Source organism: Inquilinus sp. NPDC058860 (genome assembly GCF_042743185.1).
GTDB lineage: Bacteria > Pseudomonadota > Alphaproteobacteria > DSM-16000 > Inquilinaceae > Inquilinus.
The window spans coordinates 1-109660 of the sequence record NZ_JBHYMS010000015.1; the positions used below are offsets into that span (position 1 = coordinate 1).

Consider the following 109660-nt stretch of genomic DNA (forward strand, 5'->3'; position numbering starts at 1 on the left):
GGGCGCCAACCGCCAAGGACAGGGGCCGGTGGCCACCGGCCCCTGTCCTGCCCTCTCTTCTACCTCAGCGAGGGCTGCACTCCAGATACAAGGGCCTGCGGCCTCGACGCCGGAACCGGAGCCTGACGGCGTGGCGCGGCGGTGCCGCGCCCTCCCCTCACCCGGACATCCTGGCGGATGTCCGACCTCTCCCGCAAGCGGGAGAGGCAACGCTCTGTTCTGAACCGGATAGATCGTGGACACCCATCCGCGGCGAAGAGGTCAGGAGAAGAACCGCGCCGGGCGGAAGGTCGCCAATTCAGGGCGGACGGCACCGCGCAAGACCTCGTCGGCCACGGCGGCGCCGAGGAAGGCGGCCAGGGTGACGCCGCTGTGGGTCACCGCGGCGTAGTAGCCCTCGACCTGCGGCAGCGGGCCGACGGCGGAGTAGCCGTCCCTCGGGATGGCGCGGATGCCGAGGCGCACCGCCTCCGGCTCCACCGGTCCCATCGCCGGCAGGATCGCGCGGGCGCGCCGGAGCAGCTCGCGCAACTCCGGCAGGTCGACGCTGGGGCGCGGCGCCGTCGCCGGGTCGAACTCGTCGTCGTTGCGGCAGACCAGCAGGCGCCCGGCGCCGTCGGGCCGGATGTCGCAGCCCGGCGCCTTCAGCAGCCGTTCGAGCCCGACCGCGACCGGCGGGGTGAAGGCCAGCAGGCCCGCGGTCGGTGCCAGCGGGATGCGCAGCGCCGGGTCGAGGTCGGCATCGTCAGCCCAACGGCCGGTGCAGTTGACCACCAGGTCGGCGCCCAGCGTCCGGCCGTCCGCCAGGGTCACACCGGTGACCCGGCTCGACCGCAGTTCCACCCGCGTCACCCGGGCGCCGATCTCGACCCGCGCGCCGAGGCGCCGGGCGGCGGCGAGCATGGCCTGGGCATAGACCACCGGGTCGACCCAGCCCTCCTCCGGAAACCAGGCGACCGGCGCGTCGCCCACCGCCGCCGGGTCGATGTCGGGCGCCAGCTCACGCAACTGCGCGGCGGAGATCCATTCGGCGGCATAGCCCCAGTCGCGCAACCGGTCGAATCGCCGGCGCTGCTCCTCGCGTTCCGCCTCGCCGGTCCATTCCAGGCTGCCGTTCAAATGCAGCCAGGGCGTGGCCGGGAATTCCTCGCGCAGCGCCGCATGCGCCTTCATCCCGGCGACGTTCAGGTCGTGATAGGCCCGCGGCGTCTTCCCATGGGAGTTGACCCAGGCGAAGCTGGTGCCGGAGGTGCCGGCGCCGATCCGCGTCGCCTCCAGCACCGTGACCGACGCCCCGCCTTGCGCCAGGCGGTATGCCACCGAAGCGCCGATGACGCCTGCGCCGATCACGATGATGGAAGCCATTCCGATCAACCTTCAAAATGCACAAATGTAGGTTGGGTTCGCGTCAGCGAACCCAACAACGGTTCCGCCGGTGCGATGTTGGGTTCGCAAGCGCGAACCCAACCTACAGGAGTCAGTTCTTCTTCACGTCCTCGAGATAGAACCGGCCGAGCGGGGTCTGGCCGAAGCCCTCGATACTCTTGCGGGAAACGGTCAGGTACGGGCTGTAATACAGGTCGATCCAGTGGGCGTCGGCCTTGGCCATCTTCTGCAGGTCGACATACATCGCCTCGCGCTTGGCCGGGTCGGTCTCGACCCGGGCCTTGGCCACCAGCGCCACCACCGCGTCGTTCTTGTAGCGGGTGTAGTAGTTCAGGTTGGCATCGTAGCCGAGCACGAAGGTGGTCTTCTGGTCCGGGTCGATGATGTCGTTGGTCCAGTAGTTCATCGCCAGGTCGTAGTCGCCGGCCACCTCCATGTCCCAGGTCTGGCTCGGGTCGACCTTCTGCAGGTTGACGGTGATGCCGACCTTGGCCAGCTGCTGCTGGATCAGCACCGACACCTGCTCGTCCACCGTATCGCCGGTCTGCACCAGATAGGTCAGCGCGATCGGGCCGGCGCCGGCCTTGGCCAGCAGCTCCTTCGCCTTCTCCGGATCATAGGGCCGGGCGCCGTTGTCGTCGGTGTGGTACAGCGCACCCTTCGGGATGTAGGAGTTCGCGACCGTGCCGATGCCGAAGGTGACGGTGTCGACGATCACCTTCTTGTCGATGGCGTAGTCGATCGCCTCGCGCACCTCCAGCTTGTCCAGCGGCGGGTGCGAATGGTTGATCAGCAGGTGGTCCTCGCGGGTCGAGGAGTCCTTGTGCATCGTCAGGTTCGGGTCCTTCTCCAGCTCCGCCACCTTGGCGAAGGGCACGAAGATGGCGGTGTCGAGCTCGCCCGCCTGGACCTTCAGCATCCGGGTGTTGTCGTCGGGGACCGAGATCCATTCGACGCCGTCGAGGCTGACCTGGTCGGCCTGCCAGAAGTTCGGGTTCTTCTTCAGCACCACCTTGTTGCCGCGGCTCCATTCCTCCATGGTGAAGGCGCCCGAGCCGATCGGCTTCTCGGCGAAGGCGTCCTCGCCCATCGCGGTCACGACCTTCTGCGGCAGCACCGCGACGCCCGGTAGGGCCAGGCTGGCCAGGAACGGCGTCGCCGGCTGGTTCAGCGTGATCACCAGCGTGCGGTCGTCCTTGGCCTCGGCAGTCTTGATCACCTTGTAGTTGTCGGCGATCAGCGATCCCGGATTGTCCCGCGCCCGCAGCAGCGAGAAGGCGGCGTCGGCGGCGGTCACCGGGCTGCCGTCGGAGAATTTCGCGTCGCGCAGCTTCAGCGTGTAGACCACGCCGTCGTCGGAGACGGTCCAGCTTTCGGCGAGGCCGGGGACCAGCTTGGTGCCGTCCTTGCTGACCCGGATCAGCACGTCATAGACGTTCGAGAACACCCAGTAGTCGACATTCTGCGAGGTCTTGATCGGGTCGAAGGTGGTGCCGTCCTCGCGCCGGCCGATGGTCAGCACGCCCGCCGCCTCGGCCGCGGCGCCGCCGGCGACCAGCGCCGCCAGGAACGCCGCCGTGGCGATGCCGAGATGTTTCCGTGTCATCGTGAGCCTCCGGTGTTGCCCCGTCTCAGTGTGCGGGGATTGCAGGATAGAGATGGCAGGCGGTGAAGCGCCCGTCGACCGGGCGCAGCGCCGGCGCCGCCCCGGCCCGGCATTCCGCCAGGGCGAAGGGGCAGCGCGGATGGAAGGCGCAGCCCGCCGGCAGGTCGAGCGGGCTCGGCGGCTCGCCGGCCAAGAGGTCCACGGGCAGCATGCGGTCTGGGTCGATCTCGGGAATCGCGCGGACCAGCGCCTGGGTGTAGGGGTGCTTCGGCGCCGCGAACACCGTCTCCGCCGCGCCCTCCTCCACGATCCGGCCGAGATACATCACCGCCACCCGGTCGCACAGCCGCCGGACCACGGCGAGGTCGTGGGCGATGAAGATCAGGGCCAGGTTCATCCGGGCCTTCAGCTCGATCAGCAGGTTGATGATCTGGGCCTGGATCGAGACATCGAGCGCGGCGACGCATTCATCGGCGATGATCAGCTTCGGCTCGACCGCCAAAGCGCGGGCGATGCCGACGCGCTGGCACTGGCCGCCGGACAGCTCGGCCGGGCGGCGGGCCGCATGCTCAGGCCGGAGGCCGACCAGGGTCAGCAGCTCCGCCACCCGCGCCGGGACGCGGTCGCGCGGCACCTTGCGGTGGACCCGCAGCACCTCGGCGATCGCCTCGCCCACCGCCATGCGCGGGTTCAGCGCGCCATACGGGTCCTGGAAGATCATCGCCGTCTCGCGGCGCAGCCGGCCGTCGCGGCCGCCCGAGGCGACGTCGGCGCCGCCGAATCGGATGCTGCCGCCGGTGATCTCGCCCAGCCGCAGGATGGCGCGGCCCAGCGTGCTCTTGCCGCAGCCGGATTCGCCGACCAGCCCCAGCGCCTCGCCCGGCGCCAGGGTGAAGGAGACGCCGTTGACCGCCCGCACCAGCCGCGGCGCGTGCCCCGGCAGCGGCAGGCCGCCGGCGCGGAAATGGACCTCGAGGTCCTGGACGTCGAGCAGAGTCATGCCGCATCCCCCAGCGCCCGGTGGCAGGCCGCCATGTGGCCCGGCTCCGGCCAGGACGGGTCCGGCCGCGCCGACGTGCAGCGGTCGAAGGCGCGGTCGCAGCGCGGGTGGAAGCGGCAGCCGCTGGGCAGGTCGGCCAGGGCCGGCGGCTGGCCGGGGATGAAGGGCAGCAGGCCGGCGCTGCCTCCGTGGGACGGCTGGCAGGCGATCAGCCGCGCCGTATAGGGGTGGCGCGGCGCCGCCAGCACCGCCCGCTTGGCCCCCGCCTCGCACAGCGTGCCGCCATACATCACGGCGATGCGGTCGCAGCTCTGCGCCACCACGCCGAGATCGTGGGTGATCAGGATGATGGCGAGGCCGCGCCGGTCGCGCAGATCCAGCAGCAGCCGCAGGATCTGCGCCTGCACGGTGACGTCCAGCGCGGTGGTCGGCTCGTCCGCGATCAGCACCTCCGGGTCGCAGGCCAGCGCCGTGGCGATCATCGCCCGCTGCCGCATGCCGCCGGAGAATTCATGCGGGTAGCCTCCCGCCCGCCGCTCCGGATCCGGGATGCCGACCTGGCGCAGCAGGTCGATCGCGGCGGCCCAGGCCTCGCGCTTCGAGGCGCCGCGGTGCAGCCGGATGCCCTCGGCGATCTGGTCGCCGATCCGCATCACCGGGTCGAGATGGCTGGACGGGTTCTGGAAGATCATGCCGATCTCGCGCCCGCGCACCCGGCGCATCGCCTCCGGCTCCAGCGCCGCCAGGTCGCGGCCCTTGAGCCACACCGACCCGCCGGCGATCCGAAGGCCGCCGGGCAGAAGGCCGATCAGCGCCCGGCAGGTGACGCTCTTGCCCGATCCGCTCTCGCCCACCAGCCCCATCACCTGCCCCGCCTCCAGCGCGAAGGAGACGCGGTCGACGATGGTCGTCTCCTCCCCCGCCCGGGTCAGGGCCACCGACAGGTCGCGCACCTCCAGGAGCGGCGCGGTCATTCCTTCACCCCGAGCCATTCGCCGAGGCCGTCGCCGAGCAGGCTGAAGCCGAGCGCGATCACCGCCAGCGCCACGCCCGGGAAGGCGGCGATCCACCAGGCGCGGATGATGAAGTTCTGGCTTTCCGCCACCATCAGTCCCCATTCCGCGGTCGGCGGCTGCACCCCGAGGCCGAGATAGCTGATCGAGGCGCCGAGCAGCGTGGTCAGCACCACGTCCGACATCGAGAACACGATCGAGCTGACCAAGGCGTTCGGCAGGATGTGCCGGGCCATGATGCGGAGATGACCATAGCCCAGGCTGCGCGCGGCGGTGACGAAGTCGCTGGCCTTCAGCACCAGCACCTGGGCCCGGACCAGCCGGGCGTAGGACACCCAGCCGACCAGGGCCATGGCGATGAAGAAGCTGCCCAGGCCAGGGCCGAGGATGGCCATGATCGCCAGCATCAGCACCAGGAAGGGAAAGGCGATGACGATATCGACGACCCGCATCACCACGACATCGACCCAGCCGCCGAAATAACCGGAGACGCAGCCGATGGCGGTGCCGACGACGAAGGGGAACAGCACGCCGAACACGCCCATCATCAGGTCGATCCGGGTGCCCCAGATCAGCCGGGACAGCACGTCGCGGCCGAAGTTGTCGGTGCCCAGCCAGTGTCCCGGCCCGGGCGGCAGCAGCGCGTTCGCGGTGTCCTGCGCGATCGGGTCGTAGGGCGCGATCACGGGCGCGAACAGAGCCGTCAGCACGAAGAAGCCGACGATGCCGGCGCCCCACCACAGCGCGCCCGGCACCCGCGGCAGCTTGAGCCTGAAGCGCAGCCGGGCGGCGGGCGTGCCGGCGACGGCGCTCACAGCTTCACCCGCGGGTCGAGGGCGACGGTCAGGATGTCGGCCAGGAAGTTCACGGTGACGCTGGCGACGGCGAAGGCCATGGCCACGCCCTGCACCACCATGTAGTCGCGGGTGAAGATGCCGCGCACCAGCAGCTGGCCCATGCCGGGGATCGAGAACACGTTCTCGATGATCACGGTGCCGCCGATCAGCCAGCCGATGTTGACCGCCAGGAGGTTGATGGTCGGCACGATGGCGTTGGGCACGACATGGCGCCAGAACACCATGGCCTCGGGCAGGCCCCGCGCCCGCGCCGCGGTGGCCTGGTCGGAGCGCAGCTCGGCGATCATCGCGGTCCTGAGCGTCCGGGTCAGCACCGCCGACAGGGCCAGGGCGATGGTCAGCCAGGGCAGCACCAGATGGTGCAGCCGGTCTGCCCAGTCGTCGCCATAGCCCGCCACCGGGAACAGGCCCAGCGTCACGCTGAACAGGATGATCAGCATGATCCCCAGCCAGAACGGCGGCAGGCCGAGGCCGGTGGTGGAGACGATGCGGATCGCGTGGTCGGCCAGCCGGCCGCGGCGGCGCGCGGCGATGGCGGCGAAGGGCACGGCGATCAGCAGCGACAGCAGGACGGCGCCGAACACCAGCAGCAGGGTCGGCTCGATCCGCTCGGCGATCAGGCGCAGCACCGGGACCTTGTACAGGATCGACCGGCCCATCTCGCCCTGCGACAGGTTCTGCAGGAACAGGCCGTATTGCGTCCACAGCGGCTCGTCCAGCCCGAACTGGGCGCGGATCCGGGCGACCGCGTCCGGCGTCGCCTTGGTGCCCAGCAGCACCCGCACCGGGTCGCCCGGGATCGAGCGGATCAGCACGAAGGTGATGACGCTGATGCCGAACAGCACCGGGATCAGCTGCAGCGGTCGGGTCAGGACGAAGCGGAAGCGGTGCATCGACGGTCAGCCTCTTCCCGCATTCAGGCGAGGCCGGCCCTTCCCCTCACCCTCCCGCCGAGAAGCCACGGCATTCGCACATCGGCCTGAGACACCGGCGGTGAGCACCCGAGCAAATTGCCTCTCCCGCTTGCGGGAGAGGTCGGACATCCGAAGGATGTCCGGGTGAGGGGATAGCGGCCTCGCCGAAAGCACAGCTTTACCGCGGGCGAGCACATGATCCGCCCGGTCCTGAAACGCTGATCCTGGCGTCGAAGCCGAGCCGCCCTCACCCGGTCTCGCTGCGCGAGCCCGACCTCTCCCGCAAGCGGGAGAGGCAACGAACGGGGCCCATCCGCCATGCGGACAATCCGGCATCAGGCGCCCCGGTGCTGTTCAAGGAAGTCCAGCAGCACAGGATAATACGCGTGCGGCTCCTCGTAGAACGGCATGTGGCTGGAGTTCGGGAAGACGTGCAGCCGGGCGTTCGGCAGCGCCAGCTTCATGCGCAGCGCGCAGGCCGGCGTCAGCTCGTCATGCTCGCCGCAGGTGATCAGCACCGGCACGGTGATCCGGCGCATGTCCGGCAGCCGGTTCCAGTCCTTCAGATTGCCGGTGTAGAGGAACTCGTTCGGGCCCTGGATGGTGCCGTAGGGCCCCATGTTCCAGTCGTCCAGCGACCGCTTGACCGGCGCCGGCCAGTGGTCCAGCCGGCAGACATGGCGGTGGTTCAGGATGGTGATCGCCGCCTGGTACACGGGGTGGTCCAGCGTGCCCTCGGCCTCGTGCCGCTGCATCATCGCCACGGTCTCGGGGCCGAGCGCAGCGCGCAGCCGCTCCAGCTCGCCGATCAGATGCGGGATGTCGGCGGCCGTATCCTCCAGGATCACGGTTTTCAGCGCCTCGGGATGGGTCAGCGCGTATTCGACGCTGAGCCAGCCGCCCCAGGAATGGCCCAGCAGATGCACCCGGCCGAGCCCGAGCGCCTGGCGCACCGTCTCCACCTCCTCGACATAGCGGGTGATGGTCCACAGCGACGGATCGGTCGGCCGGTCCGACGCGCCGGTGCCGAGCTGGTCGAAGGCGACGACGCGGTAGCCCTGGTCGATCAGGCAGGAATGGGCGTCGCGCAGATAGTCGCAGGGCAGCCCCGGGCCGCCGTTGAGGCACAGCACCGTCTCCGGCCCCGAACCGAAGCTGTAGGCCACGATCCTGTGGCCATCCACACGAATCTCGTCCCGCCGATCCGGCGCGATCTCCCGCCACATCCTGCCATCCCCGTCATGATCTTTTTTGCGTCGCGAGACGCTAGACTGATCGGACAAATCAGACAAGCCAGCCGACGGGGAAAGATCATAACCGGAGGTTGCGCCGTCGATATCTGGGAGAGACCGGGTCCGTCACGCCTTGCCGTACACCGGCACGACCGCGCCGCGGCTGACCCGGTTGGCCGGCGAGGCCAGGAACAGGATGGTCGCCGCCACCTCCTCCAGCTTCGGCCAGGCGGCGTGGTCGGCCTTGGGCATCGCGGCGCGGTTGGCCGGCGTGTCCATGATCGAGGGCGCCACGGCGTTCACCAGGATTCCCTGCCCCGCCACCTCCTGCGCCAGGGCCACGGTCAGCGCGGCCAGCGCCGCCTTCGACGCCGTGTAGGCGGTCATGCCGGCGCCCTGGCGCCATTCCAGCGCCGGCCGCGCCGCGACGTTGACGATGCGGCCGCCGCCCTGCCCGATCGTCTGCACCGCGGCGCGGCAGCACAGGAAGGAGGAGATGAGATTGGTATCCAGCTGCTGCTGCAGCATCGCCTTGTCGGTGTCGCCGACCGGCGCCATGGCGAAGCCGCCGGCGACATGGATCGAGGCCCAGAGCGACGGCAGTGCCGCATAGAACGCCGCGACCGCCGCCTCGTCGGTCAGGTCCGGTACCGGCGACAGCACCACCCGGTCGTGGCCGCGATGGGCAAAGCGGCGGGAATCCTTGATGTCGCGGACCGGGACATGGCAGGTGGCCCCGGCCTCGAGCAGCAGCCCGACCACCGCCGATCCGAGCGCGCCGGTGCCGCCGGTGACGACCACGTGACGATCGTGGAATTCCATGGGGCCTCCTCAGGTGGTACGACGGTCCTCCAGGATCATCGCCGCTGCCTTCTCGGCGATCATGATGGTGGGCGAGTTGGTGTTGCCCGAGGTGATGGTCGGCATGATCGAGGCATCGGCGATGCGCAGGCCCGCCAGGCCGCGCACCCGCAGCCGCTCGTCGACCACCGCCAGCGGATCCCGGCCCATCTTGCAGGTGCCGACCGGGTGGAAGATCGTGGTGGCGATGTCGCCCGCCGCCCGCATCAGCTCGGCCTCCTCCTGCAGCGTCGGGCCCGGCCGCACCTCCTCCGGCGCATAGCGGGCCAGGGCCGGCGCGGCGGCGATCCGCCGGGTCAGCCGGATGGCGTCGACCGCGACGCGGCGATCCGCCTCCTCCGACAGGTAGTTCGGGCGGATCGCCGGCGCCGCGGTCGGGTCCGGGCTCTTGATCCGGACCGAGCCGCGGCTGTGCGGCCGCAGGTTGCAGACCGAGGCGGTGAAGGCGGGGTAGCTGTGCAGCGGCTCGCCGAAGCGGTCCAGGCTGAGCGGCTGGACATGGTATTCGAGATTGGCCGTCTCCTGCGCCGGGTCGCTGCGGGCGAAGGCGCCGAGCTGGCTGGGCGCCATGCTGAGCGGGCCGCTGCGGAGCAGCGCGTATTCGAGGCCCATGCCGATGCGGCCGAGCAGGCGGTTGGCCCGCTCGTTCAGGGTCGGCACGCCCTCGACCTTGTAGACCAGGCGCAGCTGCAGGTGGTCCTGCAGGTTCTCGCCCACCCCCGGCAGGTCGTGCACCGGCTGCACGTCATGCGCGGCCAACAGGTCGGCCGGGCCGATGCCGGAATGCTGCAGGATGGCGGGGGAGCCGACGGCGCCGGCCGCCAGGACCACCTCGCCCGCCGCGGCATAGGCCTCGGTGCCGTCCGGCCGGCGGAACACCACGCCGGCGACGCGCTTGCCCTCGAGATGCAGCTTCAGCACCTGGGCATGGGTCTCGACCTTCAGGTTGGGCCGCTTCAGCGCCGGGTTGAGGAACCCTTTGGCCGTGGTCCAGCGGATGCCGCGGCGCTGGTTCACCTGGAAGTAGCCGCAGCCCTCGTTGTCGCCGGTGTTGAAGTCCTCGGTCGGCGGGATGCCGGTCTCGGCCGCGGCCTGGCGGAAGGCGTCGAGGATCGCCCAGGACAGGCGCTGCGGCTCGACCCGCCATTCCCCGCCGGCACCGTGGACGGCCGAGCGGCCCTGCCAATGATCCTCCGACCCGATGAAGTAGGGCAGCACGTCGTCCCAGCCCCAGCCGGCATTGCCGAGCTGGCGCCACTGGTCGTAGTCGCGCGCCTGACCGCGCATGTAGATCATGCCGTTGATGGCGGAGCAGCCGCCCAGCACCTTGCCGCGCGGATAGTTGATCGCCCGGCCGCCCAGCCCCGCCTCATGCTCGGTCTTGAAGCACCAGTCCAGGCGCGGATCGCCATGGGTGTAGAGATAGCCGACCGGGATGTGGACCCAGATGGTGCCGGGCTTGCCTCCGGCCTCCAGCAGCAGCACCGAGGCCTTGGGGTCGGCCGACAGCCGGTTGGCCAGCACGCAGCCGGCCGAGCCGGCCCCGACGATGACGGTATCGAACGTTCCGATCGTCCGCGTCATCGGCCCGCCGTCTTCTTCAGCACCATTCCTGTCCCCGATCCGCCCCGGTTCTTGGTTGTCGATGCCGATCTTCCTACAAGGCCGCCGGTCATACAATGAGCCCGCGACCCCGGCGACGCTCGACGGGGCGGGCGCCCCGCGCTAACCATTCGCAGTCAGATCCTCGAGAGAGCACCGGCCATGGCCAGCGACGTCGAAACCGTGACCGCCACCCCGGACTCGCCGCCGCGGCAGCGCATGGCGGCGCATCTGGCGGCGATCGGCCGCGGCCCCGGCCGGTCGCGGCCGCTGACCGAGGCCGAGGCCGAGGACGCCTTCGCCATCATCCTGTCCGGCGAGGCCGACCCGATGCAGGTCGGCGCCTTCCTGCTGCTGGAGCGCTATCGCGGCGAGACGGCGGCGGAGCTGGCCGGCATGATCCGCGCCGGCCGTGCCGTGGTCGGCGCGGCCCCGGCGACCCGGCCGGCGCTCGACTGGCCGTCCTACGCCGCCGGCAAGACCCGCGGCGCGCCCTGGTTCCTGCTGTCGGCCCTGCTGGTCGCGCGCGCCGGCCATCCGGTGCTGATGCACGGCATCAATGTCCGCGTCACCGAGGGCATCGAGACCGAGGATGCGGTACGGGCGCTGGGCCTGCCGGTGCCCGAGACCCCGGCCGAGGCGGCGCGGATTCTCGACGCGACCCGCTTCGCCTATCTGCCGCTGCGCGCGGTCAGCCGCACCCTGACCGAGCTGATGGAGCTGCGGCCGGTGCTGGGCCTGCGCAGCCCGGTCAACTCCGCTGCCCGCCTGCTCAACCCCTTCGAGGCCAAGGCCAGCTTCGTCGGCGTGTTCCACCCGGCCTATCAGGACCTGCACCGCGACACCGCGCGCCTGCTGGGCCAGAGCGACCTGTGCGTGGTCAAGGGCGCCGGCGGCGAGGCCGAGCGCACGCCGCTCAAGGCGCTGTCGCTGCAGCGCCTGGTGGCCGGCGAGGCGCTGGACGAGACGGTGCCGCCGATCGTCGGTGAAGGCCGCGGCGAGCGGTTGGCGCGTAGCGACCTCGGGCATTTCCGCGCCGTCTGGACCGGCACAGCCGATGATCCCGCGGCCGAGGCGACGGTGGTCGGTACCGCCGCGGTGGCTCTGGCGGTGATCGCCGGGGACAGCGGCGAGGCCGCCCATGCCCGGCACCTGGAGCGGGCGGCGGCGCTGTGGCGGGAGCGGAACGGCTAACCCGCCCGCCCCGCCTTATACGCATCGATCGCGCCGGTGATCAGCCGGTGGTCGTCCTCGTGCAGCAGGCCGGAGACGCCGATGAACCCGACCACCTGGGCGCCGATGCGGATCGGGAAGCCGCCGCCATGGTCGATCATCGGCGTGCGCACCGATGGGCTCTCGGCCAGGGTCCGGCCGCGCGCCTTGAGTCGGTGGTGCAGCCACAGCGAGCTGTGGCCGAACTGGCGGACCGCGGCGGATTTGAGGTCGAGCCAGACCTGGTTGTCGGCCGCGGTGCCGTCGAGCGCGGCGGCGAACAGCACCCGGTCGCCGACCTGGATGCGGATCGCGACCGGCGCCGGCGCTGTCTCGACCAGCGTCCGGCCGATCGCCCAGGCCTCGGCGAAGTCGAAGCGGTCGAAGGCCAGCCGCGCCTCCTCGGCCTCCAGCTCGGCGGTGCGGGCGGCATGATCGGTCATCGGTCCCTCCTCGACTCTCCGAGGCCGATCCTGCCACAGCCTCGCCGGCGATGCGCCATGGCTGCGCCGTCAGTCCCCGTCGCGCAACGTGATCGAGCCGTCGTTGAGCCGGCAGCGCAGCGTGGTCGCCGGCCCGACCGGCTCGTAGGTCGACGGGTTCAGGTGCTTCAGGCTGAGCTCGGCGGTGCTGTCCGGAAAGATGCGCAGCCGGATGTACTCCAGCGACATCGCGCCGTCCGCCGCCTCGAAGGCGTGGGTCTCGGAGGTGGCGATGAACTGCGGCGTCAGGTTGAAGGTGGTGAAGGTCGGCACCGCGACCACCGGCGGGCCGCCGGCGCCGGACGGGTCGAGGCATTTGGCGAGGTCGATCACCACGCTCGGCTTGTCGCCCTCGCGCAGCTCGCGGTCGAGCTTGGCGTAGTCCCAGCCGGCCCGGGCCGGAGCCGCGGCGGCGAGCAGGACGAGCAACGCCGCGGCCGAGGCGCGGCGGAACGGACGATGGGTCATCGGCAGCGGGTCCTTCCGGTGGATGCGGCGGCCGGAGATCCGGCCATGGGACGGCGATCCTACCCGATTCGCGCCCCCCATTCGCACCGATGACGCGCCGCGGAGGAAGCGGGCGGCCGGGCATCGGGCCCGGCCGCCCGGTCGCGTCAGGCGTCCTTGTCGGGATCGATCGGTCCGAGCTCGATGACGACATCGGTCGGCTCGGGCTCGTGCGGCGCCAGCGTCGTCCGCTCCGCATCCGCCCAGCTGGCCAGCTTGATCACCTGTCCCGCCGGGGCGCCGGCCGGCGGGATCTCGACCGCCTCGAGGATGTAGAGGCCGTCGCCGTCGAGGAGGAAGGTGTGCTCCCCGAACATGGTGCTGAGCTGGGGCATGGCCGGATGGTTTTCGGGCAGGGCCTGGGCCCCGAACCGGGTCACCGTCCGGTCGACCAGCGCGGTGTTGAGCTTCATCGCATGCTCCTGTCGATGGGGCACGCCCCTCGGGGCGGCCTGTCGATCGGCTCGCGCCGGGGCCGCATGCCCCGGCGTGTCGCGGGACCTCCCACCGCGGGGTGGTGCGATATCGGCCGTCCGCACGACTTACCTAAGTGCTGCACGGCATCCTGCAACCCTGGCCGGCGGTTGTTATGATGGGCCGATGATCCGATCGACATGCGACGCCACGCCATGAAGCCGGAGGATCTCGACCGGCTGCCGCGCCATCTCGACCCGCGCCGCGATCCCTGGCGCCCGGCGATCCGGCCGCTGCCGCCGGATCGCGCGGTGGCGGCGATCGGCGACGTGCACGGCCAGGCCGACCTGCTGGAGGCGATGCACCGGCTGGTGGCGGATGAATTCTCGATTCTTCCCGCCGGCACCGGGCGCACGCTGATCCATCTCGGCGACCTGGTCGATCGCGGCCCGGAGAACCTGCGCGCCCTGGCCCTGGCGCGGCAGGGAATCGCGGGCGCCGAGGCGATCACCCTCCTGGGCAATCACGACGACCGCATGCTGGCGCTGCTGGACGGCGCCGCCGACCACGCCTCGCTGCAGTTCTGGCTGAGCTATGGCGGCGACCGGGTGCTGTCCGAATGCGGCATCACCGCGCTCGAAGGCGACTGGCGTGGCCGGGTGCGCGCGGCGATCGGGCCGGAGCTGCTGGGCTGGCTGCGCGGCTGCCCCGTCACCCACCGGATCGGCGACCTGCTGTTCGTCCATGCCGGGATCGACCCGGAGGTCGCGCTGGCGCAGCAGGACCGCCGCACCCTGCTGTGGATCCGCGACCCGTTCCTGGACTGGCCCGGCCCCTTCCCCGAGGGCGTCGCGGTGATCCACGGCCACACCCCGGCCGACCGGCTGGACCTGGACCATCCGCACCGCATCGACGTCGACACCGGCGCCTTCGCCACCGGCTGCCTGTCGGCGGTGCTGATCCACGGCGACCGGATGCGGGGCCTGCGGGTCTGGCGGCTTTAGAGCCCTTTTGGGAATGCGCTGGCGTGAGTCGGCTGGTGGTGGTTTCGAGAACCGGCGCGCAGCGGACGTTTGGGTCCGTGAGCACCGGAAGCGCAGAAACCGCCATCAGACGGCCGCGCCAGTAGCATTTCCAAAAGGGCTCTTAGCCCCGGTCCGGCTCCACCGTGAACAACTCCTGCGGCATGCGCACGCCGCGCAGGGCGTAGCGGCCGACGCAGACCAGGCCGGCCTCGGCCCCGCCCGCCGCCGCGGCGAAGGCGGAGGAGACCAGCATCGGCTGGTCCGCCGACCGGCACATCTCGGCGATCCGGCTGGTCTCGTTCACCGCCGGGCCGACCACGGTGAAGTCGAGCCGGTGGGCGCTGCCGATGTTGCCGAAGAACACCTCGCCGATATGCAGGCCGGCATACATCTCGGTCACAGGCTGGCCGGCCTCGGCGCGCTGGGGATTGAGCGTCGCGATCGTCGCCCGGGCGCCGCGCACCGCCTCCAGCGCCGCGCGGCAGGCCCGGGCGCGGGCCTCGGCCCCGCCATCCTCCGGCCGGAAGATCGCCAGCACGCCGTCGCCGATCAGCTTCAGCACGTCGCCGCCCGCCGCCTGCACCGCCGAGATCACGGCATCGGCGTAATCGTTCAGCAGCGGGATGATCTGCTCCGGCAGCGCCGTGTCGGTGATCCGGGTATAGCTGCGCAGGTCGCTGAACCACAGCACCGCGTCGATCCGGTCGGCGACGCCGCGGGCGATGCGGCCCGACCACACCAGGTTGCAGGCGTCGCGGCCGAGATAGGTCTCCAGCAGCGTGCTGGCCATGCGGGCCAGGGTGGCCGCCTTGATCGCCATCGCCAGGCCGGGCAGGACCTTGAGCAGCCCGGCGATCTCCTCGTCGCTGAAGCCGCCCGGCCGGTCGGTGGTCCAGGCCGAGAACAGCCCGTCCCAGTCGGCGATCGCGCCTTCGGCCTCGAAGCGGTTGAGGATGCCGAGATAGTCGGTCATCCCCTCCTCCGCCGCCGTGGCCACCGCGGCGAATTCGGCGCAGCTCTCCGGCGTCACCCGCCGGCGCATCCACTCCTCGCCGGTGTCGATCAGGTGGAAGAACGGGCTGGCGCGCCACTTCTCCTCGCGCTCGCCCGCGGTGGTGCGGCCATAGCCGGTGAAGCTGGCCTCCGGCTCGTCGCGGCGCCAGCGCACGGCATTGCCCTCATAGACCGGGTGCAGCGTGTCGATCACCAGAAGGCCGCTGGCGATCGGCAGGCCGGCGAACACGGCCCGGGCGCAGAACCCGGCCAGCAGCTCGGTCTCCGACAGGCCGATCAGCCCCGCCTCGGTGATCCAGGCGGACAGCGCGGTGAGCTTGGAGTCGTCCATCGATTCTCCCTGGATGGCCGAAGCCTTATACCATCCGGGAGGCCGGCGCGGCGCCGGTCGGCAGCAGGCCGTGCCGCTGCAGCGCGGCGGCCAGCTCCGCGGCGCCGACGAAGCGGTGCCCCGCCAGCCCCGCTTCCTCAGCCCCGGCGACATTGGCGGCACCGTCGTCGATGAACAGGGTTTCGGCCGGATCGGCGCCGAGCCGGCGGAGGCAGCGCCGATAGGCCTCGGGCTGCGGCTTGCGGGCGCGGAATTCGGCCGAGACGTGGATCGCGTCGCCGAAGACCGGCCGCAGCTCCGGGAACACGGCGTCGATCTGCTCCAGCATCAGCAGGCTGTTGTTGGTCAGCACCGCGATCCGCGCCGCCTGCCCCACCCGGCCCGCCAGGGCCAGCATCTCCGGCATCGGCGTGATCGCTGCCCGCTGTGCCGCCGTCCATTCCGCCCGGCTGAGCGGATGGCCGATGCGCTCGCCGAAACCGCGCAGATAAGCCTCGGCATCCAGCTCGCCGGCATCGCCGCGGTCCTCGAAGCCCGAGCCCCAGATCGCCGCCTCGATCGCGTCGGGCGCGCGGCCGGACAGGCGCGCCAGGGCGGCGATCCGGGCCGCCTTGTCGTAGCGGCACAGCACGTCGTTCATGTCGAACAGGATGAGCACGATCATGCGGCGGCTCCGCCGGTTCCTGCGGTCCACCTAAGGATGGTGCCGCCGGGCCAGGCCGGCAACCGCCTCACAGCACCCCGAGCAGCCCGTCGGCCAGCAGCTTCAGCCCGATCGCCACCAGCAGCAGATGGCACCAGAGATACAGCCGCGCCTCGTCGATCCGGTCGTGGAAACGGCGGCCGATCCAGACCCCGACCGGCACCACCGGCGCCGCCGCGGCGATGGCGGCGAGGTTCCGCGGCTCCAGCACGCCGAGATAGAGATAGGGCACCTGCTTGGCGATGTTGCAGAGCATGAACACGATCGCCGAGGTGCCGGCGAACACGGTCTTGTCCAGCCGCTGCGGCAGCAGGTAGATCGCCAGCGGCGGACCGCCGGAATGGGCGACGAAGGTGGTGTAGCCGGTCAGCGTGCCCCACAGCGCCGCCCGCCGGCCGGAGGGGGCCGTGCGCGGCTGCTCCCTTCGTCGGCGGGCGAACCAGCGCAGCGCGAAGACCAGGGTGACCAGCGCGATCAGCAGCGTCACCCAGGCCGGGTCGACCAGGGCGAAGGTCAGCCCGCCCAGCGCGATGCCGCACAGGAGCGGCAGCACCAGGACCCGCAGGTTCGGCCGGCTCCAGGTCCGCGGCGGAAACGCCCAGACGGTGAACACGTCCATCAGCAGCACCAAGGGCGCGATCACCGCGGCCGCATCGACCGCGGGCATGACGAAGGACAGGGCCGGGATGCCGAGGATGGCGAAGCCGCCGCCGAAGCCGCCCTTGGTGAAGGCGATCACGAAGATGGTGCCCAGCAGCACGGCGAGCAGGAGGGGATCGGTCGGCATCAGCGCGACCATGGCCGACCCGACCCGCTTCGCTCAATCCTCGGATTGCGCCGAGGGCAATTCATCGCCACGGGACCGCCGCCAGGCCGATGCCGAGGCTGATGGCGCCGACGGTACCAAGCACTGCGATCAGCGCCGTCGCGACCGCCACGTCGCTGCCCACGGGGCCGAGCGCCGCGGCCAGGCCGAGCACCAGCCCCGCCGCGGACACGCCGCAGACGCAGGCCAGGGAGGATCGGTCGTTCTCCGAGGCCACTGCCCGATGCGGCTGCGAGACCGGATCGAGGGAATGGGAGAAGGCTGACATTTCGAGTCTCCGCCGATGTATCGCGTCGACGGTATGCCAAGCCTGAATTGGGGAGTATCCTGCCCTTCCGGATTTCATCCTTCCGAAAACCGCAAGGATGCCCATGGACCGCTTCGCGGCGATGACCGTCTTCGTCAAGGTGGCCGAGGCCGGCAGCCTGTCGGCGGCGGCGCGCACGCTCGGCCTGTCGCTGACGTCGGTCAGCCGCCAGCTCGCGGCGCTGGAGGCGCGTCTGGGCACGCGGCTGGTGATCCGCACCACGCGGCGCCTGGCCCTGACCGAAGCGGGCCGCCTTTACCACGACCAGGCCCGGCGCATCCTGGGCGAGGTCGAGGAGGCGGAGCAGGCGTTGTCCGCCCATCAGTCCGAGCCGGTCGGCCGGCTGCATGTCGCCGCGCCGACGCTGATCGGCCGGTTGAAGCTGGCGCCGCTGCTGCCGGATTTCCTGGCGCATCATCCCGGTCTTGCCGTCGACCTCACATTGACCGACCGCCCGGTCGACCTCGTCGAGGACGGCGTCGACCTCGCCATCCGCATCGGCCGGCTGCCGGATTCGAGCATGATCGTGCGCCGGCTCGGCGGCATCCGCATGCGGGTCTGCGCCGCGCCCGGCTATCTCGCCCGCCGCGGCGAGCCGGCGGTGCCCGAGGATCTGGCCGGGCACGACTGCATGGTCTTCGCCACGGCTCCCGGCCCCGTCTCCTGGCCGTTCCAGACACCGGCGGGGCGGGTGACGGTCCCGGTCGGGGCCAGGATCCGCACCAACGACCTGGACGCGGCCGTCGCCGCGGCGCTGGCCGGCGCCGGCCTGGTCCGTGCCCCGTCCTGGCAGGTCGCGGAGCTGGTGGCCGCCGGCCGGCTGAAGCCGGTGCTGATCGGATACGAGCGGCCCTCGGCGCCGGTGCAGGCGCTGTTCCTGCCCAGCCGGCTGCTGTCGCCGAAGATCCGCCTGTTCACCGATTTCCTGGCCGGACGCTGGGCCGGACAGGAGTTCGGCCACGAGGCGGAAGGCCCGGCAGGCCAGTCTGCTTGATCACGGGCGGGGGCCCTGACATGGTCCCCGCCGGACCAGCCATCAGGATCCGCCGATGCTTCTGCATTCCCTCTATCTGATCGCCATTGTCGCGGAGGCGATGACGGCGGCGCTGGCGGCCGGGAAGCGCAGCATGGACTGGGTCGGCGTCTGCCTGCTGGGCTGCGTGACGGCGCTCGGCGGCGGCTCGGCGCGGGATATCCTGCTCGACCACCACCCGCTGTCCTGGGTGGAGCACCCGTCCTACCTGCTGATCACGGGCGGCGCCGCCCTGCTGACCATTCCCGCCGCCCGCGTCATGCATCGCCTGCACAAGCTGTTCCTGCTGCTGGATGCGATCGGCCTCGTCGTGTTCACGGTGATCGGCGCCAATATCGCGATGGCGCTGGACCTGCCGATCGTGATCGTCATCGCCTCGGGCATGATCACCGGCTGCGTCGGCGGCGTCCTGCGGGACGTTCTCTGCAACGACATCCCGCTCCTGTTCCGCAGCGAGCTCTATGCCACCGTGTCGGTGGTGACCGGCGGCATCTATGTCGCCGGCTTGTCCGCCGGCATCGGCCACGACCTCGTCACGGCGGCCGCCATGATTATCGGCCTGGCGCTTCGCCTCCTCGCGCTCCGGTTCAATTGGAGCATGCCGAAATTCGTCTATACGCGGGATCTTCACTGAACGGCGCCTATCGCACCCGGAAGCTGGCCCGGTACTGGGCCGGGGTGACGCCGAGGCGCTTGGCGAAGACGATGCGCATCCGGTCGGCGCTGCCGAAGCCGCAATCATAGGCCACCGCCTTGAGCGCGCGGTCGCTGCCCTCCAGCAGGTTGCGGGCGGCGTCGACGCGGGCACGCTCGACGAATTCGTGCGGCGTCGCGCCGGTCTCCTGCACGAACAGCCGCGCCAGGTTGCGGCCGCTCATCCCCGCCACCTCCGCCAGCGCGTCGACCGTGAAGCCGGCGCCGATGTTCTGCAGGACATGAGCCTGCACCCGGGCGATCGGCGACTCCGGGTCGGCCGGGGCGGTCAGGAACGGACTGAACTGCGACTGGCCGCCCTGGCGCTGCGCCACCACCACCAGCCGCTTCGCCACCGCCAGCGCCACCCGAGCGCCGTGATGCTCCGCCACCAGCGCCAGGGCCAGGTCGATGCCGGCGGTGACGCCGGCCGAGGTCACCAGCGCCCCGTCGCGCAGATAGATCCGGTCGTGCTCGACCTGCGCCCGCGGGAACAGCTCGGCCAGGCGCTGCGCGTTCTGCCAATGCGTGGTCACGCGATGGCCATCCAGCAGCCCGGCATGGCCGAAGGCGAAAGCGCCGGTGCAGATCGATCCGTGCAACCCCGCCCGCGGCGCGGCCGCCGCCAGCCAGGCGGACAGCAGCGGGTCGGGCGCCGCGGTCGGCAGGCCCGGGCCGCCGGCGACGAGCACCATCGAGAACGGCTCCACGGCGTCTTCGAAGCTGCGATCGGCGACCATCTGCATGCCGTTCGAGGCGCGCAGCGGCGCGGTGTCGGCGGCGACCAGCGTCGTCTCGTACCGGTCGCCGGCGTCGATGAAGCCGTTGGCCTCGGCGAAGACGTCGACCGGCCCGGCGACGTCCAGCGCCTGCACGCCGGGAAAGATGGCGATCGCGACCGTCCGCGCCGGCATTCCGTGCCCTCCTGCTGTCGCCGACCGATCCCACGGCCGCCGCCCGGCCGCAATGTCCGATTTCCGCGTGCGCTTGTCCGGAAGCGCCCCGGCCGCGTTGAGGAGGCAGGCGTCCGCGGCTCACATGAGGGGCATCGAAACTCTCCGACGGAAGGTCCCCATGTCCATCGCCGGCATCCGCATCCCCGACAGCGCCATGGCGCGCGAGATCACCGAGCTGGTGCGCGACACCGAGAGCGAGCTGCTGTTCCGCCATTCGACCCGGGTCTACCTGTTCGGCGCCTTGACCGGGCAGCGCAAGGGCCTGACATTCGATCCCGAGCTTCTGTACGCCGGGGCGATGTTCCACGACATGGGGCTGGTCGACGCCTATGCCAGCCCCGACCTGCGCTTCGAGGTCGACGGCGCCAACGCCGCGCGCGACTTCCTGCAGCGGCACGGCATCCCGGCCGCCGACATCGACCTGGTGTGGGACGCGATCGCCCTGCACACCACGCCCGGCATCCCGGAACACAAGCACCCGGTGGTGGCGCTGGTGACGGCCGGGGTGGAGATGGACGTGCTGGGCCTCGCCTTCCACGACTTCACGGCAGAGCAACGCCGCCAGGTGGTGCACGCCCATCCGCGCGGCCCCGACTTCAAGCACGGCCTCATCGAGGCCTTCGCCCACGGCACCATCCGCAAGCCGCAGACCACCTTCGGCAATGTGAAGGCCGACGTCCTGGCCCGGATGGACCCGAGCTACAAGCGGGTCGACTTCACCGACGTGATCCTGAACTCGGACTGGGAGAGCTGAGGCTCATCCCCCTCCTGTCATTGCCGGGCTTGACCCGGCAATCCAGGGGCCACCCAGAGCGGCTTCGACATCTCTGGATGCCCGGGTCAAGCCCGGGCATGACAATGTTGGGGGAAGCTCTCATACCCGCGCCCTGGACAGCCGCGGCCGGCGGGCCCATCTTCAGGGCATCATGACCGTCCCGGGATACAGCATCTGCGCCGCCGACGGCCTCGGCCGGTCGTTGCGGCTGTGGCGCTCGCTGCGGCGGGTCAAGCAGGCCCATGCCGCCGAGCTGCTGCGCGTGTCGCAGGCGATGGTGTCGCGCTGGGAGGCCGGCACGCTGGTTCCCGACGCCGAGGAGCAGGGCCGCCTGCGCCGGCTGATGAGCGCCCGGCTGGACAGCGCCGCCGACCACGCGCTGGCCCGGCTGGTCACCGACTCCTCCGGCAGCGCCCATCTGGTCTGCGACCTGACGCACCGGCTGCTGGCGGCCTCGCGCGGGCGCAGCCGCGACTGGAACTTCCGCACGCCGGAGCTGCTCGGCGTCTCGCTCTGGCGCTTCGCCACGCCGGAGATCCAGGCCGCCGAGGCCGCCCTGACCGACGAGGGCTGGTTCGAGCCGGAGCCGCCCGCGGTCGAGATCGCGACCAGTGCCAACGGCTCCCCGATCGTCCCGATCCGCCAGGGCCGCATGCGTTGGACCCGGCTGCAGCTCTCCGACGGCGCCTTCGTGCGCCTGGCCGAAACCATCGCCTGAATATCTTATTCAGCCGCCCTTCCCCGCTCCTTCGCTAAGGTCGCCCCGTTCTGAACATGGAGTGACCATGTCGTCCCGCGGATCCTGGGCCGCGATCCTGGTGATCTATGCCGCCGGCGTGATCGCGGCGGCGCAGCTCGGCAAGCTGTCGGCGCTGCTGCCGCCGATGCAGCGCGACCTCGGCCTCGACCTCACCGTCGCGGCGCTGCTGGTGTCGCTGCTCGAGATCGGCGGCGCCACGCTGGGGCTCTTCGCCGGGGTGGTGATCAGCCGCGTCGGCGCCCGCCGCGCGCTTCTGGCCGGGCTGCTGCTGCTCGCTCTCGCCGCCGCCGGCATGGCTGCCACTTCGGCCGTCGCCGGTCTGTTCCTGTGGCGGATCGTCGAGGCCGCGGCCTATCTCGCCGTCGCGGTCGCGGCGCCGACCCTGACCATCGCCACTGCATCTCCTGCGCAGCGGGCCACCGCCCTGGCGCTGTGGAGCACCTTCTTCCCGGTCGGCTTCGCCGTCGGCAGCATCCTCGCCGGCCTGGGGGTCGAGGCCGCGCCCTGGCGCTGGGTGCTGCTGGGCAGTGCCGGGCTGACCGCCCTGCTGCTGCTGCCGGCCTGGCGCCTGCCGACACCGCCCGAGGCCGCGCCGCGCCGTGCCGCGAGCGGCGGCGCCCATCCCCTCCGGGCGCCGCTCGGGGCCTGGCTGATGGCGGTGGGCTTCGCCTGCTACACGGTGTTCGAGGTCGGGCTGCTGGCGGTGATGCCGGCCTATTTCACCAGCCAGCGCGGCGTCTCGGCCTCCATGGCCGGGCTGATCACCGGCGTGGCCGCCTTCGCCGCGGTGCTGGGCGGCCTGGCCGCCGCCTGGTGGATGCGGCGGGACCGGCCGCTCGGCGGCTTCACCGCCTTCGGCGTCGTGGTGCCGGCGCTGCTGCTGTTCGCCGTGTTCACGCCGTCGGGCGGGTCCTGGCTCTGGCCGGCCATGGCGGCGACGCTGCTGAACGCGATCTCCGGCGCCGTGCCGGCCGTGGTCTTCGCCCGCCTGCCCGACGCGGTGGGACCCGGCGGCGACATGGCGACGGCGAACGGCCTCCTGGCCCAGGGCGGCGCCTCCGGGTCGCTGCTGGGGCCGCCGCTCTTGGCCGCCGCGGCGAGCCATTTCGGCTGGCCGGCCGCGGCCGGCGCCGGCCTCGCCGCCTCCGCGCTGTGCCTGCTGCTGCTCGCCCTGGCGCAGCGCGGCCATGACGGCGTGGCGGCGGTCAGCCGCCGCTGATCGCGGTCAGCACGAACACCTCAATCCCCGGCGCCAGCTTCGTCTCCAGCCTGGCGCGGCGGCCGTCGACGAAGATGTTGATGTGGCGCCGGATCGCCGGGCTGGAGTCGCGGATGCGGTCGCCCATCCCCGGCCAGCGTTCGTTCAGCCCGTCGATCGCCTCGGCCACCGTGCCGGCGCGCAGTTCCACCCGCGGCGGCGCGCCCGGAAACAGGATGGTCAGCACTGTCGGCAGCCGCACCAGCACGGCCGGCGCCTCGTCCGGCATTGTCCTCGGCTGGGCCATCGCTCAGCGGTCGACCACCAGGGTCTCGACCGACAGGATCGAGGGCAGGTGCTGGGCGACGCAGTCCCAGCTCTCGCCCTCGTCGGCGCTGGCGAACAGCGCGCCGCCCGAAGTGCCGAAATACACCCCGGCCGGGTCCAGCCGGTCGGTCGCCATGGCCTGGCGCAGCACGCCGAAATAGGCGTTCTCCTGCGGCAGCCCGCGGCGCAGGTCCTGCCAGCTGGTGCCGCCGTCGCGGGTGCGCCAGACCGCGGCGCGGCCGTCCGGCACGAAGCGGCCCTTGATGTCGCCGTTCAACGGCAGCAGGAACAGCGTGTCCGCGTCGCGTGGATGGGCCGCGGCCGGAAAGCCGAAGCTGGAGGGCAGCCCTGCCTCGATGCTGTCCCAGCGCCGGCCGCCGTCGTCGCTGCGGTACATGCCGCAATGGTTCTGCTGGTACAGCCGCTCCGCCTTGCCCGGCGCCATCACCAGGCAGTGCACGCATTGCCCGAATTCGGGATAGCGCTGGTCCTCGGGCAGGAAATCGGCGCGGGTGCCGCGGTTGCGGGTCTCCCAGGTCTCGCCGCCATCGGCGGTGTGAAACACCCCGGCGGCGGAGATGCCGACCCAGATCTTGTCCGGGTCGTCCGGGTGCAGCACCAGCGAATGCAGGATCAGCCCGGCCCCGCCCGGGCTCCATTCCGGCCGGGTCGGGTGCCGCTGCAGCCCCTCGACATGGCTCCAGGACTGCCCGCCGTCATCGCTGTGGAACAGGCCGGCCGGCTGCACGCCGGCATAGACCCGCCTGTTGCGCACGCCCAGGCTCCAGACCGCCTTGATCGGCTCCTGCCCCTCGGCATAGGCCAGCCCGTCGCTGGAATGGGTCCAGCTCTCGCCGAGATCGGTCGACTTCCAGACCGCCGGCCCGAACCATTCGTTGCCGCCGGCACCGTAGATCGTGCCCGAGGCCGGGTCGGCGACGACATGGTTGATCGGCCAAGTCTCGCAGAACGGCCCCCGCAGCCGCCACGACCGCCGCGCCGGGTCACCCTCGGCGATGAACGCGCCCTTCTTGGTCCCGACCAGGATGAGAACTCGCTCAGCCATTGCGGCCTCCCCCATATTTAACTTTCCAGTTAAGTTATGGCAGAGACCGGCGGCTGTCAAACCGGCGCGAGTCAGATCACTTGAAGACCACCGTCTTGGCGCCGTTCAGCAGCACGCGGTGCTCGGAGTGGTATTTCAGGGCCCGGGCCAGCACCACGCTCTCCACATCGCGGCCGATGCCGACCCACTCGTCGGCCGAGGCGGTGTGGTCGACCCGAAGCACGTCCTGGTCGATGATCGGCCCCTCGTCCAGGTCGTCGGTGACGTAGTGCGAGGTGGCGCCGATCAGCTTGACGCCGCGGGCATGGGCCTGGTGGTACGGCTTGGCGCCCTTGAAGCTGGGCAGGAAGGAGTGGTGGATGTTGATCACCCGCCCTTCCATCTTCCGGCACAGATCGGAGGACAGGACCTGCATGTAGCGGGCCAGGACGACGAGGTCGATCTTCTCCTCGTCCACCAGATCCAGCAGCCGCCGCTCCTGCTGCGCCTTGTTGTCCCGGGTCACCGGCAGGTAATGGAACGGGATGCCGGCGGCGGCGACCCGCTGATAGCTGTCGCGGTGGTTCGAGACCACGGCCGGGATCTCGATCGGCAGCGATCCGATCTGCACCCGGTACAGCAGGTCGTTCAGGCAGTGATCGAACTTCGAGACCATGATCAGGGCGCGGATCTTGCGGTCCGCGTCATGGATCTCCCAGCCCATGCCGTAGTCGCTGCCGATCGGGGCGAAGCCTTCGCGCAGCTCGTCGAGGTCGACCGTGCCCTCCACCGCCTCGGCCACCACCCGCATGAAGAACCGGCCGGTGTCGCGGTCGAAGAACTGCGCGCTCTCGAGGATGTTGAGGCCGGAGCGGAACACGAAGTCCGAGATCCGGGCGACGATGCCGGGGACATCGGTGCAGGAGAGCTTGAGGATCAGCCGTTTCGCCATGGTGCCGCGTCGTCTCGCTGAAGGGCCGGGGCCGTGAAGCAATGATCGACACCTAGCACGACACCGGCCGCCGGCTGCGGCTTGATTGCGACGGCCGGATGCCTGGAGCCGACGCGACAGGCTCCGCCCCCGCCTACTCCCGGTACGGCACCAGGTCGGGCGTGGTCCCGTCCTTGAAATCGATATGGACGTGGTTGCCGTCCGGATCGTGGAAATTGACCTGGATCAGGCCGCTGCGCGGCGGCTGGCCGAGCTTGGTCTCGATGCCGAGGCCCTTCAGATGGGCCAGGAAGTCGTCCAGCTTGCCGCTGCTCTGGAAGGCGAAATGCGACAGCTGCACCTGCTCCGGATGCAGCGGCTGCTTCACCTCGACCAGATGCACCACCGCTTGGTCGCCGAGATAGAGCCAGGCGCCGGGGAACGGGAAGTCCGGCCGCGGCCCCGGCTCCAGGCCCAGCGCGTCGCGGTAGAAGCGGATCAGGCGCTTCTGGTCGGCGGTCCAGATGTTGACATGGTCCAGGCGTGTCAGGCTGGTCATGGGCGTTCTCCCGCTGGCTCGTTGCCACAGCATAGACCCGCGTTGTCCGACAAAAGAAGCCGAACCTTGTTCGCACGACCCCTTGCGCCCGATACCGCCGCGGCGCGACAACCGAAGACAAGAACCGGCGCATCGGACGCCGGCGACCCTCAGGGAAGGATGCGCCATGAAGGCCTATGTCATCGGGACCTGCGACACCAAGGGCCGCGAGCTGGCCTATGTCCAGGCGCTGATCGAAGCCCGCGGTGTCGAAGCCGTTCTGGTCGATGTCGGCACCCGGCCCGGAGAGATCGGAGCCGACGTCCCGCGCCCCGACGTGTCGGCCCAGGAGGTCGCGCGCCATCATCCGGACGGGCCGGAGGCCGTGTTCAGCGACGACCGCGGCCGGGCGGTCGCGGCGATGGCCGAGGCGCTCCGCGGCTTCCTGGCCAGCCGGACGGATGTCGGCGGCGTCATCGGCCTGGGCGGGTCCGGCGGCACCGCGCTGGTCACCCCGGCGCTGCGCGACCTGCCGGTCGGCGTGCCGAAGGTCATGGTCTCGACCGTCGCCTCCGGCAATGTCGCGCCCTATGTCGGGCCGGCCGACATCATGATGCTGTACTCGGTCACCGACGTCGCCGGGATCAACCGCATCTCCCGCGCCGTGCTGGGCAACGCCGCCCATGCCCTGGCCGGGATGGTGGCGCATCCGGCGCCGCGCAGCGACGCCGACAAGCCGGCGCTGGGCCTGACCATGTTCGGCGTCACCACCCCCTGCGTCGAGCAAGTCAGCCGGGCGCTGGAAAGCGAATACGACTGCCTGGTCTTCCACGCCACCGGCACCGGCGGCCGGTCGATGGAGAAGCTGGTCGAATCCGGCCTGATCGGCGGCGTCATCGACATCACCACGACGGAGGTCTGCGACCTGCTGGTCGGCGGCGTGTTCCCGGCCGGGGAGGACCGGTTCGACAGCATCATCCGCACCCGGGTTCCCTATGTCGCCTCCTGCGGCGCGCTCGACATGGTGAATTTCGGGGCGAAGGAGACCGTCCCGGAGAAGTTCCTGAAGCGCAACCTCTACGTCCACAATCCCCAGGTCACGCTGATGCGGACGACGGTGGAGGAGACGATCGCGATGGGCCGCTGGATCGGCGCCAAGCTGAACCGGATGGACGGGCCCGTGCGCTTCCTGATCCCGGAGGGCGGCGTGTCGCTGATCGACGCGCCGGGCCAGCCCTTCCACGACCCGGCTGCCGACGAGGCCCTGTTCCAGGCGCTGGAGGCGACGGTGCGGCAGACCCCGAACCGCCGGCTGATCCGCCTGCCCCACGCCATCAACGACCCGGAGTTCGCGGCCGCGCTGGTGCGCGAGTTCCGCGCCATCGCCCATCACTGAGGACTCTGTCATGACCCGTTTCGCCCGCGCCGACCTCCTGGCCAAGTTCCGCGGCATGGTCGAACGGCGGGAGCCGATCGTCGGCGGCGGCGCCGGCACCGGCCTGTCCGCCAAATGCGAGGAGGCCGGCGGCATCGACCTGATCGTGATCTACAACTCCGGCCGCTACCGCATGGCCGGCCGCGGCTCGCTCGCCGGCCTGCTCGCCTACGGCAATGCCAACGAGATCGTGGTCGAGATGGCCCGCGAGGTGCTGCCGGTGGTGAAGAAGACGCCGGTCATCGCCGGGGTCAACGGCACCGACCCCTTCATGCTCACCGACCATTTCCTGGCCCAGATCAAGGCCATGGGCTTCGCCGGGGTGCAGAACTTCCCGACCGTCGGGCTGATCGACGGCACCTTCCGCCAGAACCTGGAGGAGACCGGCATGGGCTACGGGCTGGAGGTCGAGATGATCGCCCGGGCCCATGCCCTCGACCTGCTGACCACGCCCTATGTGTTCTCGGCCGATGAGGCGGTGGCGATGGCCGAGGCCGGGGCCGACATCATCGTGCCCCATATGGGCCTGACCACCGGCGGCGCCATCGGCGCCGAGACAGCCAGGACCCTGGACGACTGCGTCGCCCTGGTCGACGACTGGGCCGCGGCGGCGCTGGCGGTCCGCCCGGACATCATCGTGCTGTGCCATGGCGGGCCGATCGCGATGCCCGAGGACGCGGCCTACGTCCTGCAGCGCTGCCGCCACTGCCACGGCTTCTACGGCGCCAGCTCGATGGAGCGGCTGCCGACCGAGCAGGCCCTCACCGCCCAGACCCGCGCCTTCAAGCAGGTGACGTTCTAAGTTCACAGGAGGATTTCAGAGCAATGTCACCCTCCTCATTTGTCATCCTCGGGCTTGACCCGAGGATCCAGAGGCCACCAGAGCGGCTCTTTTAGCCCCTGGATTGCCGGGTCAAGCCCGGCAATGACATCAAAAAATGGGCACCGAAACACTGCTCCATCCGTGGAAGGAAACGACCATGATCCGAGTGACCACCAGCAGCGTGATCAACGCCCCGGTCGAGACCCTGTGGCAGGCGATCCGGGACTTCAACGCCCTGCCCGACTGGCATCCCGCCATCGCCAGCAGCAAGGTCGAGGACGGCGGCAGCCCCGACCGCATCGGCTGCGTCCGCAGCATGGAGCTGGCCGGGGGCGGCGGCACCATCCGCGAGAAGCTGCTGACCCTCTCGGATTCCGAGCACAGCGTCACCTATGCGATCCTGGCCGCGCCGATGCCGGTCGAGAACTATGTCGCCACGCTGCGCCTGCTGCCCGTCACCGACGGCAACCGCAGCTTCGCCGAATGGACCGCCGAGTTCGACGTCTCGGCCGAGAACGAGGCGGCGATGCGCAAGCTGATCGGCCAGGGCGTGTTCCAGACCGGCTTCGATTCCCTGAAGCAGCGCTTCGGCGGCTGATGTCGGGTAGCGGCGCGGCGGCTCAGGGGCCGCCCGCCTCCGCCTTCAGCCAGTCGACGAACTGGCGGACGGGCTGCCAGTCGGCCAGCGACGGCAGGGTCACGGCGTAGTGATTCCAGTTGGTCGGGATCTCGGCATCGAGCAGGCGCAGAAGGCGCCCGGTCCGCACGTCCTCCTCCACGAGCGTCCTGCGGGCGATGGCGACGCCGAGGCCGTTCACCGCGGCCTCCAGGGTCAGCAGCGAGCCATTCAGGTTCATCCCGTCATTGACCGCGTCGAGCGGCAGGCCGTTGGTCTCGAACCAGTGCTGCCAATGCGCGCCGCTCCGGTCGTCCCGGGCGGTGGTGTCGATCAGCCGGTCGAGGCGCAGGATGTCGGCCGGCGTGGCGACCGGCCCCGCCGCGGCCATATAGCCGGGGCTCGCGACCGGGAAGATCGCATCGGCCATCAGCGGCTCGACCTGGAGGTTCGGATAGGCCCCGCCGCCGAAGCGCAGGGCGATGTCGGCGGTGCGCTGCGACAGGTCGACCAGGGCGAGGTCGGCCATGATGTCGATGTCGATGTCGGGATGCTGCGCGCGGAAGCGCTGCAACCGGGGCGCCAGCCAGCGGACCGCATGCGAGGGGATGGCGCTGACCCGCAGTCGCGCCCGCCCCCGACGATCGACGGCGGCCACGGTGCGGCGGATCTCCTGCAGAGCCCGGCCCATCCCGGCGGCCAGGGCCTCACCCTCGACCGACAGCTCGACGCGGCGGACGTGACGGACCAGCAGCGCCACGCCGAGATCCGCCTCGAGGTCGCCGACGCGATGGCTGACGGCGCTGGCGGTGACCGCGAGCTCCTCGGCCGCGCGCTTGAAGCTGCCGAGCCGGGCCACCGCCTCGAAGGCGCGGAGGGATTCGAGTGGCGGCAGCCGCCGCGTCACCGCCGGCATCGGGCCGCGGCCGGCGGGCCGTCCCCCACGGCATGCCGTGCGTCCGGAGGCGTTGCGAGCATCGTCAGCCCCATGGATGAGCCCGCCTCATTCATTGATGCGGAAATGATCGCTTGTCCGGCACCCTCCTGCCAAGTCATAGCGCTATGGGAGCGGCCCGATCCGGATCCCGGGGGTGTGACCCGGGTAACACTGAGACCGCTTCTCAAACGCAATGATGCCCGGCGGATCGGGAACGCCGGTCCCCGGCATCACCACGGGCGCCGCCCGCGCGCTCCGCATCCCCACGAGGCCGATGCTCGATTGTCCTGATCCATCCGCCGCCGCCCGTCGCGCAATGACCGCCGCCCCCGGCCGAAGCCGGCTGCGGGCCGATCCGTGCATCCCGCCCTCCTCCTCTCCCGGCGAGGACGAGCTTCTCAGGCTGGTCGGCCAAGTCTACGACGCCGGCATCGGCGTCGACACCTGGGAAACGGTGCTGACCAGCCTGCGGGATCTGCTGGGCGCCGAGTCCGGTGCGCTGTTCTCGGCCGGGTACGAAGCACCGGCGGAGCGCTCGGTCCATGTCGGCTGCGACCCGGCCTTCATCCCGCCCTACAACGACCACTACCATCGGCTGTCGCCGACCTTGCCGGTCATGTCCCGCATGCCGGCCGGATCGGTCTGCACCAACCATATGCTGGTGCCGGAGTCCGTCTATACGAGGACGGAATTCTACCACGACCACATCCGGCCGCAGGGCAAGTACAGCAATCTCTTCTGGGTCGGCGACGGCGACGGGTTCGGCCGGGAGTTCCTCTGCCTGTGGCGGCAGCGGTGGCAGCCGGCCTGGGAGCCGACGGCGCTTCGCGTGCTGGGCGCGGTCGGGCCGCACCTCGCCAGGGCGCTGCAGATCGAACGGTGCCTCACCGCACTTTCACCCCGCCCCCCGGCGGCTGCGGCTGAGCTTCTGGCGCCGCAGGAGCGCGCCTGCCTGGCCGGCGTGGCCCGCGGCGCCTCAAGCAAGCTGATCGCCCGGCAGCTCGGCCTGTCGATGCACACCGTCAACGCCTACCTCGCCGCGGCCAGACGCAAGCTGAAGGCCGCGAGCCGCAGCGAGGCCGTCGCGATGGCGCTGTCCTCCGGGCTGATCGATGGCTGATCCGGCCCGGCAGTCCGGCGAGGGCGCCCTCTCGGCCCTGATCGCCCAGGCCTACGACGCCGCCCTCGGCCGCGAGAGCTGGACGGCGCTGCTCGCCGGCCTGACGGAGCTGCTCGGCAGCGATTCCGCGGCGGCGCTGCATCCGACCGGGACGCCGCTGCCGAACGACGAAGCCGTCCGCCTCCGCGTCGACCCCGGCTACGTGCCGCTCTACAACGCGCATTACCACGCCACCTGGCCGGTCCTGCCGGCATTGCCACAGCTGTCGGCCGGGACGGTCTTCGTCGACCGCATGCTGGTGCCGGACGCCGCCTTCCTGCGGACCGAGTTCTACGCCGATTATGCGCGGCCGCAGGGCCGGCACAGCGGGCTCTACTGGATCGACGTCGACCAGCAGGGGCTGGCGGCCCACCTCTCGCTCTGGCGGACGCGGCGCCGTCGGGACTGGGGCGACGAGGAGATCCGGCTGCTGCGCCATCTCGGCCCGCATCTCGGCCGGGCGGTGGCGATCGGGCGGCGGCTCGCCGCCGCGCAACCCAGGCTGCCGGCCGCCATCGGCCCCGATATCGTCGCGCCGCGCGAGCTGGACTGCCTCGTCTGGGTCGCCCGCGGCGCCTCGAGCAAGCAGATCGCCCGGCGGCTCGGCCTGTCGATGCACACGGTCAACGACTATCTCGCCTCGGCCCGGCGCAAGCTGAAGGCGGCCAGCCGCAGCGAAGCCGTCGCCACGGCCCTGCAGCTCGGCCTGATCGAGGGCTGATCCCCTGCCGGCCGGCAGCGCACCGCCTCGCGATACCCTATTTGTGAGGTATTGAGGGGGCCCGCCTCCACCCCGGATAATGGCCGAACGTGAGGGGTACCAGATCGGCAGGCGCCCGGACAGCCGGGTCCATGATCCACGATCATGGCCGATCATCGTCGTTGCGCGACGGCGCTGCGGCGAGACCACCCCCTGCACCACCGACGTCAACATGGACGGCCGTTCCCCGAACGGCCGCTGGGGATCGCCATGAACTGCATGACACCCTCGGCGCGAGGCCGGCACCTCCTGGCCGGAACGCCGCTGTTCTCCGCCTGCCCGCCGGCGCTGCGCGACGCCGTCGCCGCGCGGCTGATCGAACGATGCTACGCCGACGGCGACACGATCTTCCTGCGCGGCGATCCGGGCGACAGCGTGATGATCGTGACCTCCGGCCGGGTCGCGCTGCGCCTGACCTCGCCGCAGGGACGCGAGATCCTGCTGGCGATCCTGACCGAGGGCGACCTGCTCGGAGAGATGTCGCTGCTCGACGGCCGGGGCCGCAGCGCCGACGCCGTCGCCCTGGGCGGCTGCCGGCTGCTGGTGCTGGAGCGGGGCGAGATGCTGCGGCTGCTGCGCCAGTCGCCGGACACCTGCCTGAAGCTGATGGAGCTGCTGACGGACCGCCTGCGGCGGACCAGCGACCAGCTGGAGGGCGTGGCGCTGTTCAACCTGCCGGCCCGGCTGGCGCGGCTGCTCCTGGACCTGAGCGAGACGCCGCTCGCCGGCTCCGCCTCCGGCCGCCCGACGCTGCCGACGGCGCTGTCGCAGCGCAACCTGGGCCTGCTGATCGCCGCCAGCCGGTCCAAGGTCAACCTGCAGCTCGGCCGCTGGATCAGCGACGGCATCCTGCGCCGGGAGCGCGGCGGCCTGGTGCTGCACGATCTCGAACAACTGGCCGGCATCGCCGAATCCGGCGGCGCCTGACCAATCCGCCACAGAAAAGACACAGTAAAAAAAATAGAAAGACGTTACCTCGGTAACACAAATACGAACTCCATCATGCCAGAACATTTCAAGCGAAGTCGATTTTTCGAGTTTCGCATCATCGGCTGGTCGAGGATCGAGATCCCGCAGGCTGATGATCTCGACAACCACCATCGGGTCGGCATCTGCGATAGTGATGCCGCAAGGGGAAAACATGGCACTGATCATTCTCGACGATTCGGACAATACCCGATACGGCACATCGAGCAGCGACACCATCTATGGCCTCGGCGGCAGCGATCGGCTGTTCGGCCTTGGTGGCGCCGACACTCTCTACGGCGGCCAGAACAACGATTTCCTGCAGGGCGGAGCCGGCGCGGACCGTCTGTACGGCGGCAGCGGCTACGACACCGTCTCCTACACCGACAGCACGTCCGGCGTGTGGATCCAGATCGGCGGGTACGGCCTGTACGGCACGGCCGACGGCGACTTCATTGCGGCCGATGTCGAGCAGGTCGACGGCTCCAACTACGGCGACATCCTGATGGCGTCGGCCAATGGCGACTACCTGAGGGGCAACGACGGCAACGATTATCTCCTCGGCGGCGCCGGCTACGACGTCCTCGTCGGCGGGTATGGGAACGACTACCTGGAGGGTGGCGCCTATGTTGACGACCTTTACGGCGGATCAGGCACCGACACCGTCTCCTATGCCAGCAGCGCATCCGGGGTGATCGCGTCCATCGGCTATGTCAGCCAGTACGGGGACGCCGCGGGGGACTACATCGGCACCGATGTGGAGAACCTCACCGGCTCCAGCAACAGCGACATTCTCTATGGCTCCGACACCCGCAACGTTCTCTCCGGCGGCGGCGGCGTGGACATGCTCGTCGGCGGCGGCGGCAACGACACCCTGATCGGTGGTGCCGGCGGCGACGAGATGTACGGCAATGCCGACGAAGACACGGTGAGCTACGAATACGCCGGCAGCGCCGTCCGGGTCGATCTTTACGAGGGCGAAGGCAGCTACGGCGAGGCGGCGGGCGACACCTATGACAGCATCGAGAACGCCCGCGGCTCCGCCTACAACGATACGTTCCTCGGCTCCAACGGCGACAACGACTTCTACGGGCTGAACGGCCGGGACTTCATGTATGCCGCCGGCGGCCGCGACCATCTCTACGGCGGCGACGGGGATGACGGCCTCGCCGGAGAGGCCGGCAACGACGTCCTTCACGGCGACATCGGCCACGACACCATCTACGGCGGCGACAACGAGGACAGCGTCTACGGCGGTGCCGGCAACGACATCCTCTACGGCGACAACAGCTTCGTGAGCAGCTTCGCCGGCGCCGACCGTCTGACCGGCGGCGACGGCAACGATATCATGCATGGCGGCGGCCGGGGCGACAGGTTCATCTTCTCGCAGGACGACCTCGGCGATGTCGACACGATCAAGGACTTCCATCGCTCGGAAGGCGACCAGATCTACCTGATCGGCATCGACGCGAACACGGCGCAGAGCGGCAACCAGGCCTTCGCCTTCATCGGCACCGCCGCCTACACCGGCGTGGCCGGGCAGCTGCGCTACGTCAACACCGGCGTCCTGACGGTGGTGGCCGGCGACGTCGACGGCGACAAGGTCAGCGATTTCCGGATCGAGCTGACCGACGCGCCGGGCCTGATCGCCAGCGACTTCGTTCTCTGAACGATCTCGGGGGGCCGCGGTTGCGGGCGGCCTCCCCCTTTGTCCATCTCCGCCGGCTCCGCCCGGCCCCATCCCAGACAGCATCCGCCCGCTGATACGGCGCCGGCGGCAGGAGGACACTCATGACCACGATCACGGGCACCGACCGCGACGACCGGCTGGTCGGAAGCGAGGAGGCCGACGGCATCCTCGGCCTCGACGGCAATGACGGGCTGTTCGGCCTCGCGGGCGATGACAAGCTGATCGGCGGCGCCGGCGACGACGTCCTCGAAGGCGGCATCGGCGCCGACCACCTGGTCGGCGGGGACGGCGTGGACACCGCGTCCTACCGCCACGCCGGCGCCGCCGTCACGGTCGATCTCTCGGCCGGGACCGGCTCGGCCGGCGAGGCGGCGGGCGACCATTACGAGGGCGTGGAGAACGTCGAGGGATCCGTGTTCGGCGACCTGCTCGTCGGCTCGGATCTCGCCAACCGGCTCGACGGCGGCTCCGCCGCCGACACGCTGATCGGCGGCGGCGGAAACGACGTGCTGGTCGGTGGCAACCGGGACGACACGCTGGATGGCGGCGTCGGGCGCGACGTGCTGATCGGCGGCCATGGCACCGACATCATGGCCGGCGGGGCCGGGGCCGACCGCTTCCTCTTCGGCATGGACGCCCTCCATTTCGGCGACGAGATCACCGACTACGACCGCGCCGCGGGCGACCGCATGGACCTCTCCGCCATCGACGCCGACATCGCCGAGGCGGGCGACCAGGCCTTCGTCTTCATCGGCACCGCCGCCTTCAGCCAGCGGGCCGGCGAGCTGAACTGCATCGTCACCGGCACCGGCACGGTGGCGTCCGGCGATGTCGACGGCGACGGGTTCGCCGACTTCAAGATCACCCTCCAGGGCGTCCCGGCCGTGATCGCCGAGGACTTCGTGCTCTGAGCCCATGGGCGGCGCGCCTCCGGCATCTTTGCGCCGGGGCGCGCCGGGTGCAGGGTGCCCGCCGATGACACCGGTGCATCGGACAGGGCCGTGGCGCCGTCCTGACCCGCGAGGCCGCAGCGGCCGCGGGCCGGCCCCGGCGATTAATTCGCGGTAAGCCGGAGGCCGATCGGCAGGGATGTCCGTTATCGCCGTGACAATCCGGTCCCCGTGGGCCGGCCCCACGATACGGACATCCCGATGCCGCACACGTCACTGCCCCTGGTCCGGATCGCGGCCGCTGCCGCCGCGGTCGCGTCGCTGGCCGGCTGCGTCGCCTATCCGGTACATCCCCGCCCGGCCGTCGCCGTCATGGCGCCGCCCCGGGTCGCGGTGGTCGAGCCCGTCGCGCCGCCTCCCGGAGTCGTCTATGTCGCGCCGGTCGAGGTGGCGCCGGGTCCCGGCTACCTCTGGCGCTATCATCGGGTCCATGGCTGGGGTTGGTGGCACCCGCATTACGGCTGGCGCATGGGCTGGCGCTGAGCCGCCGAGGAGGGGACGGGCCGATGTCGGACTGGGCGGGGGACAACGATCCGGAGGAGCGGCGCCGCGCCACGATCGCGGCGGCGAAGCAGCGGGCGACGCTGGTCGACCGCTGGTCGCGGGAGGATATGGGCAAGCTGGACTCCTGGGCCGAGCGGGCGCGGGCCGCCGCCGTCCACGCCCGCCCGGGCATGCGGGTGCTGGACATCGGCTGCGGCGCCATGGCCCTGGAGGGATCGCTGCCGGAGGACTGCACCTACCTGCCGCTCGACTGCGTCCGCCGCGACGAGCGCACCATCGTCCGCGACCTGAACCGGGAGCCGTTCCCGGAGGTCGCGGCCGACATGGCCTTCGCCCTCGGCGTGCTGGAATACATCTACGACGTGCCGCGCTTCCTGCGCGGCCTGCGGGCGGCGGTGCCCCGCGCCCTGCTGAGCTACCATCCGCTGGACCGGAACATCGGCCGCGACCGCTGGTCGCTCGGCTGGGTCAACGCGCTGAATTCGGCGGAGCTCTCGGCCCTGCTGCGGCACGCCGGCTTCAAGGGCGTCCGGATCGTTCCCTACAAGCCCAAGCTGCTGTTCTACCTGGTCGAGCGCGGCCCGGGCTAGGACGCCGGCGCTCCGCGGACTCGACTCGGGCGCCGATCTCGTATAGAACGAAACACGAACAAACATCCCAGCGAGACGCCCTGATGGCCGCGAGACCCGCCGCGACGACGCCCATGGATTCGCTGTGCCGAATCCGGGCCCCTGCCCGCCCCGATGTCAGAGGAGCTGTCCGCCCGATGCGTCCGATCCGGGACATCCGGTCCCAGGCCGATCTCGAGGAGGCGGTGCGGCGCTGCGAGCTGCGCTGGCGCGCTCTGGAGCAAGGGCTGCGCGAGGACGAGATTGCGGCGCTGCTGTCGCTCGGCCTCGACCGGGCGGATGTGCAGCTGCGTGCCCTCGGCCCGCATGATTAGACGCCGCCGGACGGCTGGGCTAAGAACGGCCGATCCCGACCGGAGACCGGCATGGCCCAGCCCGACCTGTTCACCGACCGCGGCGCCGTCTTCAGCGACTGCGGCCGCTATCGCACCCTGCTGTGGCGGCGCTGGGACCGGTCGGTGCCGCCGGCCAATTTCCTGCTGCTGAACCCGTCGACGGCCGACGAGATCAAGAACGACCCGACGGTCGAGCGCTGCGAGCGCCGGGCCCGGGCGATGGGCTATGGCGGGCTGATCGTCACCAACGCCTTCGCCCTGCGCTCGACCGATCCGAAGGCGCTCTACGCCGAGGCCGACCCGGTCGGCCCCGGGAACCCGGAGGCGATCGTCCAGGCCGCCCGCGCGGCATCGCTGGTGGTCTGCGGCTGGGGCCGGCACTGCGACGCGGTGCGTCCCGGCTGGGGCCGGGCGCTGCTGCGCATGCTGTCCGAGGCCGGGACGGTGCCGCACGCGCTCGCCATCACCTCCGACGGCTCGCCCAAGCATCCGCTCTATGTCGGCTACGCCGTGCAGCCGGCACCGGTTCCCGCCGCGGTCTGAGAGCCCGCCCGACGGGCGGCCCGCCCCTCGCCTCCGCAAGCCCGCCGTTCTAAGATCGCCGTGATCCGGAGGGCTTCCGTCGGGCCTGACCGCCGCCCCTCCCCGATCGCGCGAGGGGATGCATGCTCCAGGCCTCCAGGGACCGACGCCCGCTGTCCAGCCGCGACCCGGACAGCCTGCGCATGCCCGGCCTGGCGGTCGCCCTTCACGCCCTCGGCGCCGCCCTGTTCGTCGCCGGCCTCCTGGCCGGCTATATCCTGGCCGCCCGGCTGCTCGGCACCGCCGAGATGCTCGGGCAGGTCTCCGCCCTGATTCCCGACCGGCCGGCCGACATGCTGGGCATGCCGGACGCCCGCATCGCCCAGTTGGCAGACATGATCGGCGACGGGCCGGGGCTGAGCCGGCAGCTGCGGGCCGAGGCCTGGACCATGGGCGGCGGCGCGGTGGTCTCCGGGCTGGTGCTGTGGCTGCTCTGCGCCGGCCTGGCCTCGGCCCTGGCCCGGCTGCAGCGGATCGAGGCGGCGCTGCAGCTCAGGCCCGGCCACGCCGCCCGGGCCGAATTCACGAAGGATTAACGACTGTCGTCCTATTCCGGGCGCAATCGGGCTTCGGGCCCGCAAGCATTGGAGTCGGAGGTCGATCCCATGGCCGGAGGCCAGTGCCGCGAGCCGCTCTCCGAAGTCGCCGGATGGGCTTCCCGCTACCTGGAGCGGCTGGACCAGCCTTTCGACGCCTGGGAGGCCGATTGCTTCCGCCGCGGCTGCAGCTTCCTGTCGCGCCGGCTGGCCGCCGGCGCCGCCTCCAGCTGGCGCTTCCTGACCCTGCCGCCGGAGCGCCGCGACGAGGTCCACCCGCTCGCCGCCCGGCCGCTGACAGTCGAGGAGACCGCCCGTTTCCGGGAGATGCTGCAGCGGATCGCGCGGGAGGAATGACGGGATGGTGTCTGAACGAGGCCGGTCGCGGGCAAAAAGAAAGGCCCGCCGAAGCGGGCCCTGCTCTTTCCATCCTGCGAACTGGTGGGCGCACTAGGGCTCGAACCTAGGACCCGCTGATTAAGAGTCAGCTGCTCTACCAACTGAGCTATGCGCCCGTTCGCTCGGGACGGCCGGTGATATAGCCGCCGTCCGGACCGGTTGCAACCCTTTCTTCACGAAAGTCTCAACCTTTGTCGGCGCCGTCCCCCGGCGCGGCCGACAGCAGGCGCCGGCCGGACTCGCGCTGCTGGCATTCCAGCAGGATGTCGCGGGCGATCGGGGCCGCGTATTCGCTGCCGCCGCCGCCATGCTCGACGATCACCGAGCAGGCGTAGCGCGGCGCGCCGACCGGGGCGTAGGCGACGAACCAGGCGTGGTGGCGCTGGTTCCACGGCCAGTTGTCCGGGTTCACCCCGGCGGCGCGTTCGGCCATGCTGATGCGGCGGACCTGGCTGGTGCCGCTCTTGCCGCCCATCTCCATGCCCTTCTGCTTGATCTGCGACCTCTTGCCGGTGCCGCGGGTCATCACCGCGACCGTGCCCTCGACCACCGTGTCGATATGGCTCTTGGCGATGCCGATCGACGGCACGTCCGGCACCTCGGGCATCGCCTCGTCGCCGACCGCCATGACCAGGCGCGGCACCACCGCCCTGCCGCCATTCACCAGCCGCGCGGTCATGGTGGCGAGCTGCAGCGGCGTCGCCAGCACATAGCCCTGGCCGATGCCCGCGATCAGCGATTCGCCGAGCTGCCAGGAGGTGCCCATCGCGCCCTCCTTCCAGGCCTTGGTCGGCATCAGCCCCGGCCGCTCGTTGGGCAGGTCGACGCCCAGCTTCTGGCCGATGCCGAACTTGTTCGCGCCCTCGGCCAGCCGGTCGATGCCGAGCCGCCGCGCCATCTCGTAGAAATAGACGTCGCAGGACTGGGCCATGGCGTCGACCACGTTCAGGCTGCCATGGCCGCCGCGCTTCCAGCAATGGAAGCGGTGGTCGCCGAGATCGACATAGCCGGGGCAGAAGACGCGCTGGTCCGGCGTGACCACCCCGGCCTCCAGCGCCGTCGCCGCCACCGCGATCTTGAAGGTCGACCCCGGCGGGTACTGGCCATTGATGACCTTGTTGTTGAGGATGCCGTAGGGGTCCTCGACCAGGCGGCGCCAATCGGCCGTGCTGATGCCGTTCGGGAACAGGTTGGCGTCGTAGGACGGGTGCGAGGCCATGGCCAGCACGTCGCCGTTGTGCACGTCCATGATCACGGCGGCGGCGCTGAACTCGGTCTTCAGCCGCTCCATGACATAGCGCTGCAGCTCGAAATCGATGGTCAGCCGCACCTCCTGGCCCGGCTTGCCTTCCCCCCGGTTCAGCTCGCGGATCACCCGGCCGACGGCGTTGACCTCGACCTGGCTCGACCCGGCGACGCCGCGCAGGTCGGTCTCGTATTGTCGCTCGACGCCCGACTTGCCGATGCGGAAGCCCGGCAGGCTCAGCACCGGCTCGCCGGTCAGGTCGGCCTCGGCCACGGCGCCGACATAGCCGATGATATGGGCCATCTCGACCCCGAAGGGGTAGCGGCGGGATTCGCCGACCTCGATCGACAGGCCCGGCAGCTCCGGACCGTTGACGTCGATCCAGGAGACCTGCTCCCAGCTCAGGTTCTCCTTCACCGTCACCGGCACGAAGGCGCGGCGGCGCTTCACGTCGCGGACGATGCGGGCCAGGTCGGCGTCGGTCAGCGGCACGCCCTGCCCCAGCCGGCCGAGCACGCTTTGGATGTCCTTCGCCTCCTCCGCCACCAGCACGACCCGGAAGTTCTGGTCGTTGACAGCCATTTGGGCGCCGAAACGGTCGGTGATCAGGCCGCGCGACGGGGCCAGGAGCCGCATGTTGATGCGGTTCGATTCGGCCAGCACCTTGTAGCGGTTGCTCTCCTCCACCTGGAGGTAGTACAGCCGCCCGCCCAGCACGCCGAGCAGGCCGAGCTTCAGCCCGCCGAGGGCGAAGGCGCGGCGGGTGAAGCCGCGGGAGCGGTCGGTGTCGCGCTCCATGGCGCTAGTCCCCCGCCCGCAGGAAGCCGCGATGCACCTGGATGAACAGCCAGGCCAGCGGCGGGAAGAGGGCGATGGTCACGGCCAGCCGGACCAGGAGCGGCCGCGGCGGCACGACCGCGACGTCGTAGAGGCCGACGCCGATCCATTCGACCAGGGTGACGACGGCGGCCAGCACGGCGAAGCCCAGCCACAGCACTGCGAAGGGCCGGCCGGCCAGGAAGCGGCGCTGGCGCAGCAGCACCCACTGGCACAGCAGCAGGATCGCCGCGTGCAGGCCGATCGGCGAATCGGTCAGCACGTCGTGCAGCAGCCCGACCAGGAAGATCAGCCACATCGGCATCAGGTCGGGCCGGTGCACGCCCCAGTAGTACACCGATGCCAGCGGCAGCAGCGGCGCGATCGCGCTGTAATAGGGCAGCTGCGTCGGCGTCACCCCGACCAGCACCAGGATCAGCGTCACGGCCCCCGGGGCGGCATGGCGGGCGGCGAGGTCGAGCTTGTGCAGCAGGTCCCCGGTCATTGCGCGAAGCCGGGCACCGGCTGCATCGCCATGCCGGGATCGAGCGCGCGGAAATCGACGATCTTGACGTAGGGGATGGCCTCGAGCGGCTCGATCGGCTGGATGCGGACGGCGCTGTCCTGCGCGGCGGCGACGATGCCGACCGGCAGCCCGGCCGGGAACATGCCGCCATTGCCCGAGGTGACGATGCGGTCGCCGACCCGGATCGAGGCGTCCGGCGGCAGATACAGCAGCCGCGGCCGGTCGGTGTTGTCGCCGCCGACGATGGCGCGCTGCTGGGTGCGCTCCACCACCACCGGGATGCGGGCGTTGAGGTCGGTGATCAGCAGCACCCGGGCGGAATGGTCGCCGGTCTGCACGATCCGGCCGATCAGGCCGCGGCCGCCGAGCACCGCCTGGCCGTCGCGGATGCCGTTGGCGGAACCGAGATTGATCGTCAGGCTGCGCACGAAGGCGCCGCCATTGTCGGCCACCACCCGGGCGGTCAGGAAGGAATGGGCCGAATCCGGCGTGTAGTTCAGGAGGTTGCGCAGGGTCAGGTTCTCGGCCTCGAGCCGGAACGCGACGTCCTGGTACTGCCGCAGCGTCGCCAGCTCCTGCCGCAGCCGGGCGTTCTCGCCGCGGATGTCGGACAGGCTCTGCATCTCCGTCACCACGCGGGCGACGCTGGCGGCCGGGCGCGACATGGCGTCGAGGATCGGCGCCACGGCATCGACCACGCGGGCGCGGACGCCGTCCAGCAGCACGGCGTCGATCTTGCCGACCATGAGCAGGCTGATCGCGGCGAACAGCAGCAGGCCGAAGGAGAATCGGTGCGCCACGGCCCTGATGGCCGCGATGCGAACCGTCGGTCTGCTCCGCTGCATCACCCGCATGTCCCGTCCGCCGAAGACCGGATTCCTGAAAGGCAGAGTACTACCGTTTTTTCGATTTCCCCAGTATGCGCTGGGGCGCCGATCAGTACATGTTGATCAGCACGTGCTTGAGGGTCTTCATCTCTTCCAGCGCCCGGCCGGTGCCCAGCGCGACGCAGGACAGCGGGTCGTCGGCGATCGACACCGGCAGGCCGGTGGCGTGCCGCAGCACCAGGTCGAGATTGCCCAGGAGCGAGCCGCCGCCGGTCAGGACGATGCCCTTGTCGACGATGTCGGCCGCCAGCTCCGGCGCGGTGTGCTCGAGCGCCACCTTCACCGCCTCGACGATCTGGCTGACCGGCTCGGACAGGCTCTCGGCGATCTGCCGTTCGGAGATCACCAGCTCCTTCGGCACGCCGTTCAGGAGATCCCGGCCCTTGATCTCCATGTAGCGGCCCTCGCCGTCCTCCGGCGGGGCGGCGGTGCCGATCTCCTTCTTGATCCGCTCGGACGAGCCCTCGCCGATCAGCAGGTTATGGTTGCGGCGGATATAGGCGATGATCGCCTCGTCCATCTTGTCGCCGCCGACGCGCACCGATCGAGAATAGACGATGCCACCGAGCGACAGCACCGCGACCTCGGTGGTGCCGCCGCCGATGTCGACCACCATGCTGCCGGTCGGCTCGGTCACCGGCAGGCCGGCCCCGATCGCCGCCGCCATCGGCTCCTCGATCAGGTAGACCCGGCGGGCGCCGGCGCTCTCGGCCGATTCCTGGATGGCGCGGCGCTCGACCGCGGTCGAGCCGGAGGGCACGCAGACGATCACCTCCGGCGCCGCGAAGCTGCGCCGGTTGTGCACCTTGCGGATGAAATGCTTGATCATCTCCTCCGCCACCTCGAAATCGGCGATGACGCCGTCGCGGAGGGGGCGGATGGCGGTGATGTTGCCCGGGGTGCGGCCCAGCATCTGCTTGGCCTCGTCGCCGACCGCCAGGACCTGCTTCTTGCCCCGGATGTTGGCGATCGCCACCACCGACGGCTCGTTCAGGACGATGCCACGGCCCTTGACGTAGACCAGCGTGTTCGCCGTGCCCAGGTCGATGGCCATGTCGGCCGAGAGGAAACCGAAGAAATTGAACATGCGGCCGTGATGTCCTGTCAGCCGGGCTCGGCTGGGCGGGTCCAGAGCGAGGGGCGGGAGCGGCGGGCCGATCCCGCCGCCGGGTTGCTTTAGACCAGCCCGGCCCGAGTCTCAAGCGGAGAGTCGGGCGGAATCATGGCACCCGGATCAGAGCCTGTTCGAGACTGCGCTGGCGTGAGTCGGCTGGCGGTGGTTTCGAGAACCGGAGCGCAGCGGACGTTTGAGTCCGTGAGCACCGGAAGCGCAGAAACCGCCGTCAGACGGCCGCGCCAGTAGCAGTATCGGACGGGCTCACATGCCGCGCTCGGCCATCGACCCGCTCACGTCGACGTCGCGGGGCGCGGCGCACTGTCCCGGCCGGCGGTACAGGCAGATCTCGCTCGGGCAGCTCTCCAGCCGGTAGCCGGTGTCCGGCGGCATCTGCTCCGGCCGTGCCATCACATAGTTGAAGGCCGGCGCCGAACGCCACAGCCGCCGCGTGTTGTCGCCGAACCAGAACACCGGCACGTCGCGGTGCAGGGTGGTGTAGCCCGCCAGGTCCCACCAGGGCGTCAGCAGGCCGAGGCCGCACAGCGCCTCGCGCTCGTGCAGCGCCTGGGTGGTGGCGATGCCGGGCGCGACGCGGGTCCATTCCGGGCGCCAGCGGTCGCTGGCCGACAGCAGGCCGGAGGCCAGCACCCAGGCGGCGCACAGCACCGCCAGCGGCGCCCAGCGCGGCACGCCTCCCCAACGTTCGGCCGGCCAGCGCTCGGCCGCCAGCCCCGCCAGGCGCCGGGCCAGCCGCTCGGTGCCCAGCGCCGCCAGGATCAGCAGGAACGGCAGCGCCGGCAGGACGAAACGGTATTCCTTGTGGGCGACCAGGCTGTGCGACAGCACGACCGCCAGCGGCACCGCCACCAGCATCGGCTGGCCGCGCGCGCCCAGCAGGACCAGCGCCGCCATCGGCGCCAGCCACCACGACCAGACCCGGACGTATTCCTCGAAGTAGAAGCCCAGCGGCATGACGCCGAAGCTGTGGCTCTTCTCCTCGACGATGTTGATCCAGAAGTTCTTCAGCACCGACTGGAACGGCCAGCCCAGCGTCACCCAGTCGAGCAGCCCGTTGCAGATCAGCACCGGGGCCAGCCCGGCCAGCAGCATCGGCCGCAGCCGGCCGCGCCAGTCGCCGCGGCTGGCGACCACCGCCGCGGTCAGGATCGCCGGCAGCAGGTGGAAGCGGAAGACGAACACCAGGCCGAACAGCAGCCCCGCCCAGATCAGCCGCCGGCGGTCGCCCGCCTCCGCCGTCCAGGCCAGCCAGCAGGCCACCAGCAGCAGGCTGGTGGCGATCGATTCGGTCAGCGCCGTCGGCGCGTAATAGACCAGCTCGAACCACAGGGTGGCGATGAAGGCCGCGGTCAGCCCCGCCGTCAGGCCCGCGGCGCGCCGGGCCCAGAGGAAGGCGACCGCCGGGATGCTCAGCGACAGCGCCGCCCACAGCGCCTTCGAGACGGCGAGATAGGAGGCCGGGTCGTCGCTGACCCAGGACACCGCCTTCATCAGCCCGGCCAGCATCCCCGGCAGCAGCCAGGAACGGATGCCCTCGCGATACTCCCAGGGGACGACGCCCTGGCCGAAGGCCAGCCGGTGCGCCTGCTCATAATATTGGAACAGCTCGTCGGCGTGGTGGATGCGCGGGAACGCCAGGGCGAGGACGATGCGCAGCAGCAGCCCGAGGGTCAGAAGCCCGGCCAGGCCGACCAGCCAGCTCGGCCAGCCGTCGAGGACGCCGGGGCGCGGATACGGCAGGGCGACCGAGGCTGCTGTGGCGCCGACCGGTCGACCCCGATAGCGATCGGACACGGACGGGTCGACCGATCGGCGTTGCTCCACAGTGTCGTCGGTCATGTCGCTCCGAATCGCGGCCGGACTATCGAATGTTGCTGCCTATAACACCCGCAACGCGGGTTTCGTCTGAAAAATCCTCGGAAAAATCATCATATCCAGGATCTTGTTCGGAGTTTGTCCGCGCCTTCACCGGAAGAAAATCGGAGCGCGGGATGAAAATCGACGGTGGCTGCGTATATGGGGCATGAAACGCCGCAAGGATGATTTCGACGTCATCGCCGAGCTGCCGGGGCTGAAGCGCTATGCGCTGGTCCTGACCCGCGATGCCGCCGAGGCCGAGGACCTGCTGCAGGAGACCCTGCTCAAGGCCTATGAGGGGCGGCGCGGCTGGCAGCCGGACCGGGCGCTGCGCCCGTGGCTGTTCTCGATCATGCACAACGCCCATGCCTCGCGGCTGCGCGGCCGCCGGGCCGAGGACGCCCGCATCGCCCAGGCGACGCAGCTGGCGCCGGCCTCCGGCGCGCCGAGCCAGGACGCCCGGGTCCAGCTGGCCCAGGTGCAGCGGGCGCTCCTGAACCTGCCGGAGGAGCAGCGCGAGGCGCTGCTGCTCGTGGCGGTCGAGGAATTCCGATACCAGGAGGCCGCGACCATCCTCGGCATCCCGCTCGGCACGCTGATGTCGCGCCTTGGCCGCGCCCGGGCGGCCTTGCGCGAGACCGTCGGCGGCGGCGCCGGCGACGCGGCCGACACCGATGGACCCAACCCGCCGCGGCTGCGGCTGGTGGAGTGACGCCCATGATCCAGACCATTCCGACCGAAGCCGAGATCCAGGCCTATATCGACGGCGAGCTCGACCTGCCGCGACGGATCCAGGTCGAGGCCCATCTCGAGGCGAATCCCGCCCTCGCCGCCCAGGTGATGGCCGATCTGCGCCTGCGCGACGTGCTGCGCCTGGCCTTCGCGGAGGATGCCGGCATCCGCGTCGCCAGCTACGAGAACGCCCGGCTGCTCGGCCGCGCCGTGCGCTGGCGCCGGCTGGCCGGCCGCCTGCGCCGGGTGGCCGCGGTGGTGCTGCTGATCGGCATCGGCTGGGGCGCCCAGTCGATCCTGGGCGTCACCCGGATCGACAGCGCCTCGGCCACCATCCCGGCCTATGCCGACGAGGCCGGCGACGCCTACCGCACCGTGCTGTACCGCCACCTGGTCGACCCGGCCGAGCCCAAGGGCGGGCTGAAGCCGGAGGACCTGGCCAAGGCGCCGATCACCCTGCCCGACCTGCCCCAGGGCTGGTCGATCCGGTCGATCGAGGTGGTGCCCTGGGACGGCGGCTCCGGCTTCGAGGCGACGATCGACACCGACCGGTTCGGGCTGGTGACGCTGTTCGCCGCCGCCACCGACGGCTTCGACGTGCAGGCGCCGCAAGCGCAACGGGCGCAGGACGTCACCGTCGCCTACTGGCAGGTCGGCCCCTCCGTCTACGCGCTCTGCGCCGAGGCGAAGGCGGAGGACCTGCTGGTCGCCGCCAACGGCTTGGCCGACACCCTCTACTGAATTGCCCCAAGGAGAGAACGACACCATGAACATGCAGCAATACGAATGGCAGGGGACGGCGGCACGCGCCTCGGCCGCCGAGCTCGATGCCGGCCTGCGCCAGCACATGCTGCGCGTCTACAACTACATGGGCCTGGGCCTGCTCCTGACCGGCCTCGTCGCCTTCCTGGTCGCCAGCACCCCGGCGATCTACATCCCGATCTTCACCAGCCCGCTGAAATGGGTGGTGATGCTGGCGCCGCTGGCCTTCGTGTTCTTCCTCTCGTTCCGCATCCACGCCGTCTCCGCCTCCACGGCGCAGCTGGTGTTCTGGGCGTTCTGCGGCGCCATGGGCCTGTCGATGGCGTCGATCTTCCTGGTCTTCACCGGGACCAGCATCGCCCGCACCTTCATGATCACCGCGGTCATGTTCGGCGCGATGAGCCTGTACGGCTACACCACCAAGGCGGACCTGTCGCGCTTCGGCTCGTTCCTGATGATGGGCCTGGTCGGCATCATCATCGCCAGCATCGTCAACATCTTCCTCGGCTCGACCGCGCTGCAGTTCATCGTCTCGGTCGCCGGCGTGCTGATCTTCACCGGCCTGACCGCCTGGGACACCCAGCGGATCAAGTCGGAATACGCCGAGCACTACGACAGCGAGAGCCTGAACAAGATGGCGGTGATGGGCGCGCTGTCTCTGTACCTGAACTTCATCAACATGTTCCAGCTGCTGCTGCAGCTGACCGGCGTGACGCGTGAGGAGTAGCAGCGTGTACGATAACGAGAAGCAGGCCATCGACGACCTGTTCGTGAAGCTGGCGCGGGCCGAGCGCGACGGCGGCCCGCGCGACGCCGGCGCCGAGGAGCTGATCCGGCGCCGCCTCGCCGAGCAGCCGGCCGCCGCCTACTACATGGCCCAGGTCATCCTGGTGCAGGAGCAGGCGCTGGCCGCCGCCCAGGCCCAGATCAACGAGCTGGAGCGGCGCGCCGCCCAGCCTGCGGCCGGCGGCTTCCTGGCCGGGCTGTTCGGCGGCGGCCAGCAGCGGCCGCAGCCGGGCGCCTCGCCCTGGGGGCGGCAGCAGGCCCAGCCCGGCTATGGCGCACAACCAGGCTATGGCGCCCCGCAGGGCTACGGCCGGCCCGGCGGCGGTGGCGGCTTCATGGCGGGTGCGATGCAGACCGCCATGGGCGTGGCCGGCGGCGTCGTCCTCGGCAACCTGCTGATGAACGCCTTCACCCCCGACGTAGCGCAGGCGGCCGGGGACCTCGGCCAGGCGGCGGAGGATACCGCCGGCGACCTGGCGCCCGACGCCGGGTTCGATATGGGCGGCGAGGAGTTCTGAGAGTAAGCTGGGGCCGGCGGCGTCATGCCTCCGGCCTCCCCTTTTTTTGACGTGAGCCGATCGGGACATATCGTGGAAAGTTTTGTTGCCCAGGTCACGCAGTTCATCGCCGACAACCAGGCCTGGGCGGGACCGATCCTGTTCCTGCTGGCCTTCGGTGAATCCATGGCCGTGGTCGGCCTGTTCGTCCCCTGCACCGCGCTGATGCTGGCCACCGGCGCCCTGGTCGGCGGCGGCCTGCTGCACCCCGTCCCGGTGATCCTGTGGTCGATCGCCGGCGCCGTGATGGGCGACGCCGTCTCCTACTGGCTGGGGCAGAAGCTGGGGCCGAACGCCCGCAACGTCTGGCCGTTCTCGCGCGACCGCGCGATGATCGCCCGCGGCCGGCTGTTCTTCCGCCGCTGGGGCACCGCCTCGATCTTCCTCGGCCGCTTCCTGGGGCCGCTGCGCGCCGTGGTGCCGCTGATCGCCGGGATCATGCGCATGCGGCATTCCCGCTTCCAGATCGCCAATGTGCTGTCGGCCATCGTCTGGGTCCCGGCCATGCTGGCGCCCGGCTGGCTGGTGGCCCAGGGGGTGGGCGAGCTGGAGGGCATCGGCGAGACCGAATGGATCGTCATGACCGGCGGCCCGCTGCTGGCCGGCGCCCTGACCCTGGCGGTCTTCGCCAAGTTTGCGTCCCGCCGCGCCGTTCCGGTCCGTGTCCGCCGGAACCGGGCCGCCGGCGAGCAGGCCTGAGGAGGCAGCCGTCATGGGCCTGAGCGGTGTGAAGCTCCTGATCATCGGCGCGGTCGTCGCGCTCCTGTTCCTGCCGATGCTGCTGCGCCAGGCACGGTCGATCCCGGTGCTGCTGGAGCAGGCGCGCGCCGCTTTCGCCGGCGAGGATTCGGAGACGCCCGGTCATCGCCCGCAGGCGGCGGAGCCGGTGCGCCAGGCCCCCCGCCCCGCCAGCTTCGCCGAGCGGCTGGGCCACGTCATCGGCCGGCTGCTGCAGCGCCTGGGCCTGTTCCGCGCCGGCTGAGACGGCGGGCCGTCCGGGTGCAGGGCGGTGCCGCCGAGGTCTGCGAGCGGGTCGAGCGGCCGGAGGTGGTCGAGCTGATCGAAGCCAGCCGGCCGGAGGTCGCGGTGGCCGCATTGTGCCGGCGCCGGGGCTTCCCACCGCAGGTGGAGCGCTGGCTCGAGATGGCCGACGAGGCCATGGAGCATTACGGCTTCATACCGCCGCAGGACGGCGAGGGCGATCCCGAGGATGCGCCCGAGCCTCCCCTGGCCGGCGTCGCCGGCCGCAGGCCCAAATCCCCGGATACAGGATAGCTCCGTAGGTTGGGTTCGCGCCTTCGCGAACCCAACATGCCGCCGCCATCGCGGCTCCCCGATTCTGTTGGGTTCGCTGCCGCGAACCCAACCTACGAAATCCGGATCGTTTCGCCTTTCCCGCGCCGCGGGAGAGGCCGCAGGCGCTTGCGACCGCGGCCCGGAACCCCGGCAGGCCCGGTGCCGTTGCTCTGTGGTCGATCCGTCCGACACCGCTCCCCTTCCCGCCAGGCGGGTCGCCGTTGGAGGCCACATGCCGTCGACTGCTCTACTGCCCCTGATCGGCGCGCTCATGGTCATCGCCGGGCTGGTCTATTCGGCCTTCCAGGCCATCTGGATCGGCCGGTTCAACCGCGAGAAGCGGTCCTTCAGCCTGCGTGGCTTCGGGCTGAAGGCGAACTGGCCCGGGCTGGCGCTGATCGTCGTCGGCGCCATCCTGCTGCTGGCGCCGTCCGCCTCTGCCCCCGGCTGAGCCGCCGCCTACGCGTCCTGCGAGGCGTCGCTGCCGGCGCGGCGGTGGTAGAGGTCGAGCACCATCTCCCGCCCGGCCGGGCCCAGCAGCTCCAGCGCCGCCAGCGGATGGCGCTGCGGCTCCGGCAGCAGGTCGAGCCGGTTCAGCAGCAGCGCCACCGCGCAGGCGTCGCGCGGCGACAGCAGGCGGATGTTGTCCGGATCGGACTTCGCCAGCCCGACCAGCCGGGCGAGATGGGCTACGTCCTCGTCGCTAGTGTTCGGCATCGTCGTCTCCCAGGAGCACGGGCGGAAATCCTATAAACGATGTCGCATACGGGCCGAAATGCCTCATTCCCGACAAATTCGCGTGTGCCGCGAGGGAAATCAGGCTAGGAGGGCGCGCATCGGATCCACAAGAAGAAGATCAACCATGGCCGCAGGACCGGAAGGCGGGCTCCACCAGGGCCTGCAGCAGCGCCATCTCAGCATGATCGCGATCGGCGGCGTCATCGGCGCCGGGCTGTTCGTCGGCTCCAGCTCCATCATCGGCACGGTCGGGCCGGGCGCCTTCCTGACCTATGCCGTCACCGGCGTGCTGATCATCATGGTGATGCGCATGCTGGGCGAGATGGCGGCGGCCAACCCCTCCACCGGCTCCTTCTCCGACTACGCCCGGCTGGCGCTGGGCGACTGGGCCGGCTTCACCGTGGCCTGGCTGTACTGGTATTTCTGGGTGATCGTGGTCGGGTTCGAGGCGGTGGCCGGCGCCGGCCTGCTGCAGAAATGGCTGCCCGACGTGCCGCTGTGGGCGGCGTCGCTGGGCCTGCTGCTCTTGATGACCGCGACCAATCTCTACTCCGTCCGCTCCTTCGGCGAGTTCGAATACTGGTTCGCCGGCATCAAGGTGGCGACCATCGTGGTCTTCCTGCTGCTCGGCACCGCCTATGTCTTCGGCCTGTGGCCCGGCCATGCCATGGACTTCTCCAACCTGACGCCGGCGGCGGGATTCCTGCCGAACGGGGTCGGGGCGATCTTCTCCGGCATCGTCGTCGTGGTGTTCTCGATGGTGGGGGCCGAGATCGCCACCATCGCCGCGGCCGAGGCCAAGGACCCGGAGCGCGCGGTGGTGCGCGCCACCCGCTCCGTCGTCGTTCGCATCCTGATCTTCTACATCGGCTCGGTGTTCCTGCTGACCGTGATCCTGCCCTGGGACAGCCTGGCGCCGAAGGAATCGCCCTTCGTCGTCGCCTTCGGGCGGATGGGCATCCCCTGGGCCGCGGACCTGATGAACGCCGTGGTGCTGACCGCGGTGCTGTCCTGCCTGAACTCCGGCCTCTACACCGCCTCGCGCATGCTGTTCGTGCTGGCCGGGCGGCGCGAGGCGCCGGCCGCCCTCACCCGCACCACCAAGGGCGGCGTTCCGGCCTGGGCGATCCTGGCCTCGACGCTGATCGGCTACCTCTCGGTCGTCGCCGCCTATGTCTCGCCGGACACGGTGTTCCTGTTCCTGCTGAACTCCTCCGGCGCCGTCATCCTGTTCGTCTATCTGATGATCGCCGTGTCGCAGCTGGTGCTGCGCCCGCGCACGCCGCCGCAGCGGCTGCGGGTGAAGATGTGGCTCTACCCGGTGCTCACCCTGCTCACCATCGCCGGCATGGCGGCGGTGCTGGTGGCGATGTGGTTCCAGCCCGACACCCGGTCGCAGATCCTGCTCAGCCTGGCCTCGGCCGCCGTGGTGGTCACCGCCTGGGGGCTGCGGCGGGCTGTGTTCGGCAAGGGCGTCGCGGCGCCGGCTGAGTAAAAGAAAAGGGCCCCTCACGGGGCCCTTTCCGTCTCCGGACCGAGGTCCGGATCAGTTCTTGGCCTTGTCGACCAGCTTGTTCTTGGCGATCCACGGCATCATCGCACGCAGCTTCTCGCCGACCTTCTCGATGTCGTGCTCGGCCTGGCGGCGGCGGGTGGCCTTGAAGCTGGCCTGGCCGACCTTGTTCTCGAGCATCCAGTCGCGGGTGAAGCGGCCGGACTGGATGTCCTCCAGCACCCGCTTCATCTCCTTCTTGGTCTCATCGGTGATGATCCGCGGGCCGGTGACGTAGTCGCCGTATTCCGCGGTGTTGGAGATCGAGTAGCGCATGTTGGCGATGCCGCCCTCATACATCAGGTCGACGATCAGCTTGACCTCGTGCAGGCACTCGAAATAGGCCATCTCCGGCGCGTAGCCGGCCTCGACCAGGGTCTCGTAGCCGGCCATGATCAGCGCGGTCAGGCCGCCGCACAGCACCACCTGCTCGCCGAACAGGTCGGTCTCGCACTCTTCCTTGAAGGTGGTCTCGATGATGCCGGCGCGGCCGCCGCCGATCGCCGAGGCGTAGGACAGGCCGATGTCGAGGGCGGCGCCGGTCGCGTTCTGGTCGACCGCGATCAGACAGGGCACGCCGCCGCCCTTCTGGTACTCCGAACGCACGGTGTGGCCGGGGCCCTTCGGCGCCACCATGAACACGTCCAGGTCCTTGCGCGGCACGATCAGGTTGAAGTGCACGTTCAGGCCGTGGGCGAAGGCGATGGCGGCACCTTCCTTCATGTTCGGCGCCAAGTCGCGGGCGTAGATGTCGGCCTGCAGCTCGTCCGGCGTGCACATCATCAGCACGTCGCCCCAGGCCGCGGCCTCGGCCGGCGACATCACGGTGAAGCCGGCGGCCTCGGCCTTCTGCACGGTCGGGCTCTCGGGGCGCAGGGCGATGCGCACATCCTTGACGCCGCTGTCGCGCAGATTGGCGGCATGGGCGTGGCCCTGGCTGCCATAGCCGACGATCACCACTTTCTTCGACTTGATCAGGTTCACATCCGCGTCGCGGTCGTAATAAACGCGCATAGCTCTGTCCTCTCACACGGGGCCGGGCGGCCCGGCCTTTCTCAACGATGACGGGAACTGCCGGCCATAGGCAACCGGCAGCAATGGTTCAGACGGCGGTCAGGAGCCCTTCGGGCCCCCGGGCGATGGCGACGACGCCGGTCCGGCTGACATCGACCAGCCCGAGTGGGACCATCAGCTGGATGAAGGCGTTGATCTTCTGGGACGATCCGGTGACCTCGAAGACGAAGCTCTCGGTCGTCGAATCCACGGCGCGGGCCCGGAACACGTCGGCGATGCGCAGGCTCTCGATGCGCTTGTCGCCGGCGCCGCGGACCTTGACCAGGGCCAGCTCGCGCTCCACGGCCGGGCCGTCCAGGGTCAGGTCGTGCACGCTGTGCACCAGCACCAGCCGGTCCAGCTGGGCCTTGATCTGCTCGATGATCATCGGCGTGCCGGAGGTGACGACGGTGATGCGGGACAGGTTCCGCGCCGTGTCGACCTCGGCCACGGTCAGGCTTTCGATGTTGTAGCCGCGGCCGGAGAACAGGCCGATGACGCGGGCCAGCGCGCCCGGCTCGTTGTCCACCAGCACGGCGATGGTATGGGTTTCGATCTGGGTCTGCGGGGTCATGGGAGATCCGAAGGTCACGAGACGAGAGTCGCGGCCACCCTCTTGTCGGGTGGCCGCGGCGAAGGGCGTCGTCCGCGCCTTATACGAGCACCATCCCCTCCTCCGAGGTCGGCTTGGCGGCCTGGTCGGCCGGCCCCAGCAGGATCTCGTTATGGGCAGCCCCGCCCGGGATCATCGGGAAGCAGTTCTCCATCTTGGAGACCTGCATGTCCACGACCACCGGTCCCTTGATCCGCAGCATCTCGCGGATCACGTCGTCGGCCTCGCCCATGCAGGTGGCGCGCAGCCCGGTCAGGCCGAAGGCCTCGGCCAGCTTGACGAAGTCGGGCAGCGCCTCGGAGTAGCTCTCGGAATAGCGCTCGCCGTGCAGCAGCTCCTGCCACTGCCGCACCATGCCCATCCAGAAGTTGTTGACGATGAAGATCTTCACCGGCAGCCGGTACTGGGCGATGGTCGACAATTCCTGGATGTTCATCAGCGTCGAGGCCTCGCCGCCGACGTCGACCACCAGCGCCTCGGGATGCGCGATCTGCACCCCGACCGCGGCCGGCAGGCCGTAGCCCATGGTGCCGAGCCCGCCCGAAGTCATCCAGCGGTTCGGCTTCTGGAACGGGATCAGCTGCGCCGCCCACATCTGGTGCTGGCCGACCTCGGTGGTGATGTAGACGTCGTCACGGTCGGCGGTCAGCTCGGCCAGGCGCTTGATCGCGTATTGCGGCTTGATCACCGCATCATGCGACCGGTCCTGGCTGAACTGCAGGCAGTTGCGGGCCTGCCACTGCTTGATCTGGTGCCACCAGCCGGCGATCGCCTTGTCGCGCGGCTTGTAGCCGCGGCGCTTCCAGACCTCGATCATCGCCCGGATCACCTTGCCGACGTCGCCGACGATGGGCAGGTCGACATGGACGTTCTTGTTGATCGAGGACGGGTCGATGTCGACATGGATCTTGGTCGACCCCGGCGAGAAGGCGCTGATCTTGCCGGTCACCCGGTCGTCGAAGCGCGAGCCCAGCGCGACCATCAGGTCGGAGCCGTGCATCGCCAGGTTGGCCTCGTAGGTGCCGTGCATGCCGACCATGCCCAGGAACCGCGGGTCGGAGGCCGGCAGGGCGCCGAGGCCGAGCAGGGTCGAGGTGCAGGGGAAGCCGGTCAGTTCCACCAGCTCGCGCAGCGCCGCCGACGCGTCCGGGCCGGAGTTGATGATGCCGCCGCCGGTATACAGGATCGGCCGCTCGGCCTTGGCCATCAGCTCGACCGCCTGCTCGATCAGCGCCGGGTCGGGCTCGGTCCGCGGCCGGTAGGTGCGATGCTCGACATGCTCGGGCGGGGTGTAGACGCCGTCGGCGAACTGCACGTCCTTCGGCAGATCGACCACCACCGGGCCGGGCCGGCCGCTGCGGGCGACGTAGAACGCCTCGTGCAGCGTGCGGGCGACGGCGTTGGCGTCCTTCACCAGGTAGTTGTGCTTGGTGCAGGGCCGGGTGATGCCGGTGGTGTCGGCCTCCTGAAACGCGTCGTTGCCGATCAGATGGGTCGGCACCTGCCCGGTCAGGCAGACGATGGGGATCGAATCCATCAGCGCGTCGGTCAGGCCGGTGACCGCATTGGTCGCGCCCGGGCCGGAGGTTACGAGGACGACGCCGACCTTGCCGGTCGAGCGGGCATAGCCTTCCGCTGCGTGCACCGCCGCCTGTTCGTGCCGGACCAGGATGTGGCGGATCGCGTTCTGCTTGAAGATCGCGTCGTAGATCGGAAGGACAGCACCGCCCGGATACCCGAAGATAACCTCTACGCCCTGGTCCCGAAGGGCACGCAGGACGATTTCGGCTCCGGTCAGCGTTTCTGTCGACATCGTAACCTCTAAATGCGGCCCCCTCCGGGCCACGCGTTCAACGTTGGGGATCAACGAGGGTCGGCAAGCTAGACGGCGGATTCCGGCAGGTCAACCGAAAATGCGAAGAAAGCGCAAAGTTTCAGCTGCAATTTTTTCCGAATATTGCGCACTAGCGACATGGCTGCGTTGCACCCTTGCGTTCTCGGTCGGCAGCTGGTGCCGGAACCAGGTGGTCTGGCGCTTGGCCAGGTTGCGCGTCGCCTGCTGCGCCCGGGCGATCGCGGTTTCCAGGTCGATCTCGCCGCGCAGATGAGCCGCCAGCTCCGGCACCCCGACCGCCTTCATCGCCGGCAGCTCCGGGTCCAGCTCCAGCGCCAGCAGCGCCTTGACCTCGTCGAGGGCGCCGGCGGCGACCATGGCGCGGAACCGGCCGTCGCAGGCGGCGTAGAGCGCCTCGCGCGGCGGCGCCAGGACGATCCAGTCGAACGCCATGCCGGGCGGCGGGCCGGACCCGGCCTCAAGCTGCCAGTCGGCCAGCGAGCGGTTGGTCGCCACCATCACCTCCCAGGCCCGGATCAGCCGCTGGCTGTCGCCGGGGGCCAGGCGCTGCGCCATCTTCGGGTCCCAGCGCATCAGCTCGGCATGGAAGGCCTCGCCGCCCAGGGTCTCGTGCAGCTCGACCGTGGCACGGCGAATCTCCTCCGGCACCGGCGGGATCGGGCTCAGCCCCTCGGTCAGGGCGCGCAGATAGAGGCCGGTGCCGCCGACCACGATCGGCCGCCTGCCGGCCTTCTGCGCCAGCCCGATCTCGGCCAGCGCCATGTCGCACCAGGCGGCGGCGGAGCAGCGCGTCGCCGCCGGCAGCACGCCGTACAGCCGGTGCGGCGCCCGCGCCAGGTCGGCCGGGTCGGGCCGGGCGGTGAGGATCGACAGCTCGGCATAGACCTGCATGCTGTCGGCGTTGATCACCACGCCGTCCAGCGCCTCCGCCAGGTCCAGCGCCAGCGCCGACTTGCCGCTGGCCGTCGGCCCGCCGATGGCGATGACGGCAGGGGTATCCGACGCATGCACAACCGTGGTCATCCTTCACCTCGACCCGGCGCCGATGGGCCGCCGGGCCCTTGGCGCAACGCGCGGGACAATATCGCCCGCGACCCCATATGTCTCGCACGGCCGACGGGCCGGAAGCCTCGACAGGAGACGCGATGCGACTGTTCAAATGCCAGCATTGCCATCAGGTTCTCTACTTCGAGAACGCGGTCTGCGAGAGGTGCGGACGGACGCTCGGCTTTCTGCCGGATCTCGGGACGTTGAGCGCCGTGGAGCCGGACGGGCCGGCCTGGATCGCCCTGGCCGATCCGCGGCCGCGCTACCGCTTCTGCGCCAATTGGGAACAGCACGCCTGCAACTGGATGGTGCCCGCGGACGGAGACGACGCCCTCTGCATCGCCTGTCGGCACAACCGGACCATCCCAGACCTTTCGGACCCGGACAACCATCGCCGCTGGCAGAAGATCGAACAGGCCAAGCGGCGGCTGTTCTATTCCCTGATCAAGCTGTCCCTGCCGATTCCGACGGCGGCCAGCGGCGACCCCGAACCGCTGATGTTCGACTTCCTGGCCGATCCCATCGCCGGCGGGCCGAGGGTGATGACCGGCCATGACAACGGCCTGATCACCCTGTCGCTGAAGGAGGCGGACGACGCCGCGCGCGAAGCCACGCGCGACGCGATGGGAGAGCCCTACCGCACGCTGCTCGGCCATTTCCGCCATGAGGTCGGCCACTACTACTGGGACAGGTTGGTCCGCGACGGCGGAGAGCTGGACAGCTTCCGCGCCCTGTTCGGCGACGAGCAGGCGGATTACGGGGCAGCGCTCCGGACGCATTACGAGCAGGGTGCCCCGGCCGGCTGGCAGCAGGGCTTCGTCAGCGCCTATGCCACGATGCATCCCTGGGAGGACTGGGCCGAGACCTGGGCGCACTACCTGCACATCGTCGATACGCTGGAGATCGCCGGCGCCTTCGGCATCGCGGTCGATCCCGGCATCACCGACGACCCGTCGCTCGAGACCAAGATCCGGTTCGATCCGCATCGCGTGCGCAGCGTGCAGACGCTGATCGATGCCTGGCTGCCGCTGACCTATGCGGTCAACTGCCTGAACCGCTCGATGGGCCAGCCGGATCTCTACCCCTTCGTCATCGCCCCCCGCGTGGTCGAGAAGATGGGTTATATCCACGGGCTGATCCATCGATCCGGGCCAAGCCTGTCAAAGCGCGCATAGACAGGGACGGCGGCGCTGCGGCATAGACGGTCGCCTGTCCTGGGAGATGCGCCGCGTCATGGATCTCGTCCTCACCCTCACCACCGCTCCGGACCAGCCGGCCCTCGACGATGCCCTGACCCGTCATGTGCGCAATGCGCTGGCGATCGCGGGCGGCACGCCGGGGGCGGTCGACTGGCTGGCCCCGGGCATCGCCTGCGACATCGCCTTCGCCGCGGCCGATGCCAGGGCGGCGCAGGCGGCGGCGCGGCTGTCGCTGGCCGGGCAGCCGGTCGACGCCAACGTCGTGCCGGCCCAGGGTCGCCGCAAGCGGCTGCTGGTCGCCGACATGGACGCCACCATCGTCGAGGCCGAGACGCTGGACGAGCTGGCCGCCCTGGCCGGCGTCGCCGACCGGGTGGTGCCGATCACCGAACGGGCGATGCGCGGCGAGATCAATTTCCGCGAGGCGGTGGTCGAGCGCGTCGCTTTGCTGGAAGGCCAGCCGCGGTCGATCATCGATCGCGCCCTGGCCGATCTGCGCTACACCCCCGGCGGCCGCACCCTGGTGGCGACGATGCGGGCGAACGGCGCCTACTGCGCCCTCGTCTCCGGCGGCTTCGACGCCTTCACCCGGCCGGTGGCCGCGGCGGTCGGCTTCGACCGGTCGGAAGGCAACCACCTGATCGAGGCCGATGGCCGCCTGACCGGCCGGGTGCGCGAGCCGATCCTGGGCAAGGACGCCAAGCGCAGCTTCCTCGAGGAGATGGCGGCGGAGCGCGGCCTGAGCCTCGCCGACACCATCACCGTCGGCGACGGCGCCAACGACATCCCGATGCTGCAGGCCGCCGGACTGGGCGTCGGCTTCCGGGCCAAGCCGCTGGTGCGGGAGTCGGTGCCGGTGTCGATCGCGCATGGCGACCTGACCGCCCTCTTGTACCTGCAGGGCTACCGCGCGGCGGAGTTCGTGGCGGCCTAGGCGACATCAAGGATAAATGCTCCAGATGAGCTCCATCCTTTTACTGTCATGCCCGGGCTTGACCCGGGCATCCAGAAGCTGTCGACATCCTCTGGATTGCCGGGTCAAGCCCGGCAATGACAAGTTGTGATTCAGCTCATGCTGAAAGCGGCCTAGGCGTGTACCGCAAGATCGCCTCCGTCGGCGGGCTGACGCTCGCCAGCCGCGTCCTCGGCCTGGTCCGCGACCAGATCATCGCCGCGGTGCTGGGGGCCGGGCCGGTGGCCGACGCCTTCTTCCTGGCCAACCGGCTGCCGAACCACTTCCGGTCGCTGTTCGCCGAGGGCGCCTTCAACGTCGCCTTCCTGCCGGCCTTCACCACCACGCTGCAGCGCGACGGCAAGGCCGAGGCGCTGGCGCTGGCGGAGCAGGTGCAGGCGATCCTCCTGGCCGTGCTGCTGGTCGTTCTGGTCGCGGCCCTGGCCGCCATGCCCTGGCTGATCCAGTTGATGGAGCCGGGCAGCGCCGCGGCGGCGCAGACCGACCTGAAGGTCGAGCTGACCCGGATCACCTTCCCCTACCTGCTGTTCATGTCGCTGGTGTCGCTGCAGGGCGGCGTGCTGAACGGGCTCGGCCGGTTCGGCGCCGCCGCGGCCGCGCCGATCCTCCTGAACCTGTTCATGATCGGCGCGGTGCTGGGGCTGACGCCGTTCCTGCCGACCGCCGGCCATGCCCTGGCCTGGGGCGTGTTCCTGTCCGGCATCGCCCAGTTCCTGTACCTGGAATGGGACATGCGGCGGGCCGGCGTCTCGCTGCGCCTTGTCCGCCCTCGCCTGTCGCCCGGCGTGCGCCGCTTCTTCCGGGCGCTGGGGCCGGCGACTCTGGGCGCCGGCATGGCCCAGATCAGCGTCTTCGCCGACACCATCATCGCCCAGGCGCTGCCGACCGGCGCACAGTCCTACCTGAACTATGCCGACCGGCTGAACCAGCTGCCGCTCGGCGTCATCGGCATCGCCGTCGGCACCGTGCTGCTGCCCGAGGTGACGCGCCGCCTGGCCGCCGACGACCACGAGGGCGCGCTGGCCAGCCAGAACCGGGCGATCGAGCTGACCCTCGCCCTCACCCTGCCCTTCGCCATTGCCTTCCTGGTGGCAGCGGAGCCGATCCTGGCGGCGATGTTCGAGCGCGGCCGCTTCACCGCCATCGACAGCCATCAATCGGCCCTGACCCTGACCGCCTACGCCTTCGGCCTGCCGGCCGTGGTGCTGGTGCGCTGCCTGCTGCCCGGCTTCTACGCCCGCGGCGACACGGCGACGCCGGTCAAGATCGCGGTCGCCACGGTGGCGCTGAATGTCGGGCTGAAGATCGCGCTGATGGACTCGCTGTCCCAGGTCGGCCTCGCCGTCGGCACCTCGGCCGGGGTGTGGCTGAACATCGTGCTGCTGGCCTGGGTGCTGCACCGGCGCGGCCAGTTCAGCCTCGATGCCGCGTCCCGGCGGCGGCTGCCGCGGATGGTGCTGGCCGGAGCGGTGATGGCGGCGGCGCTGTGGGGCCTGCTGGTGCTGGCCGCGCCGGCCCTGGCCGGACGCTCCGACCTGCTGGCGGTCGCCACCGTGCTGGGCGTGCTGGCGGTGGCCGGCCTGGTCTACCTCGCCGCCCTGTTCGGCCTCGGCGCCCTGCGGCGCGAGGACCTGCGGCGGCTGCGCCGGCGGGGGTGATGCGCCGTAGCCGAACATGTCACGAACTTGACAAAACAAACTCCTGTAGCTACATTTTTGCAGCTACAGGAGGCCGGTGTTGCGCTGGACCTGGGATCCTGCCAAAGCGGCGCAGAACCTGAGAAAGCACGGCGTTTCCTTCGATTTGGCGTCCCGCGTGTTCGGCGATCCTTACGCTCTCACGCTGCCCGATCCTCATCCGCATGAGGAGCGCTGGCGGACCATCGGGATGCCCAGCAGCAACAGTTCGGTCCTCCTGTTCGTCGTCCACACGGGCGGCGACGAGCTAAATCCCGACCCGATAGGGCGCATCATCAGCGCCCGACGGGCCGAGCCCCGCGAAAGGAAAGCCTATGAGGAAGGGCAATTCTGATCCGCTGACAAAGACACAGAAGGACGAGCTTGCGGCGCTGGAAGCCATGCCCGACAGCACGATCGACACGACCGACGCGCCACCCGTGATCGACTGGACCGGCGCCCAGCGCGGCAAGTTCTATCGTCCCGTCAAAAAACTGCTCTCGCTGCGGTTGGACGCAGATCTGATCGCCTGGTTCAAGGAGGACGGCGAAGGCTATCAGACCCGGATCAACGAGGCCTTGCGCGAATACGTCGAAAAGCACCGCAAGGAACCCGTTTCGTAAAACATAGGCCGGGTCGCGGCTTCCGCTGCTGATCCATCGGGTAGGAGGGGTCCTTGCGGAGCCCCTCCTCCCACACCACCGTGCGTACGGTTCCGTACACGGCGGTTCATGCAGCGCGGTTGAGGCGACGGTGGCGGTCGAGGAGGCTGACCAGCCCGAGAGACTGGAAGAAGCTGGCCCGGAAGGCGTTGTGCATGTGGCTGGCCCCGGCGTTCCACCAGGGGCCGCGTCCGTTGTAAGCGGACAGCCATGCCCGCGCCTCGTCGAGCCCCCGACGTATCAGGTGCATTGCTCGTGTCCTCGGCCGCTTCCACTGGCGCCAGACCAGGCAGCGCAGGCGCCGTCGGAGCCAGCCGTCCAGGTCCTCGAAGATGCCCTTGGCCTCGGCCAGCCGGAAGTAGGCGATCCAGCCGGTGAGCACCGGGGCGAGGTCTTCGATGGTGCGGCCGAGGCTGCGGCCCCGCCCCTGGCGCCACAGTGTCCGGAGCTTGGCCTTGAGCCGCGCCACGCTCGTCGGCGCCGCGCGCAGGCGCGGCGTCTGGTGGGCGGTCATGGCGAAGCCCAGGAAGGCGCGGTTCCAGGGACGGTCCACGGCGCTCTTGGCCCTGTTGACCGCCAGCCGCGGCCCCTCGTTCAGGAACCGGGTGATCGAGGCCATCACCCGCTCGCCGGCTTGCCGCGTCCGCACATAGATGTTGCAGTCGTCGGCGTACCGGCAGAAGGCGTGGCCCCGCCGTTCCAGTTCCTTGTCGAGGTCGTCGAGCAGGTAACAAAAAGGCGCCGTCCGCGGACGGCGCCTTTTTTCCATCGGAAGGCCGCGAAGCCTCAGCCCGGCCCGACCGGCAGGGCGACGAAGCGCAGGTCGCCGCCGCTTTCGACCAGCAGCAGCACCGACTTGCGGCCGCCGTTGCGGGCCTCGTCGATCTTCTTGGCGACATCGGCCGGGGCCGACACCTCGGCTTGGCCGACCTCGACGATCACGTCGCCGGGCTTCAGCCCCTTCTCCGCCGCCGGCGACCCGCCGGTGACGGCGGTGACCACCACGCCCTTCTGGTCGTCGGCCAGGGAGTACTGCTTCCTCAGCGCGTCGGTCAGCGCCGACAGGGTTACCCCGAGCGCGTCGAGCGCCTGCGGCTTGCTGCTGTCGGACTGGCTGTCCGTGGTCGAGGCCAGGAGGCCGGATTCCTCCGCCGCCTCCAGCTCGCCCAGCGTCACCGGCAGGTCCTTACTGGCGCCTTTGCGCCAGACCTGGACCGAGGTCTGCTTGTCGACCGGCGTGTCGGCGACCACCCGCGGCAGGCGCCGGCTTTCGGTGATCGGCTTGCCGTCGAACTGCAGGATGACGTCGCCGGTCTCGATCCCGGCCTTGGCCGCGGGCCCGCCCTCGGTGACCCCGGCCACCAGCGCGCCCTCCGGCTTCGCCAGGCCCAGGCTCTCCGCGATCTCCGGCGTCACCGACTGGATCCGGACGCCGAGCCAGCCGCGCTTGGTGCGGCCGAACTCGATGATCTGGTCGACCACGCCGCGGGCCAGCGACGACGGGATGGCGAAACCGATGCCGACCGACCCGCCCGAGGGCGAGTAGATCGCGGTGTTGATGCCGATCACCCGCCCGTCCATGTTGAACATCGGACCGCCGGAATTGCCGCGGTTGATGGACGCATCGGTCTGCAGGAAGTCATCGTAGGGCCCGGCGTTGATCTCACGCGACCGGGCCGAGATGATGCCGGCCGTGACGCTGCCGCCGAGGCCGAAGGGGTTGCCGATCGCCAGCACCCAGTCGCCGACCCGCATGGTGTCGCTGTCGCCGAAATCGACGAAGGGCAGCGGCTTGTCGGTCTCGACCTTCAGCACCGCCAGGTCGGTCTTGTCGTCGCGGCCGATCAGCTTGGCCTCGAGGCTGGTGTTGTCGTGGAGGACGACGGTGATCTCCTCGGCGCCCTCGATCACATGATAGTTGGTGACGATGAAGCCGTTGGCCCGGACGATGAAGCCGGAGCCGAGCGCCGTGGCGTTGCGCGGTCGCTGCGGCCGGTCGCCCTGGCCGCGGCGGTTGAAGAAGTCGCGGAAGAACTCGTCGAACGGCGATCCCGGCGGGAACTGCGGCATCTCCGGCAGGTCCTGGCCGTCCTGGACCTTCTGCGTGGTCGAGATGTTGACCACCGCCGGCACCAGCTTCTCGGCCAGGTCGGCGAAGCTGTCGGGCGCCGGCGCGGCGCGAGCCCCCACTGATGTCAGGGCGGCTGCCGCCATCAGCATGGCCGCTGCAACCAGCACCGTCGCGGCCCAGCGCAGCAGGGCGGTCTCTCCCACGGCGCGGGCGACGGCGACGGGGCCGGTCGGGCGGCGGGCAATCGGTCTGGTCACGAACGCTCTCCCTCGCTCAAAGCACGACGCCGGCCCCATTCGAGGCCGGCGTCGGTCATCATACACCCGATCGTGGCGAGAAACGGGCCTGCATCAGCCGGGGTTCCCCGGCGCCGCCGGCGCCGGCTGGGCCGGCGTCTCGGGCGCCGCCGGCGCGGGGGCCGGGGCCGAGTTGTTGCCCGAGCCCGGCGGGGTCTGCTGGGTCACCGCCGGCACCAGGCCGCGGCCGGTGGCGTCGTTGAAGTACTTGAAGAAATCGCCCTTCGGCGACAGCACCAGGGTGGTGCCGCTCGACCCCAGCGCGGTCTGATAGGCCTGCAGGCTGCGGTAGAAGGAGAAGAACTGCGGGTCGGCGCCATAGGCGTCGGCCTGCACCTTGATCGCGTCGGCATCGCCCTGGCCGCGCAGCTCCTGCGCCTGGCGCTCCGCCTCGGCCAGGAGGACGGTGCGGTCGCGGTCGGCGCTCGACTTGATCTGCGCCGAATACTCGGCGCCCTGGGCACGGTACTGCGCCGCCTCGCGCTCGCGCTCGGAGCGCATGCGGTCATAGACCGACTGCACCGTGCCTTCCGGCACGTCGGCGCGGACGATGCGGACGTCGACGATCTCGATGCCCAGCGGCTTGGCGTTGGCTTCGACCTGGTCCCGGATCGACCGCATGATCGGCCCGCGCTGCTCCGACAGCACGTCGAGCTGGTTGTAGTTGCCGAGCACGTTGCGCAGCGCGTTGTTGACGAAGCTGCTGATCCGGGTGCTGGCGGTGTTCTCGTTCCGCACCGACTGGAAGAACAGCAGCGGATCGGCAATGCGGTAGCGGGCGTAGCTGTCGACGTCGAGGCGGCGCTGGTCGGACAGGATCACCTGCTCGACCGGCGGGTCCACGTCCAGGACGCGCTTCTCGTAGAACTGGACGTTCTGGATCACCGGCAGCTTCAGCTTCAGCCCGGGCTCGGACTCGATCTTCACCACCTCGCCGAACTGCAGGACCAGCGCCTGCTCGTTCTGACCGACGGTGTAGAGGGAATCGGCCAGGACCAGGCCGGCGACGACGATGGCGGCACCGAGGGCGGCAAGCTTGGCATTCATCTCACTGCCCTCCCCGCGGCGTCTGAGCCGCCGGCGGGCGGCTGATCAGCTCGTTCAGCGGCAGGTAGGGCAGCACGCCCTGGCCGCCGACGGCGTCGTCGATCATGATCTTGTTCGAACCCTTCAGCACGCTTTCCAGGGTCTCCAGATAGAAGCGCTCGGCGGTGATCTCAGGCGCCGCCCGGTAGGATTGCAGCACCGAGGTGAAGCGCGCCGCGTCACCCTGGGCCTTGGCCACCACCTGCTCGCGATAGGCCTCGGCCTCCTGCACGATCCGCGCGGCATCGCCGCGGGCCCGCGGCACGATGTCGTTGCGATAGGTCTCGGCGTCGTTGCGCAGCCGGTCCTGGTCCTGGCGGGCGCGCTGCACGTCGTCGAAGGCGTCGATCACCTGCTGCGGCGGCGCCACCTTCTGCAGCTGCACCTGGTCGATCACCACGCCGGCGCCGAGCCGGCCCGGGGTGCCGTAGCTGTCGAGCGTCGCCTGCAGCAGGCGCCGGGCGTCCTGCTCGATCCGGCCGCGCGCCTCGTTCAGCGCCGGCTGGATCTCGGTGTGGCCGATCACCTCGCGCATCGCGCTCTCCGCCGCCACCTTCACGGTGGCGTCGGCGTTCTTGATGTTGAACAGGTAGGCGACCGGGTCGGAGATGCGCCAGAGCACGACGAAATCGATGTCGACGATGTTCTCGTCGCCGGTCAGCATCTGGCTCTCGTCCGGCACATCGCGGCCGGCCGCGCGGCCCTCGCCGCTGGTGAAGCCGATCTCGATCCGGTTCTGCGTCGTCACCGACGGCTTGGTCACCGTCTCGATCGGCGCCGGCAGGTGGTAACGCAGGCCGGGCTGCTCGGTCCGGACATAGGCGCCGAATCGCTGGACCACGCCCAGCTCGTCCGGCTGCACCCGGTAGATGCCGGTCAGGAGCCAACCGATGATGATGACGACGATGGCAATCAGGATGCCACGACCGCCGCCGAAGCCCTTGGGCATGACCTGGCGGAACCGGTCCTGGCCGCGGCGGATCATCTCCTCGATGTCGGCCTGGCTGGGCCCGCCGCCGCGCCCCCAGGGATTCTGTCCGCCGCCTTGCGGTGATCCGCCCCAGGGGCCGCCGCCACCACCACCGCCTTGATTACTCCACGGCATCCAGATCCCTTCCCCCGTCGACCGCCCTGTCATCCCGGGCGCCGGATGCTATATCTCGGCGCGACGGGCAGCAATTGTGGAGCCTGTCATATTGGACAAAGGGCAGGAAGTTCAACCATGGCGACAGGCCGGACGACGGTAACCGAGGCCGCAGTGCGCGAGGCGCTGGGCCGCGTACGGGACGAGGAACGCGGCGGCGACCTCGTCGGTCTCGGCATGATCTCGGGCCTCACCCTGCGCGACGGCCATGTGCTGTTCTCGATCGAGGTCGATCCGCAGCGCGGCCCGGCCCTGGAGCCGTTGCGCCAGGCGGCGGAGAAGGCCGTGGCGGTGGTCCCGGGCGTGCTCTCGGTCACCGCGGTCCTGACCGCCCATCGCGGCTCCGGCCCGGCGGCCCCGGCCTCCGCCGCGCCGGGCACAGCGCCCCGGCCGGCCGCTCCGGGTGGGGCACAAAGCCGCAAGCTGCCGGTGGCCGGGATCGGGTCGATCATCGCCGTCGCCTCGGGCAAGGGCGGCGTCGGCAAGTCGACCACCGCGGTCAACCTCGCCCTCGGCCTCGCGGCCCTCGGGCTGAAGGTCGGGCTGCTCGACGCCGACATCTACGGCCCGTCGATGCCGCGGATGACCGGGATCACCGGCAAGCCCAGCTCGCCCGACGGCAAGAGCCTGGACCCGAAGGAGAATTACGGGCTGAAGGTGATGTCGATCGGCTTCCTGATCGACGAGGAGACGCCGATGATCTGGCGCGGCCCGATGGTGCAGTCGGCGCTGTCGCAGATGCTGCGCGACGTCAACTGGGGCACGCTCGACGTGCTGGTGGTCGACATGCCGCCGGGCACAGGCGACGCCCAGCTGACCATGGCGCAGCAGGTGCCGCTGGCCGGCGCCGTGATCGTGTCGACGCCGCAGGACATCGCCCTGCTCGACGCCCGCAAGGGCCTGAACATGTTCCGCAAGGTCGATGTCCCGGTGCTCGGGATCATCGAGAACATGAGCTATTTCTGCTGCCCGAACTGCGGCCACCGCACCGACATCTTCAGCCATGGCGGGGCGCGGGCCGAGGCGGAGAAGCTGGGCTGCGACTTCCTCGGCGAGATCCCGCTCGACATCACCATCCGCGAGACCTCGGATTCCGGGCACCCGATCGTGGTCTCGGCGCCGGACAGCCCGCACGCCGAGGCCTATCGCGGGATAGCGGCGCGGGTGTGGGCCAAGCTGCGCTCCGGCGCCGGCCCGGCCGCCCCTCGGATCGTGATCGAGTGACCGCCACGGCGTCACCACCTCGCCACAAATCGATCCGATAACGAGCGCAATCGCGGCGCCGGGACGGACCCGGCGCCGGCCCTCGGAGTGGGAGAGTGATGCGACGTTTCTGCCGGATCGCGGTTCTCGCCGCGGCCGCAGCCGGGCTTCCGGCCGCGGTGCCGGCCCAGGCCTTGCCGGATTCGGTCGAGATCCAGAACCGGCGCAGCGCCACGATCGAGGATCTGCGCGTCTCGCCCGACTTCGAAAGCTCCTGGGGCTACAACCGGCTGCGCGCGGCACCGCTGGCACCCGGTGCCTCCGCCCGGATCCCGGTCGAGGACCTGCACGGCGGCTGCTATTTCGACGTCAAGGTGCGCCAGAACGACGGCGCCGAGGCGGAATACTGGAGCCTCAACCTGTGCAGCCGGCCCGTGATCGATCTGGACTGATCGAGCCGGCCGGTCAGGGGTTGCCGCCCGCCTGACGCCTCTGGTTCCAGAGGGGCATCGGGTCGGCCGGGGCCGAGGCGCGGATCGGCGGCGCGGCACCGGCGGGTGCGGCCTGGCCTTCCAGGAACTGGCGGATCGCCTCGATCCTGGCCGGCGGGGTCAGGATCTCGTTGCCGAGCGTCGGTAGCACGCCGTCACGGAAATCCGCGATCGCCTGCCGCTGCTGGTCCGTCCTTCCCAAGGCTTCGAGATCCGCCAAATATTGCCTCATCGCGGCCGCGCCGCCCTCGGGGAACAGGACGCCCTGGCCTTGCTCCCCGTGCCTCAGGAAGGAGTCCAGCCAACTCGGGACCGTAAGATACCGTTTGCCGCCGCCCTCTCCGCCATAGGTGTGGAGCACGTCCTCGCGTTCCCTCACGGCACGGGAGACTCCGCGCGGCGTCTCCTTCGACACGCCCGGCGGGTCGATCTTGACTTGGCCGCGGAACTCGAGCGAAGCGGCGACCGGAAGGAAGGGCAAGCTGAACGTCGGCAGCTTCAGGGACAGGGTGAAGCGCGTCGCCTCGGCCACGAAGGAAGCCATCGGTCCGGTCAGCCGGCGATACATGTTGACCTCGGACGGCACTCCTCGAACCAGCGGCGTCTTGTCCTCCTCCCTCGAGCGCGGCAGGGCCGTGTCGTCCCCCAGCAGCCTGTCCTGCTCGGCTGCGCTGATCCGGTCCCGGTAAGCTGCGTTGGAGAGCGCCCGATCGGGGTTGGGGACGTTGTCCCGCAGGCCGGGGATGCTCTCGGTCGGATACAGATCGTTGAAGATGAAATCGGCATTCGCCGCGTCGGGATGCCACCGGTAGTCCCTGCCGGTCAGCAGATCGGCATATTCCTCCGCATATTTGCCGGTGACCGCCGAGAGACGCATGCCGCTGGCACGGCCGGGCACGTAGGAGACGGCGGAGGCAGGATCGATCCGCTCATCGCCCACCAGGCCCCGGATGGTCGCGAGATCAGGCTCCGAATCCAGGAGAAGACGGCTGGTCTCGTCGTCCACCACGATCCTGGTCCGCATCGACAGCCGCTCATAGGTGGCCTGCATCTGATCCCAGGCCTGTCGCGACAGCACGGTGCCTTCCGGGATGGTGACCTTGATGTTGTCCTCCGGCCGCCGCTCGGCGCCCAGGAGCAGCAGCTGCTTCAACCCGGGGATGAAGTTCGTCCAGAAGCGCGGCCGGACGCCGAGCTTCTGCTCCTCCATCAGCTTGGTGAAGGTGATGCCGCCCTCCGGCACGGTCACGAAGGCGTCGACGGGGGCGTCGCGGCCGGCGACGGTGCCGAGCAGATCCATCTCGCCCGGATGGAGCGTCACCGTCTGCGCGTCGGGCAGCATGGCACCCCAGCTCAGCTCCATCACGCTGCCGGGCAGCTTCCCGCCGTCCGCATCGCGCGGCGCGCCGACGTCGCGCACGCCCTGCAGCGTCGGCATGAAATCCGCCGAGACCTGGGTCGGGTCGATCGCGAACAGCGCCTCCTGGCCCTGCTTCAGCACGGTCGATCCCTTGATCTGGAAGACGGTCTGGTTGGAGGTGGGCAGCAGCCCCGCCTCCTTGAGCGTGACGTTGCGGTATTCGTGCGGCCGCTGCGACACCGTCAGCTCACGGCCCAACGTCAGCCGCAGCGGCTTGGCGGACCCCATCACCAGGCTGTCGATGACGGACTGCCCGAGCGCCCTGACGTTCATCTTGGTGCTGATGGCCGCCCCGGCGGAGGCCAGGGTCGGCCGGCCGAACTGCGGCAAGTTCTCCTGCGTGGCCATGTCCGGGTTGCCGAGAATCCGGAACTGGGCACCGAGGCGGAACTCCGGGATCTTGCTCTGCCAGCCCCACGGCTTGGGGACGTCCCCTTCCTGCCGCATCCCGCCATTGGCCTGCAGCATGTCGCGGCGCGCAGCGATCCGGGCCATCATGTCGGGGTGCATGGCGACGTTCTGGACGGTGCCCGGCAGCGCCCCCATTGCCGCCGAGATCGCCTCGTTCCGGTTCATGTGGCGGCCTTCGGTCAGCTGCGCCACCAGCTCGGCACCGCCGAAGTTGCTGACCAGATCGTTGCCGAACTGGGCGGTCAGGCCCAGGCGCGACAGGCGCATGGATTGCGCTGCATTGGCAGCGTCGTCAGTGGCATTGACCACGTCGTCGGCCGCGTTGGCGACGTCGTCGGCGGCGTTGACCACATCGTCGGTTGCGTTGACGGCATCATCGGCCGTGCTGGCAGCCGGGCTGACCAGCCGGTGTACCGGGATGGCGCCCGCCACCGCCCCGGTGACCGGCGCGGTGGCGAGGTAGATCCCCTGAGTCTGGAGGGATCTCAGCATCTGCTGCCCACCCTCGCCGGTGAGCAGTTGGCCGTCGAAGGCCAGCCGGGTGGCATCGCTGGTGAGTTGGCCGGCGCCGTTCACCACCTGCCCCGTCGTGGCACCCGCGGCCGTGGCGACGGATCGCTGCGCCAGGTTCGGCAGCGCGGTGGCGCTGAGCCGCGCGCCCACGGCGGTCGAGACCTTCATCCCGGCCGCGGTGGCCCCGGCGGTCGTGATCGACGACAGGCCGTCGATCGCCGTGTCCTTCAGCATCGCCTTGGTGTGGTCCCAGGTGACCCCGGCACCGTCGCCCTTGCTGCCGTCGAGACCGACCGCATCCATGCCGAAGCCGATGATCGAGCTGTGGCCGTCGGCATACATGTCCTTGCCCTGGACCACGGCGCTGATGTCGCCGGCCGCGTCGATCAGCTCGTAGGTGCCGAATCCTGCGGCGAAGCCGGCCACGACATTGCCGCCGGTGGCCGCGGTGGTGACGATGCCGACCGTGGTCGCCGCGACCACCCGGCCGACCTCGCCGATCGTGTTCCAGGTCTCGTCGCTCTCCGCCATCGCATCGGCATGCTCCTTGAACTCCTCCTGGAAGTTCCCGAGGACGGCGTTCACCTTCTGCTCGTATTGGTCCTGCGGCAGGCCGGTGTCGTTCGCCTTCAGCTGCTTCAGGTCGTCGAGCTTGTCCTCGAGGAAGTCCTGGAACTCCTCGCCCGAGCTCTTGCCCGGCGTGATCCAGCCCCAGCCCTTGCGGACGAAGCTCTGGTCGTCGAGCTTGTCCTTGACCTGCTGCAGATTGGCCTCGACCGCGGAGATCTGCTGGTCGAGCGCCGTGTCCCGCGACTGCTGCTGGACCTCGCCGTCGACCTGGTCCAGCGCCTCCTTCGTCTCCAGCGACAGCCGGTCGGTGCCGACCGCCCAGCTGTTCAGGGCCTGCAGCTTGGCCTGCTGGTCGGCGGTGAGCTGGAGCTGGCCGTTGGCGTCGAGCTCGACGGTCTGGCGCAGCTCGCCGGCGATCGCCGACTGCACCGCGTCCCAGTTGCGCTGGCTGTCGGGCGCGCTCGTCCCGTGCTCGCGGTCATAGGCCAGCGCCGTGTCGATCACCGCTTCCGTCTGGGCGCTGACCGGCGACGCCCCGGGCTGGAAGTAGATGTCGCCGGGATTGATGTTGTTCGGGTCCGGGAACTGCCCGTTGTTGGCGACGCCGTCGGCCCCCACCAGCCGTATCAGCCCGTCGCCGGGTTGCACCTGGCCCGCCGTCTCGTAGCCATGCGATTCGGGCGGGCGCCCCTCGGCCGCCGCGCGGGCCTCCAGGGCCCGTTGCACCGCCGCCTGGAACTCGCGATCGGTGTTGGGCCGGACCGGGCTGGCGGGCCGTGGGTTGCGCTCGATCGGCTTCAGCATGTCTTCCCGCCGCCTTCGTGGACCGGTCGGGAAGCTTAGAAAAATTGCATGACGCCGTTATTTCATTTGTATGACAAAGAGGACGGAGCGCTCGAAATGGGATCTAAGTCCCACGAATCCTAAACGATCGAGATCTTCACCGAACCGTCATCTTCCCGAGGGGACCTGTCGCTTATGGTGCCGCCCCCGGGGTGGAGAGGATGGAGGCCGGAATGGCGATCGAGGTCGACAAGGACGGGCGCATGGTCAGGGTCCAGGACGGCGTCACGACCTATGTGCCCACCGGGCAGCAGCAGCAGTGGCAGGCCGCCGTCCAGCAAGCGATGCAGCGGAACGGCATCGATGCGGACGAGGCCTCGAACATGCGGTTCCTGATCGCCGAGCAGGGCGATTCGCAATGGTCGATGGCGGAGCAGGTCGGCTCCCCATGGACCGAGATGGTCGACCACAACAACTTCGCCAACGACGACCTGATCCAGATCGGCGAGGCCGTGGCGGTGCCCGCCCCCACGCCGGAAGGGGCCGGGGCCCTGGGCCCCGAGGGCCGGGACGCCTTCGCCCAGAGCATCGAGACCCGCGCCAACCACGCCGCCAATGCGGATTCCGGCACCGCCACCCAGCAATGGGACGGGATCAACGCCGATATCCGGACCTATCTCAACTCGGTACCGCAGGACGATTTCGTCCAGGCGACGTTCGACCTGGTCGGCTACGACTATGCCGCCGAGGGCTCAGCCCATGCGCGCAGCTTCGTGATCAACAACGCGCTCGACGCGCTGGGCGACGACAAGGGCGCGCAGCAGCAGATGGTCGACCAGCTGCTCGGCCAGGATTGGCCCGTCAACGGCGACGACATCAAGGCCGACGTCACCCAGATCGCGCAGGAGCGCGGGCTGACCGCCGCCGACACCCAGGCCCCCGCCGATCAGCAGACCGATCCGGGGCTGAGCGCGATTCAGTCGGCTGCCGACAGCGGGGATCGCGCCCAGGTCCGGGCGCAGATCTGGAACTACGTCGGCCAGGTGACCGGTGCCGACAACAGCGCCAAGTTCCAGGCGATCACGGGGCACGACTGGGGCGCCGCCTCCGGCTTGGTCATGGAGGAGCTGTACAACACGGTCGTGCAGAACGTGAACGACCCGGTGCCGGCCTACACCAATCCGGGGGCGGAGAGCCCCATCCCCGGCAACACCCGCCAGTACCTCAAGAACTACCTCGCCGCCCTGCCCGCGGTCTGCACCGACCTGCCCGAGGACCAGCGCCAGTATCTCGAGCGCGACAAGGTGGCCGACAGGCTGTCGGGGCAGGAGTGGGAGAACAACGACGCCACCAGGCCGCTGGTCACGCAGGTACGGAACGAGCTCGGCATTCCGGAATGATCAGCCGGCCTCACGCCGGTCGGCGCCGGCGTCAGGCCGGCCGTCCCAGCACCGCCATCAGCTCGCGCCATTCGCGCGGGCTGAGGCCGCTCTCCGGCTGGGCCACCGTCTCCCCCGCCAGCATCCGGCGCAGCACGTCGAGGCCGGGCGCCGAGATCGTCGCCGCGTTCATGCGGTAGTCGCGGAACGCCCGGGCGGCCAGTGGCACCCAGCGTTCCATCGCATCCAGCATCACATCGGCATAGGCCCGGATCTCGTACTGGGCATGGGGGTCGGCCCGCAGCCTCAGGAAGTGCATGAGGTTGTGCAGGTCGGTCTTCCAGTACCACTGGGTGTAGGTGTTGAGCGTCAGGTTCATCCGCGCCAGCTCGCGCGCCAGGCCCTGGCGGGACGGATCGACGGGGTCGGCCCCGTCGATCTCCTCGTTCAGCATCCAGGCGTAGTCGCGCCAGCAGCGCTCGGCATCCTCGCGCAGCAGGTCCAGCACCCGCGACGCCTCCTCCCCCTCCAGCACCTCGGCGCGGCCCTGGCGGTTGCTGCCGGACTGCGCCGCCAGATGCTCCGGCGCCGGCAGGTAGAACTCCCGGTCCAGGATCGAGTAGCGGGCGGAGTACTCGTTCACATTGGCGGTGCGGTGCCGGATCCACTGCCGGGCCACGAAGATCGGCAGCTTCACGTGGTACTTGATCTCGCACATCTCGAAAGGAGTGGTGTGCCAATGCCGCATCAGGTAGCGGATCAGCCCCTCGTCCTCCGACACCTTCTTGGTGCCGCGGCCGTAGGAGACGCGGGCCGCCTGCACCACCGCCGAATCATCGCCCATGTAGTCGATCACGCGCACGAAGCCGTGGTCGAGCACGGGCAGCGGCTCGAACAGGATCTCCTCCAGCGCCGGCACGGTGGCGCGGCGGGTGGCGAAGGTGGCCGAGCGGATCTGGTCCAGCTCGGCACGCTGGTCGGCGGTGATCGTCATGGGTCAGGCTTCTGTCACGGAATTGCTAGATAGTGTAGCCGTGCCAGGCCCTGGGGCCAAGGGCTGGTGCGGCCATGGCAGAAAAAGCCGCCACCACGCACATAAGTTTAAGATGATTTCTTCGCAGAACGGCCGCATTTCCCAGCTATGTTCATGCTTTCCCATTTCCATTGCAGGATATTTTCGTCATGCCGGCTCCGACCGATCCGCTTTACGCCCAGCAATGGCATCTCACCGGCGCATGGGGCATCAACCTCGGTAATCTCTGGGACGAATATACCGGCGTCGGCGTGGTCGTCGCCGTGCACGACCAGGGCATCGATTTCGCCCATCCCGACCTGAACGAGAACATCGACACCGCCCACAGCTTCAATGCCTCGACCGGCGGGGCGGGGGGCGCGCCCATGACCGCGGATGACAACCACGGCACCGCCGTGGCCGGCATCATCGCCGCCGAGCGCAACGGCTCGGGAGTCGTCGGCATCGCCTATGGCGCCACGCTGCAGTCCTACTACGACCCGCTGTTCTTCAACACGCTGCAGACCGCGGCGGCGAACGCGCGCAACCAGGCCGCGGCCCAGGCGGACGTGCTGAACAACAGCTGGGGCTTCGGCAACGCCTTCGCCAACGATCCGAACTCCGCCTTCCTCGACAATTTCAGCAGCGCCACATGGGCCGCCGCCCGAACGGCCACCATCAACGCCGCCGAAAACGGCCGTGACGGGCTCGGCACGATCATCGTCCAGTCCGCCGGCAACCTCTACGCGGGTGGCGACGACACCAACCTGCACAGCTTCCAGAACAACCGCTGGACCGTCACCGTCGGTGCCACCAACCAGGACGGCACCATCGCCGACTATTCGACGCCGGGCGCCTCGATCCTGGTCGGGGCGCCGGGCAGCCCGAGCGCGGGCACCATCGTCACCACCGACCGGGTCGGCGGCAACGGCTATGCCGCGGGCGACTACACCAACAGCTTCAACGGCACCTCGGCCGCGGCGCCGATGGTCTCCGGCGTCGTCGCCCTGATGCTCGACGCCAATCCGAATCTCGGCTGGCGCGACGTGCAGGAGATCCTGGCCTATACCGCCCGCTCCGCCGCCCCGGGCGCGACCAGCGACCAGACCAACGGCGCCACCAACTGGAACGGCGGCGGGCTGACGGTCAACCACGACATCGGCTTCGGCCTGGTCGACGCCCATGCCGCGGTGCGCCTGGCCGAAAGCTGGAGCGGCACCGCGCACACCAGCGCCAACGAGACCAGCGTCTCCGCCTCGGCCTCGCCCGGCCTCGCCATCCCGGATGACGATGAAGGCGGCGTGACCACCAGCCTGACCATCGGCACCGGCATCGAGATCGATAGGGTCGAGGTGACGCTGAACATCAGCCACACCTGGATCGGCGATCTGCAGATCGTCCTGACGTCGCCCGACGGCACCGACAGCATCCTTCTGAATCGCCCCGGGCTGAGCGAAGACGCCGCCAACGGGTCCAGCCAGGACAACATCGCCTTCACATTCGGCACCGTCCAGGACTGGGGCGAAAGCGGCCAGGGGGCCTGGACGCTGACCATCCGCGACCTCGTCAGCGGCGACGTCGGGATCCTGAATTCCTGGAGCCTGCGTCTCTACGGCGATGCCGCCGGCGCGAACGACACCTACGTCTATACCGACGAGTTCGCCACCGTCGGCGCCGATGCCGCGCGTCGGACCCTGGCCGATGGCGGCGGGGTGGACACCATCAACGGGGCAGCCCTGACCGGCGCCGCGCTGATCGATCTCCTCGACGGGACCGCCACCATCGCGGGCCGCGTCATCGCTTTTGCCGCCGGCACGGCCATCGAGAATGCGATCAGCGGCGACGGCAACGACCAGCTCACCGGCAGCGCGGCCGGCAACGAGCTGACCGGGGGACGTGGCAACGACCTGCTTCGCGGCGGCGCGGGAGCCGATGTGCTTCGCGGCGGCGCCGGCAGCGACACCGCCAACTATGCCGACAGCGCGGTCGGGGTCACGGTCAACCTTGCCACCGGCCTCGGCAGCACCGGTACGGCCTTCCAGGACAGGCTGGGCGGGATCGAGAATCTCGTCGGCAGCGCCCATGGCGACAATCTCGTCGGCAACTCGCTGGCCAATACGCTGCGGGGCGAGAACGGCAACGACGTGCTCACCGGGGGCGTCGGCCGTGACGAGCTGACCGGCGGGGCCGGGGCCGACCGATTCGTCTATACCAGCCTGGTGCAGAGCCCGGTCGGGGTGGCCGGCGCCGATCTGATCACCGATTTCAGCCGTGCCCAGGGCGACAGGATCGACCTGTCGGCGCTCGACGCCAACACCGGCACCGCCGGCAACCAGGCCTTCGGCTTCATCGGCACGGCCGCGTACGGCCACCATGCCGGCGAGCTGCGCTATGTCGCGCGCGACGGCGTCACCACCATCGCCGGCGACATCAACGGCGACGGCGTGTCCGACTTCCAGATCCGCCTGACCGGAACGATCGGGCTGATCGCTGCCGACTTCGTGCTGTGACCGGCCTCTCGCCCCTTCCATCCGCGGCCGCAAATCCCTATCTTAGGGATGTCGGGCAACCGACTATGACGATAAACGCCTTTTGGAATAGACGCTGCGGACCCGGGGGCGGTACCCGGCGCCTCCACCAGATCTCCGGTGTTGGACGGAGTGCGGGGGCGAAACAGGATCGACGCGTGTAGTAAAGGGAAGGTTTTCGTCCGGCATGGTTCCGCCGTTATCGGGCCATTGCAATAGTTGCCAACGACAACTTTGCTGAGGTTCGCGCGGCTGCGTAAGCAGCTAAGCGTCCTCTCTCAATCCCTCGGCGGTTAGCCCCGTCGAGGTGGGGTCAGGGGCACCCAGCAACAGAACGCCCCGCTTCATCCCCGAATCTCGGCCCGGAATGTCGGACATGAGCGGCTGTCTGCCGCGCGTCTCCCTTTTCATCCCGCCGGCCCCGGTCTAGTGTGATCGGATGGACGACGAACTTCGATATGACCGCATGGTCGAATCCGCCCTCAGGGGCGTGGTCAGGGAAGCTTTGGCCAGCGTGGCCGAGAAGGGGCTGCCGGGTGATCATCATTTCTACCTGACCTTTGTGACCAATCATAAGGGGGTCGCGATTCCGGAGTACCTGCGGCAGAAATACCCGCAGGAGATGACCATCGTCCTGCAGCACCAGTTCTTCGGGCTCGAGGTCTGCGAGGACCGGTTCTCGGTCTCGCTCAGCTTCTCCAGCAAGACCGAGCGCCTGGTGATCCCGCTGGCCGCGATCACCACCTTCGCCGACCCGTCGGTCAATTTCGCCCTGCAGTTCCAATCCGCCAAGGAAGGCGCGGAGGACGAGGAGTCCGAAGCTGCCGAGGCCCCGGACGCGCCGGACGAAACCGCCGCCAAGGCCCCGGCCGGGGCCGCGCCGGCCGACGGCGCCAAGGTCGTGGCGCTGGACGCGTTCCGGAAGAAGTAGACGGATCACCCGTAGGTTGGGTTCGCGTCGCGAACCCAACATCTCACCACAATCCCCTCTGTTGGGTTCGCCTGCCGCGAACCCAACCTACGGCGTTACGGCGCCGCCGCTCCCCGCCCCTCGCGCAGCCGGGCAGCCAGCCGGAACGGCGCCTCGGCCAGGTCGCCGAGCCGCTTCAGCCCGGAGATCTGGCGGCCGAAGGCCAGCACCTCGCCGATCCGGCGCTCGAGGAAGGCGCGCGTGATCTCCTGCCCCTCCGACCGGTCGTCGAGCCAGACCAGCAGGGTCGAGGCGTAGACCCCGGCCAGCAGCCCGCGCTTGGAGTAGTAGTTGATGTCGGTCGAGCGGTCGCCCGCCGCCCGCCACATCGCGTCGACGGTGCGGTGCAACTGGCGCAGGGCCCGGCGCGACAGCGGGCGCAGCGCCCGCCGCGCCAGGTCGCGGCGGATCGCGTCGCGGTACGGCAGCAGGATATCGAGCCGCGCCAGCACCGCCTGGGCGATCTTCTCGCGCACCCGCAGGCTCTCGAAGGCCTCGCCCTCCTCCGCCAGCCGCTCCAGCATCGCCCGGTCGGCCCAGCCGTGCAGATGGTCCGCCAGCTCCGCGATCCCGCCCGGGATCAGGACGGCGACGTCGTCGAGGCCGAACCCCGCATCCTCGGCACCCAGGCGCAGCGCCTGCCGGGTCCAGCCATCGAAGGCGACATGCGGCAGCACCGCCAGCAGCAGGGCGTCGCGCTCCGCCGTCCGGTCGCTGGTCATCGGGTCGGTCATGATTGCTTCCCTCAAGCTCTGTCGGCGAGATGGCGGGCCTCGGCGTCGACCGCGAGATCATTCAGGTCGCGCAGCCGATCGAGATACAGCACGCCGTCGAGATGATCGACCTCATGCTGCACCACGCGGGCGTGCAGCCCCTCGGCCTCGCATTCGATCGGCTTGCCGTCGAGGCCGAGGCCGCGATAGCCGATCCGGCGCCAGCGGGGCACCAGCCCCCGGAAGCCCGGGATCGACAGGCAGCCCTCCATGCCGAGCGCCTTGTCGTCGCCCAGCGGCACGATCTCCGGATTGATCAGCACGGTCGGTCCTTCCGGCGCCGGCGGCTCGCCCTCCTCCTGCCGTCCGGGCGGCACCTCGAACACGATCAGCCGCAGCGGACGGTATATCTGCGGCGCCGCCAGGCCGATGCCCGGCGCATCCCGCATGGTCTCGATCATGTCGGCGGCCAGCCGGGCGATCTCCGGGTCGCCCGGATCCGCCACCGGGTCGGCGATTCGGCGCAGCACGGGATGGCCCATGCCGACGATCTTCAACAGAGTCACGATCCCGTCTCCCGGCAGATGGCCAAATCTGATTTGCCCTGACTTGGCAAGAAAAAAGTCGCGTGATACAAGACACGCCCCAGTGAGACCTGCACCGGGATCCCCGGCTGTGAAAGGAGCGATGGCAGAACGTGCAAGTCCATGTCCGTGACAACAACGTCGACCAGGCGCTGCGTGCGCTGAAGAAGAAGATGCAGCGCGAAGGCATCTTCCGGGAGATGAAGCTTCGTCGCAACTATGAGAAGCCGTCCGAGAAGCGCGCCCGCGAGCAGGCCGAGGCCGTGCGCCGCGCCCGCAAGATGCTGCGCAAGCGGCTCGAGCGCGAAGGCTTCTGACGGCACCTGGACCGCGGCCCGCCGCGGACGACAGAACGGATGGACCACACCGCCGGAGGCAATGCCTCGCGGCGGTTTTGTCATTGGCGGCGCATGAGTGCCGCCCTTTCACCGCGCCCGCCACGGGCCGAGCCGAGGTTACGGCACCGGAACCAGCTTGAAATCCACCGGCTTCCCGACCGGGACCGTCGCGTCGGGATCCAGCTTGCCCGTCAAGATGTCGCGGCGGAACACGGAAAAGCCGTCGCTGTCCTGGTTGCCGACGATCAGCCACCGGCCGCTCGGATCGATCAGGAATTCGCGCGGCGTCCTGCCGAGGCTCGGCTGGCGGCCGACCAGCCTCAGGCGCCCGCTGTCGGCGTCCACCGCATAGATCACGATCTCGTTCGCGTCGCCGCGATTGCTCGCATACAGGAACCGGCCGTCCGGCGACAGATGGAGAGCCGCGGCGCCCACCTTGCCCTTGAAGCCGGGTTCCGACATCGGCACGGTCTCGATATGCGCGAGGCGCCCGTCGCGATAGCCGTATACGCCGATTGACGCGTTCAGCTCGTTCGTCACATAGGCGAAGCGGCCGTTCGCGCTGAACACCAGATGGCGCGGGCCGGACCCCGCCGGCACCGGCGTATCGCGCGGATCGGCGGGAGTGAAGATCCGGCGGCCGCCATCCGGCGTGTAGCGGTACTCGAAGATCCGGTCCGCACCGAGATCCTGCACGAACAGGTACCGGCCGTCGGGCGAGAACACGGTCGAGTGCACATGCGCCCCGTCCTGCCGCCCCCTCACCGGGCCCGTGCCCTGGTGATGGACGGTCTGCACGGCAGCGCCGACCCGGCCGTCGGCCGCGAGCGGAAACACCGAGAAGCTGCCGCCGGGGTCCGAGGCGACCGAGTAGTTCGCGGCGACGAGATATCTGCCGTCGGGCGAGAGGCTCAGATAGCAGGGGTCGTTTCCTTCCGCCGACACGCGGTTCAGGAAGGTCAGCGTGCCCGTCTCCGCGTCGAATCCGAACGCGCTGATGCCGCCACGCCGGCTCGCAGGGCCGCTGTCGCCCGGCAGCTCGTTGACGGCGTAGACGATGCGGCCGTCCCGGCTCGGCACGAGATAGGACGGGTTCTCCGTCTTCGCCGACGAGACCGGCGTGACGCTGCCGGCGCTGCTGTCGAAGCGATAGACGTGGATGCCCTCGCTGCCGCCGCCCGTGTAGGTGCCGACGAGCAGGTTGTAGACGCCGCCGCCGGCGGGCGCGCCCGGTCCCTGAGTGCATGCGTTCACGGCGACAACCGACAGGATGAGGGAGAATCGCTTGATCCAGCGGCCCAGCTTAGGCGGAAACGGGCGCAGGTCGCCTGCGGATTGTGGAATGCGGTCGCGTTCGGACGTCATTCGGGCTGTCTCCTCTCCGGTTGGAGTGTCTCCGCGAAGATAGATGCTGCCGGCGTTTCGACCTGCGCCAGCACACATGATGTCATTCTCCGCACGGCTGATGTAGGAATCGTGCAGGCGCCGCCCGCAGGGCGGCCGCCGACAACGAAACCCGGGGGAAACATGCTCATCGGCGTGCCGAAGGAAATCAAAACCCACGAGTACCGTGTCGGCCTGACCCCGAGCTCCGTCCGCGAGCTGGTCCATCACGGTCACAGCGTCATCGTCGAAACCGGTGCCGGCGCCGGGATCGATTTCGGCGACGACCGGTACCGCGCCGCGGGGGCGGAGATCGTGCCCTCCGCCCAGGAGATCTTCGACCGCGCCGACATGGTGGTGAAGGTCAAGGAGCCGCAGCCGGACGAGTGCCGCATGCTGCGCCGTGGCCAAGTGCTGTTCACCTATCTGCATCTGGCGCCCGACCCGCGCCAGACCGAGCTCTTGATGAAGTCGGGCTCGGTGGCCATCGCCTACGAGACCGTCACCGATTCCCGCGGCGGCCTGCCGCTGCTGGCGCCGATGAGCGAGGTGGCCGGCCGCATGTCGATCCAGTGCGGCGCCCATTGCCTGGAGAAGATCCAGGGCGGCCGCGGCATGCTGCTGGGCGGCGTGCCCGGCGTGCCGGCGGCCAAGGTCGTCGTGCTGGGCGGCGGCGTGGTCGGCACCAATGCCGCGCGCATGGCGATGGGCCTGGAGGCCAGCGTCACCGTGATCGACAAGTCGCTGCAGCGGCTGAAGGAGCTGGACCTGCAGTTCGGGGCGGAGCTGAACACGGTCTACTCCACCGTCGACGCGATCGAGGAATACGTCACCGGGGCCGACCTGGTGATCGGCGCGGTGCTGGTGCCGGGCGCGGCGGCGCCGCGGCTGGTGACGCGCGCCATGATCGCGAAGATGAAGCCCGGCTCGGTCGTGGTCGACGTCGCCATCGACCAGGGCGGCTGCTTCGAGACCTCGAAGCCGACCACCCATGACGACCCGACCTATGTGGTCGACGGCGTGGTGCATTACTGCGTCGCCAACATGCCGGGCGGCGTGGCGCGGACCTCGACCGTGGCGCTGAACAACGCCACCCTGCCCTTCGCCCTGGCGCTGGCCGACAAGGGCTATCGCCGCGCCTGCCTCGACGACCCGCATCTGCGCGAGGGGCTGAACGTCCATTCCGGCCAGATCACCAACAAACCGGTGGCCGAGGCGCTGGGCCTGAACTACGTGCCGACCGAGGTGGTGCTGCGCACCGCGTGAAGAGCTAAACTCCGTAGGTTGGGTTCGCCTGGCGAACCCAACCTACGGCTCACCAGTTCGCCATCGACTCCCGCAGGATCCGCTCGAGATCGGCGGGCCCGACCGGCTTCGGCGCGCCGACCAGCAGCCGCTGCTGCTTCAGCGCGCCCTCGATCAGGGCCGGGATGTCGGCCTCGGCGTAGCCCAGCGCGGCGATGCCGCTCGGCGCCCCGACCTGCCGCATCAACGCGATCAGCGCCCGCGGCAGGCTGTCCGGCCCTGGATCGCTGACCGGCCGTCCGGTCAAAAGCTCCGCCGCCCGGATGTGCTTCTCCGGCGCCGCATCGTAGGTGAAGCGGAACGCCGCCGGCGAGGTGACGATCACCGAATAGCCATGCGGCACGAAGGCGTGGTCGCGGCTGTAGCCATCGGCATGGAAGGCGTGCTTCAGCCCGGCGATCGGATAGGCGCAGGCGTGCGGGATGTGCACCCCGGCGGTGCCGAAGCCGATCCCGGCCATGGTCGCGCCCAGCATCATCGTGCCGCGCGCCTCCAGGTCGTCGCCGTCGGCCACCGCCCGGGGCAGGAACCGGCCGCCGAACTCGATCGCCCGCAGCGACCAGATGTCGGCCACCGGGTTGCTGCCCTGATAGGGTGGGCGGTCGTCCGGGGTGGCCGGGCGGGGCCGCGCGTCGAACGGCTTGGAAATGTAGGATTCGACCGCATGGCAGACCACGTCGAGCCCGGCCGACGCGGTGACGCCGGCCGGGGTGGTGCGCGCCAGCTCCGGATCCACCAGCGCCAGGCTGGGGCGGATATGGCGGTGCGAGATCCCGGTCTTCAGCTTGAGCTCGGGGATGTCGAGGATGGCGACGGTCGTCGCTTCCGACCCCGAGCCCGAGGTGGTCGGCACCGCGACCAGCGGGAACAGCGGCCCCGGCGGCTTGCGCCCGCCGCCGATCGGCGGGTTGACATAGTCCATGATCGCGCCGCCATGGCGCTTGATCAGGTTGGCGACCTTGGCGGTGTCGATGGTCGACCCGCCACCCAGCGCGACGAAGCCGTCGACCTCCGCCGAAAGCGCGACCTCAGCGGCGAGTTCCAGCGACTCCAGCGTCGGCTCCACCGCGATGCCCTCGAACCGGGTCACGCCGACGTCGCTGCGCTGGATGATGGCGATCACCCGGTCGATCAGGCCGAACTCATGCAGCGCCGGGTCGGCGACCAGCAGCACCCGGGAGACGCCGAGGCGCTTCAGCTCCCAGCCCAGCTCCTCGACCGCGCCGGCGCCGAATTTCAGCGGCGCTGCCTCGATGGTGAAGATGCTTTCGAGGGATTCGGCCACGCCATCCTCCGCCATTCTCAGAGACCGTTTGGAAATGCGCTGGTGTGAGTCGGCTGGCGGTGGTTTCGAGAACCGGCGCGCAGCGGACGTTTGAGTCCGTGAGCACCGGAAGCGGAGAAACCGCCGCCAGACGGCCGCACCAGTAGCATTTCCAAACGGTCTCTCACAGCCGCTGCAGCGCCTGGTAGATGAGCTCGAAGAAACCGTCGGCGTCGATGTCGCGCAGCACGCGACAGTTCTTCGGCTTCGCGTCCGGGCGGCTCCATTTCGCGGCCATGTCCCACCAATCGACCACCGTCATGCCCAGCGTGTGCTCGCCCGCCAGCTCGACCGCCACATGGCAGTCTCGGCCGCCGAACAGCTGCGGCCGCAGCAGATAAGCGATGACGCAGGGGTCGTGCAGCGGGCCGCCGGCGGTGCCGTAGCGGTCCATGTCGAAGCGCTCGTAGAAGTCCAGCATGCCGACCACGCTCTTGGCCACCGGCGTGCCGAGCGCCGCCACCTTGTCCAGCCAGGCGCGGGAGATCAGCGCCTTGTGGGTGACGTCGAGCGGCACCATGGTCAGCTTGATGCCGCTGGTCAGCACCACATGGGCGGCATGCGGGTCGACATAGATGTTGAACTCGGCCGCCGGGGTGGTGTTGCCGCCCTCGAAGAAGCCGCCGCCCATGAACACGATCTCGCGGATCCGCGGCGCGATCTTCGGCTCGCGCACCAGCGCCGCGGCGATGTTGGTCAGGGGGCCGAGCGGGCACAGCGTGTAGGTGCCCTCCGGCGCCGCCATGATCGTGTCGACGATCCAGTCGACCGCGTGGCCGGGGACCGGCTTCGTGGTCGGATCAGGCAGGCCGGAGCCGTCGAGGCCGGTCTTGCCGTGCACCGCCTCGGCGGTGACCAGCGGCCGCACCAGCGGGCGGATCGATCCCTGGACCACCGGAATGTCGGTGCGCCCGGCCAGCTCGCACAGCTTCAGCGCATTGGCGGTGGTCAGCGACAGCGGCACGTTGCCGGCGACGGTGGTGAGGCCGGCGATCTCCAGCTCGGGCGAGCCCATCGCCAGCAGGATGGCGATGGCGTCGTCCTGGCCCGGATCGGTGTCGATGATGATGCGCCTGGTCTCCGCCATCGCGGCCTCCCCTTCGGAACTCTCTCGGGAGGCTGGCTAGCACCGCGGCGCGGCGCCGTATAGAGGCGGCTTATTCGGCGGCGAGGAGGACCGGCGCGTCGTCCTGCTCGCGGGTGGCCTCGTTCACCATCCGGCGGATCGAGGTGACGCATTTGCCGCAGCGCGGGGCACAGCCGAGCCCGGCGTAGACCTGCCCCGCGGTCTTCGCCCCTGAATCAACGGCACACCGGATCTGAGTGTCGTTCAGGGCGTTGCAGATGCAGATGTACATGCGTCGGCGGCTCCGGTGTGTCGCGCCGGATTTAGATGAGATTGCGAATGAGTGTCAATAGGCGCTCTATCCTGCCTGCGATTCCGCCCGTGCGGCGCGGAGGCGCACCGCGGTCAGGATGGCGAAGAACGGCCCGCCGACCGCCGCGCCGATCAGGATATAGGGGAACAGCCCGAACCAGGCCGCCGGCGCGAACAGGTACAACGCGTCGTCGAAGTCGAAGCCGAGGATGCCGACATAGGCCTTGGTCTCGACTGCGCCCGCCGCCTCCAGCCTGGTCGACAGGATCGAGGCCGCCAGCACCCCGGCGCTGGCCATGAGGCCCAGCAGCGGCCCGGCTTCGCCCAGCCAGCCGGTGCGCAGCCCGATGCCGATCGCCAGGAACATCAGCGCGTTGACCGCGAGGTCGCAGATCGTGTCGTAGAGATGGCCGAAGGGCGAGGAGCTGTTGCCGAGCCGCGCCAGCTCGCCATCCGCGCGGTCGAGCAGGCAGGAGACCAGCCAGATCACCCCGCCCCAGACGGTCCATTGCGCGTCGCCGACGGCGAAGGCGGCGCAGCTGGCGAGGCCGGTGACCAGGCGCGCCGTGGTCAGGTGGTTCGGCGTGACCCTTGTGCCGACCAGGGGCCGGACCATCATCCGGGTCAGGCGGTGGGTCCAGGAGGTGTGGGGCTGGGTGTAGATCGACATTCAGGCCTGCTCGCGTGCGACATCCGGCGTCCGCAGCAGGCGCCGGCCTTCGATGAGGTACCAGATCAACAGCGCCGGCGCATGCAGCAGCAGCTCGCGCAGGCGCTTGACCAGCGCCACCGACAAAGCGAGCTCCGGCGGCAGGCCGAACATCACGCCGAGCGCCAGGATGCTGCCGTCCTGGATGCCGAGCGCGCCCGGCACCAGGAAGGCGGCGGTGCGGACGGCCTGGCCGATGCTCTCCATCACCAGAGCCTCGGCGAAACCGATCTCGGCGCCCAGCACATGCAGCGCCAGCCAGATCTCGCCGGCGCCGAGCACCCAGGCGGTGAGGTGAAAGGCGGCCGCCCGGGCCATGGCGCCGCGGTCGCGATAGATCTTCAGCACCGTGTCGTGCAGGCCGGACAGCGAACCCAACGCCGGCCAGTCGAACTGCTGAGCGATGCGGCCGAGCAGATTCTCGAACAGCCGGAACATGCCCCAGCGCTGCGCCAGCACGAAGCCGATGCCCATCAGCACCGCCACGCCGAGGCCGAGCCCGGCCCAGCGCAGCGCGTCGCCGCCGCCGATCAGCAGCAGCACCACCAGGCCGATGGCGAAGAACAGGATCTGGGTCAGGAATTCGAGGGTGAGGTCGACCAGCATCCCGGCGCCGGCCGGGAGCGTGCCGGCGCCGTGCAGCGCCAGCACCCGGGCGCCCAGCACGTTGCCGCCGACCTGGGCCACCGGCAGCACCGCATTGGCCGACTCCCGCACCAGCCGCGCCCACAGGAAGATGCCCGGCCCGGCCGACCACAGCGGCCGCATCGCGGCGCGCCACGCCATCGCCGAGCACGCCATCGGCAGGAGGTGGAAGGCGACCACCAGCAGGATGCCGCCGCTGGCGCCGAGCAGCAGCCGCAGGACGGCGTCGACGTTCTGCGAGGCGACCAGAGCGATGATGCCGCACAGCCCGGCCAGCCCGACCAGCGCGGTGGCGAGCCTGATCGCATGCCGGTTCACGATGCGGCGCCGGTCCTGGCGGTCATGAGATCAAGGCGGCTCGACATGTCGGCTCCTCTCGGGCCGGCGGATTAAGGGGCGGGACCGGGTCCCTGTCAATCGATCGCAGGTCCCCGGCGGGGTGCCGGCAGACGGGCGTTCCCGAATCAGATTCGTTCAAACATCAGACCATTTGACATCCGGGGTCCCAAAATGCTGGCCTCGACCGCCCGTGCTGGATATGGTGCGGACAAAGTTTGCGCAGTGGAGGAAACATGGCTGGCGTTACGCTCCGTGGCATTCGTAAGTCGTTCGGCGACCTCGAGATCATCAAGGGCGTCGATCTCGACATCCGCGACCGCGAATTCGTCGTCTTCGTCGGTCCGTCGGGCTGCGGCAAGTCGACCCTGCTGCGGTTGATCGCCGGCCTCGAGGACATCAGCTCCGGCGACCTCGCCATCGACGGCCAGCGGGTCAACGACCTGCCGCCGGCCGAGCGCGGCATCGCGATGGTGTTCCAGAGCTACGCGCTCTACCCCCACATGACGGTCTACGAGAACATGGCCTTCGGCCTGAAGCTCGCCAAGACCAACAAGGCCGAGATCGAGCGCAAGGTCGGCGACGCCGCCCGCATCCTGCAGCTCGAGCACCTGCTGAAGCGCAAGCCGAAGGAGCTGTCGGGCGGCCAGCGCCAGCGCGTCGCCATCGGCCGCGCCATCGTGCGCAACCCGAAGGTGTTCCTGTTCGACGAGCCGCTGTCGAACCTGGACGCGGCGCTGCGCGTGCAGATGCGGATCGAGATCGCCCGCCTGCACAACGACCTGAACGCCACCATGGTCTACGTCACCCACGACCAGGTCGAGGCGATGACGCTGGCCGACAAGATCGTGGTGCTGAGCGCCGGCCGGATCGAGCAGGTGGGCTCGCCGCTCGAGCTGTACCACCACCCGGACAACCTCTTCGTCGCCGGCTTCATCGGCAGCCCGAAGATGAACTTCATCGAGACCGAGGTCACCGCGTCGAACGGCGCCACCGCGACGGTGGGGCTGCCGGGCGGCGGCTCGGTCACCGTGCCGGTGCAGCCGGGCCGGGCCAAGGCCGGCGACAAGGTCACGCTCGGCGTCCGGCCGGAGCACATGAACGAGCACGGCACCGGCGCCGCCACCATTCCCGGCCAGGTTCTGGTGGTCGAGCGGCTGGGCGGCGAGACCTATCTCTACGTCAAGACCGAGGTCGGCATGCTGACGGTGCAGGCCGGCGGCGACAGCCGGGTCAAGACCAACGACCAGATCCAGATCGGCTTCTCGGCCGACACCTGCCACCTGTTCGACGCCCAGGGCCAGGCGCTGCAGCGGGCGGAGCGGCACCCGATGGCCGATATCGGCCGCGAGCCGGCGATGGCCCACTGATGCTGACGGCCAGGGTCCTCAAGATCCTGGCCACAGCCGGTGTCGCTCTGTTCTTCACCCTGGTCGCGGTCGGCAACCTGATCGACTACGGCTCCAACTTCGCCTTCGTCCGGCATGTGCTGGCGATGGACACGACCTTCCGATCGCCCGCCCTGATGTGGCGGGCGATCGACGTTCCAGGGGCTGCCCACGCGGCCTATGCCCTGATCATCGCCTGGGAGGTCGCCACCGCGCTGGTCTGCTGGGCCGGCACCGTGCGCATGGCGGCGCGCTGGGACGCACCCACCGCCATCTTCGCCCGGGCCAAGGCGGTGGCGCTGGCCGGCGTCGGCATGGGCTTCCTGCTCTACGCCTTCGGCTTCGTCGTCATCGGCGGCGAGTGGTTCGCGATGTGGCAGTCGCAGGAGTGGAACGGCCAGCCCGCCGCCCACCTGTTCCTGACCGTCACCGGCATCGTCCTCCTGTTCCTGAATCAGCGGGACGAGGAGCTGCCGTACGATCTGTGATCGGCACAGGAGACTCTTTGACCGCCCGCCGCGATCGGGTACAGGTTCTTGACCCGTTCGCAGCACCGATGCCGTCCATGAGTCCCTCCCCCCTCCGACGCGGCGATAGATCGCCCCCCCCGGCGCGGCATGAGCGATGACCATCCCCTCCCCGCGGCCGGGCCGGACCCGGTCGCGCTGAAGCTGGCGGATGAGCGCATCGCCGATGCGGTCGACCCGTCGATCGGCCTGAACGCGCTGCGCATCGAGGACCTGCCGATCATCGCCCGCTGGCTGGAGCGGCCGCATGTGATGCGCTGGTGGGGCGACCCGGAGGAGGAGCTGGCGCAGATCGCCGCCCATCTGGTCGAATCGAACATCGCGCCGTTCCTGGCCTGCGAGGGCAGCCGGCCGATCGGCTACATGCATGTCTACCATGCCAACCCGGACAGCTACTGGGCGGCGCACCAGCTGCCGCGCCAGACCTTCGGCATCGACCTGTTCCTGGGCGAGACCGATGTGATCGGCCGCGGCATGGGCACCCGGCTGATCAAGCTGGTGCTGCGCCGCCTGCTGGCCCTACCGGAGACGGCGCGGATCCAGGTCGACCCGGCCCCGGCCAACGCCGCCGCGATCCGCGCCTATGAGAAGGCCGGATTCCAGCGTCGGGGACCGATCGACACGCCGGACGGCGCCGCGCTGTACATGACGATCGACCGCGAGGGCTGAGCCGGGCATGCCGGATCTGGGCGACGTCGTCGGCGGCATCGCCGACGCCATGGCGCGGGAGCAACGGCGTGGCGAGGTCGCGACCTATATCCCGGAGCTGGCGAAGGTCGATGCCGGCCGGTTCGGCATCGCGGTCGCCACCCTCGACGGCGGCGTCCACTGCGCCGGCGACGCCGAGATGCCGTTCTCGATCCAGAGCGTCTCCAAGGTCTTCACCCTGACGCTGGCGCTCGGCGCCATCGGCGACGCGCTGTGGCGGCGGGTGGGACGCGAGCCGTCGGGCAACGCCTTCAACTCGATCGTCCAGCTCGAGCACGAGCAGGGCGTGCCGCGGAACCCCTTCATCAATGCCGGCGCGCTGGTGGTGACCGACGTGGTCCTGGCCGGGCACCAGCCGCGCGAGGCGATCGGGTCGATCCTGCGCTTCGTCCGCTGGCTGGCGGACGACGAGGGCATCGCCATCGACGAAAAGGTGGCGCGGTCCGAGGCCGGCGCCGCCTACCGCAACATGGCGCTGGCCGCCTATATGAAGTCCTTCGGCAACCTGCTGCATCCGGTGGAGCTGACGCTCGGCGTCTATGTCCATCAATGCGCCATCGCCATGACCTGCCGGCAGCTGGCCACCGCCGGCCGCTTCCTGGCCGATGGCGGCGGGCGCCTGTCGACCGGGCACCGCGTGGTGTCGCCGGAGCGGGCGCGCCGGATCAACGCCCTGATGCTGACCTGCGGCCATTACGACGGCTCGGGCGACTTCGCCTTCCGCGTCGGCCTGCCGGGCAAGAGCGGCGTCGGCGGCGGCATCCTGGCGATCGTGCCGGGTCGAGCCTCGGTCGCTGTCTGGTCGCCCGGGCTGAACCAGCACGGCAACTCGCTGCTCGGCACCCTGGCGCTGGAACGGCTGGCCAAGGCGATGGGCTGGTCCGTGTTCGGCCCGTGAGCCGATGCAACGGCGCCTGCCTCAGCCCGCATCGGCGAATGGCGCCCATGCCGCGGGCGGTGCTGGCGCGCTTCGCTCCGCTCGGGCATCGTGCCCGCCTCCCGACGACGGAATGGACACACCGATGCTGATGCAGCGAAGCTATGCCGCCTTCCTGTTCGACATGGACGGCGCCCTGATCGACAGCATCGCCTCGGCCGTCCGCGTCTGGACCCGCTGGGCCGAGCGGCATGGGCTCGACCCCGCGGCGGTGGTCGAGACGATGCACGGCGTGCGCGCGGTCGAGACCATCCGCCGCTGGGGCGTGCCGGATGTGGAGCGCGAGGCCGCCGAGCTGACCCGGGCCGAGATCGACGATGTCGACGGCGTGGTCGCGATCGCCGGGGTGGAGCGGTTCCTGCGCGCCCTGCCGCCGGACCGCTGGGCGATCGTCACCTCGGCGCCGCGGGCGCTGGCGGCCAAGCGCCTCGCCGCCGCCGGCCTGGTCCCGCCCGCGGTGCTGGTCACCGCCGAGGATGTCGCCCGCGGCAAGCCGGCGCCGGATGGCTTCCTGGCCGCGGCGGAGCGGCTGGGCGTCGCCGCCGAGGACTGCCTGGTCTGGGAGGACGCGCCGGCCGGCATCGCCTCGGCCGAGGCGTCGGGCGCCTCCGTCATGGTCGTCGGCGCCACCCACGCCCATCCGATGGCAACGCGGCATCCGGTGATCGCCGACTACGAGGACCTCGCCGTCACGGTCAACGGCGCGGGCCGGCTGGTGCTCGGCCTGCAGGCGGATCCGAGCCATCCATAGGGCGGAACGTCGCGTGGCCGGGCCTCCCCCGGGCGAGGGGCCGGACGGCGGCATGCCTCGCATGCGTCAGGCCACCCTCGGCCGCGGCCCGGCCAGGGCCTCCGCCGCGACGGGGATGCTCGTCTCGCGCTGTGCCCGGAGATGGTCGGCAAGGCGCAGCGCCAGGGCGGTGATGGTGAGCGTCGGCATATCGTTGCCGCCCGTCGGAAACACCGAGCTGCCGGCCACATAGAGATTGCTCAGGCCGTGCACGCGGCAATCCGTGCCGACCACGCCGAGCCGCGGACTGGGGTGCATCCGGGTCGTTCCCATATGGTGCCAGGCCCAGGTGACGGCGTTGCGCCACCTGTCCTCGGCGATCTCGTCGCCGGCGATCTCGACTGAACCGAGCCCGGCGGCCTCGATCTCCCGCTTCAGCAGCGAGAGCATGCGCAGATGCGTGCGCCGCTCCAGCTCACCGACCCGCCAGTGCAGACGGACCTGATTGAAGCCGAAGCGATCCTTCCTCTCGGACAGGGTGACCCGGCTTTCGGGATCGGGAACCGGCTCGAGCACGCTGATCGGTATGAGATGCCTCGGTGGGGGCGCGATCATGCCGCCGCTGCGCAGCAGGGCGCGCGCCACGCTCGGCGCGCCCGCCACGACGCTCAGCGCGGCCCGGCCGCCGATCGCCAGCGATCGGTGCTGCAGCGCATCCCGGATGCGCCGGGCCCCGTCCACCGCCGGGTGCTCGTCCTCGGGGTAGCAGGCGAACAGATAGGTCCGGCACTGCAGCAGCCCTTCTGCCCGCTGTATCTGCTCCGACAACCCGAAATATGCGCTGGCGGAGATGCCGTCGACGGCGAGCCGCGGATTGTGAAAGCTGTAGCGCACGTCATGGAAGAGGCGCCGCCCGTATGGATCGCGCAGCGTGATCCGGCCGAGCGGAATCCGCGGATGGTCCATGAAATAGCGTCCGACCAGATCGTGGCCGTTGCCGAGGCCGGCGGGCTGGACGTCGTTCGACAGCAGCATCAGCCGCGCATTCTCGATCCCGCCGGCCGCCAGGATCACTTCCCGGCCGCTGACGAAGATCTTCCTTCCGCCTTCGGTCCGGATGCGGACGCCTTCGGCCCGGGTCCCCGACCGGTCGACCGCCACGCCGACCGCATTGGCGTGCAGCAGCAGCCTGATCGACGACGACCGCTCCAGCTCCGGCCGGAAAATGCGTCCGAGGCGCGCCGGCGGGCTGAAATGGGCGATCCGCGTCTCGATCGCCCCCGACGGCAAGGGCAGGTTCCGGACCCGCCGGGAGAGCCGGTCAAGCCAGAAGCCGGGATCGTCGGGCAGGTGCCCGACCTGCAGCAGGTCGCGGGCCCGCCGATAGGCGTCCGACAGGTCGGCCAGGGCAAATGGCCATCCGCTGCCGTCCACCCAGGATCGAGTATCGAAGTCGATCGGCGAGAAGGGCCTGCACCAGCCACCCCAGCAATTCGAGCTGCCGCCGACATGGCGGCTGCGGGTATTCACCAGGTCGTACGGGATCCCTGTCGACTCCCCCTCATAGAGGGATTGCGACTCCTGGTCCCGGGTCCAGCCCCCGCCCTCGATGACACAGGTCGATAGTCCCACCCGGGCGAATTCCCGGGCCAGGGCGATGCCCGCGACACCGGCGCCGACGATGCAGATCTCGGCATCGATCCTCAGGCCGTCAGGCACGCCACGCGCATCGATGATCATGCAGCACCTTCACTTGACCGCGACACGCCGACGGGCTCCCGGGGCCGGAACGCCCCTCTGCGGGGTTCACGGCACCAGGATTTCACGACGTCCCGAAATAAAGGAATGCTGTCCGTGGGCGTATCGCCACAAGAGGTATGCCGGTCGTCTGCGAGGCTAAGCCGAGCCTGGAACTCTCCCTTTGTTCAACAGGACTTACGCAATGCCGCACACCCGATCGCCACCCGGCTGATCCGTCGGTTGATAGGATCATCATCTTGGTCGAGGGTGTTTGCGCCCTCCATGTCCGCATGAGCGCTAGGAGGAACGAACCTCAATGCCACGGTCGTCGTCATCGTACGGCGCTGGACGGCATTCCCGGCACGGCGTCACCGTCCATGGCGTCTCGGCCGGGCCTTGACCTGCAGCTCGGCCTGCTTCTCGGCCGACCGGGCGATCTCGCGGAAGGCCTGGTCGCGGCCGGGCCAGTACTGCTGCGGCCATGCCTGGCCGCGCACGCCGTACCAGGCCTCGGCCTGGCGGACGAAGGTCGGGTTCCACAGATGCGGCCGGCCGAGCGCGACGAGGTCGGCCCGGCGGGTGTGCAGGATGGTGTTGATCTGCCCCGGCTCGGTGATCGCGCCGACCGCCATGGTCGCCAGCTTCGGCACGTTGCGGATCGCCTCGGCGAACTGGACCTGGAACATGCGGCCATAGACCGGCTTCTGGTCCGGCACGGTCTGGCCGGCGGAGACGTCGATCAGGTCGCAGCCGGCGTCGCGGAAAGCCTCGGCGATGGCGAAGACCTGGTCCTCGCCGATGCCCCCCTCCGCCCAGTCGGTGGCGGAGATGCGCACCGACATCGGCCGATCCTCGGGCCAGACCTCCCGCATCGCCCGGAACACCTCCAGCGGATAGCGCAGCCGGTTCTCGGCCGTCCCGCCATACGCGTCCGTCCGCCGGTTGGTCAGCGGCGACAGGAACGAGGCCAGCAGGTAGCCATGGGCGCAGTGCAGCTCGAGATGGTCGAAGCCCGCGCGCGCGGCCCGCGCGGTGGCCTGCACGAAATCGGCCTTGATCCGGTCCATCCCGGCGCGGTCGATCTCCGCCGGCACCGGGCTGACGCCCTCGATCCAGGGCAAGGGCGAGGCCGAGACCACCGGCCAGTTGCCGGCCGGATCGGCGATCGGATGGTCCGCCTTCTCCCAGCCCAGCTGGGTCGACCCCTTGCGCCCGGAATGGCCGAGCTGCATGGCGATCTTCGTATCGCCGTGGCCGTGCACGAAATCGACCAGCCGTTTCCACTGCGCCTCATGCGCGTCGGTCCACAGCCCGGCGCAGCCCAGGCTGATCCGGGCGTCCGGCGACGGGCAGGTCATCTCGACGAACATCAGCCCCATGCCGCCGAGGGCGTGCGAGGCGTAGTGCACGAAGTGCCAATCGGTCAGGTTGCCGTCGCGGTCGGCGGAATACTGCGCCATCGGCGACATCACCACCCGGTTCTTCAGCTCCATGCCGCGCAGCCGGAAGCGGGTGAACATCGGCGTCGGCCGGCTGGCGCGATAGTCGTCGCCGGTCTCGCGGAACAAGCGCTCATAGAACGCGTCGTCGGCCCGGCGCACGAACTCCGGGTCGCGGATGCGGAGATTGTCGTAGGTGATCGACTTGGCCCGGCACATCACCACCATGGCGAACTGCATCGGGTCCATGTCGAAGGACCGGTTCATGTGCTCGAACCAGGCCAGCGACACGTCGGCATTGTGCTGGGTGACCTGGCAGGGCGTGCGGCGGGCCTTGTCATAGGCGGCGAAGGCGGCCTCCACATTCGTCTCGGCTTGCGCCACCACCGCGTCCGACAGGGCGATGGCGCATTCCATCGCCAGCTTGGTGCCGGACCCGATCGAGAAATGCGCCGAGGCCTTGGCGTCGCCCAGCAGCACGATGTTCTTGTGCCACCAGCGCCCGCAGAAGATCCGCGGGAAGCGCCGCCACATCGACCGGTTCAGCAGCAGCGGATGCCCTTCCAGCTCCTCGGTGAAGATCGCCGCCAGCTTCTCCCGCGAGCCCTCCTCGTCGGCCTCGGTGAAGCCGTGGCCCTGCCAGCAGGCCTCGTCCATCTCGAACACCCAGGTCGAGCGGTCCGCCTCATACTGATAGGTGTGGGCACAGATCACGCCGTGTTCGGTCTGGCGGAAGAAGTAGTTGAACTCGCCCATCGGCCGGGTCGAGCCCATCCAGCAGAAGCGGTTGGCCTTGATCGAGACCTCGGGCCGGAAGGCGTCGCGGAAATGCTCGCGGATCGGCGAGTTGATGCCGTCGGCGGCGACGATGACGTCCGAATCGGCGAAGCGCTGCTCGAGCGCCGCCGGGTCGACCCGCTCGGAGAAGGACAGCTCGACCCCGACCTCGCGGCAGCGCTCCTGCAGGATCTGCAGCAGCGTCATCCGCGACATGCCGCAGAAGCCGTTGCCGGCGCAGCGGATGCTCTCGCCCCGGTAGTGGATGGCGACATCGTCCCAGTAGGCGAAGCGGTCGCGGATCCGCTCATAGGACTCCGGGTCGCGCGACAGGAACTCCTCCAGCGTGTCGTCGGAGAAGACGACGCCGAAGCCGAAGGTGTCGTCGGCGCGGTTCTGCTCATGCACCGCGACGTGCCAGCCCGGCCGCGCCTTCTTGGTCAGCAGCGCGAAGTACAGGCCGCCCGGACCGCCGCCGATGACCGTGATCCGCATCCCGTCTCTCCCGTCCCGGGCCGGACGCGCGCTCCTCCGGCCACGTCCAGCGAGAGTACGGCGAATTGCTTTAGGCTTAAAGTATTATCCGCTCGCGGTCAGGCCGGCGGTGCGAAGGGCTGCGCGATCGCCTGGAACGCCGGCAGCTGCTCCAGCCGGGCCGCGTCGGCGGCCAGCGCGGGGATCGCCGCCGCCGGGACCAGGCCGGGATGGGCCTCGGCCAGGAAGCGCAGCACCACGGCGACGGCGATGTCGGCATGGCCGAGCCGGCCGCCGAACCAATGCTCGCCGGGCCGGCCGGCGCGGTCGGCCTCGAGGATGGCGAGAGTGTCGGCGATCTGCCCCCGGCAGCGCGAGACCCAGACCTCGGACACCTCGCGATGCAGCCGCTGCTCGTAGAACAGGCTGACCGCCTTCTCCGCCGCCCCCATCGCCAGCGCCGCGACCTTCATCGCCCGGCGCCGGTCCGGCTCGATGCGCGGGTACAGCGCGCGCTCGGCCGGCACCAGGCTGTCGAGATGGTCGAGGATGCAGTGGCTCTCGATCAGCGTGTCGCCGTCGTCCAGCACCAGCGTCGGCACGCGGGTCAGCGGGTTGTAGGGCCGGATCTTCTCCGGGTCGCCGAAGACGGACCATGGCCGGTGCTCGAACGGCAGGCCGTACAGCGTCAGGGCGATGCCGACGCGGCGGACGAAGGGCGAATCGAATTGGCCGATCAGGATCATGGGCCGCAGGATCGGCCGGAGCCGGCAGCGCTGTAAAGGCACCAGGGGGTTGCCATCGCGCCCGGCCCGGCCTTCACTTCCTCAGCAGCGAGGGGGAGGACAGCGCCATGCCCGTCACCGGCCGATGCTTCTGCGGCGCCGTCCGCTTCCGCTTCGACCAGCCGCCCATCGTCGCGCGCGCCTGCTGGTGCCGCGACTGCCAGTACCTGTCCTCCGGCAACGCCTCGATCGGCGTGATCTTCCGGACCGACGGCTTCACCGTGATCGGCGAGACCGGCGAATATCTCAGCCGGGCGGACAGCGGCGCGACGATGCGCCGCCGCTTCTGCCCGGCCTGCGGCACGCCCCTGTTCAGCGAGGCGCTGGAGGAGCCCGATTACATGGTGGTGCGGGCCGGCGCCCTGGACGACCCGGAGATCGCCCGCCCGGCGAGCGTGATCTGGACCGCCTCGGCCCCGAGCTGGGGCCATGTCGACCCGGCCCTCCCGTCCAGCCCGCGCCAGCCGGGGCCGGTGTCCGCTTCGTAGGCAGGTTGAGGCCAGGTTCGACGGCTTACGATAGCCAGGGATTGAACGTGGGCACCCCGGTGGGATCGAAATCAGTCGTGTTCCGGGTCGCGACAGTGAGCCCGTGGACCAAGGCGGTCGCGGCGATGAGCCCGTCGCGGATGGGCCGAGGGTCGGGGACGTGAATCGCCGCGCTGCGGCGGGCCACGGTGACGTCCACCGGAAGAATCCGATCGGCGAAGGACGTCAGAACCTGATTCTCCAGCCAGCCGCGCAGAGTGGCACCCTGCCTGGGGTCGCGGCGCTCCGCCAGCATGACTCCGATCTCGATCTCCTCGATGGTGATCGCTGAGAGGAAAAGGCCAGGGAGCGGGACGGACCTGGCCCAGGCGGCGACGTTGGGGTCGGCTTGCCGGCGGCGCAGTTCCGAGACGACGCTGGTGTCGAGCAGGAACATCAGAGGTCGGCCGGCCGGGCGGGATCGCGCCTCGGCGGGATCTCCAGCTCCGCCTCCTCGTCCATCGCCAGCAGATCGACGATGGTCGCGCCTCCGCCGGCCAGGCGTTGGTAGTCCTCGATGGTGAGCAGGACATGGGCCGGCCGGCCACGGTCGGTGATGAAGACCGGCCCGTTCTCGGCCGCCCGTTTCGCCCGGCTGGCATCCTGGTTGAATTCGCGGCTGGACAGGGTCGTGATGCTCATCGGCACCTCCAATGTAGGTATGTTACTACATATAGGAGGATACGAAAAGTGCGCCATCCAAGTTTGGTGTTACGCCGGAAGCTGAGCAAACACCACCCCCGCCACCGCGCATCCCGCGAGCGTCGGGATCATCCCGACCTTGAACCGCAGCATCGCGATCAGCGCGGCCACCGCGAGGACCGCCGCCCGCCAGTCGATGCTCGCCAGCACCGGCAAATCGGGGCCGACGCCGAGGATGTCGAAGCCCCGCACCTCGCGGAACACGACATGCAGCGCGAACCACAGCGCCAGGTTCAGCACCACCCCGACCACCGCGGCGGTGATCGCCGACAGCGCCGCCGAGACCGCCCGGTTGCCGCGCAGTGCCTCGACATAGGGCGCGCCGAGGAAGATCCACAGGAAGCACGGCGCGAAGGTGACCCAGACGGTCAGCAGCGCCCCGAGGCCCCCGGCGAGCAGCGGGTCGAGGCCGCCGGGCGCCCGGTGCGCGGCGAGGAAGCCGACGAACTGCAGCACCAGGATCAGCGGCCCGGGCGTGGTCTCGGCCAGGCCGAGGCCGTCGGCCATCTCGCCGGGTGCGAGCCAGCCAAAGCCGTCGACCGCGGCCTGGGCGACATAGGCCAGCACCGCATAGGCGCCGCCGAAGGTGACCACGGCCATCAGGCTGAAGAAGCCGCCGATCTGGGTCCAGATCGCGGACGGCCCTGCCACCAGCCACAGTAGCAGGACCGGCCCGAGCCAGACCGGCAGCCACAGCGCCAGGATTCCGGCGGCCCGTCGCCAGGACGGGTCGGCATGGCCGAGCTCGCCGCGTTCGAACATCCGGTCGACCACGCCCCCGGCGTCGGCCGCGGCACCCCCGCCGTGTCCGGCGGAGGCGAACAGCCCGGGCGCCCGGCGGCTGCCGATCCAGCCGCACATCCCGGCGGCGAGCACGATCAGCGGAAACGGCACATGGAAGGCGTAAATGCCGATGAAGGCCGCGGCGGCGATCGCGACCAGGGCGCGGGTCTTCAGCGCCCGCTTGCCGATCCGCAGCACCGCCTCGACCACGACGGCGAGCACGGCCGCCTTCACGCCCAGAAACAGGGCATCGACCAGCGCGACCTGGCGAGTGAGGGCGTAGAGGATGCTGAGGCCCAGCATGACGGCGGTGCCGGGCAGGATGAACAGGATCCCGGCCACCAGGCCGCCGGCCGTGCGATGCAGCAGCCAGCCGATATAGATCGCCAGCTGCTGCGCCTCCGGCCCGGGCAGCAGCATGCAGTAGTTGAGCGCGTGCAGGAATCGCTGCTCGCCGATCCAGCGGCGCTCCTCGACCAGTTCCTTGTGCATCAGCGCGATCTGCCCGGCCGGGCCGCCGAAGCTGAGCAGCCCGATCCTCGCCCAGACCCTGGCCGCCTCGGCGAAGCTCGGGACGGCCGGCGCGGCGGGCGCGGCCTTGTCGGCGGCGGTGATCGTCATGGCCCTGCCCTCACGCCGGCTTCGAGGGCCAGTTGTGCGTCTCCTCGGTCGCGTCCCGGCACCAGCGGTAGAAGGCGTCGTACAGCGCCAGCCCCGCCGCGAGCTGATCCAGGTCGTCGCGATGCATGCGCGACAGGCCGAGCGAGGCGGCCAGAAGGCCGGCCGCCTGCGGCGCGAGGTCGAGCCGCGCCGTGTCGGCACCGCGCACGATGGTGGCGAGCCGGTCGAGCGCCCCCGAGGCCAGCCCGAGCTCCTCGATCATGGTGTCGAAGGTGCAGCGCTCGCCGCGATGGCTCCAGAACACGCCGTCGATGTCGAAGGGCGTGGCCTGGAAGCGGTCGGCGACCGCCGGCACCTCGGCGGCCGCGACGAACAGGACCACGGCGTTCGGATCGACGAAGCGGCGGATCAGCCAGGGGCAGGCGATGCGGTCGACCTTGGGCCGGGCGCGGGTGACCCAGACGGTCCGCCCGGCCTCGTCCCGCGGCGGCAGCCGGCCGGTCTCGACCAGCAGCCCGCCGGCATCCCGCCAGGCCTCGAAGCCGCCCTCCAGGCTTTCGGCCCTGGCTCCCTCGTGCAGCAGCCAGGCGGTGACGCCCTGGCTGAGCTTCATCCCTCTCTGGCAGACCACGACGACCTTGTGGCCGGCCAGGTCCCTCGCCCAGGCCGCGACCGATCGGAAGTCGCGGCGCTGCGCGGCCGGCAGCAGGCGGGGATCGGCCTCGAAATCCTCGGCCGTGCGGACGTCGACGATCGTCGGCGCGCCGGGCAGGCCGACGAGACGGGTCAGTTGCGGAACGGTGATCTCGGTGTTCGACGGCATGGCGTCCATCCTCGATGAGGACCATGGACGCGATCTTTGGGCTGCCGCCTCACGGGGTAGTCGCGAATGACCCCTTGCGCTGACTATACGCGCACAGCCGCGGCACCGGCAAGGACAGGCGATGCGCGGATTGCCGATCGGTACGGCTTCAGGTCCTGCAGAGACGCGACGTCATCGCGCCGCCGGTCCGAGGACCGCGGCCAGCACATCGGCCAGGCCGCGGCCGGCGCCGCCGTCCTCGTCGAGGCGCGGATTGTAGATGGCGACCTCGAGGCCGATCGCCTTGCCGCTCGCCAGGGCGATGCGGAGCGCGGCCCCGAGCTCGTCCCATGACAGGCCGCCCGGCACGCGGAAATCGACCGCCGGCATGATGGCGTCGTCGAGGCAGTCGGCGTCGAGATGGATGAAGAAGCCGTCCAGCTCCGGCCGCGTCAGGTGCTCGACCGCCGCGCGGGCGGCGTTCTCCACCCCCATGCGGCGCACGGCGGGAAGATCGCAGGCGCGCAGCTCCGGCGGCAGGGGCTGGCTGCCGAATTCGGCCTGGTCCTCGTGATCGCGGAAGGCGAAGGCGACGGCGTCCTCGGCCCGGACCAGCGGGGAGCGGCCCTCGAGGTCGGTCAGAAGCGCCGGCCCGTGCCCGGTGGCGAAGGCCAGGTCCATGGACGCGCCCTCGCCGTTGGGCTCCGCCTCAGGCTGGAAGAAGTCGGCATTGCCGTCGATGAAGAGCAGGCCATGGCGGCCGCGCCGCCGCAGCGCGAGCATCGGGCCCAAGAGGATCGTGCAGTCGCCGCCCAGCACCACCGGGAACTCGCCCGCGTCCAGCGCCGCCTCCACCGCGTCGGCGAGCCTGGGCGACCATGCCGCGATGGCCTTGGCGTTCAGGGTCCGGGTCTCGGGGTCGGGCACCGGATCCTTCGGCGGCACGGCCAACCGCCCGGCGCGGCGCGCCAGGATGCGCTCCGCCAGGCCCAGCGCGAGGAGCCGGTCGGGCAGGCCCTCCACGCCGTCGGTCGCCAGACCCAACGTGGACGGCGCTTCGAGGATCGCATGGCGGCGGGTCGGCATCGGCGGGCTCCAGCCGTTGTGGGCTGGAACAGCCGCGACGGCGGGATGGTTCCTCGGGCGGGACCCTCGCCGCAGAGAACCGTCATGGCGAGCCCGCAGGGGCGTGGCCATCCAGCGTCTCCGGCCCCTGGCATTGCGATGACCGTTCAATCGGGGTGCGGTTTCGCTTGACTCTATGTTCCCGTTATGTTCTCATATAGACATGGTCGATGCCGCGATCAATGCCGGGACTCCCTCCGCCGCCTCGCCGGCCGCGGACGAGGCCGACGCAGCGATGCTGTCCCGCATGGCCGCTCTCGCCGAGGCGCTGGCTGCGGGCTTCCAGGCTCAAGGACTCGCCGCCCTCAAGGCCGGCGATCTCGACCGCGCCGGCAAGGCCGAGGCCGGCTTCAACAGCCTGTTCCTCGGCATCCGCCGCGCCATTGCGCTGAAGGCCAGGCTGCGCCAGCAGCGCGAGGCGGCGCAGCGCAAGGCTGAGGCCCACCGGGACCGGCGGCAGGACGAGAAGGACCATCGGCGCCAAGCCGTCGCCGAGCGCGTCTGCCGCGCCATCGCCGCGGGCAAGCCCGAGGCCAGGGAACGCCTGACCACCGGGCTCTGGGAAAAGCTGACCGAGAACGAGCGCATCGACGCCGACCTCGCCGACACCGCCCTGCCGATCCAAACCCTGATCCTGCGCCTCGGCCGCGACATCGGCCTCTCCCGCCGCGCCCTCGCCGCCGGCCTCGCCGCGGCCAAGGCCGATCCGGCCGCCGCCGGCCCGAAGGCATGGGACGGCGGCCTCGCACCGCCCGGCTACAACGCCGGCGACTGGATCTCGGACGAGGCCATCACCGAATCCGCATCCTATTGCTGCATCGCCGCCGCCGATCTAGGCCTCCCGGGGGACGCCTCCTACCTGGCCAGGGTCGACACCGGCGAGGTCTTCGACGACGACGACAACGTCATCATGAAGCTGCCCGTCCCCGACGAGCCTTGGCGGGCCGGTGCCAGCGACGCCCTCGTCAGGTCTGCCCGGGCTATGGCAGCCGAACGCGCCGTGCCGCCCGACCCCCGGCCACCGCCGGACGACCCGGACGAAGCCGAATTCCAGCGCCAGGCGGCCTATGCCAAGCGGCACGGCATCACGCTGCTCAGGCCGCCCGCCCTGGCACGGCGCCTGGGCCTGCCCGAGCAAGAGCCGGCCGACGGCGGCTCCGGGAACCGGAGCGCGGCGGACAAGAGGTCGTGAGCACCCGGACGCTCCGGGGACGCCGCCAAGCGACCGCGCCGGGCGCGGTTTTCAAACGGTCTCCGGGCGGAGTGCCGCCCTTGCGCGCAGCAGGTCATGCCGGCGATCGGCGCGGCATGCGGCCCGAAGCCGCTCCGACGACACGAGAGAGCCCGGCCTCCCGGGAAGCCGGGCTCGTCGTCAGGGCCGCATCGGCCGGCTCAGGCTTCGCCGACCGTGTCCAGGATCGCGGCGGAGACCGCCTCGCTGGCGCTCTTGCCGCCCCAGAGGATGAACTGGAAGGCCGGGTAGAAGCGCTCGCATTCGGTCAGCGCGATGTCGACCAGGTCCTCGAGCTGCTCCTGGCTCGCCGCCTGGGCGCCGCGCAGCAGCGTGGTGTGCCGGAACATCGGCGTCAGCTCCTCGGAGTCGACGTCGAAATGGCCCAGCCACATCCGCTCGTTGATGATTCCCAGCAGCTCCGCCACGTCGCGGCGCTTCTTCTCCGGCACCTTCAGGTCGAACTGGCAGGAGAACTGCATGGCGCTGATCTCCTCCTGCCAGAAGAAGAACAGGCGATAGCTGCACCACCGGCCGGCGACCTCGGCCAGCATCTCCTCGTTGCTGGCCCGCTCGAAACTCCAATCATTGGCGCCGATGATTTCCTCGAGCGTGTCGAGGGGGTTTTGGGTGAAGGCGGCTTCCTCGAAGGTCTGGGACGCTGTGGTCATGATCCTCCGCTCCCGTACCGCGGCGAGGCACATCTATGGCGCTCGCATGCGGCCAATACCCAATGTGTAGTGGTGTTAACCATTACAGCCTTTCCAAGACAACGGTCGCACAAGGGCTTGTTGGGCGCAACCGATATGCACCGCCGTCACGACAAAAGTTGTGGATGATTTGTGACGAAATTCAGTCCACCGCCTTGGTACGAACCCTGCGGCCCTTCGGCGCAGGGGCGGCCGACGAAGGGGCGGCCTTGGCCTTGCGGGCGGGCTTGGCCGCCGCGGCCGTGCGCTTGGTGGCCGGGCGCTTCGCCGCCGCGGGCTTCGCCTCCACGGCCGGCTTCGGCGCGGCTTCCAGCGCCGCCACGCGGGCGGCCAGCAGCTCCTGCTCCTCGCGCGCCCGCTGCGCCAGGGCGCGGACGATCTCGAACTCCTCGCGGGTGACCACGTCGAGCCTCGACAGGATGTGCTCGAACTGCTCGCGCAGCCGGGTCCTCGCCTCCTCGCGCACGCCGGCGACGGCACCGAAGGCTCCGGTCGCGACGCGGACCAGATCGTCGATCAGCTTGGTGTCGAAGGGCATCGCAGGCGGTATCCGGGACAGGTCATCATCATCGGACAATATGGCCGCCGGTTCCCCGCGTTGCAACACGCTGGACCGCACGCCTATAAGGGCACGCTTCGCCCCCCGGAACGGGAACACACATGGGTTGGTTCGATCCGGTCGCCCTGCAGATCGGCCCCATCGCGATCCGCTGGTACGCCCTCGCCTACATCGCCGGCTTTCTCCTGGGCTGGCGCTACGCGCTGTGGCTGACCCGCCGCACCGCGCTGCCGCCCGACCGCGCGGCGCTGGACGACTTCCTGACCTGGGCGGTGATCGGCACCATCCTGGGCGGCCGGCTCGGCTACGTCCTGTTCTACAATCTCGACGAGTACCTGTCGGCCCCGCTGTCGATCCTGGAGATCTGGCATGGCGGCATGTCCTTCCACGGCGGCTTCCTCGGGGTCGCCGCCGCGATCGTCCTGTTCGCCTGGCGGCGCGGCTTCTCGCCGCTGCTGCTGGGCGACGTGGTGGCCGCCGCCGCGCCGATCGGGCTGCTCTTCGGCCGCATCGCCAATTTCGTGAACGGCGAGCTGTGGGGCCGCGTGGTCACCCAGCCCTGGGTGACCTGGGGCATGGTCTTCCCCAATGCCGGGCCGGCGCCGCGCCACCCCAGCCAGCTGTACGAGGCGGGACTCGAAGGGCTGGTGCTGTTCCTGATCCTGCTGCCGCTCGCCGCCAGCCAGCGCATCCGGGCCCGGCCGGGCATCGTGCTGGGCGCCTTCATCGCCTGGTACGGCGTGTCGCGCTTCCTGGTCGAATTCGTGCGCGAGCCGGATGCCCAGCTGGGCTATCTGATGGGCACCGACTGGTTCACCCGGGGCCAGCAGCTGTCGATCCCGATGGTCCTCGTCGGGCTCGCCATCGTGCTGTGGGCGGCCCGCCGGCCGGCGGTCGAGGCCCCGGCCCCGTCGCCGAGCACGTGACCGCGCTGCTCGACCTGCTGCGCCGCCGCATCGCCATCGACGGCCCGCTGACGGTGGCGCAGTACATGGCCGAGGCGCTGGGCCACCCGCGGCACGGCTACTACATCCGGCAGGATCCGCTGGGCGCGGCCGGCGACTTCACCACCGCGCCCGAGATCAGCCAGGTCTTCGGCGAGCTGATCGGCCTGTGGTGCGCCGACCTCTGGCAGCGGATGGGCACGCCCGACCCGGTGCTGCTGGTCGAGCTCGGCCCCGGCCGCGGCACGCTGATGCAGGATGCGCTGCGCGCGATCGGCCGCGCCGCGCCCGGCTTCCGCGCTGCGCTGCGCCTGCATCTGGTCGAGACCAGCCCGGCCCTGCGCGCGGCCCAGGCGGCGCGGCTGGCCGACGCCTCTCCCGCCTGGCTGGACCGGCTGGCCGACCTGGCCGAGGGGCCGGCGCTGGTGGTCGCCAACGAGTTCTTCGACGCCCTGCCGGTCCGGCAATGGCAGCGCGGGGCCAAGGGCTGGCACGAGCGGCTGATCGGCTGGGACGAGCCGGCCGGCCGGCTGCGCTGGGAGCTGTCGGCCCGCGCCGATCCCGGGCTGGCGCTGATCCCGGACTCCGTGCGGGGCGCGCCGGAAGGCTCGATCGCCGAGGCCTGCCCGGCCGGGCTGTCGCACGCCGCCCTCCTCGGCCGGCGCCTGGCGCAGCAGGGCGGCGCCGCGCTGATCGTCGATTACGGCCCGGCCCGCAGCGCGTCCGGCGACAGCTTCCAGGCCGTGCGGCGCCACGCCTTCGCCGATCCGCTGGACGCGCCGGGCGAGGCCGACCTGACCGCCCATGTCGACTTCCAGGCCCTGGCCCAGGCCGCGACCCAGGCCGGCGCCGCCGCCCATGGCCCGGTGACCCAGGGCGCGTTCCTGGAGGCGCTGGGGCTGCGCGCCCGCGCGACTCAGCTGAAGACGGCCTCCCCCGCCCGCGCCGCCGAGCTCGACGCCGCGGTCGAGCGGCTGGCCGGGCCGCAGCAGATGGGCGCGCTGTTCAAGGTCCTGGCCCTGGCCGCGCCCAGCCTCGGCGCGCCGGCGGGATTTCCCTGAGCGGGCCGGCGATGCTATTCCGTCCTGGTCCGTATCGGCCGGAGCCCGCCTCGTGATCACCGTCGACGCCCTGTCCGCCCTGCCCGGCATCGGCCACGGCTTCTTCCCGCGCACCGGCGGCGTCAGCGAGGGTATCTTCGCCTCGCGCAACTGCGGCTTCGGCTCCGGCGACCGGCGCGACGCGGTGGCCGAGAATCGCGACCGCTGCCGGCGCGAGCTGGGGGCCGCCGAGGCGCTGCTGACCGTCTACCAGGTGCACAGCCCCGAGGTCGTGACCGTGACCGGGGCCTGGACGCCGGAGACGTCGCCCCGGGCCGACGCCATGGTCACCGACCGGCCGGGCGTGGCGCTGGGCATCCTCACCGCCGATTGCGCGCCGATCCTGTTCGCCGATGCCGAGGCCGGGGTGATCGGCGCCGCCCATGCCGGCTGGAAAGGCGCGCTCGGCGGCGTCACCGACGCCACGATCGCGGCGATGCGCGCGCTCGGCGCGGTGCCGGAGCGGATCGCGGCGGCCGTCGGCCCCTGCATCGGGCCGGACAGCTACGAGGTCGGCCCCGAATTCCGCGACCGGTTCCTGGTCGAGGATCCGGACAGCGCCGGCTTCTTCCACACCCCCGGGGCGCGGCCGCATTTCGACCTGCCGGGCTATGTCGCCCGGCGCCTGCGCCGCGCCGGGCTGCGCGCGGTCGCCGTCACCGGGCTCGACACGCTGGCGCGCGAGGACCATTTCTTCAGCTATCGCCGCACCACTCTGCGCAAGGAGCCGGATTACGGCCGGCAGATCTCGGCGATCCTGCTGACGGGTGGATAGTCGTGCCTCACCTGATCACCCTGTTCCTGTTCATCGTCCTGGCGCTGCTCGGCGGCTGTGTGCTGATGATGATGATGTGACAATTCGGGGTCAGCATTGCGTGAAGTCCGTTTACACCCCGATGCGCGCGGGATATACGCAGCCGCATCCGGCCCCGGCCACCGCCCGAGACCACCGAGCCGCCCCCCATGAAGATCATCGCCTGCAACAGCAATCGCCCGCTCTGCGAGGCGATCGCCGCCTATTTGCAAATCCCGCTGACCAAGGCCCAGATCCGGCGCTTCGCCGACATGGAGGTCTTCGTCGAGATCCTCGAGAACGTCCGCGGCGAGGACGTGTTCGTGATCCAGCCGACCAGCTTCCCGGCCAATGACAACCTGATGGAGATGCTGGTCACCATCGACGCGCTGCGCCGCGGCTCGGCCCGCCGGATCACCGCGGTGATGCCCTATTACGGCTATGCCCGCCAGGACCGGAAGACCGGCCCGCGCACGCCGATCTCGGCCAAGCTGGTGGCCAACCTGATCACCCGCGCCGGCGCCGACCGGGTGCTGACCCTCGACCTGCACGCCGGCCAGATCCAGGGCTTCTTCGACATCCCGCTGGACAACCTGGTGGCCGCGCCGGTGTTCGTGAAGGACATCCGCGGCCGCTTCCCCAGCGACAACCTGGTCATCGTCTCGCCCGATGTCGGCGGCGTGGTCCGCGCCCGCTCGGTGGCGCAGCGCCTCGATGCCGACCTCGCCATCATCGACAAGCGGCGCGAGCGCGCCGGCGTGTCCGAGGTGATGAACGTGATCGGCGACATCGACGGCCGCCGCTGCATCCTGATCGACGACATCGCCGACAGCGCCGGCACGCTGTGCAATGCTGCCGTCGCGCTGATGGAGCGCGGCGCGTCCGAGGTCTTCGCCTATATCAGCCACGGCGTGCTGTCGGGCGGCGCCGTGGCCCGCGTCGGCGCCTCGCCGATCAAGGAGATGGTGACGACCGACAGCATCCTGGCGACCGAGGCGGTGCGGCTGAGCCACAATGTCCGCCAGCTCACCATCGCGCCCCTGATGGCCGAGGCGATCCTGCGCATCGCCGAGGAGAAGTCGGTCTCCAGCCTGTTCCAGTGAGCGCGTCCGGCCCGCCTCAGCGCGGGCCGGTCCGGATCAGCAGCACGCAGGCGCCGCCCAGCACCACCGGCACCGCGAAGACGACGAAGATCACGGGCAGCGAGACCTCGGCGGCCAGCAGCCAGCCGCCGAGCAGCGGCCCGATCACCGCCCCGATCCGACCCACGCCCATCGCCCAGCCGATCCCGGTGCCGCGCGCCTCGGCCGGGTACAGCCGGGCGGCCAGCGGGTAGAGGCCGTTGAACCCGCCCTGCACCGCGACGCCGATCAGGAAGGCCGCAATCAGGAGCGGCCCCAGCGGCAGCACGCCCGATCCGAACAGGATCAGCGCCGCGGCCGCCCCGAGCAGGTACAGGAAGATCAGGCGGCGCAGATCGACCTTCGCCGCGATCAGCCCGATCGAGGCGGTGCCGAAGAAGGCGCCGATATTGTAGATCGCGCCGGCATAGATCGCGTCGGCGGTGTCCAGCCCGGCCTCGACCGCGAGCTTGGGGATCCAGCTGATGACGAAATAGAGCGTCATGAAGCACAGGATGATCGCCAGCCACAGCAGCAGGGTCGAGCCGGTGCGGCCCTGCGCGAACAGGCCGCGCGGCCCGGCCTCGGCGGCGGCCTCCTGCGTGATGTCGGGCAGCCGCGCCAGCGGCTCCTGCCCGAAGCGGCGGCGCAACCGGTTGATCCGCGGCAAGGCGCCCGCGGGCTGGCGGCGGGCCAGGAAGTCCATCGATTCGGGCAGCAGCAGGGCCACCACCGGGATCGTCGCCGCCGACAGCAGCCCCGCCCCCAGCAGCATCGCGTGCCAGCCATGGATCGGCAGCTGCCAGGCGACGACGAAGCCGGTGATGGTGGCGCCGATCGGATAGCCGGCCTGCAGGAAGCCGACGGCGAAGTCGCGGTGGCGCGGCGGGGCGTATTCGGCGGTCAGCGCCGCCATGCTGGCCAGCACCGCGCCGATGCCGATACCGACCATGAGCCGCAGAGCGATGAGATGGCCGATGGTGTCGGCAAAGCCGCTGGCGATCATCGCCGCCGTCATCAGCACGATCGAGACCAGGATCAGCCGGCGCCGGCCGTAGCGGTCGGCCAGCGGCGCCACGAACAGCCCGCCGATCGCCATGCCGGCCAGCCCGGCGCTGAACACCACGCCCAGCCGGTCCGGCCTCACGCCCCAATCCGCCGACAGGCTGGGCGCGATGTAGGACAGGATCAGCACATCCATGCCGTCGAGCATGTTGATGACGAAGCAGAGGGCCACGACCAGCGCCTGCTGCGCCGACCAGCCGCGCTCCTGCCGGGCGCCCGGGGCGCCCTCCCGCACCGTGACATAGGGGGCGACCGATACCGATCCGCGTGCCGAAAACCCGCCCATCTGGCTGCGATCCTCCTTGGCTCCGGACCTGTACCGGCCCGTCTCGGCGATCGACCCTATCGACGGATCCGGATTCCGCGTAATGCCGATATGTGCCCCGATCGGAACATCATGTTACGGCTTTCCCGCACCGCGGGCGCAGAATCGAAACCCGGCCCTGGCCCGGCGGCGGACGCCCCGCCATGATCGCGGGTGCCGGCGAACCGGCGGCAAGGACGACGGAGGGAACGGCCATGCGATGGCTGGGATGGGTGCGCGCATCGGTCGGGGCCGCGTTGGCCCTGGCCGCGACCTGGGCTGGGGCGGCGGAGTATCCGGCGCCCCACGAGGGCGACTGGATCGCCCGCGACTTCCGCTTCCGGAGCGGCGAGGTGCTGCCCGAGCTGCGCCTGCACTACACCACGGTCGGCGAGCCGACCGGGGAGCCGGTGCTGATCCTGCACGGCACCGCCGGCTCCGGCGCCGGGATGCTGACGCCCGCCTTCGCCGGCGAGCTGTTCGGCCCGGGCCAGCCGCTGGATGCCCGCCGGTACTTCATCATCCTGCCCGATGCGATCGGCGCCGGGAAATCGTCCAGGCCCTCCGACGGGCTGCGCATGCGGTTCCCGCGCTACGGCTACGACGACATGGTCGAGGCGCAGTACCGGCTGGTGACCGAGGGGCTGAAGATCCGCCATCTGCGCCTGGTCCTGGGCAACTCGATGGGCGGCATGCAGACATGGCTGTGGGGCGAGGCCCATCCCGACGCCATGGACGCGCTGGTGCCGATGGCGTCGCAGCCGGCCGCGATGTCCGGCCGGAACTGGATCATGCGCCGGATGCTGATCGAGGCGATCCGCAGCGACCCAGGCTGGGAGGGCGGCGACTACACGGCCCAGCCGAAGTCGCTGGCGCTGGCCAACGCCTTCTTCGGCTTCGGCACCAGCGGCGGGACGCTGGCCTATCAGGCGCTGGCGCCGACCCGCGCGGCGGCGGACAAGCTGGTCGACGACCGTCTCGCCGCGCCGTTCCCGGCGGATGCCAACGACCTGCTGTACCAGTGGGAGTCGTCGCGCGACTACGACCCGTCGCCGCGTCTGGACCGCATCCGGGCGCCGGTCCTGGCCGTCAACTCCGCCGACGACGAGCGCAACCCGCCGGAAACCGGGGTGATGGAGGAGGCGCTGAAGCGCGTCCCGACCGCCCGGCTGGTCCTGATCCCGGCCGGCGCCGAGACCCGCGGCCACGGCACCACCGGCATGGCCAGGTTCTGGGCGGAGGCGCTGCGCAGCTTCCTGGAAAGCGTGCCCCGGAAGCAGATGTAGGGCCGGCGCCGGGTTCGGTCCGGGCGCCGGCCTGCCGTCGCTGTCAGAGCACGAAGTCCCCGGCGACCAGCGCCGGGTGGTTGGTCAGGGCGATGTGGAGGTCGATCACCTTGTCGCCGTTGACGTCGCCATCGACATAGGTGACGCCGTTGACCACGGTCGCCCGCAGCTCTCCAGCCACGCCGTGGAACGCCTGGACGCCGATGAACTTGAACGCCTGGTTGCCGGCCGCCGTCGTATTCGCGTCGATCAGAGCCAGGTTGATCCGGTCGCCCTGGGCATGGCTGAAGTCGGTGATGGTGTCGCGGGCGGTGACGGTCGACTCGCCGGCCGCGCCGAAGACAAAATGGTCCGCCCCGCCGCCGCCGGTCAGCCGGTCCGCGCCGGCCATGCCGCGCAGGGCGTTGCCGCCGGCATTGCCGATGATCGTGTCCGCCCCGGTCGAGCCGTTGGCGTTCTCGACGCCGGCATAGACGTCGCCCTGGGCGTTGCCGCCGCTGCCTCTGCCCGTGGCGAGGTTGACGGTCACCCCGACATTGCTCTCGCTGTAGGCGACGGTGTCGACGTTGAGGCCGCCCTCCAGTCGGTCGGCACCGGCGCCTCCGCGCAGGATGTCGTTGCCGTCGCCGCCGAACAGGCTGTCGTTGCTGAAGCCCCCGTCGAGGTTGTCGGCGCCGGTGCCGCCGAGGAGCGTGTCGGTGCCGAAATCGCCCCGCAGCGTGTCGGTGCCTGCGCCGCCGTCGAGCCTGTCCGCGCCGTCCATGCCGGAGAGCACGTCGTTGCCGTTGCCGCCGGCCAGGGCGTTGGCCTCGGTGTTCCCGGTCAGCCGGTCGCTGCCCGAGGAGCCGGTGAGATGCTCGATGCCGCTCAGAACATCGCCCTGGGCGTTGCCGCCGCTCCCCGCGCCGGTCGTCAGACTGACCGAAACGCCGACGGTGCCCTCGGAGTAGGTGGCGGTGTCGTGCTCGGCGAAGGAGCCGATGATCCTGTCCGCGCCGGCCCCGCCGCGCAGGACGTTGACGGCATTCTCGTTGAAGGTGCCGGGATCGGCGTCGAGCACATCGTTGCCGCCCCCACCGTCAAGCGTGTTGCTCCCGGTCCCCGTGACGATCCGATCATTGCCGTCGCCGCCGTAGAGCTGATTGTCCTGATCGAGATCCTCGAGGTAGTCGTCGCCCGCACCGCCGTAGATCACGTCGTTGCCGGTGTCGCCATAGATCGTGTCATTGCCGTCCATGCCGTAGAGTCGGTCGTCGCCCCCTCCCCCTTCGATCTTGTTGGCGACGGCCGATCCGGTCAGGGAGTCGGCTGCGTTCGAGCCCTCGATGTTCTCGAAGCCGGAGATCACATCGCCATCGGCCTCGGACCCGGCGCCGGAGGCCTGCATCGTGGTCAGGTTGACCACCACGCCGGCGCCGTCCGCATCCCAGTAGCTGATCGTGTCGATGCCGGCCCCGCCGATCAGCGTGTCGCCGCCGGCTCCTCCGACCAGAAAGTCGTTGCCGGCACCGCCGTCGAGAAGATCGTCACCGCCATTGCCGTCCATCGTGTCGTCGCCGGCATTGCTCTGGCCCGGCCGCGGGATCTGGTTGTCGTTGTCGTCGCCTTCGAAATGCGCCATCACATTCTCCTGAACGGAAGGGTTGGGGACGCGGGCTGCCCCTGTCGGCATGCCGCATCCGGGCCGATCTCGACGTCCGCATTTGCCGTCCAGGGTGGTGAACCGGGCACTAGGACAGCAATCCCCGACGATTGGGGGATGGACGGACGCCCTTCCGGCGCCCTGCCCCGCCGACTAGGCTGTCCCGGCATCACGCAGCGGGGCCGGCATGAACGCGACGCTTCCTCCCTTCTTCGATCCGGCCCGGGCCGGCGACTGGTCGTACCGGCCCGATCTCGACGCCTTGCGCGCCGCGGCCGAGAGCTGGCGCGGCAAAGCCAAGGCGGCAGGAGAGCGGCGCACGGACCTGCTGCTGATCGACCTGCAGCGCGATTTCTGCCTGCCGCAGGGCGCGCTCTATGTCGGCGGCCGGTCCGGGCGCGGCGCGGTCGA

Annotated in this window: 113 protein-coding genes, 1 tRNA gene and 1 other RNA gene (1 of these 115 cut by a window edge); 56 read left to right on the plus strand and 59 right to left on the minus strand. The window is 70.2% G+C overall.

Annotated elements, in window-relative coordinates; all coding sequences use genetic code 11:
- Positions 1 to 261: 261 nt before the first annotated feature.
- The 9 genes from ACFW16_RS12535 to ACFW16_RS12575 all read right to left on the minus strand — a co-directional run bounded on the left by ACFW16_RS12535 (position 262) and on the right by ACFW16_RS12575 (position 10453).
- Positions 262 to 1365 (minus strand): NAD(P)/FAD-dependent oxidoreductase, encoded by a 1104-nt coding sequence (locus tag ACFW16_RS12535; RefSeq protein WP_380305309.1) that lies wholly within the window; start codon positions 1363 to 1365, stop codon positions 262 to 264.
- A 112-nt stretch (positions 1366 to 1477) separates the two neighbouring features.
- Positions 1478 to 2992, minus strand: a complete 1515-nt coding sequence (locus ACFW16_RS12540; protein WP_380305311.1) for an ABC transporter substrate-binding protein — start codon at positions 2990 to 2992, stop codon at positions 1478 to 1480.
- 25 nt (positions 2993 to 3017) lie between these two features.
- On the minus strand, positions 3018 to 3992 hold the full coding sequence (locus ACFW16_RS12545) for an ABC transporter ATP-binding protein (protein ID WP_380305313.1): 975 nt from the start codon (positions 3990 to 3992) through the stop codon (positions 3018 to 3020).
- Positions 3989 to 4966 (minus strand): ABC transporter ATP-binding protein, encoded by a 978-nt coding sequence (locus ACFW16_RS12550; RefSeq protein WP_380305315.1) that lies wholly within the window; start codon positions 4964 to 4966, stop codon positions 3989 to 3991. The genes ACFW16_RS12545 and ACFW16_RS12550 overlap by 4 nt, the downstream gene beginning before the upstream one ends.
- Complete coding sequence (locus ACFW16_RS12555; RefSeq protein ID WP_380305317.1) at positions 4963 to 5820, minus strand: ABC transporter permease; 858 nt, start codon at positions 5818 to 5820, stop codon at positions 4963 to 4965. The genes ACFW16_RS12550 and ACFW16_RS12555 overlap by 4 nt, the downstream gene beginning before the upstream one ends.
- Positions 5817 to 6755, minus strand: a complete 939-nt coding sequence (locus ACFW16_RS12560) for an ABC transporter permease (RefSeq protein ID WP_380305319.1) — start codon at positions 6753 to 6755, stop codon at positions 5817 to 5819. The genes ACFW16_RS12555 and ACFW16_RS12560 overlap by 4 nt, the downstream gene beginning before the upstream one ends.
- A gap of 356 nt (positions 6756 to 7111) precedes the next feature.
- Positions 7112 to 7960: a proline iminopeptidase-family hydrolase gene (locus tag ACFW16_RS12565; RefSeq protein ID WP_380305321.1), complete on the minus strand. Its 849-nt coding sequence runs from the start codon at positions 7958 to 7960 to the stop codon at positions 7112 to 7114.
- Between the two features lie 174 nt (positions 7961 to 8134).
- Positions 8135 to 8830, minus strand: coding sequence for an SDR family NAD(P)-dependent oxidoreductase (locus ACFW16_RS12570; protein WP_380305323.1), 696 nt, complete (start codon positions 8828 to 8830; stop codon positions 8135 to 8137).
- Positions 8831 to 8839: 9 nt separating this feature from the next.
- The gene (locus ACFW16_RS12575) at positions 8840 to 10453 is read right to left on the minus strand and encodes a GMC family oxidoreductase (protein ID WP_380305325.1); all 1614 of its coding nucleotides are present in this window, start codon (positions 10451 to 10453) and stop codon (positions 8840 to 8842) included.
- A gap of 180 nt (positions 10454 to 10633) precedes the next feature.
- On the opposite strand from ACFW16_RS12575, the gene ACFW16_RS12580 reads away from it, so the two are divergent.
- Positions 10634 to 11665: a glycosyl transferase family protein gene (locus ACFW16_RS12580; protein ID WP_380305327.1), complete on the plus strand. Its 1032-nt coding sequence runs from the start codon at positions 10634 to 10636 to the stop codon at positions 11663 to 11665.
- On the opposite strand, the gene ACFW16_RS12585 is transcribed toward ACFW16_RS12580, so the two are convergent.
- The 3 genes from ACFW16_RS12585 to ACFW16_RS12595 all read right to left on the minus strand — a co-directional run bounded on the left by ACFW16_RS12585 (position 11662) and on the right by ACFW16_RS12595 (position 13085).
- A complete protein-coding gene (locus ACFW16_RS12585) occupies positions 11662 to 12126 on the minus strand; it encodes a heme-binding protein (RefSeq protein ID WP_380305329.1) in 465 nt (154 codons plus the stop codon). The two genes, ACFW16_RS12580 and ACFW16_RS12585, sit on opposite strands and share 4 nt — an antisense overlap.
- 69 nt (positions 12127 to 12195) lie before the next feature.
- Positions 12196 to 12633, minus strand: coding sequence for a VirK family protein (locus ACFW16_RS12590; RefSeq protein WP_380305331.1), 438 nt, complete (start codon positions 12631 to 12633; stop codon positions 12196 to 12198).
- Positions 12634 to 12779: 146 nt separating this feature from the next.
- Positions 12780 to 13085, minus strand: coding sequence for a hypothetical protein (locus ACFW16_RS12595; protein WP_380305333.1), 306 nt, complete (start codon positions 13083 to 13085; stop codon positions 12780 to 12782).
- Between the two features lie 201 nt (positions 13086 to 13286).
- Here ACFW16_RS12595 and ACFW16_RS12600 point away from each other — a divergent pair, with 201 nt between their 5' ends.
- Complete coding sequence (locus tag ACFW16_RS12600; protein WP_380305335.1) at positions 13287 to 14090, plus strand: metallophosphoesterase; 804 nt, start codon at positions 13287 to 13289, stop codon at positions 14088 to 14090.
- A gap of 142 nt (positions 14091 to 14232) precedes the next feature.
- On the opposite strand, the gene ACFW16_RS12605 is transcribed toward ACFW16_RS12600, so the two are convergent.
- From ACFW16_RS12605 to ACFW16_RS12620, 4 genes are all read right to left on the minus strand, one after another.
- Positions 14233 to 15456, minus strand: a complete 1224-nt coding sequence (locus ACFW16_RS12605; RefSeq protein ID WP_380305337.1) for an adenylate/guanylate cyclase domain-containing protein — start codon at positions 15454 to 15456, stop codon at positions 14233 to 14235.
- 25 nt (positions 15457 to 15481) lie between these two features.
- Entirely contained in the window at positions 15482 to 16120 is a 639-nt protein-coding gene (locus tag ACFW16_RS12610; protein ID WP_380305339.1) for an HAD family hydrolase, read from the minus strand.
- 67 nt (positions 16121 to 16187) lie between these two features.
- Complete coding sequence (locus ACFW16_RS12615) at positions 16188 to 16946, minus strand: sulfite exporter TauE/SafE family protein (protein ID WP_380305341.1); 759 nt, start codon at positions 16944 to 16946, stop codon at positions 16188 to 16190.
- A gap of 61 nt (positions 16947 to 17007) precedes the next feature.
- A complete protein-coding gene (locus ACFW16_RS12620) occupies positions 17008 to 17253 on the minus strand; it encodes a hypothetical protein (RefSeq protein ID WP_380305343.1) in 246 nt (81 codons plus the stop codon).
- Positions 17254 to 17356: 103 nt separating this feature from the next.
- Here ACFW16_RS12620 and ACFW16_RS12625 point away from each other — a divergent pair, with 103 nt between their 5' ends.
- Together ACFW16_RS12625 and ACFW16_RS12630 are read left to right on the plus strand one after the other, a co-directional pair.
- Entirely contained in the window at positions 17357 to 18286 is a 930-nt protein-coding gene (locus tag ACFW16_RS12625) for a LysR family transcriptional regulator (RefSeq protein ID WP_380305345.1), read from the plus strand.
- A 55-nt stretch (positions 18287 to 18341) separates the two neighbouring features.
- Positions 18342 to 18959 carry a trimeric intracellular cation channel family protein gene (locus tag ACFW16_RS12630; RefSeq protein ID WP_380305347.1) on the plus strand — a complete coding sequence of 206 codons (618 nt, stop codon included), beginning with the start codon at positions 18342 to 18344 and terminating at the stop codon, positions 18957 to 18959.
- Positions 18960 to 18966: 7 nt separating this feature from the next.
- Here ACFW16_RS12630 and ACFW16_RS12635 read toward each other — a convergent pair whose 3' ends face one another.
- Positions 18967 to 19932, minus strand: coding sequence for a GlxA family transcriptional regulator (locus ACFW16_RS12635; RefSeq protein ID WP_380305349.1), 966 nt, complete (start codon positions 19930 to 19932; stop codon positions 18967 to 18969).
- 160 nt (positions 19933 to 20092) lie between these two features.
- Between ACFW16_RS12635 and ACFW16_RS12640 the strand changes: the two genes are divergently transcribed.
- From ACFW16_RS12640 to ACFW16_RS12650, 3 genes are all read left to right on the plus strand, one after another.
- Entirely contained in the window at positions 20093 to 20728 is a 636-nt protein-coding gene (locus ACFW16_RS12640) for an HD domain-containing protein (protein WP_380305351.1), read from the plus strand.
- A gap of 172 nt (positions 20729 to 20900) precedes the next feature.
- Positions 20901 to 21467 (plus strand): helix-turn-helix domain-containing protein, encoded by a 567-nt coding sequence (locus ACFW16_RS12645; protein ID WP_380305353.1) that lies wholly within the window; start codon positions 20901 to 20903, stop codon positions 21465 to 21467.
- A 67-nt stretch (positions 21468 to 21534) separates the two neighbouring features.
- Positions 21535 to 22728 (plus strand): MFS transporter, encoded by a 1194-nt coding sequence (locus ACFW16_RS12650; RefSeq protein ID WP_380305355.1) that lies wholly within the window; start codon positions 21535 to 21537, stop codon positions 22726 to 22728.
- Here the strand turns inward: ACFW16_RS12650 and ACFW16_RS12655 are convergent.
- From ACFW16_RS12655 to ACFW16_RS12670, 4 genes are all read right to left on the minus strand, one after another.
- Entirely contained in the window at positions 22715 to 23014 is a 300-nt protein-coding gene (locus tag ACFW16_RS12655) for a MoaD/ThiS family protein (RefSeq protein ID WP_380305357.1), read from the minus strand. The two genes, ACFW16_RS12650 and ACFW16_RS12655, sit on opposite strands and share 14 nt — an antisense overlap.
- A 3-nt stretch (positions 23015 to 23017) precedes the next feature.
- Positions 23018 to 24100, minus strand: a complete 1083-nt coding sequence (locus ACFW16_RS12660; protein WP_380305359.1) for a WD40/YVTN/BNR-like repeat-containing protein — start codon at positions 24098 to 24100, stop codon at positions 23018 to 23020.
- 76 nt (positions 24101 to 24176) lie between these two features.
- Positions 24177 to 25031 carry a formyltetrahydrofolate deformylase gene (gene purU, locus ACFW16_RS12665; protein ID WP_380305361.1) on the minus strand — a complete coding sequence of 285 codons (855 nt, stop codon included), beginning with the start codon at positions 25029 to 25031 and terminating at the stop codon, positions 24177 to 24179.
- Between the two features lie 133 nt (positions 25032 to 25164).
- On the minus strand, positions 25165 to 25569 hold the full coding sequence (locus ACFW16_RS12670; RefSeq protein ID WP_380305363.1) for a VOC family protein: 405 nt from the start codon (positions 25567 to 25569) through the stop codon (positions 25165 to 25167).
- Between the two features lie 166 nt (positions 25570 to 25735).
- On the opposite strand from ACFW16_RS12670, the gene ACFW16_RS12675 reads away from it, so the two are divergent.
- The 3 genes from ACFW16_RS12675 (at position 25736) to ACFW16_RS12685 (ending at position 28404) form a co-directional block, all read left to right on the plus strand.
- On the plus strand, positions 25736 to 26944 hold the full coding sequence (locus ACFW16_RS12675; RefSeq protein WP_380305365.1) for a Tm-1-like ATP-binding domain-containing protein: 1209 nt from the start codon (positions 25736 to 25738) through the stop codon (positions 26942 to 26944).
- A gap of 10 nt (positions 26945 to 26954) precedes the next feature.
- The gene (locus ACFW16_RS12680; RefSeq protein ID WP_380305367.1) at positions 26955 to 27785 is read left to right on the plus strand and encodes a phosphoenolpyruvate hydrolase family protein; all 831 of its coding nucleotides are present in this window, start codon (positions 26955 to 26957) and stop codon (positions 27783 to 27785) included.
- Positions 27786 to 27963: 178 nt separating this feature from the next.
- Entirely contained in the window at positions 27964 to 28404 is a 441-nt protein-coding gene (locus ACFW16_RS12685) for an SRPBCC family protein (protein WP_380305369.1), read from the plus strand.
- Positions 28405 to 28426: 22 nt separating this feature from the next.
- Here the strand turns inward: ACFW16_RS12685 and ACFW16_RS12690 are convergent, their stop codons facing one another.
- On the minus strand, positions 28427 to 29338 hold the full coding sequence (locus ACFW16_RS12690; RefSeq protein WP_380305371.1) for a LysR substrate-binding domain-containing protein: 912 nt from the start codon (positions 29336 to 29338) through the stop codon (positions 28427 to 28429).
- 337 nt (positions 29339 to 29675) lie between these two features.
- Here ACFW16_RS12690 and ACFW16_RS12695 point away from each other — a divergent pair, with 337 nt between their 5' ends.
- The 11 genes from ACFW16_RS12695 to ACFW16_RS12745 all read left to right on the plus strand — a co-directional run bounded on the left by ACFW16_RS12695 (position 29676) and on the right by ACFW16_RS12745 (position 37827).
- On the plus strand, positions 29676 to 30479 hold the full coding sequence (locus ACFW16_RS12695) for a LuxR C-terminal-related transcriptional regulator (protein WP_380305373.1): 804 nt from the start codon (positions 29676 to 29678) through the stop codon (positions 30477 to 30479).
- Positions 30472 to 31239 carry a response regulator transcription factor gene (locus tag ACFW16_RS12700; RefSeq protein ID WP_380305375.1) on the plus strand — a complete coding sequence of 256 codons (768 nt, stop codon included), beginning with the start codon at positions 30472 to 30474 and terminating at the stop codon, positions 31237 to 31239. The genes ACFW16_RS12695 and ACFW16_RS12700 overlap by 8 nt, the downstream gene beginning before the upstream one ends.
- Before the next feature lie 249 nt (positions 31240 to 31488).
- Positions 31489 to 32205 carry a Crp/Fnr family transcriptional regulator gene (locus tag ACFW16_RS12705; protein WP_380305377.1) on the plus strand — a complete coding sequence of 239 codons (717 nt, stop codon included), beginning with the start codon at positions 31489 to 31491 and terminating at the stop codon, positions 32203 to 32205.
- 214 nt (positions 32206 to 32419) lie between these two features.
- Positions 32420 to 33913 carry a calcium-binding protein gene (locus ACFW16_RS12710; protein WP_380305379.1) on the plus strand — a complete coding sequence of 498 codons (1494 nt, stop codon included), beginning with the start codon at positions 32420 to 32422 and terminating at the stop codon, positions 33911 to 33913.
- Positions 33914 to 34035: 122 nt separating this feature from the next.
- Entirely contained in the window at positions 34036 to 34845 is an 810-nt protein-coding gene (locus ACFW16_RS12715; protein ID WP_380305381.1) for a calcium-binding protein, read from the plus strand.
- Positions 34846 to 35085: 240 nt separating this feature from the next.
- A complete protein-coding gene (locus tag ACFW16_RS12720; RefSeq protein ID WP_380305383.1) occupies positions 35086 to 35367 on the plus strand; it encodes a hypothetical protein in 282 nt (93 codons plus the stop codon).
- A 23-nt stretch (positions 35368 to 35390) separates the two neighbouring features.
- Positions 35391 to 35978 (plus strand): methyltransferase domain-containing protein, encoded by a 588-nt coding sequence (locus ACFW16_RS12725; protein ID WP_380305385.1) that lies wholly within the window; start codon positions 35391 to 35393, stop codon positions 35976 to 35978.
- Positions 35979 to 36154: 176 nt separating this feature from the next.
- Complete coding sequence (locus ACFW16_RS12730; protein WP_380305387.1) at positions 36155 to 36331, plus strand: hypothetical protein; 177 nt, start codon at positions 36155 to 36157, stop codon at positions 36329 to 36331.
- Between the two features lie 51 nt (positions 36332 to 36382).
- Positions 36383 to 36895, plus strand: coding sequence for a DUF1643 domain-containing protein (locus ACFW16_RS12735; protein ID WP_380305389.1), 513 nt, complete (start codon positions 36383 to 36385; stop codon positions 36893 to 36895).
- A gap of 122 nt (positions 36896 to 37017) precedes the next feature.
- Positions 37018 to 37470, plus strand: coding sequence for a hypothetical protein (locus ACFW16_RS12740; RefSeq protein ID WP_380305391.1), 453 nt, complete (start codon positions 37018 to 37020; stop codon positions 37468 to 37470).
- A 69-nt stretch (positions 37471 to 37539) separates the two neighbouring features.
- On the plus strand, positions 37540 to 37827 hold the full coding sequence (locus tag ACFW16_RS12745; protein ID WP_380305393.1) for a hypothetical protein: 288 nt from the start codon (positions 37540 to 37542) through the stop codon (positions 37825 to 37827).
- An 82-nt stretch (positions 37828 to 37909) separates the two neighbouring features.
- Here the strand turns inward: ACFW16_RS12745 and ACFW16_RS12750 are convergent.
- The 6 genes from ACFW16_RS12750 to ACFW16_RS12775 all read right to left on the minus strand — a co-directional run bounded on the left by ACFW16_RS12750 (position 37910) and on the right by ACFW16_RS12775 (position 44318).
- Positions 37910 to 37985 (minus strand) — tRNA-Lys (locus tag ACFW16_RS12750).
- A 68-nt stretch (positions 37986 to 38053) separates the two neighbouring features.
- The gene (mrdA, locus tag ACFW16_RS12755; RefSeq protein ID WP_380305395.1) at positions 38054 to 39913 is read right to left on the minus strand and encodes a penicillin-binding protein 2; all 1860 of its coding nucleotides are present in this window, start codon (positions 39911 to 39913) and stop codon (positions 38054 to 38056) included.
- Positions 39914 to 39917: 4 nt separating this feature from the next.
- The gene (mreD, locus tag ACFW16_RS12760) at positions 39918 to 40436 is read right to left on the minus strand and encodes a rod shape-determining protein MreD (protein ID WP_380305397.1); all 519 of its coding nucleotides are present in this window, start codon (positions 40434 to 40436) and stop codon (positions 39918 to 39920) included.
- On the minus strand, positions 40433 to 41302 hold the full coding sequence (gene mreC, locus ACFW16_RS12765; protein ID WP_380305399.1) for a rod shape-determining protein MreC: 870 nt from the start codon (positions 41300 to 41302) through the stop codon (positions 40433 to 40435). Before mreC ends, mreD begins: the two co-directional genes overlap by 4 nt.
- A 91-nt stretch (positions 41303 to 41393) precedes the next feature.
- Complete coding sequence (locus ACFW16_RS12770; protein ID WP_225768296.1) at positions 41394 to 42431, minus strand: rod shape-determining protein; 1038 nt, start codon at positions 42429 to 42431, stop codon at positions 41394 to 41396.
- A 291-nt stretch (positions 42432 to 42722) separates the two neighbouring features.
- The gene (locus ACFW16_RS12775; protein WP_380305402.1) at positions 42723 to 44318 is read right to left on the minus strand and encodes a hypothetical protein; all 1596 of its coding nucleotides are present in this window, start codon (positions 44316 to 44318) and stop codon (positions 42723 to 42725) included.
- A gap of 184 nt (positions 44319 to 44502) precedes the next feature.
- Between ACFW16_RS12775 and ACFW16_RS12780 the strand changes: the two genes are divergently transcribed.
- The 8 genes from ACFW16_RS12780 to ACFW16_RS12815 all read left to right on the plus strand — a co-directional run bounded on the left by ACFW16_RS12780 (position 44503) and on the right by ACFW16_RS12815 (position 48920).
- Positions 44503 to 45048, plus strand: coding sequence for a sigma-70 family RNA polymerase sigma factor (locus ACFW16_RS12780; RefSeq protein ID WP_380305404.1), 546 nt, complete (start codon positions 44503 to 44505; stop codon positions 45046 to 45048).
- A 5-nt stretch (positions 45049 to 45053) separates the two neighbouring features.
- On the plus strand, positions 45054 to 45809 hold the full coding sequence (locus tag ACFW16_RS12785) for an anti-sigma factor family protein (RefSeq protein WP_380305406.1): 756 nt from the start codon (positions 45054 to 45056) through the stop codon (positions 45807 to 45809).
- Between the two features lie 25 nt (positions 45810 to 45834).
- A complete protein-coding gene (locus tag ACFW16_RS12790; RefSeq protein WP_380305407.1) occupies positions 45835 to 46557 on the plus strand; it encodes a Bax inhibitor-1/YccA family protein in 723 nt (240 codons plus the stop codon).
- Positions 46558 to 46561: 4 nt separating this feature from the next.
- Positions 46562 to 47134, plus strand: a complete 573-nt coding sequence (locus ACFW16_RS12795) for a DUF2076 domain-containing protein (protein WP_380305408.1) — start codon at positions 46562 to 46564, stop codon at positions 47132 to 47134.
- A 72-nt stretch (positions 47135 to 47206) separates the two neighbouring features.
- Positions 47207 to 47872: a DedA family protein gene (locus ACFW16_RS12800; RefSeq protein WP_380305410.1), complete on the plus strand. Its 666-nt coding sequence runs from the start codon at positions 47207 to 47209 to the stop codon at positions 47870 to 47872.
- A 13-nt stretch (positions 47873 to 47885) separates the two neighbouring features.
- Positions 47886 to 48155 (plus strand): hypothetical protein, encoded by a 270-nt coding sequence (locus ACFW16_RS12805; RefSeq protein WP_380305412.1) that lies wholly within the window; start codon positions 47886 to 47888, stop codon positions 48153 to 48155.
- Positions 48156 to 48172: 17 nt separating this feature from the next.
- Complete coding sequence (locus ACFW16_RS12810) at positions 48173 to 48448, plus strand: hypothetical protein (protein ID WP_380305414.1); 276 nt, start codon at positions 48173 to 48175, stop codon at positions 48446 to 48448.
- Positions 48449 to 48701: 253 nt separating this feature from the next.
- Positions 48702 to 48920: a hypothetical protein gene (locus tag ACFW16_RS12815; protein ID WP_380305415.1), complete on the plus strand. Its 219-nt coding sequence runs from the start codon at positions 48702 to 48704 to the stop codon at positions 48918 to 48920.
- Between the two features lie 8 nt (positions 48921 to 48928).
- Here the strand turns inward: ACFW16_RS12815 and ACFW16_RS12820 are convergent, their stop codons facing one another.
- Positions 48929 to 49186, minus strand: a complete 258-nt coding sequence (locus tag ACFW16_RS12820; RefSeq protein ID WP_380305417.1) for a hypothetical protein — start codon at positions 49184 to 49186, stop codon at positions 48929 to 48931.
- Between the two features lie 145 nt (positions 49187 to 49331).
- On the opposite strand from ACFW16_RS12820, the gene ACFW16_RS12825 reads away from it, so the two are divergent.
- Positions 49332 to 50702 carry an amino acid permease gene (locus tag ACFW16_RS12825; protein ID WP_380305419.1) on the plus strand — a complete coding sequence of 457 codons (1371 nt, stop codon included), beginning with the start codon at positions 49332 to 49334 and terminating at the stop codon, positions 50700 to 50702.
- A 51-nt stretch (positions 50703 to 50753) separates the two neighbouring features.
- On the opposite strand, the gene ilvC is transcribed toward ACFW16_RS12825, so the two are convergent.
- The 4 genes from ilvC to miaA all read right to left on the minus strand — a co-directional run bounded on the left by ilvC (position 50754) and on the right by miaA (position 55303).
- A complete protein-coding gene (gene ilvC, locus ACFW16_RS12830; RefSeq protein ID WP_380305421.1) occupies positions 50754 to 51773 on the minus strand; it encodes a ketol-acid reductoisomerase in 1020 nt (339 codons plus the stop codon).
- Between the two features lie 88 nt (positions 51774 to 51861).
- On the minus strand, positions 51862 to 52386 hold the full coding sequence (gene ilvN, locus ACFW16_RS12835; protein WP_380305423.1) for an acetolactate synthase small subunit: 525 nt from the start codon (positions 52384 to 52386) through the stop codon (positions 51862 to 51864).
- 79 nt (positions 52387 to 52465) lie between these two features.
- Positions 52466 to 54238 (minus strand): acetolactate synthase 3 large subunit, encoded by a 1773-nt coding sequence (locus ACFW16_RS12840; protein WP_380305425.1) that lies wholly within the window; start codon positions 54236 to 54238, stop codon positions 52466 to 52468.
- A gap of 90 nt (positions 54239 to 54328) precedes the next feature.
- Positions 54329 to 55303: a tRNA (adenosine(37)-N6)-dimethylallyltransferase MiaA gene (miaA, locus tag ACFW16_RS12845; protein WP_380305427.1), complete on the minus strand. Its 975-nt coding sequence runs from the start codon at positions 55301 to 55303 to the stop codon at positions 54329 to 54331.
- Positions 55304 to 55425: 122 nt separating this feature from the next.
- Here miaA and ACFW16_RS12850 point away from each other — a divergent pair, with 122 nt between their 5' ends.
- The 5 genes from ACFW16_RS12850 (at position 55426) to ACFW16_RS12870 (ending at position 59798) form a co-directional block, all read left to right on the plus strand.
- Positions 55426 to 56502 (plus strand): putative zinc-binding metallopeptidase, encoded by a 1077-nt coding sequence (locus tag ACFW16_RS12850; RefSeq protein ID WP_380305428.1) that lies wholly within the window; start codon positions 55426 to 55428, stop codon positions 56500 to 56502.
- 58 nt (positions 56503 to 56560) lie between these two features.
- Positions 56561 to 57460, plus strand: coding sequence for a phosphoserine phosphatase SerB (gene serB, locus ACFW16_RS12855; RefSeq protein ID WP_380305430.1), 900 nt, complete (start codon positions 56561 to 56563; stop codon positions 57458 to 57460).
- A 158-nt stretch (positions 57461 to 57618) separates the two neighbouring features.
- Positions 57619 to 59157, plus strand: a complete 1539-nt coding sequence (murJ, locus tag ACFW16_RS12860) for a murein biosynthesis integral membrane protein MurJ (protein ID WP_380305432.1) — start codon at positions 57619 to 57621, stop codon at positions 59155 to 59157.
- Positions 59158 to 59236: 79 nt separating this feature from the next.
- Positions 59237 to 59530, plus strand: coding sequence for a BrnT family toxin (locus ACFW16_RS12865; protein WP_380305434.1), 294 nt, complete (start codon positions 59237 to 59239; stop codon positions 59528 to 59530).
- Entirely contained in the window at positions 59511 to 59798 is a 288-nt protein-coding gene (locus ACFW16_RS12870) for a BrnA antitoxin family protein (RefSeq protein WP_380305436.1), read from the plus strand. Before ACFW16_RS12865 ends, ACFW16_RS12870 begins: the two co-directional genes overlap by 20 nt.
- Before the next feature lie 106 nt (positions 59799 to 59904).
- Here ACFW16_RS12870 and ACFW16_RS12875 read toward each other — a convergent pair whose 3' ends face one another.
- The 4 genes from ACFW16_RS12875 to hflK all read right to left on the minus strand — a co-directional run bounded on the left by ACFW16_RS12875 (position 59905) and on the right by hflK (position 64395).
- Complete coding sequence (locus ACFW16_RS12875; RefSeq protein WP_380305438.1) at positions 59905 to 60606, minus strand: group II intron maturase-specific domain-containing protein; 702 nt, start codon at positions 60604 to 60606, stop codon at positions 59905 to 59907.
- A 17-nt stretch (positions 60607 to 60623) separates the two neighbouring features.
- On the minus strand, positions 60624 to 62165 hold the full coding sequence (locus ACFW16_RS12880; RefSeq protein WP_380305440.1) for a DegQ family serine endoprotease: 1542 nt from the start codon (positions 62163 to 62165) through the stop codon (positions 60624 to 60626).
- A 93-nt stretch (positions 62166 to 62258) separates the two neighbouring features.
- Entirely contained in the window at positions 62259 to 63251 is a 993-nt protein-coding gene (hflC, locus tag ACFW16_RS12885) for a protease modulator HflC (RefSeq protein ID WP_380305442.1), read from the minus strand.
- 1 nt (position 63252) lies between these two features.
- The gene (gene hflK / locus ACFW16_RS12890; protein WP_380305444.1) at positions 63253 to 64395 is read right to left on the minus strand and encodes an FtsH protease activity modulator HflK; all 1143 of its coding nucleotides are present in this window, start codon (positions 64393 to 64395) and stop codon (positions 63253 to 63255) included.
- Positions 64396 to 64512: 117 nt separating this feature from the next.
- Here hflK and apbC point away from each other — a divergent pair, with 117 nt between their 5' ends.
- A complete protein-coding gene (gene apbC, locus ACFW16_RS12895; RefSeq protein ID WP_380305446.1) occupies positions 64513 to 65658 on the plus strand; it encodes an iron-sulfur cluster carrier protein ApbC in 1146 nt (381 codons plus the stop codon).
- Positions 65659 to 65756: 98 nt separating this feature from the next.
- Positions 65757 to 66089, plus strand: a complete 333-nt coding sequence (locus tag ACFW16_RS12900; protein ID WP_380305448.1) for a hypothetical protein — start codon at positions 65757 to 65759, stop codon at positions 66087 to 66089.
- Between the two features lie 13 nt (positions 66090 to 66102).
- On the opposite strand, the gene ACFW16_RS12905 is transcribed toward ACFW16_RS12900, so the two are convergent.
- The gene (locus ACFW16_RS12905; protein ID WP_380305450.1) at positions 66103 to 69846 is read right to left on the minus strand and encodes a hypothetical protein; all 3744 of its coding nucleotides are present in this window, start codon (positions 69844 to 69846) and stop codon (positions 66103 to 66105) included.
- Between the two features lie 212 nt (positions 69847 to 70058).
- Between ACFW16_RS12905 and ACFW16_RS12910 the strand changes: the two genes are divergently transcribed.
- Complete coding sequence (locus tag ACFW16_RS12910; RefSeq protein WP_380305452.1) at positions 70059 to 71225, plus strand: hypothetical protein; 1167 nt, start codon at positions 70059 to 70061, stop codon at positions 71223 to 71225.
- A 31-nt stretch (positions 71226 to 71256) separates the two neighbouring features.
- On the opposite strand, the gene thyX is transcribed toward ACFW16_RS12910, so the two are convergent.
- Positions 71257 to 72198 carry an FAD-dependent thymidylate synthase gene (gene thyX, locus ACFW16_RS12915; RefSeq protein WP_380305454.1) on the minus strand — a complete coding sequence of 314 codons (942 nt, stop codon included), beginning with the start codon at positions 72196 to 72198 and terminating at the stop codon, positions 71257 to 71259.
- 188 nt (positions 72199 to 72386) lie between these two features.
- Here thyX and ACFW16_RS12920 point away from each other — a divergent pair, with 188 nt between their 5' ends.
- The 3 genes from ACFW16_RS12920 to ACFW16_RS12930 all read left to right on the plus strand — a co-directional run bounded on the left by ACFW16_RS12920 (position 72387) and on the right by ACFW16_RS12930 (position 75675).
- Entirely contained in the window at positions 72387 to 74726 is a 2340-nt protein-coding gene (locus ACFW16_RS12920) for a S8 family serine peptidase (protein ID WP_380305456.1), read from the plus strand.
- An 11-nt stretch (positions 74727 to 74737) separates the two neighbouring features.
- Positions 74738 to 75088, plus strand: a transfer-messenger RNA (tmRNA) gene (ssrA, locus tag ACFW16_RS12925).
- Positions 75089 to 75210: 122 nt separating this feature from the next.
- A complete protein-coding gene (locus tag ACFW16_RS12930) occupies positions 75211 to 75675 on the plus strand; it encodes an SspB family protein (RefSeq protein WP_380305458.1) in 465 nt (154 codons plus the stop codon).
- Positions 75676 to 75770: 95 nt separating this feature from the next.
- Here ACFW16_RS12930 and ACFW16_RS12935 read toward each other — a convergent pair whose 3' ends face one another.
- Positions 75771 to 76448, minus strand: a complete 678-nt coding sequence (locus ACFW16_RS12935) for a COQ9 family protein (RefSeq protein ID WP_380305460.1) — start codon at positions 76446 to 76448, stop codon at positions 75771 to 75773.
- Between the two features lie 11 nt (positions 76449 to 76459).
- The gene (gene def, locus ACFW16_RS12940) at positions 76460 to 76993 is read right to left on the minus strand and encodes a peptide deformylase (RefSeq protein WP_380305462.1); all 534 of its coding nucleotides are present in this window, start codon (positions 76991 to 76993) and stop codon (positions 76460 to 76462) included.
- A gap of 131 nt (positions 76994 to 77124) precedes the next feature.
- Here def and rpsU point away from each other — a divergent pair, with 131 nt between their 5' ends.
- Positions 77125 to 77328, plus strand: coding sequence for a 30S ribosomal protein S21 (rpsU, locus tag ACFW16_RS12945; protein ID WP_026873525.1), 204 nt, complete (start codon positions 77125 to 77127; stop codon positions 77326 to 77328).
- A gap of 138 nt (positions 77329 to 77466) precedes the next feature.
- On the opposite strand, the gene ACFW16_RS12950 is transcribed toward rpsU, so the two are convergent.
- Positions 77467 to 78714, minus strand: a complete 1248-nt coding sequence (locus tag ACFW16_RS12950; protein ID WP_380305465.1) for a lactonase family protein — start codon at positions 78712 to 78714, stop codon at positions 77467 to 77469.
- A gap of 162 nt (positions 78715 to 78876) precedes the next feature.
- Between ACFW16_RS12950 and ald the strand changes: the two genes are divergently transcribed.
- Complete coding sequence (ald, locus tag ACFW16_RS12955; RefSeq protein WP_380305467.1) at positions 78877 to 79998, plus strand: alanine dehydrogenase; 1122 nt, start codon at positions 78877 to 78879, stop codon at positions 79996 to 79998.
- Positions 79999 to 80047: 49 nt separating this feature from the next.
- On the opposite strand, the gene ACFW16_RS12960 is transcribed toward ald, so the two are convergent.
- The 5 genes from ACFW16_RS12960 to ACFW16_RS12980 form a co-directional block, all read right to left on the minus strand.
- Complete coding sequence (locus ACFW16_RS12960) at positions 80048 to 81322, minus strand: hydroxyacid-oxoacid transhydrogenase (protein ID WP_380305469.1); 1275 nt, start codon at positions 81320 to 81322, stop codon at positions 80048 to 80050.
- Positions 81323 to 81485: 163 nt separating this feature from the next.
- A complete protein-coding gene (locus tag ACFW16_RS12965) occupies positions 81486 to 82448 on the minus strand; it encodes a nucleoside hydrolase (RefSeq protein WP_380305471.1) in 963 nt (320 codons plus the stop codon).
- A gap of 70 nt (positions 82449 to 82518) precedes the next feature.
- The gene (locus ACFW16_RS12970) at positions 82519 to 82719 is read right to left on the minus strand and encodes a (2Fe-2S)-binding protein (RefSeq protein ID WP_342236718.1); all 201 of its coding nucleotides are present in this window, start codon (positions 82717 to 82719) and stop codon (positions 82519 to 82521) included.
- 66 nt (positions 82720 to 82785) lie between these two features.
- Positions 82786 to 83409 (minus strand): CDP-alcohol phosphatidyltransferase family protein, encoded by a 624-nt coding sequence (locus ACFW16_RS12975; protein ID WP_380305474.1) that lies wholly within the window; start codon positions 83407 to 83409, stop codon positions 82786 to 82788.
- On the minus strand, positions 83410 to 84411 hold the full coding sequence (locus ACFW16_RS12980; protein ID WP_380305476.1) for a lysylphosphatidylglycerol synthase domain-containing protein: 1002 nt from the start codon (positions 84409 to 84411) through the stop codon (positions 83410 to 83412).
- A 254-nt stretch (positions 84412 to 84665) separates the two neighbouring features.
- On the opposite strand from ACFW16_RS12980, the gene ACFW16_RS12985 reads away from it, so the two are divergent.
- From ACFW16_RS12985 to ACFW16_RS13005, 5 genes are all read left to right on the plus strand, one after another.
- Positions 84666 to 85799, plus strand: a complete 1134-nt coding sequence (locus ACFW16_RS12985) for an ABC transporter ATP-binding protein (RefSeq protein WP_380305478.1) — start codon at positions 84666 to 84668, stop codon at positions 85797 to 85799.
- A complete protein-coding gene (locus ACFW16_RS12990; protein WP_380305480.1) occupies positions 85799 to 86305 on the plus strand; it encodes a DUF2165 family protein in 507 nt (168 codons plus the stop codon). Before ACFW16_RS12985 ends, ACFW16_RS12990 begins: the two co-directional genes overlap by 1 nt.
- A gap of 129 nt (positions 86306 to 86434) precedes the next feature.
- On the plus strand, positions 86435 to 87013 hold the full coding sequence (locus ACFW16_RS12995) for a GNAT family N-acetyltransferase (RefSeq protein WP_380305482.1): 579 nt from the start codon (positions 86435 to 86437) through the stop codon (positions 87011 to 87013).
- Positions 87014 to 87020: 7 nt separating this feature from the next.
- Complete coding sequence (locus ACFW16_RS13000; RefSeq protein WP_380305484.1) at positions 87021 to 87950, plus strand: glutaminase; 930 nt, start codon at positions 87021 to 87023, stop codon at positions 87948 to 87950.
- Positions 87951 to 88074: 124 nt separating this feature from the next.
- Complete coding sequence (locus ACFW16_RS13005; protein ID WP_380305486.1) at positions 88075 to 88740, plus strand: HAD-IA family hydrolase; 666 nt, start codon at positions 88075 to 88077, stop codon at positions 88738 to 88740.
- A gap of 66 nt (positions 88741 to 88806) precedes the next feature.
- On the opposite strand, the gene ACFW16_RS13010 is transcribed toward ACFW16_RS13005, so the two are convergent.
- The 3 genes from ACFW16_RS13010 to ACFW16_RS13020 all read right to left on the minus strand — a co-directional run bounded on the left by ACFW16_RS13010 (position 88807) and on the right by ACFW16_RS13020 (position 93895).
- Positions 88807 to 90459, minus strand: coding sequence for an FAD-dependent oxidoreductase (locus ACFW16_RS13010; RefSeq protein ID WP_380305488.1), 1653 nt, complete (start codon positions 90457 to 90459; stop codon positions 88807 to 88809).
- Positions 90460 to 90827: 368 nt separating this feature from the next.
- Positions 90828 to 93170 (minus strand): bifunctional salicylyl-CoA 5-hydroxylase/oxidoreductase, encoded by a 2343-nt coding sequence (locus ACFW16_RS13015; protein WP_380305490.1) that lies wholly within the window; start codon positions 93168 to 93170, stop codon positions 90828 to 90830.
- 98 nt (positions 93171 to 93268) lie between these two features.
- Positions 93269 to 93895 (minus strand): glutathione S-transferase family protein, encoded by a 627-nt coding sequence (locus ACFW16_RS13020; RefSeq protein ID WP_380305492.1) that lies wholly within the window; start codon positions 93893 to 93895, stop codon positions 93269 to 93271.
- 107 nt (positions 93896 to 94002) lie between these two features.
- Here ACFW16_RS13020 and ACFW16_RS13025 point away from each other — a divergent pair, with 107 nt between their 5' ends.
- Positions 94003 to 94422, plus strand: a complete 420-nt coding sequence (locus tag ACFW16_RS13025; protein WP_380305494.1) for a GFA family protein — start codon at positions 94003 to 94005, stop codon at positions 94420 to 94422.
- A 25-nt stretch (positions 94423 to 94447) separates the two neighbouring features.
- Here ACFW16_RS13025 and ACFW16_RS13030 read toward each other — a convergent pair whose 3' ends face one another.
- The 5 genes from ACFW16_RS13030 to ACFW16_RS13050 form a co-directional block, all read right to left on the minus strand.
- On the minus strand, positions 94448 to 94858 hold the full coding sequence (locus ACFW16_RS13030) for a type II toxin-antitoxin system VapC family toxin (protein WP_380305496.1): 411 nt from the start codon (positions 94856 to 94858) through the stop codon (positions 94448 to 94450).
- Positions 94858 to 95103, minus strand: coding sequence for a type II toxin-antitoxin system Phd/YefM family antitoxin (locus ACFW16_RS13035; protein WP_380305498.1), 246 nt, complete (start codon positions 95101 to 95103; stop codon positions 94858 to 94860). The genes ACFW16_RS13030 and ACFW16_RS13035 overlap by 1 nt, the downstream gene beginning before the upstream one ends.
- A 69-nt stretch (positions 95104 to 95172) precedes the next feature.
- On the minus strand, positions 95173 to 96567 hold the full coding sequence (gene chrA, locus ACFW16_RS13040) for a chromate efflux transporter (protein WP_380305500.1): 1395 nt from the start codon (positions 96565 to 96567) through the stop codon (positions 95173 to 95175).
- Between the two features lie 10 nt (positions 96568 to 96577).
- The gene (locus ACFW16_RS13045; protein WP_380305502.1) at positions 96578 to 97390 is read right to left on the minus strand and encodes a chromate resistance protein ChrB domain-containing protein; all 813 of its coding nucleotides are present in this window, start codon (positions 97388 to 97390) and stop codon (positions 96578 to 96580) included.
- Positions 97391 to 97561: 171 nt separating this feature from the next.
- Positions 97562 to 98455, minus strand: coding sequence for an arginase family protein (locus tag ACFW16_RS13050; protein WP_380305504.1), 894 nt, complete (start codon positions 98453 to 98455; stop codon positions 97562 to 97564).
- A 202-nt stretch (positions 98456 to 98657) separates the two neighbouring features.
- Between ACFW16_RS13050 and ACFW16_RS13055 the strand changes: the two genes are divergently transcribed.
- Positions 98658 to 99686, plus strand: a complete 1029-nt coding sequence (locus ACFW16_RS13055; protein ID WP_380305506.1) for a hypothetical protein — start codon at positions 98658 to 98660, stop codon at positions 99684 to 99686.
- 200 nt (positions 99687 to 99886) lie between these two features.
- On the opposite strand, the gene ACFW16_RS13060 is transcribed toward ACFW16_RS13055, so the two are convergent.
- Positions 99887 to 100396: a YbjN domain-containing protein gene (locus ACFW16_RS13060; protein WP_138887742.1), complete on the minus strand. Its 510-nt coding sequence runs from the start codon at positions 100394 to 100396 to the stop codon at positions 99887 to 99889.
- Between the two features lie 181 nt (positions 100397 to 100577).
- Positions 100578 to 100973 carry an accessory factor UbiK family protein gene (locus tag ACFW16_RS13065; RefSeq protein WP_380305508.1) on the minus strand — a complete coding sequence of 132 codons (396 nt, stop codon included), beginning with the start codon at positions 100971 to 100973 and terminating at the stop codon, positions 100578 to 100580.
- A 122-nt stretch (positions 100974 to 101095) separates the two neighbouring features.
- Here ACFW16_RS13065 and lgt point away from each other — a divergent pair, with 122 nt between their 5' ends.
- From lgt to ACFW16_RS13085, 4 genes are all read left to right on the plus strand, one after another.
- Positions 101096 to 101920 carry a prolipoprotein diacylglyceryl transferase gene (gene lgt, locus ACFW16_RS13070; RefSeq protein WP_380305511.1) on the plus strand — a complete coding sequence of 275 codons (825 nt, stop codon included), beginning with the start codon at positions 101096 to 101098 and terminating at the stop codon, positions 101918 to 101920.
- Positions 101917 to 102999, plus strand: a complete 1083-nt coding sequence (locus ACFW16_RS13075) for a class I SAM-dependent methyltransferase (protein ID WP_380305513.1) — start codon at positions 101917 to 101919, stop codon at positions 102997 to 102999. Before lgt ends, ACFW16_RS13075 begins: the two co-directional genes overlap by 4 nt.
- A 52-nt stretch (positions 103000 to 103051) precedes the next feature.
- Positions 103052 to 103813 carry a peptidoglycan editing factor PgeF gene (pgeF, locus tag ACFW16_RS13080; RefSeq protein WP_380305515.1) on the plus strand — a complete coding sequence of 254 codons (762 nt, stop codon included), beginning with the start codon at positions 103052 to 103054 and terminating at the stop codon, positions 103811 to 103813.
- Between the two features lie 188 nt (positions 103814 to 104001).
- Positions 104002 to 104934: a ribose-phosphate pyrophosphokinase gene (locus ACFW16_RS13085; RefSeq protein ID WP_380305517.1), complete on the plus strand. Its 933-nt coding sequence runs from the start codon at positions 104002 to 104004 to the stop codon at positions 104932 to 104934.
- 16 nt (positions 104935 to 104950) lie between these two features.
- On the opposite strand, the gene ACFW16_RS13090 is transcribed toward ACFW16_RS13085, so the two are convergent.
- A complete protein-coding gene (locus tag ACFW16_RS13090; protein ID WP_380305519.1) occupies positions 104951 to 106303 on the minus strand; it encodes an MFS transporter in 1353 nt (450 codons plus the stop codon).
- Between the two features lie 233 nt (positions 106304 to 106536).
- Between ACFW16_RS13090 and ACFW16_RS13095 the strand changes: the two genes are divergently transcribed.
- A complete protein-coding gene (locus ACFW16_RS13095) occupies positions 106537 to 107607 on the plus strand; it encodes an alpha/beta fold hydrolase (protein WP_380305521.1) in 1071 nt (356 codons plus the stop codon).
- A gap of 43 nt (positions 107608 to 107650) precedes the next feature.
- On the opposite strand, the gene ACFW16_RS13100 is transcribed toward ACFW16_RS13095, so the two are convergent.
- The gene (locus ACFW16_RS13100) at positions 107651 to 109228 is read right to left on the minus strand and encodes a calcium-binding protein (protein ID WP_380305523.1); all 1578 of its coding nucleotides are present in this window, start codon (positions 109226 to 109228) and stop codon (positions 107651 to 107653) included.
- 208 nt (positions 109229 to 109436) lie between these two features.
- Between ACFW16_RS13100 and ACFW16_RS13105 the strand changes: the two genes are divergently transcribed.
- Positions 109437 to 109660: the start of an isochorismatase gene (locus tag ACFW16_RS13105; RefSeq protein WP_380305525.1), read on the plus strand. Its footprint extends 817 nt past the window's final position; only the first 224 of its 1041 coding nucleotides appear in the window; it begins with the start codon at positions 109437 to 109439; its stop codon lies beyond the right edge, outside the window.

Excerpts from the sequence above, each read along its gene's own strand:
- ACFW16_RS12790 (WP_380305407.1), top strand. The coding sequence starts at position 45,835 with ATGAACATGCAGCAATACGAATGGCAGGGGACGGCGGCACGCGCCTCG.
- ACFW16_RS12545 (WP_380305313.1), bottom strand. The coding sequence starts at position 3,992 with ATGACTCTGCTCGACGTCCAGGACCTCGAGGTCCATTTCCGCGCCGGC.
- ACFW16_RS13020 (WP_380305492.1), bottom strand. The coding sequence starts at position 93,895 with ATGATCCTGATCGGCCAATTCGATTCGCCCTTCGTCCGCCGCGTCGGC.
- ACFW16_RS13090 (WP_380305519.1), bottom strand. The coding sequence starts at position 106,303 with ATGGGCGGGTTTTCGGCACGCGGATCGGTATCGGTCGCCCCCTATGTC.
- mreC (WP_380305399.1), bottom strand. The coding sequence starts at position 41,302 with ATGCAGCGGAGCAGACCGACGGTTCGCATCGCGGCCATCAGGGCCGTG.
- ACFW16_RS12870 (WP_380305436.1), top strand. The coding sequence starts at position 59,511 with ATGAGGAAGGGCAATTCTGATCCGCTGACAAAGACACAGAAGGACGAG.
- ACFW16_RS12705 (WP_380305377.1), top strand. The coding sequence starts at position 31,489 with ATGAACTGCATGACACCCTCGGCGCGAGGCCGGCACCTCCTGGCCGGA.
- ACFW16_RS12780 (WP_380305404.1), top strand. The coding sequence starts at position 44,503 with ATGAAACGCCGCAAGGATGATTTCGACGTCATCGCCGAGCTGCCGGGG.
- ACFW16_RS12725 (WP_380305385.1), top strand. The coding sequence starts at position 35,391 with ATGTCGGACTGGGCGGGGGACAACGATCCGGAGGAGCGGCGCCGCGCC.
- ACFW16_RS12645 (WP_380305353.1), top strand. The coding sequence starts at position 20,901 with ATGACCGTCCCGGGATACAGCATCTGCGCCGCCGACGGCCTCGGCCGG.
- ACFW16_RS12685 (WP_380305369.1), top strand. The coding sequence starts at position 27,964 with ATGATCCGAGTGACCACCAGCAGCGTGATCAACGCCCCGGTCGAGACC.
- ACFW16_RS12660 (WP_380305359.1), bottom strand. The coding sequence starts at position 24,100 with ATGGCTGAGCGAGTTCTCATCCTGGTCGGGACCAAGAAGGGCGCGTTC.
- ACFW16_RS12700 (WP_380305375.1), top strand. The coding sequence starts at position 30,472 with ATGGCTGATCCGGCCCGGCAGTCCGGCGAGGGCGCCCTCTCGGCCCTG.
- ACFW16_RS13095 (WP_380305521.1), top strand. The coding sequence starts at position 106,537 with ATGCGATGGCTGGGATGGGTGCGCGCATCGGTCGGGGCCGCGTTGGCC.
- ACFW16_RS12875 (WP_380305438.1), bottom strand. The coding sequence starts at position 60,606 with ATGGAAAAAAGGCGCCGTCCGCGGACGGCGCCTTTTTGTTACCTGCTC.
- hflC (WP_380305442.1), bottom strand. The coding sequence starts at position 63,251 with ATGAATGCCAAGCTTGCCGCCCTCGGTGCCGCCATCGTCGTCGCCGGC.
- ACFW16_RS12575 (WP_380305325.1), bottom strand. The coding sequence starts at position 10,453 with ATGACGCGGACGATCGGAACGTTCGATACCGTCATCGTCGGGGCCGGC.
- chrA (WP_380305500.1), bottom strand. The coding sequence starts at position 96,567 with ATGACGATCACCGCCGCCGACAAGGCCGCGCCCGCCGCGCCGGCCGTC.
- ACFW16_RS12550 (WP_380305315.1), bottom strand. The coding sequence starts at position 4,966 with ATGACCGCGCCGCTCCTGGAGGTGCGCGACCTGTCGGTGGCCCTGACC.
- ACFW16_RS12820 (WP_380305417.1), bottom strand. The coding sequence starts at position 49,186 with ATGCCGAACACTAGCGACGAGGACGTAGCCCATCTCGCCCGGCTGGTC.
- ACFW16_RS12590 (WP_380305331.1), bottom strand. The coding sequence starts at position 12,633 with ATGACCCATCGTCCGTTCCGCCGCGCCTCGGCCGCGGCGTTGCTCGTC.
- ACFW16_RS13065 (WP_380305508.1), bottom strand. The coding sequence starts at position 100,973 with ATGCCCTTCGACACCAAGCTGATCGACGATCTGGTCCGCGTCGCGACC.
- ACFW16_RS12535 (WP_380305309.1), bottom strand. The coding sequence starts at position 1,365 with ATGGCTTCCATCATCGTGATCGGCGCAGGCGTCATCGGCGCTTCGGTG.
- ACFW16_RS12670 (WP_380305363.1), bottom strand. The coding sequence starts at position 25,569 with ATGACCAGCCTGACACGCCTGGACCATGTCAACATCTGGACCGCCGAC.
- ACFW16_RS12715 (WP_380305381.1), top strand. The coding sequence starts at position 34,036 with ATGACCACGATCACGGGCACCGACCGCGACGACCGGCTGGTCGGAAGC.
- ACFW16_RS12965 (WP_380305471.1), bottom strand. The coding sequence starts at position 82,448 with ATGGCGGAGACCAGGCGCATCATCATCGACACCGATCCGGGCCAGGAC.
- mreD (WP_380305397.1), bottom strand. The coding sequence starts at position 40,436 with ATGACCGGGGACCTGCTGCACAAGCTCGACCTCGCCGCCCGCCATGCC.
- ACFW16_RS12740 (WP_380305391.1), top strand. The coding sequence starts at position 37,018 with ATGCTCCAGGCCTCCAGGGACCGACGCCCGCTGTCCAGCCGCGACCCG.
- ACFW16_RS12560 (WP_380305319.1), bottom strand. The coding sequence starts at position 6,755 with ATGCACCGCTTCCGCTTCGTCCTGACCCGACCGCTGCAGCTGATCCCG.
- ACFW16_RS12690 (WP_380305371.1), bottom strand. The coding sequence starts at position 29,338 with ATGCCGGCGGTGACGCGGCGGCTGCCGCCACTCGAATCCCTCCGCGCC.
- ACFW16_RS12840 (WP_380305425.1), bottom strand. The coding sequence starts at position 54,238 with ATGTCGACAGAAACGCTGACCGGAGCCGAAATCGTCCTGCGTGCCCTT.
- ACFW16_RS12985 (WP_380305478.1), top strand. The coding sequence starts at position 84,666 with ATGGCTGGCGTTACGCTCCGTGGCATTCGTAAGTCGTTCGGCGACCTC.
- ACFW16_RS12930 (WP_380305458.1), top strand. The coding sequence starts at position 75,211 with ATGGTCGAATCCGCCCTCAGGGGCGTGGTCAGGGAAGCTTTGGCCAGC.
- ACFW16_RS12540 (WP_380305311.1), bottom strand. The coding sequence starts at position 2,992 with ATGACACGGAAACATCTCGGCATCGCCACGGCGGCGTTCCTGGCGGCG.
- ACFW16_RS12570 (WP_380305323.1), bottom strand. The coding sequence starts at position 8,830 with ATGGAATTCCACGATCGTCACGTGGTCGTCACCGGCGGCACCGGCGCG.
- ACFW16_RS12650 (WP_380305355.1), top strand. The coding sequence starts at position 21,535 with ATGTCGTCCCGCGGATCCTGGGCCGCGATCCTGGTGATCTATGCCGCC.
- mrdA (WP_380305395.1), bottom strand. The coding sequence starts at position 39,913 with ATGGAGCGCGACACCGACCGCTCCCGCGGCTTCACCCGCCGCGCCTTC.
- ACFW16_RS12900 (WP_380305448.1), top strand. The coding sequence starts at position 65,757 with ATGCGACGTTTCTGCCGGATCGCGGTTCTCGCCGCGGCCGCAGCCGGG.
- thyX (WP_380305454.1), bottom strand. The coding sequence starts at position 72,198 with ATGACGATCACCGCCGACCAGCGTGCCGAGCTGGACCAGATCCGCTCG.
- ilvC (WP_380305421.1), bottom strand. The coding sequence starts at position 51,773 with ATGCGCGTTTATTACGACCGCGACGCGGATGTGAACCTGATCAAGTCG.
- ACFW16_RS12585 (WP_380305329.1), bottom strand. The coding sequence starts at position 12,126 with ATGACCGATCATGCCGCCCGCACCGCCGAGCTGGAGGCCGAGGAGGCG.
- ACFW16_RS12675 (WP_380305365.1), top strand. The coding sequence starts at position 25,736 with ATGAAGGCCTATGTCATCGGGACCTGCGACACCAAGGGCCGCGAGCTG.
- ACFW16_RS12970 (WP_342236718.1), bottom strand. The coding sequence starts at position 82,719 with ATGTACATCTGCATCTGCAACGCCCTGAACGACACTCAGATCCGGTGT.
- ACFW16_RS13050 (WP_380305504.1), bottom strand. The coding sequence starts at position 98,455 with ATGCCGACCCGCCGCCATGCGATCCTCGAAGCGCCGTCCACGTTGGGT.
- ACFW16_RS12580 (WP_380305327.1), top strand. The coding sequence starts at position 10,634 with ATGGCCAGCGACGTCGAAACCGTGACCGCCACCCCGGACTCGCCGCCG.
- ACFW16_RS12775 (WP_380305402.1), bottom strand. The coding sequence starts at position 44,318 with ATGACCGACGACACTGTGGAGCAACGCCGATCGGTCGACCCGTCCGTG.
- ACFW16_RS12635 (WP_380305349.1), bottom strand. The coding sequence starts at position 19,932 with ATGCCGGCGCGGACGGTCGCGATCGCCATCTTTCCCGGCGTGCAGGCG.
- ACFW16_RS13085 (WP_380305517.1), top strand. The coding sequence starts at position 104,002 with ATGAAGATCATCGCCTGCAACAGCAATCGCCCGCTCTGCGAGGCGATC.
- ACFW16_RS12995 (WP_380305482.1), top strand. The coding sequence starts at position 86,435 with ATGAGCGATGACCATCCCCTCCCCGCGGCCGGGCCGGACCCGGTCGCG.
- ACFW16_RS12825 (WP_380305419.1), top strand. The coding sequence starts at position 49,332 with ATGGCCGCAGGACCGGAAGGCGGGCTCCACCAGGGCCTGCAGCAGCGC.
- ACFW16_RS12815 (WP_380305415.1), top strand. The coding sequence starts at position 48,702 with ATGCCGTCGACTGCTCTACTGCCCCTGATCGGCGCGCTCATGGTCATC.
- ilvN (WP_380305423.1), bottom strand. The coding sequence starts at position 52,386 with ATGACCCCGCAGACCCAGATCGAAACCCATACCATCGCCGTGCTGGTG.
- ACFW16_RS13005 (WP_380305486.1), top strand. The coding sequence starts at position 88,075 with ATGCTGATGCAGCGAAGCTATGCCGCCTTCCTGTTCGACATGGACGGC.
- ACFW16_RS13030 (WP_380305496.1), bottom strand. The coding sequence starts at position 94,858 with ATGTTCCTGCTCGACACCAGCGTCGTCTCGGAACTGCGCCGCCGGCAA.
- ACFW16_RS12625 (WP_380305345.1), top strand. The coding sequence starts at position 17,357 with ATGGACCGCTTCGCGGCGATGACCGTCTTCGTCAAGGTGGCCGAGGCC.
- ACFW16_RS12905 (WP_380305450.1), bottom strand. The coding sequence starts at position 69,846 with ATGCTGAAGCCGATCGAGCGCAACCCACGGCCCGCCAGCCCGGTCCGG.
- ACFW16_RS13100 (WP_380305523.1), bottom strand. The coding sequence starts at position 109,228 with ATGGCGCATTTCGAAGGCGACGACAACGACAACCAGATCCCGCGGCCG.
- hflK (WP_380305444.1), bottom strand. The coding sequence starts at position 64,395 with ATGCCGTGGAGTAATCAAGGCGGTGGTGGTGGCGGCGGCCCCTGGGGC.
- ACFW16_RS12640 (WP_380305351.1), top strand. The coding sequence starts at position 20,093 with ATGTCCATCGCCGGCATCCGCATCCCCGACAGCGCCATGGCGCGCGAG.
- serB (WP_380305430.1), top strand. The coding sequence starts at position 56,561 with ATGGATCTCGTCCTCACCCTCACCACCGCTCCGGACCAGCCGGCCCTC.
- ACFW16_RS12595 (WP_380305333.1), bottom strand. The coding sequence starts at position 13,085 with ATGAAGCTCAACACCGCGCTGGTCGACCGGACGGTGACCCGGTTCGGG.
- ACFW16_RS12920 (WP_380305456.1), top strand. The coding sequence starts at position 72,387 with ATGCCGGCTCCGACCGATCCGCTTTACGCCCAGCAATGGCATCTCACC.
- ACFW16_RS12785 (WP_380305406.1), top strand. The coding sequence starts at position 45,054 with ATGATCCAGACCATTCCGACCGAAGCCGAGATCCAGGCCTATATCGAC.
- purU (WP_380305361.1), bottom strand. The coding sequence starts at position 25,031 with ATGGCGAAACGGCTGATCCTCAAGCTCTCCTGCACCGATGTCCCCGGC.
- ACFW16_RS12730 (WP_380305387.1), top strand. The coding sequence starts at position 36,155 with ATGCGTCCGATCCGGGACATCCGGTCCCAGGCCGATCTCGAGGAGGCG.
- ACFW16_RS12600 (WP_380305335.1), top strand. The coding sequence starts at position 13,287 with ATGCGACGCCACGCCATGAAGCCGGAGGATCTCGACCGGCTGCCGCGC.
- ACFW16_RS12610 (WP_380305339.1), bottom strand. The coding sequence starts at position 16,120 with ATGATCGTGCTCATCCTGTTCGACATGAACGACGTGCTGTGCCGCTAC.
- ACFW16_RS12745 (WP_380305393.1), top strand. The coding sequence starts at position 37,540 with ATGGCCGGAGGCCAGTGCCGCGAGCCGCTCTCCGAAGTCGCCGGATGG.
- ACFW16_RS12910 (WP_380305452.1), top strand. The coding sequence starts at position 70,059 with ATGGCGATCGAGGTCGACAAGGACGGGCGCATGGTCAGGGTCCAGGAC.
- ACFW16_RS12710 (WP_380305379.1), top strand. The coding sequence starts at position 32,420 with ATGGCACTGATCATTCTCGACGATTCGGACAATACCCGATACGGCACA.
- ACFW16_RS12695 (WP_380305373.1), top strand. The coding sequence starts at position 29,676 with ATGACCGCCGCCCCCGGCCGAAGCCGGCTGCGGGCCGATCCGTGCATC.
- ACFW16_RS12950 (WP_380305465.1), bottom strand. The coding sequence starts at position 78,714 with ATGACGTCCGAACGCGACCGCATTCCACAATCCGCAGGCGACCTGCGC.
- ACFW16_RS13015 (WP_380305490.1), bottom strand. The coding sequence starts at position 93,170 with ATGCGGATCACGGTCATCGGCGGCGGTCCGGGCGGCCTGTACTTCGCG.
- ACFW16_RS13035 (WP_380305498.1), bottom strand. The coding sequence starts at position 95,103 with ATGAGCATCACGACCCTGTCCAGCCGCGAATTCAACCAGGATGCCAGC.
- ACFW16_RS13010 (WP_380305488.1), bottom strand. The coding sequence starts at position 90,459 with ATGATCATCGATGCGCGTGGCGTGCCTGACGGCCTGAGGATCGATGCC.
- ACFW16_RS12655 (WP_380305357.1), bottom strand. The coding sequence starts at position 23,014 with ATGGCCCAGCCGAGGACAATGCCGGACGAGGCGCCGGCCGTGCTGGTG.
- ACFW16_RS12620 (WP_380305343.1), bottom strand. The coding sequence starts at position 17,253 with ATGTCAGCCTTCTCCCATTCCCTCGATCCGGTCTCGCAGCCGCATCGG.
- ald (WP_380305467.1), top strand. The coding sequence starts at position 78,877 with ATGCTCATCGGCGTGCCGAAGGAAATCAAAACCCACGAGTACCGTGTC.
- ACFW16_RS12805 (WP_380305412.1), top strand. The coding sequence starts at position 47,886 with ATGGGCCTGAGCGGTGTGAAGCTCCTGATCATCGGCGCGGTCGTCGCG.
- ACFW16_RS12680 (WP_380305367.1), top strand. The coding sequence starts at position 26,955 with ATGACCCGTTTCGCCCGCGCCGACCTCCTGGCCAAGTTCCGCGGCATG.
- apbC (WP_380305446.1), top strand. The coding sequence starts at position 64,513 with ATGGCGACAGGCCGGACGACGGTAACCGAGGCCGCAGTGCGCGAGGCG.
- ACFW16_RS12990 (WP_380305480.1), top strand. The coding sequence starts at position 85,799 with ATGCTGACGGCCAGGGTCCTCAAGATCCTGGCCACAGCCGGTGTCGCT.
- ACFW16_RS12770 (WP_225768296.1), bottom strand. The coding sequence starts at position 42,431 with ATGTTCAATTTCTTCGGTTTCCTCTCGGCCGACATGGCCATCGACCTG.
- ACFW16_RS13000 (WP_380305484.1), top strand. The coding sequence starts at position 87,021 with ATGCCGGATCTGGGCGACGTCGTCGGCGGCATCGCCGACGCCATGGCG.
- ACFW16_RS12735 (WP_380305389.1), top strand. The coding sequence starts at position 36,383 with ATGGCCCAGCCCGACCTGTTCACCGACCGCGGCGCCGTCTTCAGCGAC.
- ACFW16_RS13060 (WP_138887742.1), bottom strand. The coding sequence starts at position 100,396 with ATGACCACAGCGTCCCAGACCTTCGAGGAAGCCGCCTTCACCCAAAAC.
- lgt (WP_380305511.1), top strand. The coding sequence starts at position 101,096 with ATGGGTTGGTTCGATCCGGTCGCCCTGCAGATCGGCCCCATCGCGATC.
- ACFW16_RS13055 (WP_380305506.1), top strand. The coding sequence starts at position 98,658 with ATGGTCGATGCCGCGATCAATGCCGGGACTCCCTCCGCCGCCTCGCCG.
- miaA (WP_380305427.1), bottom strand. The coding sequence starts at position 55,303 with ATGACCACGGTTGTGCATGCGTCGGATACCCCTGCCGTCATCGCCATC.
- ACFW16_RS12720 (WP_380305383.1), top strand. The coding sequence starts at position 35,086 with ATGCCGCACACGTCACTGCCCCTGGTCCGGATCGCGGCCGCTGCCGCC.
- ACFW16_RS12935 (WP_380305460.1), bottom strand. The coding sequence starts at position 76,448 with ATGACCGACCCGATGACCAGCGACCGGACGGCGGAGCGCGACGCCCTG.
- ACFW16_RS12630 (WP_380305347.1), top strand. The coding sequence starts at position 18,342 with ATGCTTCTGCATTCCCTCTATCTGATCGCCATTGTCGCGGAGGCGATG.
- ACFW16_RS12615 (WP_380305341.1), bottom strand. The coding sequence starts at position 16,946 with ATGCCGACCGATCCCCTCCTGCTCGCCGTGCTGCTGGGCACCATCTTC.
- ACFW16_RS13025 (WP_380305494.1), top strand. The coding sequence starts at position 94,003 with ATGCCCGTCACCGGCCGATGCTTCTGCGGCGCCGTCCGCTTCCGCTTC.
- ACFW16_RS12850 (WP_380305428.1), top strand. The coding sequence starts at position 55,426 with ATGCGACTGTTCAAATGCCAGCATTGCCATCAGGTTCTCTACTTCGAG.
- ACFW16_RS13045 (WP_380305502.1), bottom strand. The coding sequence starts at position 97,390 with ATGCCGTCGAACACCGAGATCACCGTTCCGCAACTGACCCGTCTCGTC.
- ACFW16_RS12975 (WP_380305474.1), bottom strand. The coding sequence starts at position 83,409 with ATGTCGATCTACACCCAGCCCCACACCTCCTGGACCCACCGCCTGACC.
- ACFW16_RS12605 (WP_380305337.1), bottom strand. The coding sequence starts at position 15,456 with ATGGACGACTCCAAGCTCACCGCGCTGTCCGCCTGGATCACCGAGGCG.